105 protein-coding genes and 1 tRNA gene (2 of these 106 only partly in view) are annotated in these 112,035 nt (G+C 61.2%); 55 read left to right on the top strand and 51 right to left on the bottom strand.

All coding sequences use genetic code 11. The annotated features are described in order from the left end of the window. Window positions 1-545, bottom strand: the 5' portion of a protein-coding gene (locus AC5SSZ_RS21740; RefSeq protein ID WP_274833190.1) for an FxsA family protein. The gene continues 10 nt to the left of window position 1, outside the view; 545 of the gene's 555 nt are visible here — the first part of the coding sequence; its start codon is at window positions 543-545; its stop codon lies off the left edge, out of view. Between the two features lie 113 nt (window positions 546-658). Here AC5SSZ_RS21740 and AC5SSZ_RS21735 point away from each other — a divergent pair, with 113 nt between their 5' ends. The 3 genes from AC5SSZ_RS21735 to AC5SSZ_RS21725 are packed head-to-tail and all read left to right on the top strand — an operon-like array spanning window position 659 to window position 2,966. Next, entirely contained in the window at window positions 659-1,318 is a 660-nt protein-coding gene (locus AC5SSZ_RS21735; RefSeq protein ID WP_065272008.1) for a Tim44/TimA family putative adaptor protein, read from the top strand. Next, a complete protein-coding gene (gene mltA / locus AC5SSZ_RS21730) occupies window positions 1,315-2,367 on the top strand; it encodes a murein transglycosylase A (protein ID WP_065272009.1) in 1,053 nt (350 codons plus the stop codon). Before AC5SSZ_RS21735 ends, mltA begins: the two co-directional genes overlap by 4 nt. Then, window positions 2,367-2,966 carry a Smr/MutS family protein gene (locus AC5SSZ_RS21725; protein ID WP_065272010.1) on the top strand — a complete coding sequence of 200 codons (600 nt, stop codon included), beginning with the start codon at window positions 2,367-2,369 and terminating at the stop codon, window positions 2,964-2,966. Before mltA ends, AC5SSZ_RS21725 begins: the two co-directional genes overlap by 1 nt. 11 nt (window positions 2,967-2,977) lie before the next feature. Here AC5SSZ_RS21725 and AC5SSZ_RS21720 read toward each other — a convergent pair whose 3' ends face one another. The 4 genes from AC5SSZ_RS21720 to hslV form a co-directional block, all read right to left on the bottom strand. Next, on the bottom strand, window positions 2,978-4,093 hold the full coding sequence (locus AC5SSZ_RS21720) for an alpha/beta hydrolase (protein ID WP_495440021.1): 1,116 nt from the start codon (window positions 4,091-4,093) through the stop codon (window positions 2,978-2,980). An 89-nt stretch (window positions 4,094-4,182) separates the two neighbouring features. Then, window positions 4,183-5,496 (bottom strand): ATP-dependent protease ATPase subunit HslU, encoded by a 1,314-nt coding sequence (gene hslU / locus AC5SSZ_RS21715; protein WP_065272012.1) that lies wholly within the window; start codon window positions 5,494-5,496, stop codon window positions 4,183-4,185. A 13-nt stretch (window positions 5,497-5,509) separates the two neighbouring features. Further along, window positions 5,510-6,580 (bottom strand): hypothetical protein, encoded by a 1,071-nt coding sequence (locus AC5SSZ_RS21710; RefSeq protein WP_274833193.1) that lies wholly within the window; start codon window positions 6,578-6,580, stop codon window positions 5,510-5,512. Window position 6,581: 1 nt separating this feature from the next. Then, window positions 6,582-7,145, bottom strand: coding sequence for an ATP-dependent protease subunit HslV (hslV, locus tag AC5SSZ_RS21705; RefSeq protein WP_065272014.1), 564 nt, complete (start codon window positions 7,143-7,145; stop codon window positions 6,582-6,584). 484 nt (window positions 7,146-7,629) lie between these two features. On the opposite strand from hslV, the gene AC5SSZ_RS21700 reads away from it, so the two are divergent. Then, entirely contained in the window at window positions 7,630-7,824 is a 195-nt protein-coding gene (locus tag AC5SSZ_RS21700; RefSeq protein ID WP_065272015.1) for a DUF1127 domain-containing protein, read from the top strand. 78 nt (window positions 7,825-7,902) lie between these two features. On the opposite strand, the gene AC5SSZ_RS21695 is transcribed toward AC5SSZ_RS21700, so the two are convergent. Together AC5SSZ_RS21695 and AC5SSZ_RS21690 are read right to left on the bottom strand one after the other, a co-directional pair. Further along, a complete protein-coding gene (locus AC5SSZ_RS21695; RefSeq protein WP_274830004.1) occupies window positions 7,903-8,268 on the bottom strand; it encodes a Lin0512 family protein in 366 nt (121 codons plus the stop codon). Next, on the bottom strand, window positions 8,268-8,612 hold the full coding sequence (locus AC5SSZ_RS21690) for a Lin0512 family protein (RefSeq protein ID WP_274833194.1): 345 nt from the start codon (window positions 8,610-8,612) through the stop codon (window positions 8,268-8,270). Before AC5SSZ_RS21690 ends, AC5SSZ_RS21695 begins: the two co-directional genes overlap by 1 nt. A 180-nt stretch (window positions 8,613-8,792) precedes the next feature. Here AC5SSZ_RS21690 and AC5SSZ_RS21685 point away from each other — a divergent pair, with 180 nt between their 5' ends. Then, entirely contained in the window at window positions 8,793-9,452 is a 660-nt protein-coding gene (locus tag AC5SSZ_RS21685) for a dimethylsulfonioproprionate lyase family protein (RefSeq protein WP_274830006.1), read from the top strand. Window positions 9,453-9,546: 94 nt separating this feature from the next. Here the strand turns inward: AC5SSZ_RS21685 and trxA are convergent, their stop codons facing one another. The 8 genes from trxA to regB all read right to left on the bottom strand — a co-directional run bounded on the left by trxA (window position 9,547) and on the right by regB (window position 21,489). After that, entirely contained in the window at window positions 9,547-9,867 is a 321-nt protein-coding gene (gene trxA, locus AC5SSZ_RS21680; protein WP_065272019.1) for a thioredoxin, read from the bottom strand. A gap of 62 nt (window positions 9,868-9,929) precedes the next feature. Then, entirely contained in the window at window positions 9,930-13,292 is a 3,363-nt protein-coding gene (addA, locus tag AC5SSZ_RS21675) for a double-strand break repair helicase AddA (RefSeq protein WP_495440017.1), read from the bottom strand. Further along, window positions 13,289-16,225, bottom strand: a complete 2,937-nt coding sequence (addB, locus tag AC5SSZ_RS21670) for a double-strand break repair protein AddB (protein ID WP_495440353.1) — start codon at window positions 16,223-16,225, stop codon at window positions 13,289-13,291. Before addB ends, addA begins: the two co-directional genes overlap by 4 nt. Next, window positions 16,218-16,913 carry a nucleotidyltransferase family protein gene (locus tag AC5SSZ_RS21665; RefSeq protein WP_495440015.1) on the bottom strand — a complete coding sequence of 232 codons (696 nt, stop codon included), beginning with the start codon at window positions 16,911-16,913 and terminating at the stop codon, window positions 16,218-16,220. The genes addB and AC5SSZ_RS21665 overlap by 8 nt, the downstream gene beginning before the upstream one ends. Then, complete coding sequence (locus AC5SSZ_RS21660) at window positions 16,913-17,908, bottom strand: aminoglycoside phosphotransferase family protein (RefSeq protein ID WP_495440012.1); 996 nt, start codon at window positions 17,906-17,908, stop codon at window positions 16,913-16,915. The genes AC5SSZ_RS21665 and AC5SSZ_RS21660 overlap by 1 nt, the downstream gene beginning before the upstream one ends. Then, a complete protein-coding gene (tsaE, locus tag AC5SSZ_RS21655) occupies window positions 17,905-18,381 on the bottom strand; it encodes a tRNA (adenosine(37)-N6)-threonylcarbamoyltransferase complex ATPase subunit type 1 TsaE (RefSeq protein WP_495440011.1) in 477 nt (158 codons plus the stop codon). Before tsaE ends, AC5SSZ_RS21660 begins: the two co-directional genes overlap by 4 nt. A gap of 74 nt (window positions 18,382-18,455) precedes the next feature. Further along, the gene (locus AC5SSZ_RS21650) at window positions 18,456-20,003 is read right to left on the bottom strand and encodes a PAS-domain containing protein (RefSeq protein ID WP_495440009.1); all 1,548 of its coding nucleotides are present in this window, start codon (window positions 20,001-20,003) and stop codon (window positions 18,456-18,458) included. Window positions 20,004-20,091: 88 nt separating this feature from the next. Beyond that, the gene (gene regB / locus AC5SSZ_RS21645) at window positions 20,092-21,489 is read right to left on the bottom strand and encodes a sensor histidine kinase RegB (RefSeq protein WP_495440007.1); all 1,398 of its coding nucleotides are present in this window, start codon (window positions 21,487-21,489) and stop codon (window positions 20,092-20,094) included. A gap of 145 nt (window positions 21,490-21,634) precedes the next feature. Here regB and AC5SSZ_RS21640 point away from each other — a divergent pair, with 145 nt between their 5' ends. From AC5SSZ_RS21640 to AC5SSZ_RS21630, 3 genes are all read left to right on the top strand, one after another. Further along, window positions 21,635-22,255, top strand: a complete 621-nt coding sequence (locus AC5SSZ_RS21640; RefSeq protein ID WP_065272027.1) for an SCO family protein — start codon at window positions 21,635-21,637, stop codon at window positions 22,253-22,255. Between the two features lie 81 nt (window positions 22,256-22,336). Beyond that, complete coding sequence (locus AC5SSZ_RS21635; protein WP_065272028.1) at window positions 22,337-22,891, top strand: ActR/PrrA/RegA family redox response regulator transcription factor; 555 nt, start codon at window positions 22,337-22,339, stop codon at window positions 22,889-22,891. A gap of 26 nt (window positions 22,892-22,917) precedes the next feature. After that, window positions 22,918-24,105: a glycosyltransferase family 61 protein gene (locus AC5SSZ_RS21630; protein WP_495440006.1), complete on the top strand. Its 1,188-nt coding sequence runs from the start codon at window positions 22,918-22,920 to the stop codon at window positions 24,103-24,105. 9 nt (window positions 24,106-24,114) lie between these two features. Here the strand turns inward: AC5SSZ_RS21630 and AC5SSZ_RS21625 are convergent, their stop codons facing one another. Next, complete coding sequence (locus tag AC5SSZ_RS21625) at window positions 24,115-24,711, bottom strand: HD domain-containing protein (protein WP_495440005.1); 597 nt, start codon at window positions 24,709-24,711, stop codon at window positions 24,115-24,117. A gap of 185 nt (window positions 24,712-24,896) precedes the next feature. Between AC5SSZ_RS21625 and ahcY (AC5SSZ_RS21620) the strand changes: the two genes are divergently transcribed. From ahcY (AC5SSZ_RS21620) to AC5SSZ_RS21605, 4 genes are all read left to right on the top strand, one after another. After that, window positions 24,897-26,285, top strand: coding sequence for an adenosylhomocysteinase (gene ahcY, locus AC5SSZ_RS21620; protein ID WP_065272031.1), 1,389 nt, complete (start codon window positions 24,897-24,899; stop codon window positions 26,283-26,285). 216 nt (window positions 26,286-26,501) lie between these two features. Next, on the top strand, window positions 26,502-28,598 hold the full coding sequence (locus tag AC5SSZ_RS21615) for a molybdopterin oxidoreductase family protein (RefSeq protein ID WP_495440003.1): 2,097 nt from the start codon (window positions 26,502-26,504) through the stop codon (window positions 28,596-28,598). Window positions 28,599-28,900: 302 nt separating this feature from the next. Beyond that, window positions 28,901-29,326 (top strand): hypothetical protein, encoded by a 426-nt coding sequence (locus AC5SSZ_RS21610; protein WP_065272042.1) that lies wholly within the window; start codon window positions 28,901-28,903, stop codon window positions 29,324-29,326. Window positions 29,327-29,576: 250 nt separating this feature from the next. Further along, on the top strand, window positions 29,577-31,628 hold the full coding sequence (locus tag AC5SSZ_RS21605; RefSeq protein WP_495440001.1) for a DEAD/DEAH box helicase: 2,052 nt from the start codon (window positions 29,577-29,579) through the stop codon (window positions 31,626-31,628). Between the two features lie 49 nt (window positions 31,629-31,677). Here the strand turns inward: AC5SSZ_RS21605 and AC5SSZ_RS21600 are convergent, their stop codons facing one another. Together AC5SSZ_RS21600 and AC5SSZ_RS21595 are read right to left on the bottom strand one after the other, a co-directional pair. Next, a complete protein-coding gene (locus AC5SSZ_RS21600; protein WP_274830015.1) occupies window positions 31,678-32,199 on the bottom strand; it encodes a hypothetical protein in 522 nt (173 codons plus the stop codon). Between the two features lie 66 nt (window positions 32,200-32,265). After that, window positions 32,266-32,556, bottom strand: a complete 291-nt coding sequence (locus tag AC5SSZ_RS21595) for a hypothetical protein (protein ID WP_065272040.1) — start codon at window positions 32,554-32,556, stop codon at window positions 32,266-32,268. Window positions 32,557-32,915: 359 nt separating this feature from the next. On the opposite strand from AC5SSZ_RS21595, the gene AC5SSZ_RS21590 reads away from it, so the two are divergent. Continuing rightward, window positions 32,916-32,991: transfer RNA gene (locus tag AC5SSZ_RS21590), tRNA-Thr, on the top strand. A gap of 151 nt (window positions 32,992-33,142) precedes the next feature. On the opposite strand, the gene AC5SSZ_RS21585 is transcribed toward AC5SSZ_RS21590, so the two are convergent. The 3 genes from AC5SSZ_RS21585 to AC5SSZ_RS21575 all read right to left on the bottom strand — a co-directional run bounded on the left by AC5SSZ_RS21585 (window position 33,143) and on the right by AC5SSZ_RS21575 (window position 36,882). Next, complete coding sequence (locus AC5SSZ_RS21585) at window positions 33,143-34,702, bottom strand: heme biosynthesis protein HemY (RefSeq protein WP_495439997.1); 1,560 nt, start codon at window positions 34,700-34,702, stop codon at window positions 33,143-33,145. A gap of 10 nt (window positions 34,703-34,712) precedes the next feature. Next, window positions 34,713-36,044 carry a COG4223 family protein gene (locus AC5SSZ_RS21580; RefSeq protein WP_495439995.1) on the bottom strand — a complete coding sequence of 444 codons (1,332 nt, stop codon included), beginning with the start codon at window positions 36,042-36,044 and terminating at the stop codon, window positions 34,713-34,715. A 79-nt stretch (window positions 36,045-36,123) separates the two neighbouring features. Next, window positions 36,124-36,882 (bottom strand): uroporphyrinogen-III synthase, encoded by a 759-nt coding sequence (locus AC5SSZ_RS21575; RefSeq protein WP_495439993.1) that lies wholly within the window; start codon window positions 36,880-36,882, stop codon window positions 36,124-36,126. Window positions 36,883-36,955: 73 nt separating this feature from the next. On the opposite strand from AC5SSZ_RS21575, the gene tsaD reads away from it, so the two are divergent. Genes tsaD through AC5SSZ_RS21555 form a run of 4 tightly spaced genes read left to right on the top strand, consistent with a single transcriptional unit; the run spans window position 36,956 to window position 39,708 of the window. Then, window positions 36,956-38,053, top strand: a complete 1,098-nt coding sequence (gene tsaD / locus AC5SSZ_RS21570) for a tRNA (adenosine(37)-N6)-threonylcarbamoyltransferase complex transferase subunit TsaD (RefSeq protein ID WP_495439991.1) — start codon at window positions 36,956-36,958, stop codon at window positions 38,051-38,053. Then, complete coding sequence (locus AC5SSZ_RS21565; RefSeq protein ID WP_495439988.1) at window positions 38,050-39,012, top strand: NAD(P)H-dependent glycerol-3-phosphate dehydrogenase; 963 nt, start codon at window positions 38,050-38,052, stop codon at window positions 39,010-39,012. The genes tsaD and AC5SSZ_RS21565 overlap by 4 nt, the downstream gene beginning before the upstream one ends. A gap of 1 nt (window position 39,013) precedes the next feature. Then, window positions 39,014-39,286 (top strand): YciI family protein, encoded by a 273-nt coding sequence (locus AC5SSZ_RS21560; protein ID WP_065272034.1) that lies wholly within the window; start codon window positions 39,014-39,016, stop codon window positions 39,284-39,286. Then, complete coding sequence (locus AC5SSZ_RS21555; protein ID WP_495439985.1) at window positions 39,286-39,708, top strand: EVE domain-containing protein; 423 nt, start codon at window positions 39,286-39,288, stop codon at window positions 39,706-39,708. The genes AC5SSZ_RS21560 and AC5SSZ_RS21555 overlap by 1 nt, the downstream gene beginning before the upstream one ends. A gap of 297 nt (window positions 39,709-40,005) precedes the next feature. Here the strand turns inward: AC5SSZ_RS21555 and AC5SSZ_RS21550 are convergent, their stop codons facing one another. Both AC5SSZ_RS21550 and ahcY (AC5SSZ_RS21545) read right to left on the bottom strand, forming a co-directional pair. Further along, window positions 40,006-40,347 carry a DUF2853 family protein gene (locus AC5SSZ_RS21550; protein WP_065272032.1) on the bottom strand — a complete coding sequence of 114 codons (342 nt, stop codon included), beginning with the start codon at window positions 40,345-40,347 and terminating at the stop codon, window positions 40,006-40,008. A gap of 235 nt (window positions 40,348-40,582) precedes the next feature. Continuing rightward, on the bottom strand, window positions 40,583-41,971 hold the full coding sequence (gene ahcY / locus AC5SSZ_RS21545; RefSeq protein WP_065272031.1) for an adenosylhomocysteinase: 1,389 nt from the start codon (window positions 41,969-41,971) through the stop codon (window positions 40,583-40,585). 763 nt (window positions 41,972-42,734) lie between these two features. Here ahcY (AC5SSZ_RS21545) and AC5SSZ_RS21540 point away from each other — a divergent pair. Then, window positions 42,735-43,175, top strand: coding sequence for a response regulator (locus AC5SSZ_RS21540; RefSeq protein WP_495439983.1), 441 nt, complete (start codon window positions 42,735-42,737; stop codon window positions 43,173-43,175). Between the two features lie 106 nt (window positions 43,176-43,281). Here the strand turns inward: AC5SSZ_RS21540 and AC5SSZ_RS21535 are convergent, their stop codons facing one another. From AC5SSZ_RS21535 to msrA, 6 genes are all read right to left on the bottom strand, one after another. Then, window positions 43,282-43,830, bottom strand: a complete 549-nt coding sequence (locus tag AC5SSZ_RS21535) for a biotin transporter BioY (protein WP_495439981.1) — start codon at window positions 43,828-43,830, stop codon at window positions 43,282-43,284. Window positions 43,831-43,877: 47 nt separating this feature from the next. Then, complete coding sequence (locus AC5SSZ_RS21530) at window positions 43,878-44,477, bottom strand: energy-coupling factor transporter transmembrane component T family protein (RefSeq protein ID WP_495439980.1); 600 nt, start codon at window positions 44,475-44,477, stop codon at window positions 43,878-43,880. Then, entirely contained in the window at window positions 44,452-45,237 is a 786-nt protein-coding gene (locus tag AC5SSZ_RS21525) for an energy-coupling factor ABC transporter ATP-binding protein (protein ID WP_495439979.1), read from the bottom strand. The genes AC5SSZ_RS21530 and AC5SSZ_RS21525 overlap by 26 nt, the downstream gene beginning before the upstream one ends. Window positions 45,238-45,498: 261 nt before the next feature. Continuing rightward, on the bottom strand, window positions 45,499-47,718 hold the full coding sequence (locus tag AC5SSZ_RS21520; protein ID WP_274837864.1) for a putative bifunctional diguanylate cyclase/phosphodiesterase: 2,220 nt from the start codon (window positions 47,716-47,718) through the stop codon (window positions 45,499-45,501). 154 nt (window positions 47,719-47,872) lie between these two features. Next, entirely contained in the window at window positions 47,873-48,649 is a 777-nt protein-coding gene (locus AC5SSZ_RS21515) for a substrate-binding periplasmic protein (protein ID WP_495439977.1), read from the bottom strand. A 222-nt stretch (window positions 48,650-48,871) separates the two neighbouring features. Continuing rightward, complete coding sequence (msrA, locus tag AC5SSZ_RS21510) at window positions 48,872-49,537, bottom strand: peptide-methionine (S)-S-oxide reductase MsrA (protein WP_065273652.1); 666 nt, start codon at window positions 49,535-49,537, stop codon at window positions 48,872-48,874. Between the two features lie 141 nt (window positions 49,538-49,678). Here msrA and AC5SSZ_RS21505 point away from each other — a divergent pair, with 141 nt between their 5' ends. Together AC5SSZ_RS21505 and AC5SSZ_RS21500 are read left to right on the top strand one after the other, a co-directional pair. Next, window positions 49,679-50,587 carry a D-amino acid aminotransferase gene (locus tag AC5SSZ_RS21505; protein WP_369001149.1) on the top strand — a complete coding sequence of 303 codons (909 nt, stop codon included), beginning with the start codon at window positions 49,679-49,681 and terminating at the stop codon, window positions 50,585-50,587. After that, entirely contained in the window at window positions 50,587-51,300 is a 714-nt protein-coding gene (locus AC5SSZ_RS21500) for a sulfotransferase-like domain-containing protein (protein ID WP_495439975.1), read from the top strand. The genes AC5SSZ_RS21505 and AC5SSZ_RS21500 overlap by 1 nt, the downstream gene beginning before the upstream one ends. A gap of 22 nt (window positions 51,301-51,322) precedes the next feature. Here AC5SSZ_RS21500 and AC5SSZ_RS21495 read toward each other — a convergent pair whose 3' ends face one another. From AC5SSZ_RS21495 to AC5SSZ_RS21485, 3 genes are all read right to left on the bottom strand, one after another. Next, window positions 51,323-51,607 carry an SCP2 sterol-binding domain-containing protein gene (locus AC5SSZ_RS21495; RefSeq protein ID WP_495439973.1) on the bottom strand — a complete coding sequence of 95 codons (285 nt, stop codon included), beginning with the start codon at window positions 51,605-51,607 and terminating at the stop codon, window positions 51,323-51,325. A gap of 80 nt (window positions 51,608-51,687) precedes the next feature. Continuing rightward, on the bottom strand, window positions 51,688-52,152 hold the full coding sequence (locus tag AC5SSZ_RS21490; protein ID WP_495439972.1) for a DUF1810 domain-containing protein: 465 nt from the start codon (window positions 52,150-52,152) through the stop codon (window positions 51,688-51,690). Continuing rightward, the gene (locus tag AC5SSZ_RS21485) at window positions 52,149-53,375 is read right to left on the bottom strand and encodes an argininosuccinate synthase (protein ID WP_065272053.1); all 1,227 of its coding nucleotides are present in this window, start codon (window positions 53,373-53,375) and stop codon (window positions 52,149-52,151) included. Before AC5SSZ_RS21485 ends, AC5SSZ_RS21490 begins: the two co-directional genes overlap by 4 nt. Window positions 53,376-53,512: 137 nt before the next feature. Between AC5SSZ_RS21485 and AC5SSZ_RS21480 the strand changes: the two genes are divergently transcribed. Both AC5SSZ_RS21480 and ilvA read left to right on the top strand, forming a co-directional pair. Continuing rightward, the gene (locus AC5SSZ_RS21480) at window positions 53,513-54,271 is read left to right on the top strand and encodes a hypothetical protein (protein WP_495439970.1); all 759 of its coding nucleotides are present in this window, start codon (window positions 53,513-53,515) and stop codon (window positions 54,269-54,271) included. An 82-nt stretch (window positions 54,272-54,353) separates the two neighbouring features. Beyond that, a complete protein-coding gene (gene ilvA / locus AC5SSZ_RS21475) occupies window positions 54,354-55,592 on the top strand; it encodes a threonine ammonia-lyase IlvA (RefSeq protein WP_495439968.1) in 1,239 nt (412 codons plus the stop codon). 69 nt (window positions 55,593-55,661) lie between these two features. On the opposite strand, the gene AC5SSZ_RS21470 is transcribed toward ilvA, so the two are convergent. Next, window positions 55,662-55,985 (bottom strand): Hpt domain-containing protein, encoded by a 324-nt coding sequence (locus tag AC5SSZ_RS21470; RefSeq protein ID WP_065272056.1) that lies wholly within the window; start codon window positions 55,983-55,985, stop codon window positions 55,662-55,664. 215 nt (window positions 55,986-56,200) lie between these two features. On the opposite strand from AC5SSZ_RS21470, the gene AC5SSZ_RS21465 reads away from it, so the two are divergent. After that, window positions 56,201-57,433, top strand: a complete 1,233-nt coding sequence (locus tag AC5SSZ_RS21465; protein ID WP_495439965.1) for a PP2C family protein-serine/threonine phosphatase — start codon at window positions 56,201-56,203, stop codon at window positions 57,431-57,433. A 282-nt stretch (window positions 57,434-57,715) separates the two neighbouring features. Here AC5SSZ_RS21465 and AC5SSZ_RS21460 read toward each other — a convergent pair whose 3' ends face one another. Beyond that, the gene (locus tag AC5SSZ_RS21460) at window positions 57,716-58,153 is read right to left on the bottom strand and encodes an NUDIX hydrolase (RefSeq protein WP_495439964.1); all 438 of its coding nucleotides are present in this window, start codon (window positions 58,151-58,153) and stop codon (window positions 57,716-57,718) included. Between the two features lie 76 nt (window positions 58,154-58,229). Here AC5SSZ_RS21460 and hslO point away from each other — a divergent pair, with 76 nt between their 5' ends. The 8 genes from hslO to AC5SSZ_RS21420 all read left to right on the top strand — a co-directional run bounded on the left by hslO (window position 58,230) and on the right by AC5SSZ_RS21420 (window position 67,665). Continuing rightward, window positions 58,230-59,216: an Hsp33 family molecular chaperone HslO gene (gene hslO / locus AC5SSZ_RS21455; protein WP_274829333.1), complete on the top strand. Its 987-nt coding sequence runs from the start codon at window positions 58,230-58,232 to the stop codon at window positions 59,214-59,216. Window positions 59,217-59,281: 65 nt separating this feature from the next. After that, the gene (locus tag AC5SSZ_RS21450; RefSeq protein WP_425537490.1) at window positions 59,282-59,854 is read left to right on the top strand and encodes a CoA pyrophosphatase; all 573 of its coding nucleotides are present in this window, start codon (window positions 59,282-59,284) and stop codon (window positions 59,852-59,854) included. Continuing rightward, the gene (locus AC5SSZ_RS21445) at window positions 59,854-61,017 is read left to right on the top strand and encodes a CCA tRNA nucleotidyltransferase (protein WP_495439962.1); all 1,164 of its coding nucleotides are present in this window, start codon (window positions 59,854-59,856) and stop codon (window positions 61,015-61,017) included. Before AC5SSZ_RS21450 ends, AC5SSZ_RS21445 begins: the two co-directional genes overlap by 1 nt. Window positions 61,018-61,244: 227 nt before the next feature. Further along, window positions 61,245-63,089 carry an ABC transporter ATP-binding protein gene (locus tag AC5SSZ_RS21440; RefSeq protein ID WP_495439960.1) on the top strand — a complete coding sequence of 615 codons (1,845 nt, stop codon included), beginning with the start codon at window positions 61,245-61,247 and terminating at the stop codon, window positions 63,087-63,089. Continuing rightward, the gene (locus AC5SSZ_RS21435) at window positions 63,083-64,936 is read left to right on the top strand and encodes an ABC transporter ATP-binding protein (protein ID WP_274831724.1); all 1,854 of its coding nucleotides are present in this window, start codon (window positions 63,083-63,085) and stop codon (window positions 64,934-64,936) included. The genes AC5SSZ_RS21440 and AC5SSZ_RS21435 overlap by 7 nt, the downstream gene beginning before the upstream one ends. 78 nt (window positions 64,937-65,014) lie before the next feature. Continuing rightward, window positions 65,015-66,262, top strand: a complete 1,248-nt coding sequence (locus AC5SSZ_RS21430) for a class I SAM-dependent RNA methyltransferase (RefSeq protein WP_495439958.1) — start codon at window positions 65,015-65,017, stop codon at window positions 66,260-66,262. Window positions 66,263-66,285: 23 nt separating this feature from the next. After that, window positions 66,286-67,083, top strand: a complete 798-nt coding sequence (locus AC5SSZ_RS21425; protein ID WP_065273654.1) for an ion transporter — start codon at window positions 66,286-66,288, stop codon at window positions 67,081-67,083. A 63-nt stretch (window positions 67,084-67,146) separates the two neighbouring features. Next, window positions 67,147-67,665: a L,D-transpeptidase family protein gene (locus AC5SSZ_RS21420; RefSeq protein ID WP_065272064.1), complete on the top strand. Its 519-nt coding sequence runs from the start codon at window positions 67,147-67,149 to the stop codon at window positions 67,663-67,665. Between the two features lie 62 nt (window positions 67,666-67,727). Here the strand turns inward: AC5SSZ_RS21420 and dalA are convergent, their stop codons facing one another. Then, on the bottom strand, window positions 67,728-68,222 hold the full coding sequence (gene dalA, locus AC5SSZ_RS21415; RefSeq protein ID WP_065273655.1) for a divisome-associated lipoprotein DalA: 495 nt from the start codon (window positions 68,220-68,222) through the stop codon (window positions 67,728-67,730). Window positions 68,223-68,389: 167 nt separating this feature from the next. On the opposite strand from dalA, the gene AC5SSZ_RS21410 reads away from it, so the two are divergent. After that, entirely contained in the window at window positions 68,390-69,007 is a 618-nt protein-coding gene (locus tag AC5SSZ_RS21410) for a L,D-transpeptidase (protein WP_065272065.1), read from the top strand. Between the two features lie 138 nt (window positions 69,008-69,145). Continuing rightward, window positions 69,146-69,328 (top strand): hypothetical protein, encoded by a 183-nt coding sequence (locus AC5SSZ_RS21405; RefSeq protein WP_065272066.1) that lies wholly within the window; start codon window positions 69,146-69,148, stop codon window positions 69,326-69,328. Between the two features lie 91 nt (window positions 69,329-69,419). Here the strand turns inward: AC5SSZ_RS21405 and AC5SSZ_RS21400 are convergent, their stop codons facing one another. The 3 genes from AC5SSZ_RS21400 to AC5SSZ_RS21390 all read right to left on the bottom strand — a co-directional run bounded on the left by AC5SSZ_RS21400 (window position 69,420) and on the right by AC5SSZ_RS21390 (window position 74,507). After that, window positions 69,420-72,422, bottom strand: coding sequence for an aminotransferase class III-fold pyridoxal phosphate-dependent enzyme (locus AC5SSZ_RS21400; RefSeq protein WP_495439956.1), 3,003 nt, complete (start codon window positions 72,420-72,422; stop codon window positions 69,420-69,422). A 67-nt stretch (window positions 72,423-72,489) separates the two neighbouring features. After that, a complete protein-coding gene (hemH, locus tag AC5SSZ_RS21395) occupies window positions 72,490-73,551 on the bottom strand; it encodes a ferrochelatase (RefSeq protein WP_274836057.1) in 1,062 nt (353 codons plus the stop codon). Window positions 73,552-73,676: 125 nt separating this feature from the next. Next, entirely contained in the window at window positions 73,677-74,507 is an 831-nt protein-coding gene (locus AC5SSZ_RS21390; RefSeq protein WP_274831719.1) for a methyltransferase domain-containing protein, read from the bottom strand. 14 nt (window positions 74,508-74,521) lie between these two features. Between AC5SSZ_RS21390 and AC5SSZ_RS21385 the strand changes: the two genes are divergently transcribed. From AC5SSZ_RS21385 to AC5SSZ_RS21370, 4 genes are all read left to right on the top strand, one after another. Beyond that, a complete protein-coding gene (locus AC5SSZ_RS21385) occupies window positions 74,522-75,250 on the top strand; it encodes a double zinc ribbon domain-containing protein (protein WP_495439955.1) in 729 nt (242 codons plus the stop codon). 86 nt (window positions 75,251-75,336) lie between these two features. Next, a complete protein-coding gene (gene grxC, locus AC5SSZ_RS21380) occupies window positions 75,337-75,594 on the top strand; it encodes a glutaredoxin 3 (RefSeq protein ID WP_065273656.1) in 258 nt (85 codons plus the stop codon). Between the two features lie 17 nt (window positions 75,595-75,611). Continuing rightward, window positions 75,612-76,442, top strand: coding sequence for a carbon-nitrogen hydrolase family protein (locus tag AC5SSZ_RS21375; protein WP_495439953.1), 831 nt, complete (start codon window positions 75,612-75,614; stop codon window positions 76,440-76,442). Continuing rightward, window positions 76,442-76,879 (top strand): MarR family winged helix-turn-helix transcriptional regulator, encoded by a 438-nt coding sequence (locus AC5SSZ_RS21370; RefSeq protein WP_368948572.1) that lies wholly within the window; start codon window positions 76,442-76,444, stop codon window positions 76,877-76,879. The genes AC5SSZ_RS21375 and AC5SSZ_RS21370 overlap by 1 nt, the downstream gene beginning before the upstream one ends. Before the next feature lie 307 nt (window positions 76,880-77,186). On the opposite strand, the gene ubiG is transcribed toward AC5SSZ_RS21370, so the two are convergent. Next, on the bottom strand, window positions 77,187-77,936 hold the full coding sequence (gene ubiG / locus AC5SSZ_RS21365; RefSeq protein WP_274836062.1) for a bifunctional 2-polyprenyl-6-hydroxyphenol methylase/3-demethylubiquinol 3-O-methyltransferase UbiG: 750 nt from the start codon (window positions 77,934-77,936) through the stop codon (window positions 77,187-77,189). A 49-nt stretch (window positions 77,937-77,985) separates the two neighbouring features. Here ubiG and pip point away from each other — a divergent pair, with 49 nt between their 5' ends. From pip to infB, 6 genes are all read left to right on the top strand, one after another. After that, complete coding sequence (gene pip, locus AC5SSZ_RS21360; protein WP_495439951.1) at window positions 77,986-78,966, top strand: prolyl aminopeptidase; 981 nt, start codon at window positions 77,986-77,988, stop codon at window positions 78,964-78,966. Further along, window positions 78,963-79,808, top strand: a complete 846-nt coding sequence (locus AC5SSZ_RS21355; protein ID WP_495439949.1) for an ABC transporter substrate-binding protein — start codon at window positions 78,963-78,965, stop codon at window positions 79,806-79,808. The genes pip and AC5SSZ_RS21355 overlap by 4 nt, the downstream gene beginning before the upstream one ends. 164 nt (window positions 79,809-79,972) lie before the next feature. Continuing rightward, window positions 79,973-80,590 carry a ribosome maturation factor RimP gene (rimP, locus tag AC5SSZ_RS21350; RefSeq protein ID WP_065272077.1) on the top strand — a complete coding sequence of 206 codons (618 nt, stop codon included), beginning with the start codon at window positions 79,973-79,975 and terminating at the stop codon, window positions 80,588-80,590. Further along, window positions 80,590-82,224 carry a transcription termination factor NusA gene (nusA, locus tag AC5SSZ_RS21345; protein ID WP_065272078.1) on the top strand — a complete coding sequence of 545 codons (1,635 nt, stop codon included), beginning with the start codon at window positions 80,590-80,592 and terminating at the stop codon, window positions 82,222-82,224. The genes rimP and nusA overlap by 1 nt, the downstream gene beginning before the upstream one ends. A 29-nt stretch (window positions 82,225-82,253) precedes the next feature. Beyond that, on the top strand, window positions 82,254-82,874 hold the full coding sequence (locus tag AC5SSZ_RS21340) for an RNA-binding protein (RefSeq protein WP_495439948.1): 621 nt from the start codon (window positions 82,254-82,256) through the stop codon (window positions 82,872-82,874). 8 nt (window positions 82,875-82,882) lie between these two features. After that, window positions 82,883-85,369 (top strand): translation initiation factor IF-2, encoded by a 2,487-nt coding sequence (gene infB / locus AC5SSZ_RS21335; RefSeq protein ID WP_065272080.1) that lies wholly within the window; start codon window positions 82,883-82,885, stop codon window positions 85,367-85,369. 516 nt (window positions 85,370-85,885) lie between these two features. On the opposite strand, the gene mutT is transcribed toward infB, so the two are convergent. Genes mutT through AC5SSZ_RS21320 form a run of 3 tightly spaced genes read right to left on the bottom strand, consistent with a single transcriptional unit; the run spans window position 85,886 to window position 88,363 of the window. Continuing rightward, a complete protein-coding gene (gene mutT, locus AC5SSZ_RS21330; protein WP_495439944.1) occupies window positions 85,886-86,284 on the bottom strand; it encodes an 8-oxo-dGTP diphosphatase MutT in 399 nt (132 codons plus the stop codon). Continuing rightward, window positions 86,281-87,507: a bifunctional glutamate N-acetyltransferase/amino-acid acetyltransferase ArgJ gene (gene argJ, locus AC5SSZ_RS21325; protein WP_495439943.1), complete on the bottom strand. Its 1,227-nt coding sequence runs from the start codon at window positions 87,505-87,507 to the stop codon at window positions 86,281-86,283. Before argJ ends, mutT begins: the two co-directional genes overlap by 4 nt. Window positions 87,508-87,511: 4 nt before the next feature. Further along, window positions 87,512-88,363, bottom strand: coding sequence for a peptidylprolyl isomerase (locus tag AC5SSZ_RS21320; protein WP_274829347.1), 852 nt, complete (start codon window positions 88,361-88,363; stop codon window positions 87,512-87,514). 178 nt (window positions 88,364-88,541) lie between these two features. Here AC5SSZ_RS21320 and secA point away from each other — a divergent pair, with 178 nt between their 5' ends. From secA to AC5SSZ_RS21305, 3 genes are all read left to right on the top strand, one after another. Further along, window positions 88,542-91,268, top strand: a complete 2,727-nt coding sequence (secA, locus tag AC5SSZ_RS21315; protein ID WP_274836068.1) for a preprotein translocase subunit SecA — start codon at window positions 88,542-88,544, stop codon at window positions 91,266-91,268. A 202-nt stretch (window positions 91,269-91,470) separates the two neighbouring features. Then, the gene (locus AC5SSZ_RS21310) at window positions 91,471-92,400 is read left to right on the top strand and encodes a hypothetical protein (protein WP_495439939.1); all 930 of its coding nucleotides are present in this window, start codon (window positions 91,471-91,473) and stop codon (window positions 92,398-92,400) included. Window positions 92,401-92,424: 24 nt separating this feature from the next. Continuing rightward, window positions 92,425-93,978, top strand: a complete 1,554-nt coding sequence (locus AC5SSZ_RS21305) for a substrate-binding domain-containing protein (RefSeq protein WP_495439936.1) — start codon at window positions 92,425-92,427, stop codon at window positions 93,976-93,978. 21 nt (window positions 93,979-93,999) lie between these two features. Here AC5SSZ_RS21305 and radC read toward each other — a convergent pair whose 3' ends face one another. The 3 genes from radC to dnaK form a co-directional block, all read right to left on the bottom strand. Further along, entirely contained in the window at window positions 94,000-94,764 is a 765-nt protein-coding gene (gene radC, locus AC5SSZ_RS21300; RefSeq protein WP_495439934.1) for a RadC family protein, read from the bottom strand. A gap of 136 nt (window positions 94,765-94,900) precedes the next feature. Next, window positions 94,901-96,055 carry a molecular chaperone DnaJ gene (dnaJ, locus tag AC5SSZ_RS21295; protein ID WP_065272088.1) on the bottom strand — a complete coding sequence of 385 codons (1,155 nt, stop codon included), beginning with the start codon at window positions 96,053-96,055 and terminating at the stop codon, window positions 94,901-94,903. An 82-nt stretch (window positions 96,056-96,137) separates the two neighbouring features. Beyond that, window positions 96,138-98,057: a molecular chaperone DnaK gene (gene dnaK, locus AC5SSZ_RS21290; RefSeq protein ID WP_065272089.1), complete on the bottom strand. Its 1,920-nt coding sequence runs from the start codon at window positions 98,055-98,057 to the stop codon at window positions 96,138-96,140. Between the two features lie 211 nt (window positions 98,058-98,268). On the opposite strand from dnaK, the gene AC5SSZ_RS21285 reads away from it, so the two are divergent. Further along, window positions 98,269-98,871, top strand: a complete 603-nt coding sequence (locus tag AC5SSZ_RS21285; RefSeq protein WP_274829352.1) for an alpha-ketoglutarate-dependent dioxygenase AlkB family protein — start codon at window positions 98,269-98,271, stop codon at window positions 98,869-98,871. 255 nt (window positions 98,872-99,126) lie between these two features. On the opposite strand, the gene AC5SSZ_RS21280 is transcribed toward AC5SSZ_RS21285, so the two are convergent. Continuing rightward, window positions 99,127-99,948, bottom strand: coding sequence for an ABC transporter permease (locus AC5SSZ_RS21280; protein ID WP_065272092.1), 822 nt, complete (start codon window positions 99,946-99,948; stop codon window positions 99,127-99,129). A gap of 121 nt (window positions 99,949-100,069) precedes the next feature. On the opposite strand from AC5SSZ_RS21280, the gene cysQ reads away from it, so the two are divergent. The 8 genes from cysQ (at window position 100,070) to AC5SSZ_RS21240 (ending at window position 109,198) form a co-directional block, all read left to right on the top strand. Further along, window positions 100,070-100,867 carry a 3'(2'),5'-bisphosphate nucleotidase CysQ gene (gene cysQ, locus AC5SSZ_RS21275; protein WP_274831707.1) on the top strand — a complete coding sequence of 266 codons (798 nt, stop codon included), beginning with the start codon at window positions 100,070-100,072 and terminating at the stop codon, window positions 100,865-100,867. Next, a complete protein-coding gene (locus AC5SSZ_RS21270) occupies window positions 100,867-101,667 on the top strand; it encodes a 3-deoxy-manno-octulosonate cytidylyltransferase (RefSeq protein WP_495439930.1) in 801 nt (266 codons plus the stop codon). Before cysQ ends, AC5SSZ_RS21270 begins: the two co-directional genes overlap by 1 nt. 188 nt (window positions 101,668-101,855) lie before the next feature. After that, a complete protein-coding gene (gene galU / locus AC5SSZ_RS21265; protein ID WP_274836072.1) occupies window positions 101,856-102,749 on the top strand; it encodes a UTP--glucose-1-phosphate uridylyltransferase GalU in 894 nt (297 codons plus the stop codon). A gap of 66 nt (window positions 102,750-102,815) precedes the next feature. Next, window positions 102,816-103,799 (top strand): UDP-glucose 4-epimerase GalE, encoded by a 984-nt coding sequence (galE, locus tag AC5SSZ_RS21260; RefSeq protein WP_495439928.1) that lies wholly within the window; start codon window positions 102,816-102,818, stop codon window positions 103,797-103,799. 2 nt (window positions 103,800-103,801) lie between these two features. Further along, window positions 103,802-104,845 carry a glycosyltransferase family 2 protein gene (locus AC5SSZ_RS21255; RefSeq protein WP_368948560.1) on the top strand — a complete coding sequence of 348 codons (1,044 nt, stop codon included), beginning with the start codon at window positions 103,802-103,804 and terminating at the stop codon, window positions 104,843-104,845. Between the two features lie 187 nt (window positions 104,846-105,032). Beyond that, window positions 105,033-106,019 carry a glycosyltransferase family 2 protein gene (locus AC5SSZ_RS21250; protein ID WP_495439925.1) on the top strand — a complete coding sequence of 329 codons (987 nt, stop codon included), beginning with the start codon at window positions 105,033-105,035 and terminating at the stop codon, window positions 106,017-106,019. Further along, window positions 106,016-107,755, top strand: a complete 1,740-nt coding sequence (locus tag AC5SSZ_RS21245; protein ID WP_495439923.1) for a DUF5927 domain-containing protein — start codon at window positions 106,016-106,018, stop codon at window positions 107,753-107,755. The genes AC5SSZ_RS21250 and AC5SSZ_RS21245 overlap by 4 nt, the downstream gene beginning before the upstream one ends. 6 nt (window positions 107,756-107,761) lie before the next feature. Next, window positions 107,762-109,198 (top strand): sulfotransferase family 2 domain-containing protein, encoded by a 1,437-nt coding sequence (locus AC5SSZ_RS21240; RefSeq protein ID WP_495439921.1) that lies wholly within the window; start codon window positions 107,762-107,764, stop codon window positions 109,196-109,198. 54 nt (window positions 109,199-109,252) lie between these two features. On the opposite strand, the gene AC5SSZ_RS21235 is transcribed toward AC5SSZ_RS21240, so the two are convergent. The 5 genes from AC5SSZ_RS21235 to lptC form a co-directional block, all read right to left on the bottom strand. After that, the gene (locus AC5SSZ_RS21235) at window positions 109,253-109,717 is read right to left on the bottom strand and encodes a PTS sugar transporter subunit IIA (protein ID WP_065272101.1); all 465 of its coding nucleotides are present in this window, start codon (window positions 109,715-109,717) and stop codon (window positions 109,253-109,255) included. A 54-nt stretch (window positions 109,718-109,771) separates the two neighbouring features. Next, window positions 109,772-110,335 carry a ribosome hibernation-promoting factor, HPF/YfiA family gene (gene hpf, locus AC5SSZ_RS21230; protein WP_065272102.1) on the bottom strand — a complete coding sequence of 188 codons (564 nt, stop codon included), beginning with the start codon at window positions 110,333-110,335 and terminating at the stop codon, window positions 109,772-109,774. Between the two features lie 274 nt (window positions 110,336-110,609). Further along, window positions 110,610-111,371, bottom strand: coding sequence for an LPS export ABC transporter ATP-binding protein (gene lptB / locus AC5SSZ_RS21225; RefSeq protein WP_065272103.1), 762 nt, complete (start codon window positions 111,369-111,371; stop codon window positions 110,610-110,612). Continuing rightward, the gene (locus AC5SSZ_RS21220; protein ID WP_082996065.1) at window positions 111,371-111,814 is read right to left on the bottom strand and encodes an LptA/OstA family protein; all 444 of its coding nucleotides are present in this window, start codon (window positions 111,812-111,814) and stop codon (window positions 111,371-111,373) included. Before AC5SSZ_RS21220 ends, lptB begins: the two co-directional genes overlap by 1 nt. Before the next feature lie 69 nt (window positions 111,815-111,883). Then, on the bottom strand, window positions 111,884-112,035 hold the 3' portion of the coding sequence (lptC, locus tag AC5SSZ_RS21215) for an LPS export ABC transporter periplasmic protein LptC (RefSeq protein WP_065272105.1). 448 nt of this gene lie beyond the right edge of the window; the window shows 152 of its 600 coding nt (coding positions 449-600); the start codon falls outside the window, past its right edge; its stop codon occupies window positions 111,884-111,886.

Genomic DNA, 112,035 nt, shown 5'->3' with positions numbered 1-112,035 from the left:
CCGTCTTCCGGGCCTTTGACCCAGCCGGAGGGGCCATCCCCGGGGCGTCTGGGTGTCACATCTTCGTATTCGCCATCGATCACATCGCCGGGCTGCCCCGGACGCCGTTGCCCGGGATGCTGCGCATGGCCATGGGGGCCGTGCGAACCGGGCCGCGCCTGTCCAGGTCCCATTCCGGCGCCCATTTCAAACCGTGCGACGGTCACCCGTTTGCTGATGTAGCGGAACACCGCAAGCCGCACCGGCGGCATCAGCAGTGCAAAACCGACCGCATCGGTGAAAAACCCGGGCGTCAGGAGCAAGGCGCCGGCGAATAGGATCATCGCCCCATGCGCCAGCGGTTCAGCCGGGTCCGACAGGGTCTGGAACGAGGACCGCAACTGCCCCATGGCCAGCCGCCCCTGCGAGCGCACAAGCGAGGTTCCCAGAATGGCGGTCAGCACCACGATGGCCAGCGTTGGCCACAGTCCGATCATCCCGCCAACCTGTACAAACAGGGCGATTTCAACCAGTGGCACCATCAGAAAGGCCAGAAAAAGATACATTTTGGGGTCCTTGGATCTTGCGCTGAACGGTGGACTTGGCCCCACCCGTCACCTACATAAGAGCAGTCCGCTTTGGTTTCAAACAAGGCACCAATGCCTAGCACGAGGTTCACATGGAGTCGCCCTTGATTCAGATTTTGGTTTTGGCCGGCATCGCCGTCTTTCTGATCCTGCGCCTGAAAAACGTTCTGGGCACCCGTGAAGGGTTCGAAAAGCCCACCCAGCCGCAGCAGGCCCCGGCAGAGAAACGCCGCCCCGACTTCGAAGTGATCGAAGGTGGTCCGGATCTGGATATCACTGATTACGTCGCTGAAGGCTCGCCCCAGGCCGACGCGCTGGCCGCGATGAAGCGGGCAGAGCCGTCGTTCCAGGTGCAGGACTTCGTACACGGTGCACGCGGCGCCTATGAGATGATCCTGATGGGCTTTGAAAATGGCGAACTCGACGATCTGGAGCCGCTGCTGGCTGCCGACGTCTACGAAAGCTTTGTCGATGCCGTGGCGCACCGCGAAGATCAGGGCCTGACCATTGAGGCCGAATTCATTGGGGTGCGTGAAACGACCCTTGCGGATGCGCGGTTCGATGAGAGCACCCGCACTGCCGAAATCACCATGCGGTTCGTGGCTGAATTGACGTCGGTCGTGCGCAACAGCGAAGGTGAGATCGTCGAAGGCGATCCCAAGGCCGTAAAACGCCAGAAGGACACCTGGGTCTTTGCCCGTTCGATGGGCACCGACGATCCGAACTGGCAACTGGTGGCCACGGACGCATGATTGGGGCGCTACGGGCGGCATTCCGGGCAGCAGCCATTATTGGTGCTGCCATGACCGCTTCGGGCGCATCCGGCGAGACTGCCTATTCCATATTGAATTTCTCACAGCTGGACGGCTGGGACAGGGACAACCACGCCGAGGCGCTTGAGGTGTTTCTGGGGACCTGTCCCGACCTTGACGACCCCGATTGGCAAAGCCTTTGCGCGCTGGCGCAATCTCAGACGCCCGCCGGAGCCAAGCAATTCTTCGAGCTGTTTTTTCGCCCGGTTCTGATCGAGGACGGCGCAGATCCCCTGTTCACCGGCTATTTCGAACCGGAATTGCAGGGGTCGCGTTATCGGACGGACCGGTTTCGTTATCCTGTCTACAAAATGCCAAACGAAGCGCGCCAGACCAACCTGTGGCTGCCGCGCCGCGATATCCTGACGAGTGGTGTCATGGACGGGCGCGGGCTGGAAATCGCCTGGGTCGATGACCCGGTTGAGCTGTTCTTTCTGCAAATTCAGGGGTCCGGCCGGATCAAGATGCCCGATGGTGCTTCGGTTCGCGTCGGCTATGGGGGGGCCAATGGGCACCCATATAAATCGGTTGGCGCTGAAATGGTCCGGCGCGGCATCTACAAGGCGCATCAGGTCAGCGCCCAGGTGATAAAGGCCTGGGTGCGGCGCAATCCCATGGCTGGGCACGAATTACTGATGCACAACCCGTCTTATGTGTTCTTCCGCGAGGTGAAAAAAGTGCACCCGTCGAAGGGGCCATTGGGGGCGATGAACCGTTCGGTCACGGCGATGCGCAGTATCGCGGTGGATCCGAAGTACACGCCGCTGGGGGCGCCGGTCTGGGTGGAAAAGGACGGGGCGGAGCCGATGCGCCGCCTGATGATCGCGCAGGATACCGGATCGGCGATCAAGGGCGCGCAGCGGGCGGATATATTCTTTGGCACCGGGGATGGCGCCGGCGAGGCGGCCGGCCGTCTGCGGGATCCGGGGCGGATGATCGTTTTCCTGCCCATTCAACGCGCCTATGCGATGTTGCCGGAAGATTTCTGATGACCCGGCGCAAACTGACATCGGATGAAATCGATCTTTGGCACAAGGTCGTCAAACACGCGGAGCGTCTGCATCCGGGCAGTCATACGACGCCGCCAGACCTGCCGCTGCCCAAGCCAAAGCCGAAAAAGACACCGCATCCGCACTCCGAACCCCAGATCGAAGCCTTCCGCCTGGGCAGTCGCGCGCCGTCAAAGCCTGGCAAACACGATCTGAAGAAACCTGTGGCGCAATCGCTGTCTTCGGCGCCGGTGCAGATGGATGAAAAGGCGTTTCGACGGATGAAACGCGGCAAGCTGCGCCCCGAAGGCAAGTTGGACCTGCATGGCATGCGGGTGGATACGGCGCACCCTGCTCTGACCCGGTTCATTCTGTCGGCGCAGGCCTCGGGGAAGCGACTGGTGCTGGTGGTGACTGGCAAGGGCAAGGACCGGGACGAGCCGGGACCGATCCCCACCCCGCGCGGCGTGCTGCGTCACCGGGTGCCGCAATGGCTGGCCTTGCCGCCGTTGTCGCAGGCGGTGTTGCAGGTGACGCCGGCCCATATCAGCCATGGCGGCGAGGGTGCCTATTACGTCTATCTGCGGCGCGGACGCTGATCGTCGCGCGGTTATCGCTGGCTGTCCGTGATATCGATGAGCGACAGATCCTGAATCTGCTTTTTCTCCACCATCGGTGGCGGCAGCACCCCATCAAAGATCAACCCTTTGCGTGAAAACGCTTGCGATGATTGCCGCGCCGAACTGAGGATCGCGAGGAGCGCGGGCGAGGTGCCAGCAACCAAATGGCCCGAGCTGGCGGAATCGGCGTAATCGGTGGTGTCGATGATGCTGATCGGCAAATCCTCCAGACCATCGGTCGATCCCAGATTTCCCAGCCGCGCGCGGCTGGACGTGCCCCGCAGCCGTTGCGACAGGGTCAGAATCTTGTCCTTGCGGGAAATGAAAACCAGAAATGGCTGTGGAACCGGGTTGAGGCGGCTCATCTGGCTGCGAAAGACGTCCAGATCCAGATCCGGGGACATCAGCACCATGCCGTCAAGGTTCCTGTCGGACCAACCGGGTGTGCGGATTTCAATCTGGCGCAATGTCTCCATCGCCAGCATTGACCCCATGGAATGCGCCACCAGAACGATCCGCCGCGCGTTGCTTTTGCTGAGTTGTTTCAGCAGCCGTTCCAGCCCGTCGCGGGCAAACATCACGCTGTCGGCATCATAAGCATAGCCAAGCGGACTGCCGAGGCTGGGCCAGGAATAGACCACGGTGGCACCGGGAACCTTGGTATCATGGGTCAGCTGCGCCGCGCGAAAGGCGGTTTCGGATTGGGTGGAATTGAACCCATGCACAAAGACGGTGATGTCACGCTCGTCCGGTTCAAATTTTGCCAGTTCACGGTTCAGTCGATCCATGAAAACTGCGGAAGTTTCGATCTTCCGCCGGGCGGCCATGGTAAACTCGGTCTTCGGGTCCGGTGTGTCATAGGCAAACAGCAGCTGCCCGGGCTGGTGGTTGGGCGGGATCGAAACGGTCAGTTCCAGGAGGTGATAGTCTTCGGTCCTTCCATTGCCAAACCCGCCTTCGGGCAGCGGGTCACGGATCGTGGCGGCAAAGATCGTCTTTGGCGTTCCGATCTCCAGCGCTTCGGGGATGGTCGGTGTCGACGGCCGAATGCCACAGGCGGCAGCGGCAAAAAGGGATAGAAACAAAACCTTCCGGAAAAACAACATGCCAAATATCCAACCTGTTTCACGCCTTGGATATACCGGAAACCGCCCGGTTCCAACTGGCAGGACCAGCCGCAACCGGGCGGTGTTGTTTACAGGACGTAGCGGCTCAGATCGTTGGAGCCGCCCAGCTCACCAAGGTTCTTGGAGACAAATTTGGCATCAACCACAACAGCCTCGCCGCCCCGGTCCGGCGCGGTAAAGGACAGCTCTTCGAACACCCGCTCCATCACCGTGTAAAGCCGCCGCGCGCCGATGTTTTCCACCGACTGGTTCACCTCGGCCGCGATTTTGGCCAGCGCCGCGATGCCCTCTTCGGTAAAGGTGACCTCGACCTCCTCGGTGCCCATCAGGGCGGTGTACTGACGGGTCAGCGCATTGTCTGTCTCGGTCAGGATGCGGATGAAGTCCTGCTCGCTCAGCGCGCGCAGGTTGACCCGGATCGGCAGACGGCCCTGCAATTCGGGCAGCAAGTCGGACGGTTTGGCGATGTGGAAGGCGCCAGAGGCGATGAACAGGATATGGTCGGTCTTGACCGGTCCGTGTTTGGTGCTGACGGTGGTGCCCTCGATCAGCGGCAGCAGATCGCGCTGCACGCCTTCGCGGCTGACGTCGCCACCACGGGCATCGGAGCGGGCGCAGACCTTGTCGATCTCATCCAGGAAGACGATGCCGTTCTGCTCCACCGATTCCAGTGCAACGCGGGTGACCGTCTCGTCGTCCAGCAGCTTGTCCGCCTCTTCCCCGATCAGCACGTCATAGCTTTCGGCGACGGTGAGGCGCTTCTTCACGGTGCGCCCGCCCATGGCTTTGCCGAACAGATCGCCCAGGTTCATCATGCCGCCCATGGCCCCGCCGGGCTGGCCGGGAATATCGAACATGCCGCCCATCGGGTTCGAGGTATCGGTGACCTCCAGTTCGATGACGGTGTCGTCCAGCTCGCCGGATTTCAGTTTCTTGCGGAACACTTCGCGGGTGCTGTCGCGGGCCTCGGTGCCGGCGATGGCGGTGATGACGCGCTCCTCGGCGGCCTTGTGGGCCTTGGCCTTGACGTCTTCGCGCATGAATTCGCGGGTCTGCATGATCGCGGTGTCCACCAGATCGCGGATGATCTGTTCGACGTCACGGCCAACATAGCCGACCTCGGTGAATTTGGTGGCTTCGACCTTGATAAAGGGCGCGCGGGCGAGTTTCGCCAGACGGCGGCTGATCTCCGTCTTGCCGACGCCGGTGGGGCCGATCATCAGGATGTTCTTGGGGTAAACCTCGTCGCGCAGGTCATCGCCCAGCTGCTTGCGCCGCCAGCGGTTGCGCAGGGCGACGGCGACGGCGCGTTTGGCGTCTTTCTGGCCGATGATGAACCGGTCCAGTTCGGAAACGATTTCGCGGGGTGTCAGGTCAGTCATGGGATTTCCCGTATCAATGAGAGGGCGGCAGCCGGTGAAGCGGCACCAGCCCGGACAAGGGTGAAAGAAGCGCGGCGCGGATGCGGGTCCAGAAGGCCCCCAGCGCCACAAGGAACACGCCCAGAACCAGAATGGTCGATGCGGCGCCTTCGCCGTCGAACACCGTTCCGGCCAGGGTGACGCTATAGCCGATCGCGGCAATCAGGAATGACCGCCGGTCGATCACGATGGCAACAAAGGCAAAGGCGACCAGCACTGCCAGCAGCAGCAGATGCGCGCCGCTGCTGCCGTTTTCCAGCAGGCTGAGCGCGATGGTATTGACCAGCGCCGGGGCAGCGACGACGTGCAGCCAGAACCCCTGCGCCGAGCGCCGGGTGACCCGGTGCGGATCGCTCATGTCGAAGACCATCGCCACGACAAAGACCGCAAGGCCCACCAAAAGCGTGATCCAGGCGAAGGGACCGCTGGCCGACAGCAGGAAGAAATCGCCGATATTGGCGGGGGTGCCCATGCGGATCGCCCCCATCAGCAGTGCCAGGGCGAATATACCGAGTGCAATCAATGCCATGGCAAAGGGTACCCGGAACCGCAGCCAGTAGATGGCGATGGCGACCGTGGTCAGCGCGACGGGCAGCTGCATGCTGGAATAATCGGTCTGGGCAATCATGAAGGGCTGGGAAAACTGCGCCGACAGCCCTGCCCCGGCATTCACCGCCCAGAGCACGGACAGGGCAATGGCCGGCGCCACCATGCGGCGGCGGCGGATGAAATATTCCGACAGTGCCCACAGAACCGCGGCGCCGATCACCGCGGCGGTGACCGTCTTGCTTTGATAGCCGCCCAGGCTGCCCGCCAGCATTGCTGCCGTGACCGCCGCCCATCCGGAGGCGAGGATCAGCAGCCCGATGACGATGAAGATCTCGTTGAACCCCTTGAATAGCTCAAACGGTTCATCGCCTTCGGCTAGGTTTTCACGCGCGCCCCGGCGGCTGTCGGCCAGCGCCAGCAAGGAGGCGGCCTGCGCCTCGCTCAGCAGGCCCGATCCCACGGCGGCGCGCAGATCATCGCGGTCGATGCCGGACACCCTATTTCTCCGGGCTGATGGTTTCGACGGTCAGCCTGCCGTTGGTGTAAACGCAGATATCGGCGGCGATCGCCATGGATTCGCGGGCCACGGTTTCCGCCGATTTGTCACTGTCCATCATCGCGCGGGCCGCCGCGAGGGCGAAATTACCGCCCGAACCGATGGCGGCCACGTCATGTTCCGGCTCCAGCACATCGCCGGCGCCAGTGATGACCAGAAGGTCCGTTCCATCGCTGACGATCAGCATCGCTTCGAGCTTTTGCAGGTATTTGTCGGTGCGCCAGTCCTTGGCCAGTTCGACGCTGGCCCGCGCCAGTTGGCCCGGTGTGGCTTCCAGCTTGGCCTCAAGCCGCTCCAGCAGGGTAAAGGCATCTGCGGTGGAGCCGGCAAAGCCCGCGACCACGTCATAGCCGCCGGGGGACAGGCGGCGAACCTTGCGGGCGCTGCCCTTGATCACGGTCTGGCCCAGCGACACCTGTCCATCACCGGCAATCACCACAAGCCCGTCTTTCTTGACACCGATAATGGTGGTCCCGTGCCAGCCGGGGAATTGATCGTCTGCCATGCATGCCTCCAGTATTGTTGCAGCCATATATGGGCGTTGGGTCCTTATTGCTCAACCGGGTATCTGACCTGCGGCTGCCTTTGCCCAATCTATTGCCGTGCCTAGCCTTCAACTTGCGTTGATCCATCTGGCGGGCAGGGGGCTGTTGACGGGGTTCCTGACCCGAAAACTATGAGAGATGCAGGGCAAAACCATGCGTTATCAAATGATTGCAAGCCAGGCGATGAAACGGCAAAGCATGCCAAAGGATGGATCGGCGTTCGGCACCGGGCAAATGCGCCGATCGGCGGCCGTTATCAAACCCGCTGATGCGCCCCTTGCACTGTATTAGAAGAGCGGATCACGGCGTTAACAAACTGATCATTTGTTATGCAATAGGCGCAGATCGGGGCTGTCAAACGGGCAATTGTGAGACTCACCCGCCTCTCCTACATGGGCGTTAACACCGGCATGGGGCCGGTTGTTTTGTTACAGGACCCATAAAATGGCCACAACAGCAAATATCCATGCACCCCTCGGTGCGGTTGCCGTCCTCCGCATCGTCGACACCGTGCTGAACGCAAAAGCTGCCTTCGCAGAAGCCCGTGAAGCCCGCATCACCCGCCGTGCGCTGTACCGTCTGTCCGACGTCCAGCTGGCCGATATCGGTCTGACCCGCGAAGACATCTCGAAGATCTGATAGGCAGACCTTCACATGACCTTATACAGCTAGCAAAGCCGTCCGAACCCGGACGGCTTTGTGCATTTCAGGGGGCTTTTATTCTGACCACCTGTAGCGTCCGGCCAGATCGGGCAACCAGGCTTCGACCGCAGCCGTTGCGATGACATGCGGCGCCTTTCCATCGACACCCGCCACATCCAGCCCCCCGAAGACGGCCCGCACTTTTGCCCGGCCACGCGGCAGATCGGCGGCCACCAGATCACAGTCCACCGCTTCGGGCTTTTGCACGGCAATAGTCACCTCAACCCGCATTTCGGAATGATCGATGCCCAGTTCGGAAAACAGGGTAATCGAGGAATGATGCAGCGCATCCTGCACCGCACGCCGGGCCGCCTTGGTGTAGTCCTGCCCATAAAGATCGTTGCCGGTGCCCATTTCCAGAATGATACGTTTCTCCGTCATCACACCGCCTCCATTTCAAAAGAGACAAAGACGGCGGCATTGGCGATGACCGTCTTACCGCCACCCGGTTTGTCGATATCCAGACCACCTTTGGTGATGCGGATGTCAGGGCGGCCATAGGGAAAGATCTCCTTCAGCGCATCGGCATCCACGGAGTCCGGCTGCTGCACCCCGATTTCGGCGTCGATGATCATGGCTTCCTTCGGGAAATCGAACAGTTCGGCCATGTTGACCGAATTGTGCCACAGGGCATCCCTGATCGCGCGTTTTGCCGCTTCGGTGTAATCGGCGCGGCGCAGGGATGTGCCCATGCCGAATTCCACCAGTACCCGCGTTTTGGCCATGACGGTCCTCCTGTCTGTTTGCGGCCACCTTGACGGGGATCGGAGGCAAGGAAAAGGGGCGCCTTTCAGGGTCCGGTGCCTGCGGGAGCTGCAATTGCGACTCCATCCCGTCGCTGTGGCGCTAGAGCGAACCGCAGCATGCGGAGACAAGCTGGGCAACCGTCAGAGGAGGGCGCCGACATGACAGAACACACGCGTCTGAAAGATAGCCCCGAGTGGGATTATCTGCTGCGGGATTTCTATGAGTTCTACCGCCGCCTGCCTGCTGGTGGCAGCGTCAAGATCCGCAGCCATCAGCGCATGGTCCGTGAACGCATCAGCCGGGTTCTGAAATCCAATGCCGAGGTTCGCGCCGGTGCCAGCGTTGATAAACCCGTGACGGCGCACCTGCAGCGGGCGCTCGACAACGGACGGCAGGAACGCCACGGCGCCTTTATCCGCGCGATCGAGGCGGTGCGTCAGCATCTGGTGTGGCAATACGGCTATGAAAAGGTACCCCGCGGGTTGGAGCGCAAATATGCCTATGCCGAACTGGCTGGTCCCACCGGCCCGGTGATGACCGACGAGGTGATCCTGGGTCTTGTCCTGTTCGCGCCAGGCTGCACCTATCCGGCCCATTCCCATGATGGCATCTCGGAGAGCTATATCTGTCTCTCTGGCGCCGTGTCGGAGAATGATCAGGGGGTCTATGCGCCGGGGTCGCTGATCTTCAACCCGCCGGGACAGTTGCACCGCATCACCGTGGCGGATCATAACCCGTCGCTGCTCTGCTACGCTTGGGTTGGCGATCAGGAGAAACTAGCCAACCAGAAGATGGTGTTCACGCGCGCACCCAAATAGGCGCAGATCACCGGACGGGTTTTATTGCAGGCCCACACGAAAAAGGGCGCCCCGGTGGCGCCCTTTAAAAACTCTCGCTTCAGATCCAAGCGGATCAGATGCTTTCGTTGATCCAGCTTTGCAGCGCAGCCTTGGGTGCGGCGCCGGCGCGGTTGGAGACAACCTGACCGTCCTTGAAGATGAACAGCGCCGGAATACCGCGCACACCCATGGCGGCAGCAGCGTTCGGGTTGCTGTCAACGTCGACCTTGGCGATCTTTACCTTGTCGCCGTATTCGGCTGCCAGCTCTTCCAGAGCGGGGCCGATCTGCTTGCAGGGGCCGCACCATTCGGCCCAGAAGTCTACGACAACGGGAACGGAGGAGTTCTTGACTTCGGCGTCAAAGGTTTCGTCGGTGACGGCTACGGTGGACATGGAAATGTCTCCTGAGATGAGTGGCAACTGGATGCTGAACCTAGGTAGGGCTTAAGGACTCGTCAAGGTTCCCCGTGACGCTGGAAGGCCCGCGTCACAACTTCGTGCGGCAGGGGCATCAGGGTTGCATTGCGGGTCCATATCAGCGCCGTTTCGATGGTTTTGCCGGGGTAGATCCGCCCCAGCGCCAGCGCATAGGCGCCCATTTGCCGCAGCAGCCCGTCGGGACATTCGCTTACCGATTGCGGAACGGTTGCGTTTGATTTGAAATCCACCGCCAGAACCCGGTCAGATTCCACGATCAGCCGGTCGATCACCCCGTGCAGGCGGATGCCATCCAGATCGGCCGTCACGGCCACTTCGGACAGGGTGCCGGGGGCAAAGACATGCGCGAGATCGGGATTGCGCAATACAGCGCTTGCCTCCTCCAACAGTTCCCCTTGGTCCTCGCATCCCGCCAGCAGCGCCCGGGCCAGATCCGGCCAGCGGTCCTCTGGCTGTGCGGGCAGATGTTCCAGCAGCAAGTGCAGGTTGGTGCCGCGCGCCTTGGCAGCCTCCTCGTCCAGACCCTGATCGCCAAGCAGCGCCTTGGCGCCGCCCAGATCCGATGGGCTGAGCGTCGGTTCCGGCGCGACATAGGCCGGGGCAGGCTGTGTAAAGACCTGTGGCAGTGTCACTTTCTTTGGCTCGGGGGCGTCGTGGGCGACAAACTCCAGCCCGTCCCAATCGCCATGCTGCAGCCGTAGGCCCGGCCCACCGGGCAGGTCCGTTTCGGCGGCGCCGCCGTCATTCAGAGCCCGTTCGACCATCTGGTACCAGCTGTCACCCTCTTTCGACAGCTCCCCGGCACTGGCGACGATCAGCCACTTCTCTGCCCGCGTTAGTGCCACATACAATAGGCGCAGTCTTTCGTTCTGCTGTTTCTCCTGCGCGGCCTCGCGCGCGGTGAGCATGGCGGCGGGCATCTGATCCTTGGGCACGCGCCACAGCGGCGCGCCTTCGGCCACGATGATCTCGGCATCGCTTGGCGGCTTGCGTTTGGCGGTATCTGGCAGGATCACGATCGGCGCCTCCAGCCCCTTGGAGCCATGCACCGACATCACCCGGATCATATCACCGGCGGCGCCCATCTGGCGCTTGATCTCAAGATCGTCGGTCTGCATCCAGACAAGAAACCCGGTAAGGCTGGGAATATCGGTGCGTTCATAGGCCAGCGCTTGGGACAGGAGCGCGTTGATTCCGTCCTCTGCCTCTGGGCCAAGGCGGCCCAGCAGGCGCTGGCGGCCCCTGTGACGGGTCAGGATCCGCTCAATCAGATCATAGGGGCGCAGGAAATCGGTCTGGCTGCGCAGATCGTCGATCATTTCCATCGTTTCGGGATATTCCGTGGCCCGATCACGCAGCGCTGCCCACAGATGGCTACCGCCTTTGCGCCGGTGGGCAAGGTCGAACAGCATCTGTTCCGACCAGCCAAAAAGCGGTGATTTGAGCGCGGCGGCCAGCGACAGGCTATCCTCGGGCGTCGCCAGAAACGACAGCAGCGCGGCGATATCCTTGACCGCCAATTCGGCGCCGACCTTCAGCCGGTCGGCACCCGCGATAGGCAGGCGAGCGGCCTTGCAGGCGCGGATGATTTCGGAAAACAGCTCGGACCGGCGCTGCACCAGGATCAGGAAATCCCCGGCATGTACCGGGCGGCGCTGAAAGGTGCCGCGGGTCGGGCCGTCCTCGGGGATTGTGACCTTGTCGTCGATCATCCGCTTGATCTCGCGGGCGATACGTTCGGCTAGAATCACCGTATGATGACGGGCGCCCGGCCGGTCCACCGGATCGGTCCAGTCGCGGTCTTCCTCATCATCCAGCTTTTCCACCGCAGGCCAGAGGTCCACGCGCCCCGGCAGATCGGATTTGAAAGCGCGGTGCAACGCGTCCTTGTGAAAGCCGGCGCGGGGGCTGTCCTTGAAAACCAGATCGACCAGCCGCAAGATCGCCGCAGAGGAGCGGAAGGAAAACTCCAGCGCCGCATTCTGAAGCGCCGCGCCGGTTTCGGCCAGACGGCGACCGAATTCTTCCTGCATGCGGTCAAAGGCATCCGGGTCGGCGCCCTGAAAGGAATAGATCGATTGTTTCTTGTCGCCGACCACAAAGATCGTGCGCTCTACATCCGACCGCGCGCCGATCCCTGATGTGAATTCCTGCGCCAGTTTTTCGATCACGTCCCATTGCACCGGGCTGGTGTCCTGCGCTTCGTCCACCAGGATGTGATCGATGCCGCCATCCAGCCGATAGAGCACCCAGGCCGCCACCGCCGGATCGTTCAGCAGCAGCCGCGCCTTGAGGATCAGATCATCAAAGTCGAGCCAGCCGCGCAGCTGTTTGCGCCGCTCGTATTCCGGCAGGAACACGGAGGCAAAGGCGTGCAGGTCCTCAGATTTCTGCGCCGCTGCCAGCGCCAGCCGTTTGGCACGGGCGTCCTCGACCCGCAGCATGAAGGGCTCCAGCCGATCCATCAGATCGGGGTTGTCCTTTTGCAACTTCTTGGTCGGAAAGCTGCCGACCTTGGCCGTAAAGGGCGCCTTGGCGCCGGCGCCAGTCAGAAAAACCGACTCTAACATGGGCAGATCGGCCATCTTCGGTGTGTCGATCCCGGCGAGTTTCGCGGCAGCTTTCTGGTCGTTGGTGCCACCGGTTGCCAGCATATCGCGGGTGCGGCTCAGCAGCTCATTTTCTCCACCCAGAAACACCAACGCCTCCAGCGCGGCAGCGTCAAACCCTTCGGGCAGGTCGAACAGTTTCAGCAGACCCGCGCGGTCCAGAGGCTGGGCAAATTCGGCGCGGCGCTGGCAGATGGCAGCGGTCAGATCGTCAAAATCGCTGCCTGCAACATGCCGGGCCAGCGCCTCGACCAGATGCGCCTCCGGGCCGTTGGCGATATCCTCGACGATTTCAGCGCGCAACAGTGTGGCGGCGCGGTCTTCCATTTCGGCGAATTGCGGGCTGACGCCAGCCTCCAGCGGGAAACGCCGCAACAGCGAGGAACAGAAAGAGTGGATCGTCTGGATCTTGAGGCCACCCGGCGTTTCAATCGCGCGGGCAAAGAGCGTGCGCGCCTGCGCCAGCCCCTCGCCCCGGGCCACGTCGCCTGCGCCCAGATCCTCCAGCGCTGCGCTGAGGCTGTCATCGCCCAGCATCGCCCATTCACCCAGCCGCTGGAACAGCCGGTTCTGCATCTCGCTGGCGGCGGCCTTGGTATAGGTCAGGCACAGGATGTGCTGCGGCTGCACGCCTTTCAGCAACAGCCGCGCCACCCGGTCGGTCAGCACCTTGGTCTTGCCCGATCCGGCATTGGCCGCCAGCCAAGTCGAGGCATCGGGCCGCGCGGCGCGAAACTGCGCCTCAGATGCTGCATCGCGGGGGGCGGTCATGTCAGATCCTCCGGCTTTGGCATGTCGCTGCGGTCCCATTCGCCAAAGCGCGCCAGATGATCGTAGTCGCCGGCAAAATCGTCCCGGTGCACCATGCGACGGCTACTATAGCCCTGATCAGGGTCGAAATAGGCTTCGATCAGTTTCTTCAGCTCAGCCCAGACCTTGGCCGGGGGTTCATCCGCCAGCGGCGCGGGCACTTCCTTGATCGGGGATTTCAGACCGATGAAAACGGCTCGTTCCACCTGTGCGGCGCCGAAGTTTTCAAAGGCGCCCTGTTCGGCCATGGCGGCTTCGATCAGCAGCTGTTTGTCAAAGGCGCGCTGCTGTTTGTCAGTCGGTGGATCGCCGGTCTTGTAGTCAAAGATATGCAGACAACCGCGTTCATCGACGTCGATCCGGTCGGCCTGTCCGGTGATCTGGAAATCCAGCGGCGCAAGGCGAACTCCTCCGCTGATTTCAAACCCAGAGGGGCGCGCAGCGGCGCGGCGGGTCTGTTCCCCCGCGACAAAGCTTTCGGCGATGCGGGCAATGCGCGCCAGCCACAGGCTGCGGGCGACGGGCCAGGGGACCTCTGCCTGCAACTGGCTGCGGGTGCGCGCGATCAGTTCTTCCGGGGTCAGCAGCTCCGGGTTGTCACTGCTGTCGCGGATGTAATCCTCGAACACCTTGTGCACCACGATCCCGCGCAGCAGCGCATCGGGTTCCCGCATCAACGGGTTCAGCGGTTTCAGGCGCAGCACATGTTTGGCGTAAACCGCATAAGGGTCGCGGATGAGGCGGGGGATTTCCGTGACCGACAGCTGTCGCGGACGGGCGGCAACTGGCGGGCGCGGGGCAGGGCGGCTGGCAGGTTCGCTTGGCAGCGGGACCTCCAGCGCCGTTGACCAATCCAGCCATGTCTGCCCGCGGGCGCGCATTGCTTCCAGCGCGGCTCGCCCGCCTTGTTCCGGCAGGCCGCGCAACAGGTTCATCATCCGGTTGAGCCAGCGCGAGGGTACGGTATCTGCCTCTTCCGAGCGTTTGGCACGGGTCAACCAGACTTCAGGCGCGGCCACGGCCTGCTGGAAGTCATGCGCAGAGAGACCGATACGGCGTTCGGGCAGCAACAGCCCGGCCTGATTGCGCAACTGGCGGTTCAGCCAGGGATCGGGGCTGGCGGCCTCGGGCCAGCTACCCTCGTTGAGACCGGCCAGAATGACCAGATCGGCGCCTTGAACACGGGCCTCTAGCGTACCCCAGATCATGATCGACCCATAGGGCGCATCGCGGTCGCGCACCTCTTCCTGCGCCAGCAGCGCGCCCAGAAGATCGGCAAAGTCGCGGGCGCTCATCTCGCCGCCGAATTGCGCGTTCTCTTCCAGATCGGTGATCACCTTCAGCGCCTTCTGGCCGGCTTTCTTGTCCCAGAGCGTGCCGCTGCCGCCCAGCTGACTGCCAGAGGCAATGCCTTCGGCGCGGGCGCGCAGGCGGGTGATCCAATCCGTCAGGGACAGGTTGCCCGGGGTGACCTGATCGGCAAATTGTGTCGTCAGCCAGTCGAGCCATCCGGGGATCAGATCGCGCGTGGCGCCAAAGGCGGCAAAACTGTCTGCATCGGGGAAGGGCGGGCCATTGCGGCGCAGCTCGAGTTCGAAATCGCGGGTATGGCGCAGGTGTTCGCCGCGCGCAGCCTCTGGCCCGTCGTGGGTCAGCGGGTGTTTCAGCAGCGTCAGCAGCATGTCCGGCGTCAGCACGTGGCAGAACAGCTCGGCCACGTGGCGCAGGAAACGGCCCGGCGGAGACAGTTGCAGCGGCTGACCGGCGGAATCATCCGGCAGGATGTCCCAGCGGTCCAGCGCCGCCGACACCTGCCGCGTCAGCATCCGGTCGGGGGTGATCAGCGCCGCGGTCTGGCCATCCTCGGCGGCCTGCCGCAGACGCAAAGCGATGGTGAGCGCCTCGGATCTGGGGCTTGGCGCTTCGACAAGGGTGATGGTCTCGGCAGCGCGATCGATATCGGTCAGTTGAGGTCCTTCGCTCATCCAGGCGTCGGTGACAGGGGCAGGCCGCAGCGCCAGTGACACCAGCCGGTTGCGGGCCGGAAAGGGCGGGGTTTCATCTGTCCAGGGCTCCACGTCACGCGGCGTGAGCTCCAGATCCTTCATCAGCCGGTAGAACCGGTACTGCGGGTGGTCTTCGGAGATCAGCGGATCATCAAGGCCGGACCAGACGTGATCGGGTTGGTCAAAATCGAACCCCGGCAGGATCACCGCGCCCTGCGGCAGGCGGGCGATGGCTTCCATCAGCATCAGCGTGGTACCGCGCGAGCCGGTAGAGCCGGCCAGGATCACCGGGTGTTGCGGCGGTGCGCTCTGCCACTGGTCGATCAGGTTCAGAACCACCTGCCGCTGGCGGGCTTCCTTGTCCATGGCATCGTCGTGGCGGTCAACAAAATCATCTGCGATCCCGATGAAGGCCTGCGCGCGCGCCCAATGCCCGGACATGTCCGAGACATCAAGGTTGCGGATGGTGTCGGTGCTGACGCCTTCGCCCTGCATTTCGTCGATCAACGCCGCCAGACTGTCGGAGAGATCAAAAAGCGAGGCCCGCGCGGCAAGATCCGGTTGCGCGTCCAGCAGTTTCGCGATCAGCTGAGACAGCTCCAACCGGCGCCTGAGCGAGGGCAGGGCAGGCGGCAGGCCGTGCAGGGTGGCGCGCTGTGCCAGATCGGTCAGCAGCGACAGGCGTGGCAGCAGCAGGGTGGGGCCGGCGTCAAACAGGTCGCGCACCCGGCGCTGCATGCGGGCGGTGTTGACGATCACCTCGGCGCGGGCCAGCGCCTCGGGCGGGAGGCCAGCGCTGCGCGCGATCAGGCCGTTCACTAGCGCCCGAGGGAAATCGACACCGCAGGGCAGGGCGAACAGGCGCGGTTTGTCCTGTGGTTCAAACATCGTCATGTGCCAGCAATTGCTCCGCCAGGGTGATGCCTTCGGGGTGTCCCACATCGCACCAGTGGCCGGGATATTCGAGGGCGTACAGCCGTTTTTCCTCGATCATCGGGTTCCATAGCAGGCGGGTGGAAAAGGCGGTCTCGTTGATGCTCTGCAATCCGTCTGTCTTGAGGATCTGCACACCGCCCCATACCAGATCGCCGCCCCATGAAATGCGCCCCGCCGCGTCGGCCGAGAAATCACCGCCGCCCTGCCGCCCCACAGCGTGCACCAGCGGTACGCAGAGCATGAGGCCATCCATCTGCGCGGGATCCCAGGCCGCGCGCAGCATTTCAAACGGGTTCGGCCCGGCCCAGATCGCATCGGAGTTCGAGGTGTAAACGGGACCATCTCCCAGAAGGGGCAGCGCATGGCGTAGACCGCCGCCGGTATCCAGGATCTCCGGCTGTTCGTCGCTGATCAGAACGCCCTGCGGTTTCAGGTGCTCCTGCAGGATCTCTGCCTTGTAGTGGGTGTTGACCACGATCCGCGCGGGCTGCACCGCGTGGGCCAGATCCAGCGTGTGGTCGATCAGGGGTCGCCCGGCAACCGGGATCATCGGTTTCGGCAGATCCCGGGTCAGCGCCTTCATCCGGGTGCCAAAGCCGGCCGCGTAGATCATTACGGCTTCGGGGGATAGCGCCGCCATTATCGCAGCCTGTCCAGGTTTTCGGGGCTGGGTGGGGGTAGATCACTGCGCAGCCAATCCGCCAGAGGCGCAAGGGCGGGGTGCTCCAACCCGCGCATGACATGGCCCCAGACGCGCGGGATCAGATCCAGATACTGCGGCTTGCCGCCTTCCTGCGACAGCCGCGCAAAAATGCCTAGGATACGCAGGTTTCGCTGCACGCCGATCACCGTATAGGCGGTGCGGAACCCGGAGGGATCGACACCGGTGACCTCAATGTAGTGATCGATCATCTGCATCTCGACCCCGGCGGGCACATCGCGGCGGGCGTCCTGCAGGAGCGAGACCAGATCATAGGCCGGATGACCGGTGCGGGCGTCCTGAAAATCGATGACGCCGACGCGGGCGATCCCGTCCCGATCCGGCAACCACAGCAGGTTCTGGGCATGAAAATCCCGGTGCACAAAGACGGCGTCGCCCTTGACGCTGTGGCGCAGAATGTCTTCGAACTGATCTTCGAACCGGCTGGTCAGCACGCTGTCCTCCTGCCCGGTGATGCCGCTTCGGTAGGTTGTCATCACAAGGCTGGCCATTTCAGCCATGACACGCGGACCAAGCGGCTCCAGATCGGGCAGCGGCGCCTGATGCAGCGCAATCAGAAGATCGGTTGCGGCCCGGTAGAGGGACATTTCCTGTCCGGGGTCCTGTTCGATCACGCTGCTGAACAGCCCGTCGCCGAGGTCCTCAATCAGCAGGAAGCCGTGTTCTGCGTCCTCAGCCAGAATTTCCGGCGCGCTGACGCCCTGTTCGTGCAGGTATTCGGCGATCTGAACGAAGGGACGGATATCCTCGCCCTTCTCTGCCGGGGCATCCATCAGCACCACGGTGCCGCCGTGTGGGCCGATCAGCCGTTCATAGCGGCGCATCGAGGCATCGCCGGCCAACGGGCAGCGTTCCCAGCTGCCGTATCCGGCGCCCGACAAAAAGGCGGAGATCAGCTCTGTTCGGTCTGTCATGAAAAAACTTGCTCCATCAGGGGCTGCCATCTGTCATCGCTCCACCGCAGGGTCAGCAGACGGGCATCTTCGCTATCGGGGTCCAGTGCAAACGTCAGGTGCAATGCGTGCTGCGGCGCCAGCTCCTCCAGTCGGTCGGGCCATTCGACCAGGGTGATCGCGGTGTCAAAGGCGGCGAGCAGCCCCAGTTCTTCGACCTCATCAAGCGACGACAGGCGGTAAAGATCCGCATGCCACAGCTCACCCGCCGGGACCTCGTAGGTCTGGACCAGCGTGAAGGTGGGAGAGGGGACATCTTCGGGGATGTCCTGCAACGACTGGATCAGGTGGCGGGCGAAATGCGTCTTGCCGGCGCCGATGGGGCCTTCCAGAAGCAGGCAATCGCCCGGGCAGAGGGCCCCGGCGATTTTCTGTGCCAGATCGGCGGTATTTTCGGCCGAAGCCAGACTGCAGGAATGAGGACTTTTGATCATGGCGCCACAATGGCGTCAGGCGTCATGCGCTGCAAGCGGGATTGCCCTTGGGGGTGCCCGGCTTGCAGTCCTGCTCAGCTGTGATCAGAGATGGCAAAGCGTTCCTGTTCGGCGCAGGGCAGGCTGGTCTGCGGATTGCAGAAGCTGACCATGGTGGCGCCGTTCTGGATGCCGGTGACCTTGCACATCAGCGGCGTGCCGTCGCGCAGTTTCACATTTGCCCACCAGGGGTCGCGCGCATCGCTGGCTGCGACGAAATCGCGGATCTCTCCCCAAGCCGGTGTCGGGGCGCAGGTGTCCTGCCAGACGCGGCTGGCATCCATGATCGACACTTTGGCAAAGCTGGCGTCTGGGTCCATTTTCCACATCTGATGATAGGCGGCGTTGGAGAAAGTCATGCTGCCATCATTGGCAAAGACAGCGATGGCTTCGTCCATCTGGTCCATGATCGACTGCCCCATTTCCAGCTCCGAGCGGAACTGACGCGTCAGGGTCACTTCGGCGGTGATGTCCTCGAACAGGAAGGCAATGGCACCATCGGGATGCGGGCGGCCAGAGACCGAATAGACCGAACCCGAGGGCAGCGACCATGTTTCCTTGTACCGGCCTTCAGCAGCGGCCTCGAGCAGGTCTTCGAACTGGTGGCGCCAGCTGGAGTAATTCTTGGGCTCAGGCATCATGCGCTGGTCGCGCAGACGGTCGAAAAAGCTCATCAGGTTGGGACGGGAGCTGAGGAAATCGGGCGGCAGCGCGGTCAGGTCGATCAGCACCGGATTGAACAGGACCAGCTGGCGGTTGCGATCAAAGATGGCCAGACCAATGGACAGCTGGGCAAAGGTTTTTGCCAGAGTCTGCACAAAGTTGCGCTGGGCGATTTCGGCATCTACCACCGCATTCACATCGACAGCGTGACACAGCCAGCCGGCTTCGGTTTGAGTGGTCGAGATATTGTACCACAGCTGCTTGTTGCTGTCGGGCAGCGGGATGGAAATCCGTTCCGGTTTGCCGCTGGATTTGGGTTCTTCAAGATCGGTGAACAGGGGCACCGACACATCCACGTCGCGACCGCGGATTTTATGGGTAAGGTTGTCATAGGCCAGGTTGGACCAGGTGATCGCGCCTTCATCCGATTGCAGCCAGACCGGATAAGGGGCCTGATGCACGGCTGCGCGCAGGGTGGTCAGTTCCTGATCCTGCGATCTGTTCTGCTCTTCCAGAGTCGAGCGGCGCAGCTGCACGCGGGTAATACCGTCGATCCATTCACAATGCGCTTCGCGGCTTTCGGCGGATTCGGTGCCCGACAGGACAAGGGGACCGACATCTTTCAGAAATCCGGGCGATTGCGGCAGGCCGGGGTAATTGCGCGCCAGCTGGTCGCGCAGCATGTTCCAGCTGAACGCCTCGGTGTGTTCGCCAATGAATTTGCGTGCGCCCGAGGACCAGCCGATCAGGTTGGTGTCGTCAAACAGGAAGACCGCATCAGTGCGCCCGTCGCTGGACAACAGATCCTGCTCCAGCGATTTGGAGCGCGCGCCGGGAGACAACCACCACACGGCTGCCGCGGCTGTGGCGGCGCAGAGGGTTGCCAAGATTAGCCATTCGATTGAAACGATGTTCTGCATGTTGTCCTGCCTTGCTCGCGTATCGCTTTATCAATGGTTGCTTAAAAATGGTTAAATGAAGTTTAATTGGTTGCTAAAAAGTGAACAGTTAAATTTCAATTCTCTGGTTTTTCCCGGTTGGAACGGCATTTTCGCCCTTGAGCGCGTCGACCTTGTCACGCGGCCAGGAGACTTCAACGATGGCACCCCGGCGTTCTTTTGGCAGTATTAGTCCGGGAAGCGGGGCCGATCCATTGGTAAACCGCAGGTTGGCGCCGCTGCGTTCCAGCAGGGTTTTGGCGATGAACAGGCCCAGCCCCATGCCTTCGTAACCGGGGCGTTTGCGCCGATCAGATCCACTGCGCCGCCGTTTCATGAAGGGATCGCCGATCCGGCCCAGCATCTGAGAGGGGAACCCGCGCCCGTCGTCGCTGATCCGAACCTCGATCTTTTCGTCGTCCCAGGCGGCGTCGATCCAGACGGTGCTGCCTGCGAAATCCACCGCGTTCTGAACCAGGTTGCGCAGACCGTGGATGATCTCGGGTTTGCGCAGGATGGTGGGTTGCTGCAGGCTGCCGTCCTCAAGCGGGGCTTCGTGAAACACGACCGTCGTGCCGCGGTCCATATGGGGTTCGGCGGCCTCGTGGATGACGGTCGAGAGCGGCGCCTGGCGCAGATGCAAGTCGTCCTTGCCGGCCCGGCCCATGCTGCGCAGGATATCGCGGCAGCGGTCCGCCTGTTCCCGGATCAGGGCGGCGTCTTCGCGCAGGTCGGGGCGGTCGTCCAATTCATCCAACAGTTCGGCACTGGCCAGTTTTATGGTGGCCAGCGGTGTGCCAAGTTCATGCGCGGCGGCAGCGACCACGCCGCCAAGGTCGGTCAGCTTTTGCTCACGCGACAGGGCCAGCTGGGTGGCAGAAAGCGCGTCCGACATGCTGCGGATCTCGGTGCTGATCCGGAAGGAGTAGAACCCGATGAACAGGATGGCGATGACGATGGCGGTCCAGTTGCCAAAGACAAAGACATCCGGAACCCGCAGCAGGAACCCCTGTTCGGTGCGCAGGGGAATATGGAATTCGGCCATCATAGTCACCAGCATGATGGCAGTACCGCCAATGATCAGGGTTGAGCGCAGCCCCATCATGGCAGCGGATATTGTCACTGGCGCCAGAACCAGCAGGGCAAAGGGATTGTGCAGACCGCCGGTCAGGCTCAGCAAAAACGCCAGCTGCATCAGATCGAACAGAACCATCAGGAAGTTTTCGAATTCCGACAGGCGCTTGTTCTCGGGGAACATCAGGGTGGCGACAAGATTTCCGGTGACCGCGATGCCGACCGCCAGAAAACACAGCGGCAGCACCAGTTGCAGATTGTACATGTACTGCGCCACCAGGATCGCAATGATCTGCCCGGCGATGGCTACCCAGCGCAGTAGGATCAGGGTCCGCAAACGGATCCAGTGGCTGCGTTCCTGGCCATGCATCAGGCCGAATTGGGTCTCGCTCATCTGGGCCTCCTGATCTGCGGCGCATTATCACGTTCCCGCGCCGATCGGCGGTGTGACGCCGTGTGCAGTTGCATCGGCTGAGTTTCTTGATAGGTCTCGCGCCCGAAACGATCAACAACCCTTCCCGTTCGCAAAGTGTGATCACATGACCCGCCTATATGCCCTTCTTGCTGCCCTGTTCATTGCTGCCCTTGCCGGCGGCACCTGGTTCCTGACCCGCCCAGGGGACAGCGATGACAAATTCGCCCAGTGCCGCAGCAGCAAGATTGCCGGTGGCGCAGACACCATTGGCGGGCCGTTCGAACTGGTCAATTCCAAGGGTGAGACGGTTACCGACAAGGATGTCATTACCGAACCATCGCTGCTGTACTTTGGCTATACCTTCTGCCCCGACGTCTGCCCGCTGGATGTGTCCCGCAATGCCGAGGCCATCGATGTGCTGGATGAACGCGGTTACAGCGTGACACCGGTGTTCATCTCGATCGACCCGGACCGCGACACCCCCGAGGTGGTTGGCGATTTTGCCTACAACATGCATGAAAAGATGATCGGTCTCACCGGATCGGCCGAGCAGGTCAAGGCGGCCAGCCAGGCCTACAAGACCTATTACAAGAAACAGGACGGGGATGAGGACTATTACCTGGTCGATCACTCCACCTTTGCCTATCTGGTGCTGCCGGAAGACGGGTTTGTCGAATTCTTCCGCCGCGATGAGACGCCCGAGCAGGTGGCAGACAAGATCGGCTGTTTCATTGATAACATGTAACGGTGTCTGGCATTTGACCTTTGCCACCCGGCGTTTAATATCCAAAACAAGAATTTGCTGAACGAACGCGGAGGAGCGGGCATGGTCGAAGCGACGCAAAGGGACATCGGACCCGACAAATCGCTCTTGTTGGTCGATGATGATGAACCGTTTCTGCGCCGCCTGGCCAAAGCGATGGAAAAGCGCGGTTTCGAGATTGAGACCGCCGGATCCGTCGCCGCCGGCAGCGCCATCGCCACCGCCCGGCCCCCAGCGTATGCGGTTGTCGATCTGCGGCTGGAGGATGGCAACGGTCTGGATGTGGTCGAGGTGATCCGAGAAAAACGTCCCGACAGCCGGGTTGTGGTGCTGACCGGATATGGCGCCATTGCCACCGCCGTTGCTGCGGTGAAGATCGGCGCCACCGATTACCTGTCAAAACCGGCGGATGCGACCGATATCACCAATGCGCTCTTGGCCTCGGCGGATGAACTGCCGCCGCCACCGGAAAACCCGATGAGCGCGGACCGCGTGCGCTGGGAGCATATTCAGCGCATCTATGAACTCTGCGACCGCAACGTGTCCGAAACCGCTCGGCGGCTGAACATGCACCGGCGGACCTTGCAGCGGATCCTCGCCAAACGCAGCCCCAAGTAAAGGCAACCCCCAGGCGAGGACCACACATGACAGAGCAAGGCGCCGGACCCGAAGATCAGCCGTTGCCCGACGGGGGCTGGTCCGAGGAGATTGAGACCCTGCGCGATGCCTGCGTGATCCCGCCGGTCGACAGTGCGCTGGTGCAAAAGGCCGGTGTTCTGACCGCTTCTGGTGATTACTGCGCCAAGGCCGCGCTCTGGCGCAAATACCGCCCGATCACCGTGCAGCCCGACCCGCCGAGTGAGGTCAACGCAACCCTGCCGGGGCGCTGGCTCTGGGGCGGGGTGCTCTGGGCGCATTTCGGGCATTTCCTGGTGGAAAGCTCGTCCCGGCTCTGGGCGCTGCCACATCTGGATCAGCCGGTGGACGGCATCCTGTTCATCCCCAAACGCCCGGCTGTGGGCGATGAAACGCGCGGCTTTCAGCGCGAGTTCATCAATCTCTTTGCGCCGGGCCTGCCAATCCGGGTTGCGGCTGAACCGACCCAGGTTGAGGAACTGGTGGTGCCAGGGCAGGGGTTTGGCCTTGGCCATATCACTCGTGGCACCCGCAAGTTCCGCAATGCGGTGCACAGCCGCTTTGCCCGGGATGTGACCCCTGAAGGCCCTGAAAAGCTCTATATCTCCCGTTCGAAACTGGGCCTCAGCAAGGGCGGTCTTCTGGGCGAAGAGCAGATGGAAGAGCTGCTTCAGGCCGAAGGCTATGAGATTTTCCACCCGCAGGAGCACAGCCTGACCGAGCAGCTGGCGCGCTACAAGGCGGCGAAACGGGTGATCGCGGCGGATGGCTCGGCGCTGCATCTCTTTGCCATGGTAGGAAGGCCGGATCAGAAGGTCGCGATGGTCCTGCGGCGCCAATCCGGCGCCAATAATCTGCTGGCGATGAATGTAGCGCATTTCTGCAAATGCAATCCGCTGGTGATTGGCGCGCTTCGCACTGAATGGGTGCCGGTCAACAAGCCAAAGTCGAGCCGCAACAGCTTTGGCGAGATCGACCATTCGGTGATCGGCCGGGCTCTTGCCACGCATGGATTCATCTCTGCTGATGCGCAATGGCCGGTGCTGAGCGACGATCAGCGGCAACAGATCCTTGTCGAAAAGGGGCTTGGCGGCAGCGACCGTTTCGTGGAATCGCCCGAATTCAAACAGCAGCGGATCCGCGAAATGCGCCGCGCCCGCCGGGCCCGGCGGGCGGCCAAAACCGCCAACGCCTGAGGTAGTGGCCTAAAGCTGCGCCAGCAACTCTGCATGGCGGCTGACAAAATCACGGCGCACCTCGACCGGCGGGCGCAGGTCGATAGACAGATCGCCCGTGATCTGCGGGTCGATGCGGCCAAAGAACTTGTTGGCCTCCATCTCCGAAAACCCGGCGATCTGAACCGCCTCCATCCAGGCGCTGATCTTGTCGGCGCGCTTGATCTTGGATTTGATGGTCTTTGGCAGGGCGGCGGGCAGGCCAAAACGGACATGGATGGCCGTAGTCAGCCGCTGATCCAGATCCTCATACCCGGGACCGACTGCTGCCTTCACCGGGGATATCATGTCGCCAATCACATATTCCGGGGCATCGTGCAGCAGCGCGGCCAGGCGCCATTTAACGGGCGCCTTGGGATAAAGACGGGTGAACAAGCTCTCGACCAGCAGCGAATGTTCGGCCACCGAATAGGCGAAATCACCCTTGGTTTGCCCGTTCCAGCGCGCCACAAAGGCCAGCCCATGGGCGATATCCTCGATTTCGATGTCGACAGGCGTGGGATCCAGAAGATCCAGTCGGCGCCCTGACAGCATGCGTTGCCAGGCGCGGGCAGGTTTTGGAGGCATCGGTCGGGTCCGGCTCTTACAGAGGTTCTACCTGTGCCTAGCCGCTTGGCACCCAGCGTGCAAATCCTGAATTGCGTGGCATTTGGTCCGGGGCACACCTCTGCTCTGGGTGGTTTTATTGCTTGTAAAGCGTTGCGGTGTTAAGTGCGTGGCCAAGTTGAGGCTGAGCCAGAATGGAGTTGCCAATGGGCACGGATTACATCGTCAAAGACATCGCATTGGCCGGGTTTGGCCGCAAGGAACTGGATATCGCGGAAACCGAAATGCCGGGGCTGATGTCCCTGCGCGCGGAATACGGGGACAGCAAGCCGCTGAAGGGCGCCCGCATCGTCGGCTCCCTGCATATGACCATCCAGACCGCGGTTCTGATCGAAACCCTGGTGGCGCTTGGCGCCGATGTCCGCTGGGCATCCTGCAACATCTTCTCGACCCAGGATCACGCCGCTGCGGCGATTGCCGAGGCAGGCATTCCCGTCTTCGCCATCAAGGGCCAGACCCTGGAAGAGCATTGGGATTACCTCGACCGCTCCTTCCAGTTCGCCGAAGGCGCCAACATGATCCTCGACGATGGCGGCGATGCGACGCTCTACGTGCTGCTGGGCGCCCGCGCCGAAGCAGGTGAGGACATCATCCCGGTGCCCGGCTCTGAGGAAGAAGCCGCGATCAAGGCGCAGATCCAGAAGCGCATGAAGGAAAGCCCCGGCTGGTTCACCAAGACCCGCGACGCGATCAAGGGCGTTTCCGAAGAGACCACCACCGGCGTGCACCGTCTTTATGAGCTGGTGAAACAGGGTCAGCTGCCCTTCCCGGCGATCAACGTCAATGACTCGGTCACCAAGTCGAAGTTCGACAACAAATACGGCTGCAAGGAAAGCCTGGTCGACGGCATCCGCCGCGCCACCGACACCATGATGGCCGGCAAGGTCGCGGTGGTCTGCGGCTACGGCGACGTGGGCAAAGGCTCGGCTGCCTCTCTGCGCGGCGCGGGGGCCCGCGTGAAGGTCACCGAAGCGGACCCGATCTGCGCTCTGCAGGCGGCGATGGACGGCTTTGAGGTGGTGCTGCTGGAAGACGTGGTCTCCAGCGCCGATATCTTCATCACCACCACCGGCAACAAGGACGTGATCCGCATCGAGCATATGCGCGCGATGAAGGACATGGCCATCGTCGGCAACATCGGCCACTTCGACAATGAGATCCAGGTGGCGAACCTCAAGAACCACAAGTGGACCAACATCAAGGAACAGGTGGATATGATCGAGATGCCCTCGGGCAACCGCATCATCCTTCTGTCCGAAGGGCGCCTGTTGAACCTTGGCAATGCCACCGGTCACCCGTCGTTTGTGATGTCGGCCTCTTTCACCAACCAGGTTCTGGCGCAGATCGAGCTGTGGACCCGCGGTGAGGAGTATAAAAACGAGGTCTACATCCTGCCCAAGCATCTGGACGAGAAGGTCGCCCGCCTGCATCTGGAGCGTATCGGCGTCAAGCTGACCACGCTCAGCCCCGAGCAGGCCGCCTATATCGGCGTCACCCCCGAAGGCCCCTTCAAGCCGGAACACTACCGCTACTGACCGGCCTCACAGCAGAACACCACAAAGCCCCCGCAAATCATGCGGGGGCTTTTTTGTTTTGGCTTCGATAGGGCGCAGAAACTGCGAGATGACGTTTGGTCGAAACCGCAAAGAGGCTGGATAAGCCTCTGACAAGGTGACGACGGCTGGTCTAGGCTAACCCTGGTCCCTGTGGCTTTGCACGCCGCTGGACCGGGAGGAACAGGGGAGGCAGCCATGAGCGACCAAAAGACACAATTCCGGACCTGCAATATATGCGAAGCCATGTGCGGCTTGATCGTTACCCATACCGACACCGAGGTCGTGTCGATCAAACCCAACCCGGATGACCCCCTGTCGCGGGGCCATATCTGTCCCAAGGCGATTGCCCTGCAGGATTTCCGCACCGACCCGGACCGGGTGACCACGCCGTTGAAAAAGGTGGACGGTCAGTTCGTACCGGTGTCCTGGGAGGAGGCGCTGGAATATGCCGCAACCCGGATCGAAGAGGTGCAGGAGGCCCATGGCAAGGACGCCGTGGGGACCTATCTGGGCAACCCCAACGCGCATAAGTTCGGCAACCTCCTGACCCTGCCGCGACTGGTCAAGGCGCTGGGGACGCAGAACCGCTATTCCTCGGCCACGGCGGATCAGATCCCGCATCACGTTGCCTCGATCCACATGCTGGGCCATCCGATGCTGATCCCAGTGCCGGATGTGGACCGCACCGACTTCATGCTGATCATCGGCGGCAATCCCCTGGTGTCGAATGGGTCGATGATGACCGCGCCGGGATTTGGCAAGCGGATGGAGGAGCTGCACGCGCGCGGTGGGCGCAGCGTTGTGGTAGACCCCAGACGCACCGAAACCGCCGAAAAGGCCAGCGCGCATCTGTTCATCCGCCCCGAGACTGATGCCTTCCTGCTGCTGGCGCTGATCCATGAGGTTTTTGCGGCAGGTCTGGGCAGCCCCGGTGCGCTGGATCCGGTGGTGCGGGGTCGCGATGCGCTGAAACAGGCGGTGCAGCCGTTCACGCCGGATCTGGCGGCAAAAATGACCGGTATCGATGCAGAGACCATCCGCAGCCTGGCCCATGATTTTGCCCGCGCCGGTTCGGCGGTATGCTATGCGCGCATGGGGGCCTCGACACAAAGCTTTGGTGCCCTGTGCCAATGGGCCGGCAATGCCCTCAATATTATCACCGGCAATTTTGACAGCCCGGGCGGCGCCATGTTCACCACCCCAGCGCTGGATTACGTGGGTATGACCAGCCGCAAGGGTCGCGTGCGCAGCTATCCCGAGAAACGCTCGCGGGTGTCCGGCCAGCCGCTGTATAACGGGGAGTTCCCTGTCTCGGTCCTGGCCGAGGAGATGGAAACTCCGGGCGAGGGGCAGATCCGAGCCATGGTCACCGTGGCAGGTAATCCTGTGCTGACTGCGCCCAACGGGCTGCGCATCGGGGCGGCGATGGAGCAGCTGGATTTCATGATGTCGATTGATCTGCACATCAATGACACCACCCGCCATGCCGATCTGATCCTGCCCGCCACCGTGGCGCTTGAAGAGTACGTTTATGATATGGTGTTCCACAGTTTTGCCGTGCGCAATACCGCTGCCTTTGCCGAACCGGTGTTTACGCCGCCCAATGACAACCCGCAGGAGTGGGAGGTCATCGCCCGGCTGGCCGCGAGGTTGAGTGGCAGCAACAGCATCGGCCCTTCGCCAGTTGAGACGCTGACGGCGCTGTTGCCGCGCGGATACCACGGCGATCGGGTGACGACAGGCGCGATGCTGGGTGCTGAGACCGGAGCGATTGATCTGGGGCCGCTCGTTGAAAGCCTTGCCGAGCGGCTGAAAACACCGGATGGCAAGCTGGATCTGGCGCCAGAGGTGTTCCTTGCTGACTTGCCGCGACTGCTGGCCTTTGAGCCGCCGGTCAGCGATGATTACCCGCTGCTGATGATCGGGCGCCGACAGGTGCGCAGCCACAACAGCTGGACACAGAACAGCCAGCGTCTGGTGAAGGGGCGCAACCGCTGCACGGTGCAGATGCACCCTGCCGATGCGGACCGGCTGAGCATCGAGGACGGGATGGACGTTGCGGTGCACAGCCGCGTCGGGCAGGTCACCATGCCGGCCGAGGTGACGGATGAGATTGCGCCGGGGGTGGTGTCTATCCCGCAGGGCTGGGGACAGCGACAGGGGAAACTGACCACGGCGACCCGGGTTCAGACCGTCTCGATCAATGATCTGACGGATGACACCCGGATTGATCCCATCAGCGGCAATGCGGCCTTTAACGGCGTTCCGGTGGCAGTGAAGGCTATCGCATAGGCGACAGAGCAGGCGATATCCGGGGCCTTTTCTCGGGGCTGGACCCGGTCCCGGCCCGCAGGCCAATCTGATTGGGGATACCTCGAGAAAAGGGCTGTCAAATGCACAAAAGGATAGGTGCTGCTCCCTTTCTGGCCCTTTGTATCCGTTCAGTACATGCCGCCGCCAAAAGGGGAGTGCTGGCTGAACGATTGCCCATGGCCCCCTAGATTGACTCAAACCCGCTCAAAATAAAGATTGGTTTATATCGAAATCGAACGGTTTTTTAACCGGTTTTTATTCAAGCGGAAGGACGGTCTGCAATGATACAGAACCTGCTCGGACGGAAGAAAAAGGCAACGCGGCAAGAAAGAATTCTGTCTGAAATCGACCGGCTGATCTCATGGAAGAAATTGGCAGCCTGCGCTGAAACTTGCCTGGATGAAGCGCCCGACTGCATCAGGGTAAACCGGAATTCATTGGAAAGCCTGGTTCGTATCGAAGTTCTGCACCGGTGCTTTGGCATTTCCCGCAGCGACCTGATGGTAACTGGGTCCGAGACACCAGAACAAGACGGCGCGACCGCTCTGTGCGATTCCCGGCCCGTCCTGAACGAAGACGACGTCGAAAACTTTTACAAGATTATCGCGGATTGCAGCAAACAGGACGAAATCATCAACGAGCTTGGCGCCCAGTTGGCCAAGGTTGGCGTGAGCCTGAAACAGCCGGTGTCCCTGTCACCGTCCTGAAAAACGTCAACAATCTGCGCCCTGCCGTCAGCCGCAACAGAATGTGGGCACGGCGGGTGATCGGCGTAGCGCGGTTGACGCCAAGCTCGGCTTATCGCTGCCCCGCGCTGGCCGCATACCGGCCAGATGACAAGATAGCTATACATTCGGGTCTGAATGCCCTATACGCGGCCAATTGTCGGCACCGGCGCAGCATTTTGCGCCACCTCCCGAGCCGCCTCCGCTCCTATAGAAAAAAGCAGACCTTCCTTTGAAACAGACACTCGCTATGGCGCTGGAGCGCCGTGGATATGACAAACTTACTCCCGTTCAGGAGGCCGTGACCGATCCGGCCCTGGGCAGCGCGGACCTGTTGGTTTCGGCGCAGACCGGTTCGGGAAAGACCGTCGGATTTGGCCTCGCCATTGCCGGGGCCATTCTGGGCGATGAAGACCGTTTTGGCTCGGCAGCTTTGCCGCTGGCGCTGGTGATTGCACCGACCCGCGAACTGGCCCTGCAGGTGAAACGCGAACTCAGCTGGCTCTATGGTGAGGCCGGTGCAACCGTCGCCTCCTGCGTGGGCGGCATGGACATGCGGGATGAGCGCCGGGCGCTGGACCGGGGCGCTCATATCGTTGTTGCCACCCCAGGCCGTCTGCGCGACCATATCATGCGCGGGTCCATCGACCTGTCCGAGCTGCGCGCAGTGGTGCTGGACGAAGCCGATGAAATGCTCGATCTCGGTTTCCGTGAGGATCTGGAGTTCATTCTGGGTGAGGCCCCGGAAGAACGCCAGACGCTGCTGTTCTCTGCCACGGTTCCCCCGGCAATTGCCCAGCTTGCAAAAAGCTATCAGCGCGATGCCATGCGGATCACCACCGTCGCCGAGAAATCGCAGCACAGCGATATCGAATACCATGCCATGGCAGTGGCGCCGCGCGACGATGAAAACGCCATCATCAACGTGCTGCGGTTCTATGAGGCACCCAATGCCATCGTGTTCTGCAACACCCGCGCCATGGTGAATCGTTTGGTGACACGCCTGTCGAACCGTGGCTTTTCGGTCGTGGCCCTGTCGGGTGAGCTGTCACAGTCCGAACGCAGCCATGCCCTGCAGGCCATGCGCGACGGGCGGGCTCGCGTCTGCGTCGCAACCGATGTGGCGGCGCGCGGCATCGACCTGCCGAACCTTGATCTGGTGGTGCATGCCGAGCTGCCCTCCAGCCATGAAACCCTGCTGCACCGTTCCGGCCGGACCGGTCGCGCCGGCCGCAAGGGCGTCAGCGCGCTGATCGTGCCGCCAAAGGCGCGCAAAAAGGCCGAGCGCCTGTTGAAGATGGCCAAGCTGCAGGCCGAATGGGGCAACGCACCCTCGGCCGAGGCCGTGTCGGAGCGCGATGGCGAACGTATGTTGGCCGACCCCGCCTGGCACGAAGCGGTCAGCGACAGCGAACGGCCCATGGTGACACAGCTGAGCGAAGCCTTCTCGGCAGAACAACTGGCCGCAGCCTATCTGCGGCTGTGGCGCAGTGCCCGCTCTGCCCCAGAAGAGCTGTCCGAAGCAAACGCCAAGCCCGAGCCGCGCGAACCCTTTGGTCCCAGCGTCTGGTTCTCGATCGCCGCAGGGCGCAACGAAGGCGCCGATCCGCGCCGGTTGCTGCCGATGCTGTGCCGGGCCGGTAATATCACCAAATCCGATATCGGTGCGATCCGCATCCAACAGGATGAAACCTTTGCCGAAATCCGCGAAAGCAGCGCAGCCGGATTTCTGGCGGCGCTTGGCACCGAGATGGTGCTGGACGATGGCACCAAGCTGACGCAACTGGACAGCCCGCCGAACATCCCCGCCGGACGTCCCGCAGGCCGCCCCGGTGGCCCCAGAAAGTTCGACGGACCGAAGCCGGGCGGAAAACGTCCGCATCGTGGTCAGGACTCACGCCCGGATGACCGGCGCGGTGAACGGTCCTATGACAAGCCAGGCTTCGACAAATCCGATGGTCCGCGCAAACCCCGCGCAAACAAATCGGACCGGGACGAGCGTCCCCGTCACAAGAAGCACGAGGCCGCCGCCCCGCGCGAGCCGAACGCTGTGGTAACCCCGCGCAGCAAGCCTGCAAGTAAACCAGCAGGCAAGCCCGGCGCGGGCGATGCCAGCAAGAGCCTGCGCAAAAAGGACGGCGGCAAACCGCATTTCGCGACCCGCGGCCCCAAGGGACCGCCGCCGCCAAAGGGTAAGCCGAACAGCAAGAAGAACAAGGCCCGTGCGGCCCTGGCCAAGGCGGGAAAAGGCGGTTCCGCAAAACCCCGTCGGCCTAAAAGCTGATCTGAGATGACATCAGGGCAAAGCGCAGTCTTTGCCCTGATTTACAGGCTCAACGCATCTGGTGTTTGCGCAGGGCGCGGAACAGGAACATCAGGATCAGTGACAAGAAGAACAATCCAAAGAAGTCACCGATCAGGTAAACGAAGTAATCCTGGGGCGGGCTTTGGAAGGCCAGATTGCTGAGCACCGAAGACACCACGGAAACCAGAAATCCGGCAAACATGATGCTGGCCCAGCGTGGCCTGCGGCCGGAATAAGGCGACAGATCCCATCCGGCCAGTTTGATCAGGTGAAAGACGGCCGACGGAACAAGAACCGCAATCGCCATTGCAGCGATCCGGGGCGGTTCAAGAACACTGGCCCCTGAGAAGTACAGAAAAACCAGAAAGACGCCGGGAAACAGGGCAATGCTTGCCCGCCATCCCAGCAGCCAGGCGGCAAGCACCTTCACCCCATGTGGAAGGAAAAGAAGGCTGGAATCGCTTTCAACGCCGGGAAAGACCCTCAATTGGATCGGCATCAGCAGTTCGAAGGCGACCAGGCAAGCCAGCAGGTAGCACAGTGTAACCACTGTTGTTTCTGTCGCCAGAGCTTTCAAATCCCGTCCCCGCCTTCATCTGTGTGACGCCCCCTGTTCCTATTTGGGTGCCTTCACCAGATATCGCCCCCGGCTCGCGCTGCCGCTTTGCTCCAGATATCCTTTGCCGACCAGCGACTTCAAGGCCCGGAAAAATGTCGGACGCGACATGCTGGCCACGATGGCATGCGCCCGGATGGTGTTGGTGCGCACGCCGTCGGAGGTGTCCGGAAAGTCGCTCGCGGCGTAGTACACATCACGTTCAACCGTAGACAGCTCCTGAAGCCCCATCGAGCTTTCCATATCGAGCATCAGTTTTCGCAACTCTGTCAGTTTGGAAATGTCAGACATAGCGTCCTGTATTAATTTTTAATGCCAAGTGTGTGTCACAAGAGTGTAATACACGAACAGCCTAAAACAGCAAATGGTATCATGTTGACACGTTATTATTGTACGGTAGTATAACTTTCGTCCGGCCGCTTTTGTTAAACCGTGAGTGGTGGCAGCCGAACACTATTTTAGAACCGAAAAATTTTCAGGCGCGGTGCCTTCGGGTTCCGCGCCGCCTTAGTTTTTTGAAACGCTGACGAGCGCCGGGACCCAACTATGCCACCTTGCCGTCACAGCCGTTCCTGCCCTCTGGTGCCTGTTCTGCTTTGAGATTTTACCTTGCGCGGTGGGCAGTGAGGAGCTAAATGATCAGCCGCGTAGCCCCAATAGCTCAGTCGGTAGAGCAACTGTTTCGTAAATAGTAGGTCGGCGGTTCAAGTCCGTCTTGGGGCACCACCTCTCCATACAAGGCATTGTTTTGCATGTTCAGAGCCTCTTGGGGCTCTTTCAGGCGAAAGGTCTCTGCCGTCTCACCCCGCTGAACACGAGAGACGGCAGATCATGGGTCAGAGCCGACTGTGCAGCGCCGGGCCGCACAGTCGGGCGGTTACTTGGCGTCTTTTTCGGCCACGTCTTCATCTCGCTCCGCGTCGCCGTTTTCCGGCTCAGCGCTCTGATCGTCCTCGGCCCGGTCATCCGCTGTGCTGACATCGTCGGAATTGTCAGGCGCATCCGCATCGATCAATTCCGCTTCGGGGATATCCCCGGCCTCCGGGGCTACGGCAGGTTTCGCCGCGCCGGTGATCAGCGGCAGCATGTGGGCGCCCGTTGCGCTGGCGAATTCAGCGGTTTCGGGGCGCTTCCAGCTGAGCGTGTCAAAGCTGGTGCAATGTTCGCAGACCGGCGCCCATTCCGCGTGAATGTGGTTGCAGTTCTCGCAGACCCATTGCGGGCCACGCGGCGCGGTCAGCGCGCGGGTCAGCCAGCCCTGAACCACCGCATCCGGGGCACCTTCGCCGCGCTCAATCGCAGCCATCAGAGTGAGGGCGCGTGCATCCGGCGCCCGTTCTGCCAGATCACCCAGGGCCCGACGCGCCTCGGGATAATCTTCGGCCACGATGTTCAGCTCGGCCATCACCAGACGGGTTTCGTCGTCATGCGGTTTCAGGCGCGCCAGCTGGCCAAAGCGCTTGACCCGCTCGGCGGCGGTTTCTGTCGGTTCGATTTCGGCAAAGGCATGCGCCAGATCGGGGTGCGGCTGTGCCTCCCAGGCTTTTTTCAGAACCCGGACAGCATTGCGGGTCTTGCCCTTGGCGATATAGGCGCGCGCGGCCATGGCTGCGGCAGGCACCAGATCGGGCGACAGGCGGTTGGCCTCGATGGCCTGTTCGCGCTGCTCCACGGTTGCGCCTTCCTCGATCACCCCTTGGGAGGCCGAAAGCGCCAGAACCGCGTCGCGCCGTTTGAACACATCGCGGGGCAGGGTGCCGGTCTTCAACTTGGTCGCAAGCGTCTTGCGCGCCCCGGCCCAATCCTCGGCGCGGGCCTGCAGTTGCAGCAGCGTATCCTGCACCTCTTCGTGTTTCGGACGCAGCGCCAGTGCCTTTTCGGCCAACTGCCGGGCGGTATCGGTATCCCCGTCGGACAGCTTTTGCTTCATGATGCCGCGAATGCCGACGAACCGGGTGTTTTGGTTGCCCAGAAGCCGTTTATAGGCGGCAGCGGCCTTTTTGGTATCGCCAGCCATTTCGGCCGCCTGGGCGGTCAGAAGATCGGTGAGTTCAGGTTTTTCCAGATAGCGCTCGGCGCGCGATGCCTTGGCCAGCGCCAGACGCCCCTCGCCCGAGGCCAGCGCCATCAGCCCGTCAGACAGCGCCTGATAGCCCTTTGCCTCACGTCCCTTGTCGAAATAGCGCGACAGGGCGGTTTCATCGCCATTCAGGAACTTCAGCGTGGCGATCAGCAGCGACAGCAGTTTAAAGAACAGCCAGACGATCACGACCAGCGCAACCAGCGCCATCACGGATTGCAGCGCGCCAAGGGTGTATTCAGTGCCTGCAACGGTGATCTGCACGCCCCCGGCGGTTTCCATCAGGATCCCCGCACCCAGAGCCAGCAGCGCGACGATTGCAACAAAGACGAGGATTTTCAGCAATGACCAGAGCATGGCAGGGTCCTTATTTCGCGTTCAGGCTTTGGGCCAGTTCATCCGCTGCGGCAACCGCAGCGACCCGGCTGCGGGCAGCCGATTCCCAGTCCGCCAGGGCGGTCCGGGCGGTTTCAGGCAGTGCGTCCAGTTCGGCCAGCGCATCAGCAATCTTGCCCTGATCCACCAACGCCCCGACGCGGGACAGGACCGCATCCGGATCGTCGCCTTCGCGCGGCGCAACCGAGCGCGCCCCGAGGTGACGTTTGAGATAATCCATCACGCCGCCGGTGCCCTTGGTCTCTTCCCGCGCAGCAGCAAGGGCGCTGCGGGCGGCCGGGGTGAAGCTATCGGCCAAGCCGGTGAGCGTTGCCACACCGCTGTCGGCAGGGGAGGTCAGCGCCTCTGGCACGGTAACATCAAGGGCTGCCAACTCGTCGACAAGCCCCGCGTAGCTGGCGCCGCTGTCGAGGCTGGAGCGCAGACGGGCCAGCACGGTCTGGGCGCTGGCGATACGGGCGGCCTCGGCGCTGGCCTCATCCATCTGGCGGGCCTCGGCGAGCATCTGTTCAACCTCGGCGCGTTGCGCGGCCAGGCTGTCCTGCAATTTGGCAAGCTGGGCATCCACTGCGGCAATGGCCTCGGGCGATCCGGCATCGGCCACCGGGCGTTGCTCCAGCGCAGTCAGACGCTCTGTAAGCGCGGCAATCTCGGCCTCAAGCGCGTCACTTTGCGGTGCGGAGAGATCACCAACGGTGCCTTCGACAGCGTCGATACGCTGCGAAAGCGGCGCGAGATCGGGAATGGAGATCCCCTCGACCTGCGTTTTCAGCGCCGACAGATCCGACCGCAAAGCGGCCTGCTCTGCTTCGATCGCGGTGACATCGACACTGGCCGGGCGCAGGCTGGGCGGCAGGATGCTGTTCAAAACGCCGCCTTGTCCCAGGGCAAATCCGATGACAGCAGCAACAGCTCCGCCAAGGACGGCTGAGCCAAAGCCACCGCGTTTTTCGACAACGCGTTCGATCACCTGTTGCGGTTCGGCGGGCGCCGGTTCAGGGGTTTCTGCGTCTGCGTCTGCGTCTGCGTCTGCGTCTGCGTCTGCGTCTGCGTCTGCGTCTGCGTCTGCGTCTGCGTCTGCGTCTGCGTCTGCGTCTGCGTCTGCGTCTGCGTCTGCGTCTGCGTCTGCGTCTGCGTCTGCGTCCGTCTCGCTCGATGCTTCGGCTTCGGCTTCGGAAGTGTCCCCTGGGCTTTCCTCTTGCGAGTCAACCGGTTCCGGGGTTTCGACCTCAGTCACCTCTGATGCCGTCACATCATTGGCGTCCGACCCGGTCACATCATCCGAAGTTTTCTTGTCAGCCACGTCGGCATCTCCCTCAATTCTCACCGCTGCGACTCATGCTTGAATCCTGCGGTGCTGGCGCTCAACCCCAAGCGCGACATTACTTCCCGTGCGCGGGACCCTCAACCCGCGCCAAAGCATCTGCGGCATCACGGACCAGTGTACTCATCGCATCTGCATCGGGCGTGTTACATACCTGCAAGTCCCTGCAATTCAAGACTTTCAGTGGTTTCGCAACGGCTTCGCTCAGCGCAATCAGATGCAAATTCGACGCATCGGGACAAATCTGGGCGAAATGCCGCGCAGTTCGTGGCGAAAAAACCGGCACGATCAGCGACTGTTGCGACGTAATTACCCGCAGCGCGTCTTCATTCAGTGGCAGCAGCTCCTGATCATAGATCACCTTCTCGCGGCAGGACAGCCCGGCATCCGTCAGCCGCTGCGCCACATCGCCCCGCGTATGACGCCCGTGCAGATGCAACAAGGGCGCGGGTGGGCGCATATCCACAAGGCGGGATACCAGTTCATCGGCGGTCTGGCCCAAACATTGCGCGGACCAGCCCGCGCCGATAGCCTCCGCCGTGGTGCGCTGCCCGACACAATAGGCAGGCAGATCCGTGGAAACCTGTCCGGTCGCCGTGGCAACCGCATTGGCAGAGGTAAAGATCAGCCCCTGGACGCCCTGAGTATCCTTTTCCTCAAGCACGTCTGGGGATGGTTGAACCCGCATCAGCGGCGCGTAGATTGCGGTAAGCGCGGCGCGGGTCTGCGGCGGCAGGTCCTCCACGAACCGGCGGGCCGAGGGCAGCGGCCGTGTCATCAGCAAACCCACGGCAGGGCCGGTCTTCGGATCCGTCACATCGCGCTCCCGGGATTGTTTGCACCTGTCATAGGTGGTAGCCCCGGCGCCAACCTGATGCAATGGTAGCACGATGACACAAACCCTGACGATCCTTGGGCTGGAAAGCAGCTGCGACGATACAGCAGCGGCGGTGGTGCGCCAGACCGGAGATACCCCGGCCGAGGTCCTGTCGTCGGTGGTTTTTGGCCAGACCGAACTGCACAGCGCCTATGGCGGGGTGGTGCCGGAAATCGCGGCGCGGGCGCATGCGGAAAAGCTGGATATCTGCGTGATCGAGGCGCTGAAAGAGGCCGGTGTCACGCTGAAAGACCTAGACGCGGTGGCCGTCACTGCAGGGCCGGGGCTGATCGGCGGGGTGATGTCCGGTGTGATGTGCGCCAAAGGGATTGCCGCCGCCACCGGCCTGCCGCTGATCGGGGTGAACCATCTGGCGGGCCATGCGCTGACGCCGCGGCTGACCGATGGCATTGCCTTTCCCTATCTGATGCTCTTGGTGTCCGGCGGGCATTGCCAGTACCTGATCGTGCGCGGGCCTGAGGATTTCACCCGTCTGGGCGGCACCATCGACGATGCTCCGGGCGAAGCCTTTGACAAGACCGCGCGCCTGTTGGGCCTGCCGCAGCCCGGCGGCCCCTCGGTGCAGGCAGAGGCGGAAAATGGCGATCCCAAACGGTTCCGCTTTCCGCGCCCGCTGCTGGACCGGCCTGATTGTAACCTGTCCTTCTCGGGTCTGAAAACCGCGCTGATGCGGATGCGCGATCAGATCGTTGCGGAAAAAGGCGGGTTGACACGGCAGGACCGCGCCGACCTTTGCGCCGGGTTTCAGGCCGCCGTGGTCGATACCCTCGCCGAGAAGACCCGCCGCGCCTTGCGCCTTTATCTGGATGAAAACCCGGCGTGCCCGACCGTTGCCGTGGCCGGCGGGGTCGCCGCCAATACCGCCATTCGCGCCGCACTACAGGATGTTTGCGCCGAGGCAGGCGCCACCTTCACCGCGCCGCCCCTGCGCCTGTGCACCGATAACGCTGCGATGATCGCCTATGCCGGGCTGGAGCGGTTCCGATCTGGTGCGCGCGACGGGCTGGACCTGACCGCCCGGCCGCGCTGGCCGCTGGATCAGAGCAGCCCCGCGCTGCTTGGCTCGGGTAAAAAGGGGGCCAAGGCATGAGTGTTTCGGTTCTGGGCGCGGGCGCCTTTGGCACGGCGCTGGCGATTTCTCTGGCGGGCAATGGGCCCGTCACGCTTTGGGCGCGCAATGACGCCCATGCCGAGAAAATGCAGGCCAGCCGCCGCAATGAGAACCGCCTGCCCGGCGTGGATCTGCCGCCAGAGCTGACCGTCACCTCGGATTTGGCCGAAGCGGCGGAAAGTGACACCATCCTGCTGTCCGTTCCGATGCAGCAATTGCGCGGGCTGCTGATGGCCGAAGGCGATGCGCTGGCAGGCAAGGCCCTGGTGGCCTGCTGCAAGGGGATCGAACTCAGTACCGGGATGGGACCGGTTTCGGTGATCCGGGATTGCCTGCCACAGGCACAAGCCGCCCTGCTGACCGGCCCCAGCTTTGCCGCCGATATCGCGCGCGGCCTGCCCACGGCACTGACGCTGGCCTGCGAAGACCCTGCGCTGGGATTGTCCCTGCAGGAACAGCTGACCACGGCCAACCTGCGGCTTTATCGCACTACGGATACGGTGGGCGCCGAGTTGGGCGGTGCCCTGAAGAACGTGATCGCCATCGCCTGCGGCGCGGTGATCGGTGCAGGCCTTGGCGAAAGCGCCCGCGCCGCGCTGATGACCCGCGGTTATGCCGAGATGCAGCGCATGGCCCTGGCCTGCGGTGCCCGCGCCGAAACGCTGGCCGGATTGTCGGGCTTTGGCGATCTGACGCTTACCTGCAGTTCGGACCTGTCGCGCAACTACCGGCTGGGGTTTGCCATTGGCCGGGGAGAGAGTTTCGATCCCTCCATCACCGTCGAAGGCGCCGCCACCGCCCGGGCCACCGCCGCCAAGGCCAAGGACATGCGGCTGGACATGCCGATCACACAAACCGTGGTCGCTTTGCTGGATGGCCGCTTGACGATTCATGACGCAACCGCTCAACTGCTGTCACGACCATTAAAAGAGGAATAAAATGCTTATAGCATTGATTGCACGCGATAAACCCGGGCATTTGGAAACCCGGATGGCGAATCGCACCGCGCATCTGGCCTATATCGAAGAGACTGGCGCCGTGGCGCAGGCAGGGCCGTTGCTGGATCAGAACGGCGAAATGGTCGGCTCGCTGATCATTCTGGATGTCGAGGATATGGCCGCAGGCGAGGCTTGGGCGGCAAATGACCCCTACAACAAGGCAGGCCTGTTTGAGGCGGTCGAGCTGATCACCTGGAAAAAGGTCGTCGGCTGATGGCCTATTGGCTGTTCAAATCCGAACCTTCGACTTGGGGCTGGCAGGACCAGAAGGCCAAGGGTGACGCGGGAGAGGAATGGGACGGCGTGCGAAACTATCAGGCGCGTAATTTCATGCGCCAGATGAAACTGGGCGACCGCGGGTTCTTCTATCACTCACAGAAAGAAAAATCCGTGGTTGGCATTGTCGAGGTCTGCGCCGAGGCGCACCCCGACAGCACCACGGATGATCCGCGCTGGGAGTGCGTGGATATCAAGGCGGTGCGCGGCTTCACCACGCCGGTATCGCTGGAGCAGATCAAATCCGATCCCCGGCTCGAAGAGATGGTGCTGGTGAAAAGCTCACGCCTGTCGGTGCAGCCTGTGAGCGAGGAAGAGTGGCGCATCATCTGCGATCTGGGCGGAACCGATCCGAACTGAGCCTTGGCTGGGTCGCAGGACCACATCCATGGACGCTTGGTCCAAATGCCTGTTCTGAAACGAAAAAGGGAAGGCCCAGCGAATGCAGGACCTTCCCTTCACCCCGCGTGCTCCGTAGCCACCACACGCGTATGAGAAATTCGGTTCCTGCCTTCCTGGCGGGTTGAACTATAGATAGCCCAGAGAAGTTGGATTCCGCAATTCATTAGCTTCGACAATACCGTTAAAATGCGAAACGCCCCGTGTGGGGCGTTTGCAAACTGTGTATTTTCAAGGTTTTAAATGGCTTTGGCGGGGTTAGCCGTAAACCGCTTCCTTGCCGAAATGCTTGGTCAGCATGTAGTAGAAAACCGCCCGGTATTTGTTGCGCTCAGATTTGCCATAGATCTCGACGACCTTGTTGATCGCCTCCATCAGTTCAGGCCCGTCAGCAAGACCCAGTTTCTTGATCAGGAAGTTCTGTTTGACGGTTTCCAGCTCGCTCTCCTGGCTGGAGGCAACGGTGGAGGCATCCGCATCGTAGATCGCGGGGCCGCAGCCGATGGTCACCTTGGTCAGCAGGTCCATATCCGGATCCATACCGCATTTGTTTTTCAGATCATCTGCATATTGTGCAATCAGGTCGTCACGTTTTCCCAAAGTCTTTTCTCCCTTCTGGGGCGGACCCGGCTCCGGATCCTTCCGGTCACATAATGGCCAGGATCAGCTTAAGGGCAGAACGCGACAGGGCAACGGGAATTTTTGCAATCCTGCCTCAAAGCCAGGCCTTTGCTGTCCGGGGGCAGGGAACCGGCACCGATCCGGTCTCTGCCTTGTAACAAAAAAGCCCCCGCATGATTTGCGGGGGCTTTGTGGTGTTCTGCTGTGAGGCCGGTCAGTAGCGGTAGTGTTCCGGCTTGAAGGGGCCTTCGGGGGTGACGCCGATATAGGCGGCCTGCTCGGGGCTGAGCGTGGTCAGCTTGACGCCGATACGCTCCAGATGCAGGCGGGCGACCTTCTCGTCCAGATGCTTGGGCAGGATGTAGACCTCGTTTTTATACTCCTCACCGCGGGTCCACAGCTCGATCTGCGCCAGAACCTGGTTGGTGAAAGAGGCCGACATCACAAACGACGGGTGACCGGTGGCATTGCCAAGGTTCAACAGGCGCCCTTCGGACAGAAGGATGATGCGGTTGCCCGAGGGCATCTCGATCATATCCACCTGTTCCTTGATGTTGGTCCACTTGTGGTTCTTGAGGTTCGCCACCTGGATCTCATTGTCGAAGTGGCCGATGTTGCCGACGATGGCCATGTCCTTCATCGCGCGCATATGCTCGATGCGGATCACGTCCTTGTTGCCGGTGGTGGTGATGAAGATATCGGCGCTGGAGACCACGTCTTCCAGCAGCACCACCTCAAAGCCGTCCATCGCCGCCTGCAGAGCGCAGATCGGGTCCGCTTCGGTGACCTTCACGCGGGCCCCCGCGCCGCGCAGAGAGGCAGCCGAGCCTTTGCCCACGTCGCCGTAGCCGCAGACCACCGCGACCTTGCCGGCCATCATGGTGTCGGTGGCGCGGCGGATGCCGTCGACCAGGCTTTCCTTGCAGCCGTATTTGTTGTCGAACTTCGACTTGGTGACCGAGTCATTGACGTTGATCGCCGGGAAGGGCAGCTGACCCTGTTTCACCAGCTCGTAAAGGCGATGCACGCCGGTGGTGGTCTCTTCGGAAACGCCCTTGATCGCGTCGCGGGTCTTGGTGAACCAGCCGGGGCTTTCCTTCATGCGCTTCTGGATCTGCGCCTTGATCGCGGCTTCTTCCTCGGAGCCGGGCACCGGGATGATGTCCTCACCTGCTTCGGCGCGGGCGCCCAGCAGCACGTAGAGCGTCGCATCGCCGCCATCGTCGAGGATCATGTTGGCGCCTTCGGCGAACTGGAAGGAGCGGTCGAGGTAATCCCAATGCTCTTCCAGGGTCTGGCCCTTGATGGCGAAGACGGGAATGCCTGCCTCGGCAATCGCCGCAGCGGCGTGATCCTGGGTCGAGAAGATGTTGCAGGATGCCCAGCGGACATCGGCGCCAAGCGCCACCAGGGTTTCGATCAGAACCGCGGTCTGGATGGTCATATGCAGGGAGCCGACGATGCGGGCGCCCTTCAGCGGCTTGCTGTCCCCGTATTCCGCGCGCAGGGACATCAGCCCCGGCATTTCGGTTTCCGCGATATCCAGTTCCTTGCGGCCAAACCCGGCCAATGCGATGTCTTTGACGATGTAATCCGTGCCCATTGGCAACTCCATTCTGGCTCAGCCTCAACTTGGCCACGCACTTAACACCGCAACGCTTTACAAGCAATAAAACCACCCAGAGGGTCAGTTTCCGGAACCGGATTCGACCACTGTGAAGGCGGGCCAACACAGATCCTCAGGGCACCCCGTTGGGGTCTGGGCGTTCCGTCGAAGATGGACGGCGATTCGTGACTGAGGCAGTGAAAGCGTCACGCGCCGATATTCTCCTCACCGACAGGCGTGCGGGGTTTCTGGGTTGGTTTTAGTTTCGGGTGCAAAAATTATTGAGACCGTTACGGCCCTTTCATTCTATTTACGGTGATATGCGCTTATGGCTTTGCGTTGAGCAAAATTATGCCCACCTTAGATTTGACGGTATTTCTTTCGCGGGTGTTGTTTTTCGTTGTTGGTGCTTGAGATAACAAATTGATTTATAGTGGAAATCTTTTTAGGATTTGATGTGTTCCCTAAGATGCGGCTTTATCTCATCGGGCTGCTTTCCGCATATTTGGAAAATTGGCCGTTAATTTTAGGCAACTTGTATGTTTTAATTTCTTGTGGTGTGTTAAGGTTAACAACCTGGGCGGGTGCACATATCGCATTCCGCCAGATGTGAATTGTTGGGCTGAATCTGAATACGGATTCTCAGCGTGTCTTCCTTGCGTCGCAAATCCGCATTTCCAGATCGCAGCCGATCCCAGACAGGATCTGGGGGTGTTGGTACGTTTGTGGGTAGAAACCCGGCCTTTGGGGGGGTGTTGTTATGTCTGCTTTGAGATCCGAAACCATAGAAACCCGCGCAAGCCCGGCGCTTTCGGTGCTGGCCGTAGACAATGATCCCTGGGTACGTTTCCGTCTGGAGGAATTCCTGCGCGAAGCGGGCGTGCCTTTTGAGCTCTGCGCGGATCCTCATGAGGCGTTTCGGCGCTGCGCTGCGCGGCGGACGGCGTATGGTCTGGTGCTGATGGATATCCGGTTTCCCGCTGGCAATCTGGTGGGGGAGATTTCCCGGAAGATTGCCGCGCTTGGGGGTGGTTCGGCGGGCCCTGCGATCATTGGGATGTCGGATTGCGCCAACCTGGAGAAATTCCAGCGTGGCACCGAATGGGGGATGATCGATATCCTGCCCAAGCCTCTGTTCAAATGGCTGATTATTAATCTTGCGCATGAATTTTGCGGCGGCGAGGAGGTCCAAGAGGACTAAGGCGCCGAAGGGCATCAGACTGGCGTGGCGATTTGATCAACGGAGCAGGCCCCATGCCTGCTCCGTTGCGGTGTATATCAGAGTGTCCGAGGCTTTGGGTCGGAACTTAGCTGTTGCGCGATAGCAGGCTGCCGGGGCGCGCCCGCGCCAGTCCGGCGGTCAGCAGCCCAGCAACCACGGCCTTCAGGATGTCGCCTGGAATGAAAATCAGGACCAGGGCTGCAGCGTCGGGAAAGGACTTGTCGAGGGTGATGGCCATGCCGGCCACACCAAACAGATAGAGCACGACGATCCCGCCCAGCATTGCGGCGATGATGGCTGTGGCCACCAGCGGAGTACCCCGCATCCGCTCCATGATCAGGCCGGTGACAAAGGCCGCAATCGGGAAGCCAACAAGGAAGCCGGCCGTGGGCGAGGAAAAGACGCTGAGCCCACCGCGCCCGCCGGACAGCAGGGGCAGGCCAAGGGCGACGAGAAGCAGGAACAGCAGAACGGCCAGCAACCCGCGCCGGGCGCCCAGTACCGTGCCGCAGAGCATGATACCGAGGCTCTGGGCCGAAACGGGCACGCCAAAGGCAAGGGTGATCTGCGGGATCAGCCCCAATGCGGCGATCAGCGCCGCAAAGAGAGCGATGTAAGCGATAGAACGTTCCATGTGATTTCGATCCTTGTGCATGCCCCGCTGCGCAGCCGGGCCTAAGATTATTGAACGCCGCCGCGCGCCTTCAGCGCTTCGGCAACGTGGTCGGCGTCATCCAGCGCCAGAATGGTCATCGGCAGGGCAATACGCCACGACGGGCGGCGCGGTGATCTTGCGCGCCAGGCTTCGGCCAAATCCGCGCCGCGATGTGCCAGCAGCGGGCCAAAGCGGATCACCAGCGCGATTGCGGTTTCAAGCGCCCGGGTACTGAGGCCAATCCGGCGAAACGGCGTCAGCAGCCATGCGGCAACCCCGACCATATCAGTGAGCCGAGTGGTCATGGTGACAAAATTCGCCAGTGCTACGGCGGTGGTCAGCCGCAGCGCGATGGTCAGCCCGGTTGCCGGGGTGCCTTCGATCAGATGCCACAGCGCGATGACCACGAAGAAGGGCCAGAGAATGCGCAGGCTCCGCACGCCGCTGCGCGCAAAGACGGGTCCGGCGCTGAGATAGAGACCCAGCGTCAGTGCCAGCGTGCCACCCTGCGCCGCGGGTGTTTTCAGGGAGAACAGAACCACCGTGGTGGCGCAGAGGATGGCCAGCTTTAGTGCCGCGGGCCACCGGTGCGCCCAGGTTTCAACTGGCGAGGTCAGAGAGATCATCGCTTCCCCCCCATTCGGTCATCTGTCTGGTGAACTCCGGCAAGACGTCAGCGGGTGACCCATCGGCCCGCAGCTGGCCTGCCTCGATCCACAGGATACGGTCATAGTGTTCCAGGTGTTGCGGGTCGTGCGAGACTTGGAAAAGCTGTGCTTCGGCCTGATCCAGCGCGCGCTGCAACTGCATGCGGGTTGGGATATCCAGCCCGGCAAAGGGTTCATCCAGCAGGATGATTCGCGGTTTCATGGCGAGAATAGCCATCAGGCACAGCAGTTGTTTTTGCCCCTGCGACAGAAGATGTGTCGGCGCCTTTGCCCATTGCGATTTTCCGAAACGAGCCAGTGTCTGCGCCACCTCTGCGGCGGTGTCGAATTTGCTCAGACCCATCTGGCGCAGGCCGAAACCGATCTCTTCTTCCACCGTAGGAAAGATGATCTGCCGGTCTGGGTTCTGGAACAGCACGCCCACCAGCTCCAGCGCTGCCTTGCGGTCGCGCGACAGGTCGATACCGTCGACCCGGGCCTCTCCCTGATCTGGCGCGATCAGGCCGGCCAGGACGCGCGACAGAGTGGTTTTTCCTGATCCATTGCGCCCGACGATTCCAACCCGCGCTTCATCGGCGCGAAATGAGATGTCCTGCAACAGCGTCTTTTCGCCTGCGATCACATGCACCGCCTGCAGATCCACCACGGCAGCCCGGGCAGAGTCGGCAGTGGGCGCGCCTGCGCTGTCCAGCCTCTGGTCCGGTGCAGCAGGTTTCAAAACGCGGGGCTCCTTTGTGGCGATGATGGCGTGGCGAAATCGGTTCGGCAGGTGATACCGGTTTTTTTGCTTCAGGCAACGTTTTCCGCAAGAAAATCAGCCAAATCGAGGTCGGGAGGGGTCTGATGGCTGGTCAAAAGCCTGCGCCGTGTCAAAGCAATACCAGAACCGGCGTGCCGGGCTGCGGCAGCGCCAGTGAGATTGAGACAGAAATAGCCAACCCGTGACCGAGGTTTTGCTGCGGATTTTGTTGTGCGCTTGTCAGTTGGACATTTGCAGGTGCAGACCGGCGCCAGGGAAGAGACGAGCGGTCGCAGCACGTTCGGCCATGGGCGGACCATCAAAATAGCCTTGCAGATAATCGACCTTGCATTCCCGAAGCAGCTGCCGGTGCAGTTCGGTCTCAGCGCCTTCGCCGGTGACATGCATGCCAAGGGCATGCCCCAGTTCCGCGATGGCCACGACGATTGCCCGGGTTTCGGCGGAATCAGGCAGTTTGGAGACAAAGGCCGCGTCGACCTTGATCTTGTTCACCGGGAATTTCTGCAGGTAGCTGAGCGAGGAATAGCCCATGCCAAAATCGTCAAGCGCCACGGTCACGCCCAGCCGTTGCAGGGCTTCGATCTCTTTCAGCGCAGACTGGCCGCTCGACAGAACCACTGTTTCGGTGATTTCGGCCTCGACCGCGCTGGCGGGGCAGCCGGTTTCATACAGGCAGTCATTGACGAATTCATCGACTTGCGAGCCAAACAGCTTGGGCGAGAGATTGACTGCCACCCGGCCGGTCCAGCCCATGTCATGCCAGCGCGCCGCGGCGCGGAAGGCATGGGTCATGATCTGGTAGGTTAGCTCGCGGATCAGCCCGCTGTCTTCGGCGACAGGGATGAATTCCGCCGGAGAGATGCTGCCCAGATGCCGGTGATGCCAGCGTGCAAGGGTTTCAAATCCGATGATCTGACCTGTCTTGAGGTCGGTCTGGACCTGAAAGACGGGGCGGATGCTGCCTTCGTTGAGGGCGCCGCGCAATTCCCTCTCCAGAAGGGTTTTGCGTTTGATGACGGTTTCCAGATCCTTGTGGAAAATCTCGACCCGGCCACGGCCGCCCTTTTTCGCCTCATAAAGCGCCAGATCAGCGCAGCGGATGCCATCGGTGGAGCCGGCCTCAGAACCAGACAGGGTTGCGATGCCCGCACTCATGCCGGTGTGCAGGACGTTGCCGTCGATGGTCAGCGGTTTCGACAGATCATAGACCAGCGAGTTGGCAATGCTGTTCAGGCGTTCCTCGCTTGCGGCGCCTTTGACAAGGATCGCAAATTCGTCGCCGCCAAGCCGCGCTGCCAAGGCGTTTTTCCCGCAGTTACCCAGGAATTTTTCACCCACGACCTTTAGCAGGGCGTCACCGGTGGGATGGCCAAGCGTGTCGTTGATCATCTTGAAATGATCCAGATCCGCCAGCAGGATCGATACCTGTTCCCCCTGATTGAGCCAGTTGCCGAGGGTGTGCTCTAGCAGGCGCCGGTTCGGCAGGCCGGTCAGGCTGTCATGTTCCGCCATGAATTTGACGCGCGCGGCCTGACGTGCCTGATCGCTGTGATCGGTGGCCAGCAGCAGTGTGCCCAAATACAGGCCCTCTTCGTCCCGGATCGGACCGCCCCGCACCAACAGGTTCAGCTCTTCACCGCTGTTGAAATGGGTGACGCTTGCCTCGGCGGCAAAATCCTGATTGGCGGCGACGCGTTCTTCGATCTGTTCGGCCACGTCCTGCGGCAACCAGGAGCGGAAGTTCAGTTTTTCCCCGTCCCGCGCATCGGCAAAGAAGATGCTAGCGTTGGCGTTGGAGAACACCACGTGACCCGTTTCATCCGTCAGGATCACGCCATCGCGGGTGGATTTCAGGGCGCGGTAGATCCGTTTTCTTTCCCGCCTGCTTGCTTCGGTCGTGTGGGCGCGCAGGTCTGCCATTTCGACCTCATTGCGGCGCATCTGCTCCAGCGTCTGTGCCAGCATGCCGATCTCATCAGTACGGGACTGATAGGGAACCACCGTGTCAAACCGGCCATTGTAAATATCGTCGATCGCTGTGCCGATCTTGGTCAGCGGCTGCGAAATCCGCGTCAGGACAAGAAACACGCTGACGGCCAGCAGGGCAAAGATAAGTACCGAGACCGCAGCATGCTGAACCGTCGTGTCCATCAAGGGGCCAGTAACGTGTTCCACTGGGAGAGTCAGCCGTAATTCTCCCAGCTCTTCGTGTTGGTCACCCAGAACATACTCGATCACATGTGTGGTGATGAAATCCCCTTCGCTCGGGGTGAACCCCGGTGCGGTAGCGGCCGCGATCTGCTCGCCAGCCAGACCAATAATTTCAACACTTGCGACCTGGCCAAGGGCCACGATCTGTTGCAGCGATTGTTCCACCTGAACAATGTCGAAATCCCACAAAGCCTGCGTCACGGTCGTTGCCGTCAATCGGGCGACCATGTCCCCTTGCTGGTGCTGACCCTCTATCAGATGCGCTCTGTGATCATAGGATTCGTAGGTCAGACCTGCCGCCAGGATTAGAAAAACTGGGATCAGGACGCCCAACAGAATGCGGGTGCGAAGGGTTTTGGGGCCGACAACATTCATGGCAGAATTACTCAGTCAGTCCATAGCGTTTCAGGATCTCACCGTAGCGCCCAGATGCCTTGAGCTGCGCTACCCCTTCTGTCAGCTGCTGCGCATAAAGCGCAGATGCCTCCAGCGCCGGGGAGAAACCGATGTGAAGCTCGGTTGCCTCGCCATAGTTCGCGACTTGCAAATCGTCCTGCAATCCCAGCTGATCGATCATGTAGGTCACAACCGAACGTTCATCGATTGCCATGTCGATCCGCCCGGCCTTGAGCTTTTGCAGATTTCGCTTCAGGGCATCATCGCCGCCGATCATCTGAACCCGCTCGGGGTTTCTGGCGTTCTCTGCAACATAGGCGGCGATCACGGTGTTGTACTCATAGTCCAGGATTGCCCCGATCCGGATACCTTCCAGATCGTCAGCGGTCGCGATTGACCGGGCTTCCCCGGCGCGGAACACGACAGCCTCCTGATAGTTGCCCATGGGCGGGCCAAGGATCAGATCAGGCGATTCTTCCTGATCGGTGCCGATGACACCGGTAATGTCGCCGCTGAGAGCCTGCGACAGGCTGCGGCTCCAGGTCATCGACGTATAACGTACCTCGTGCCCAAAAAGCGCCAGCGCCTCTTGCGCCACTTCCACCATATAGCCCGGCTGGTCGCTGGCCGGATCGCAGTTGAATGGACACCAGGCGTCAGCGCGCAGGTCAATGACATCCGCGCTGACAGGCGTCCCTAGCAACAACAGTGCAGCCAGAACATTCATCGCTGATCTGGCACGGATGGGACGGACACTCCGCATGCGACTGTTACCTCCTAAAAACAAGTAACAGTCAGACTGCGCAAGACGGGTTAAATGAATCTCAGTACCTGCCCGGCAAAACGCAAAACCACCGTGATTTTCGGTCGTTTTATAGAGAGAAATTTAATAAACACCGCGCGCGATCTTGCCCTCAGGCAGGCGGGCAATGCGCCTTGGCGTGCGGGAACTGGTCCAATAGGGTTTGGGCCAGTGGTGTTTCGCCTAGTGAGCGTTGGCAAAGGGCGCTGCATCCCCCCACAGCTGCCGCACACGGGCATCGCGGCCGCAGGCCTCACGGTAGCGTTTATAGGCGCTGGACTGTCTCTTGGGGCCAAAGCGGGTAAAGACCAGATTGTCGCCCTTGTAATAATCCTGATGGTAATCCTCGGCCCGGTAAAAGGGACCGGCTGGCAGGACTGGCGTGACGATGGTCTGCCCCAGCTCTGCCTGCGCCTTGGCCTTTGCCTGGTCTGCGGTTGTTTTTTCCGCGTCGGAGGACACGAAAACGGCGGTACGGTAGCTTTCGCCGCGATCGCAGAATTGGCCGCCCGGATCGGTGGGATCGACGGAGCGAAAAAACAGATCCAGCAGATGCGCGCGACTTACCTTGGCCGGGTCAAAGGTGATCTGCACCGCCTCGTAATGACCGGTGCCGCCACGGCCGACCTCCTTGTAGGTCGGGTTCTTGGTGGTGCCGCCGGTGTAGCCAGAAACGGCCTCGGAGACGCCGGGAACCGATTCAAAATCGCTCTCGACGCACCAGAAACAGCCGCCCGCTACGGTCAGCGTTTCCTGCTCGGCCGCATGGGCTTCATATCCGCGCAACAGGCCCGCAGCCAGGATCAGGATGGCCAGGGAAACCTGTTTGATGTGATGCAATGTCTTCATCATCGCCTCCGTTTTTTGGAACCCTGCCGCCGGGCGCGCCTGCGCTCAACCCATGTCATCAAATGTCACGCAGTGGTGAGCGCAAGTTATCGCTTGGAAATTGGATCCAATCTGGCTAGCGTGCCGCAAAAGGAGGGTCCTATGACTGAAAAAATGAGTACCCATCAGGCTGAAGAAGATCAGCGCAACGAAGAGATCCTCATCTATCTGAACGGGAAGATCGTGCCCAAGGCCGAGGCCACCGTCAGCGTCTATGACAGCGGTTTCATGCTGGGTGACGGCGTCTGGGAGGGGCTGCGCCTTTACAACGGCACCTGGGCCTTCATCGACGAACACCTGAACCGTCTGTTCGAGGCGGCAAAGGCCATCGATCTGGACATCGGCCTGAGCCCGGAGGGGGTGAAGCAGGCGGTGCTGGATACGCAGAAGGCCAACGGTATGACCACGGATGCCCATGCCCGGCTGATGGTGACGCGCGGCCCGAAAACACGACCCTTCCAGCACCCCAGCCTGTCGCAGCAGGGGCCGACCATGGTCATCATCATGGAGCATTCCCGCCCGCATCTGCCGCGCCCGATCCGGCTCGCGACCGTGCCCCATATTCGCGGCCTGCCGATGAGCCAGGACCCCAAGCTGAACTCCCATTCCAAACTCAACTGTATCCTGGCCTGCATTGCCGCCGAAAAGGCGGGCGCGGACGAAGGGCTGATGCTGGATGTGAACGGCTTTGTGAACACCACCAACGCCTGCAACTTCTTCATCGTGCGCGGCGGCGAGGTTTGGACCTCGACCGGGGATTACTGCATGAACGGCATCACCCGGCAAAAGGTGATCGACCTCTGCCGTGCCAATGATATCCCGGTGTTTGAACGCAACTATTCGCTGGTCGACACCTATGGCGCCGATGAGGCGTTTCTGACTGGCACCTTCGGCGCGCAGACCCCGGTGGGCGATATCGACGGTCGTCAGATCGGCACGGGCGAAATGGGTCCGGTGACCAAACGGATCCGGGCGCTCTACAAGGGTCTGATCGAGCAGGAGTGCGCCTGATGCGGATTGCAATGTGGTCGGGGCCGCGGAACCTCTCGACGGCGATGATGTATTCCTTTGGCAACCGTGGCGATTGCGCGGTGGTCGATGAGCCCTTTTACGCCGCCTATCTGAAGATGACTGGCCTCGACCATCCCATGCGCGAAGAGATCATGGACAGCCAGAGCCAGGATCCAAAAGTGGTGGCCGATATGCTGATCGGAGATATTCCGGCTGCAAAACCGGTTTGTTATCAAAAGCATATGAGCCAGCACATGATCCCCGGCATGCCGCGCGACTGGATGCGGGAGGTGACCAATGTCTTCCTGATCCGTCACCCGGCGCGGGTCATCGCCTCTTATGCGGCGAAACGCGAGAACCCCAACCTGGACGATATCGGCTTTCGTCAGCAGGCCGAGCTGTATGATCTCTGTCGCAGCTGGGGACAGGCACCAGTGGTGGTTGACAGCTATGACATCCGCCAGGACCCCGCAGCCAAGCTGGAACAGATGTGCGATGCCATCGGCCTTGCCTATTCGCCCAAGATGCTGAGCTGGCCCAAGGGCGGCCACAAGGACGATGGCGTCTGGGCCGAGGTCTGGTATGGCGCGGTCTGGACCTCTACCGGTTTTGCCGGTCCCGAAGGCGATCTGCCCGAGGTGCCCGAACACCTGCAACCGGTGCTGGAGGAGGCGATGCCCTATTACGAGCAGTTGAAGGCGGTGAAGATCTAAGGCCGCTTCACGGGCAGGCTGGTCAGCCGATCAGCTTGCCCAGTTTCATCGCCACGCCCATGTCGCCGGTGATTTTGATCTTGCCCATCATCACGGCGGTCATCGGGTTCAGCTTGCCGGTCAGCAGCTTTTTCAGATTTTCTTCCGACAGGCGCAGGGTGCAGTCGGTGTCGCTGTCTTCAGTGGTTGCCGTGCCATCGGCCAGAACGATCACACCGTCCTCGCCGCAGTCGAATTTCAGCGAGCCGTCAAAGCTTTTTCCGGATAGACCGGACTGGATACCGGCGGCGATGTCGTGAAGTGCCATCAGGGAATCTCCTCTTGCCTGACGTGAGCGTTAGGCAAGGGATTTGCGCTGGGCAAGCATGACCAAGCGGGAGGCGAGCCTCAGGCGCTTGCCAGTGCCTCGATCGTCAGCGGGCAGGGGCTGCCGCCGTAAAATTCATCAAGGACCTGTTTGAATTCGCCCGGTGCATCCGGCACGGCGGCAAACAGCGTCATGGAAGAGCGCAGTTTCTTGGCGTCGACCTTGCCGAGGATCTCGGCGGCATCCTGATCTGCGTGCGACAGCATCAGGCGGGACACCTCGACCAGACGGGCGCTGAGCACCTCGTGGCCGAGATAGGCTTTGGCCTCGGCCAGATCCTCGATCCCGTAAAGCTGTGCCATGTGGGATTTGCCAAGCTCGGCCAGTTGCGGGAAGACGAACCACATCCAGTGGCTCGTCTTTTTGCCCGCAGAAAGTTCGCTCAGTACATCGGACCAGACCGTGTCCTGGGCTTCGACGAACATTTCCAGCTCTTCTTCGAAATCGTCCTCGAAATCGCCGTCTATGTCGTAGTCGTCACTCATTTTTTCAGCCGACGGTCGCGTGCGGCCAGAAGTTTCAGGCGCAGGGCGTTGAGCTGGATAAAGCCTGCCGCGTCTTCCTGATTGTAGGCGCCGGCGTCTTCTTCAAAGGTCACGTGGGCCTCGGAATAGAGCGAATGCTCGGAATCACGCGCCACCACAAAGACCGACCCTTTGTAGAGTTTCAGGGTCACGGTGCCGGTGACGTGTTCTTGACTCTTGTCGATCAGAGCCTGCAGCATTTCACGCTCGGGGCTGTACCAGAAACCGTTGTAGATCAGCTCGGCATAGCGGGGCATGATCGAATCCTTCAGGTGGCCTGCGCCACTGTCGAGAGTGATCTGCTCGATACCGCGGTGCGCCTGCAGCAGGATGGTGCCGCCGGGGGTCTCGTAGATGCCGCGGGATTTCATGCCGACAAAGCGGTTTTCCACAAAATCCAGACGGCCAATGCCATGCTTGCGGCCATATTCGTTCAGCGCGGTCAGGATGGTGGCCGGGCTCATCGCCTCGCCGTTGATCGAAACCGCATCGCCCTGCTCGAAACCGATGGTGATGATTTCCGGCGTATCCGGTGCATCCTCGGGGTTCACGGTGCGCTGGTAGACGTAGTCGGGGGCCTGCTCGGCGGGATCTTCCAGCACTTTGCCCTCGGAAGAGGTGTGCAGCAGGTTCGCATCGACCGAGAAGGGCGCTTCGCCGCGCTTGTCCTTGGCGATCGGGATCTGGTTCTTTTCGGCGAATTCCAAGAGGCGCGTGCGCGAGGTCAGGTCCCATTCCCGCCAGGGGGCGATCACCTTGATGTCGGGGTTCAGCGCATAGGCCGCCAGTTCGAACCGCACCTGGTCGTTGCCCTTGCCGGTGGCGCCGTGGGCCACGGCATCGGCGCCGGTTTCAGCGGCGATTTCAACCAGACGTTTGGAGATCAGCGGACGCGCGATCGAGGTGCCCAGCAGGTACTCGCCTTCGTACAGGGCGTTGCCACGGAACATCGGGAAGACGAAGTCTTTCACGAACTCTTCGCGGACGTCTTCAATGTAGATGTTTTCCGGCTTGATGCCCAGCATCTCGGCCTTCTTGCGGGCGGGCTCCAGCTCTTCGCCCTGGCCCAGATCGGCGGTAAAGGTCACCACCTCGCAGCCATATTCGGTCTGCAGCCATTTCAGGATGATCGACGTATCAAGGCCGCCAGAGTAGGCCAGCACAACTTTTTTGGGCGCGGACATGGGTTTTCCTCTTGATCAGAACGTTTGCGGGGTAGCGGGTTTTGCAGAGAAGGGCAAGGTTCGCCGGGTTTTCCTTGTCTTGCTGCGCGCAATACGTGCAAGAAGAAAGGAAAGTTGTTTTTCAGGAGACATTTCCCGTGATCAGTTGGAAGATATTTTCGCATTCCCTCAACATGGTGCTGCGCAACTGGCGCGACGCCCTCCGCATCGCTCTTGTGCCCGTTTTGATCGGAGTTGTGCTGTTTGTGGCCTTCCTTGGTGGGCTGATGTCAGAAGCCATGCATTTGGACGCAAACGGCGTTCCGACCGTGGATCCTGCCCTTGCCGGTCCGCTGTTTCTGGCTGCCGTGGTTTTCATCATCCTGGAGCTCTGGGTGTTTGTGAACTGGCACCGTTTCGTGTTGCTTGAGGAATATCCCCAAGGCTGGATCCCGCCTTTTCGTGGCGGGCGCATCCTGGCCTACATCGGTGTGTCTCTGATCCTTGCGCTTGTGATGGGGCTTGTTTCCGCTGTTGTCATCGGAATGGTCGTGATGATGTCTGCTGCGGTCTTTCCGCCCGTTATCGCGATGATCCTGGCCATTGCGGCCTTTGTTTTTGTGGGCGTTTTTCTGTTCCGGCTGTTGCCCATGTTGCCGGCGGCGGCCATCGGCGAACGGCTCAGCATGAGCCAGTCTCTACAGGCGACGCGCGGGACGGCGGGAACGGCGATCATGCTGTTCGTGGTTCTGATCGTCGTGCAGTTGTTGCTGCAGTTCATCGTCGGGGCCTCGATGATGGTCTTTGCGCCGCTTGGCTTCATCTTCTCGCTTGGCGCGGCGTTGGTGATGACGCTGGTTAATGTGAGTATCCTGACCACCCTTTATGGCCATTACGTGCAGGGCCGCCCGATCTAACGACGACCCGCTCACCGGTATTCTTTTGCATGCTTTGCGCCTGCCCCTTGCCTTGGGGGCGGGCTTGCGCCACTGAAAGGGTATGAGCGATTTTCAGACCCGGTTCAAAGATGCCGCCCGCGCCGCCGAGGCGGCCATGCGCGAGGTGTTTCCCGCAACGCCCCTGCAGCGCAATGTTCACCTTTCCGAACGCTTCGGGGCGGATATCTACCTCAAGCGTGAGGATCTGAGCCCGGTCCGCTCCTACAAGATTCGCGGCGCGCTCAACGCCATGCGCAAACAGCCGGATCAGGATCTCTTTGTCTGCGCCTCGGCCGGCAATCACGCGCAGGGCGTCGCATTCATGTGTCGGCATCTGGGCAAGCGCGGGGTGATCTTCATGCCGGTGACAACACCGCAGCAGAAGATCCAGAAGACCCGTATGTTCGGCGGTGACAATATCGAGGTGCACCTGACCGGCGACTATTTCGACGACACGCTGTCTGCTGCACAAGAGTGGTGCGCGCGGGAGGGTGGGCATTTCCTGTCGCCCTTTGACGACAGCGATGTGATCGAAGGTCAGGCCTCAATCGCGGTGGAAATCGAAGAGCAGCTTGGCGGGATCCCCGACCATGTGATTTTGCCGGTGGGCGGGGGTGGCATGTCCTCGGGCGTTGCGACCTTTTTTGGCGATGCGGTGCATTGCCTCTTTGCCGAACCCACAGGCGGGGCCTGCCTGCGCGCGGCGCTGACGGCGGGGCATCCGGTGGCGTTGGACAAGGTTGATACCTTTGTCGATGGCGCCGCGGTGGGCACCATCGGCGCGCAGCCCTTTGACCTTCTGAAACACATCCCGCTGCCGGATGTGATCGCCATTTCAGAGGACCGGATCTGCACCACCATCATCGAGATGCTGAATGTCGAAGGCATCGTGCTGGAACCCGCTGGCGCGCTGTCGGTCGAGGCGCTGAACGATGTGCGCTCCTGGATTCGCGGTAAAAGCGTCGTGTGTGTCACCTCGGGCGGGAATTTCGATTTCGAACGTCTGCCAGAGGTCAAGGAACGTGCCCTGCGCTATTCGGGCATCAAGAAATACTTCCTGTTGCGTCTGCCGCAGCGGCCCGGCGCGCTGAAGGAGTTCCTCAACATCCTTGGCCCCGAGGATGATATTGCGCGGTTCGAGTATCTGAAGAAATCGGCGCGCAACTTCGGCTCGGTTCTGATCGGGATCGAAACCAAGCGCCCGGAGAATTTTGCCGCGCTTTTTGCCCGCCTGGATGAGGCAGGTATGACCTATACCGATATCACCAATGACGAAACGCTGGCGCAGTTCCTGATCTGATACTGATCTGAAAGGTTCTTCTCAGGCAGAGGGGGTACGCTCAGACCGGTAGCTGAGGCCGACAGTCGGTCAACTCAGGTTGGGCAGCTCTGCCAGAAACTGCGTCTTGGATTTCTCATAGGCAGAGATCACCGCGTCCAGATCGACCGATCCGGCGGCGCCGCTTGCCGACTGGCGCTCTCCGGCAAGACAGAGGTCAGAGAAGGCATCAAAACCCAGATTCATTGCGCTGCCTTTGAGGAAATGAAGGTCCTGCTCCAAGGCGCCGCGATCTCCAGTGCGAAGTTTGCTGATCACGCCCTCTACCTCCTCCAGGAAGAGCTCCACAACCTCATCGAAGTCCTCTTCCCCTACTTCCTGGCGAAGTTCCTTGACGCGAGGCCAGTTAATCATAATCCAAGTCCTGCTTCTTGTTTCCCGGTAAGTATTTCATAACGTCCCACGGGTAAATTTAAAGTGAAAGCAGGTGGTGAGTTCAATCTTTCCGCTTCATAACCTGTTAAAGAACTGGCTGGATAATGCCCGCTATTGTGGGCAAATTCCTTGCTAGTGTATTGAGGTGTCGTTAGTTGCTGCCAGACAGTCCCGTGGACCATGAGGAAGACGCTATGAGCGGATCGATCAACCGTGTGCTGGTTGTCGATGATAGTCGGCTGCAGCGCCGGATTCTTGTCGCGTCTCTGAAGAAATGGGGTTTTGACGTTCTGGAAGCCGAGGGCGGCGAACAGGCGATGGAAATCTGCCGGAACGATCCGCCGGATCTTATCCTCAGCGACTGGATGATGCCTGGCATGAACGGTATCGAGTTCTGCCGTGAATTCCGGGCTCAGGGAACTGATAAATATAGCTATTTTATTCTTCTAACCTCCAAGAGCGAAAAGAACGAAGTCGCCGAAGGCCTGGATGCAGGGGCTGATGATTTCCTCACCAAACCGGTCAGCTCGGATGAGCTGCGGGCGCGGATTTCGGCCGGAGAACGGATCCTGCGGATGCAGCGTGAGCTGTCCGAGAAGAACCGGATCGTCTCGGAAACCCTGGGTGAGCTGCAGCGGGTTTATGATGCGATCGACAAGGATCTGATTCAGGCGCGCAAGATTCAGGAATCACTGGTGCCGGAGCTGTCCAAGTCGTTTGGCTCCTCGACCGTCAGCCTGCTTTTGAAGCCTTGTGGCCATATCGGTGGCGATTTGGTGGGCATGTTTTGTCCGGGCGTCAACCGAATCGGCTTCTATTCCATCGATGTATCGGGCCACGGGATCACCTCGGCGATGATGACCGCACGACTGGGTGGCTACCTGTCTTCGACCTATTTCGACCAGAACGTCGGCATGGAAAAGCGGTTCAACCGATTCTATGCGCTGCGGCAGCCGGAAGAGGTGGCCAGCATGCTGAACGCCCGCCTGATCGCGGATACCGGCATCGAAGAATACTTCACCATGGCCTATTGCATCGTCGATCTGCGCAGTGGCGTACTGAAGATGGTGCAGGCCGGGCATCCGCACCCCTTGCTGCTGCGCAAGGATGGAACCGCTGAATTCATCGGCAAAGGCGGGGTCCCCGTCGGTCTGGTGCCGGATATCGGCTACAGCCAGGAAGAGATAGTGATGGAAAAGGGCGACCGGCTGCTGCTTTACTCCGATGGTTTTACCGAAGCGCGCCTGGAATCCGGTGAGATGCTGGAGGCCGAGGGGCTGCTCGAACTGATCCGCAAATGCGACAGCAGCCAGTCCGGCAAGGAATTCCTGGACGATCTCTACTGGAACCTGACCCAGATCCTATCGCCAGAGCACGGGCTGGAGGATGACGTTTCCGCCACCGTGTTCGAATACGAAGGACCGTAATCCGGACCGTATCCCTGCACGGGGATCGCCTCGGCAGGGCTCTCCCGCCAATCGCCTGATGATCAACGATCATCGGCTCTTGTTGGGCCGGGCTGCACGCCAGGGCGTGCAGCGGTCACGCTTTTAACGCTACTTATAAACACAACCAACCCTATGGAATCCCATTGCAGCGCGCTTGCGCGCTGCAATGCCCAAGGGGGACCGAAGGCCCAGTGGGCCGTTCAAGTCACGCGCGGGAGTGCCCCCGGGGCTATGTTGTGTGGTGGACGGTCCTCATTTTCCCTACGGGCAGAACCGGGCGGCAAAATGGCGATCCCCGGGGTTGCCGAGGTGCGTAACGGCTTCACCAGCGGGCATCCACAGCGCCTCGTGGCCGGGCTCCAGCGGCGGTCCCAGACGCCGCAGAGGACGGGCCATATAAATATGGCAGAGTTTTTCCGCCCAGAGATCGTATTCCGGCATGAAAACGAACCGCCGGAATGCACCAAGGCGACGTGGCGCGGCGATACTCCATCCGGTTTCCTCATAAACCTCCCGATGCAGCGCGGGCAGGGGCGATTCGCCGGGGTCAATGCCGCCTCCGGGCAGCTGGATGTCCGGCCCCGGATCCATCTGGCAGGTCAGTAGCAATTGCCCGTCGCGCGGAAGCAGCGCATAGATTCCGGGCCGCAGCCTGTAGCTTCGCCCCGCTTCGGGCGGCTTTCCAAAACGCCTGATCACATGCGCCCCCTTCACTCCGAATGGCAAAACCCTATATAGGCTCGATATGCCAACCTCCGGCGTGTAAGGAAACCCCATGACACTTGGTTCGAAAATCGCGTGGGACGATACGGTCCTGCCCTTCCAGCTTGATGCCTCGGACATGCGCGGCCGCGTCGCGCGTCTTGACGGCGTTCTGGATGGTATTCTGAAACAGCACGACTATCCGCCCCAGGTGGAGGCGCTGGTGGCCGAAATGGCCCTGCTGACCGCTCTGATCGGCCAGACCATCAAACTGCGCTGGAAACTGTCGCTGCAGGTGCAGTCCAAGGGCGCCGCCGTGCGGATGATCGCCACCGATTACTACGCACCAGAGAAAGAGGGCGATCCGGCCCGGATCCGCGCCTATGCCAGCTATGATCCCTCCCGGCTGGAGCCCGGCCTGCCCTTTGATCAGGTGGGCGAGGGGTATTTTGCCATCATGATCGACCAGGGCCACGATATGCAGCCCTATCAGGGGATCACACCGCTGGCGGGCGGTTCGCTTTCTGCCTGCGCCGAGGCCTATTTCGCCCAGTCCGAGCAGCTGCCCACGCGGTTCAGCCTCAGCTTTGGGAAATCTTCCGAACCGGGCGTCTCCGAACGCTGGCGCGCGGGTGGCATGATGCTGCAACACATGCCCAAGGCTTCGCCCTTTGCGGCAGAACTGCAGGGCACCGGGGATATCCTCAACGCGGCGGATCTGATCCCGGAAGAGACCGCGGAAAACTGGAACCGGGTCAATATGCTGCTGGCCACGGTTGAGGATCTGGAACTGATCGGCCCAACGGTCTCGCCGACCGATCTTCTGGTCCGACTGTTCCACGAGGAACAGCCGCGCGTCTATGATGCGCAGGCGGTGCAGTTCGGCTGTACCTGCTCGGAAGAGCGGGTGCGCAACAGCCTGTCGATCTACTCGGCCAAGGATCTGGAGACGATGACCACAGAGGACGGCCGGGTGACCGCCGATTGCCAGTTCTGCGGCGCCCATTACGATCTGGACCCGAAGACGCTGGGCTTTGAGGCCGAAAACCCGCCGTCCTGACCAAAGCGAGCTGAGCGACCGACAATATGTATGACACTCCCGAGGACCTGAAACTGCGCCTTTCCATGGCCGTGCAAAGCGGCCCGGATGCGGGGTCCTCGGATTTTGACCTCAATCCGGAGATGTCCCTGCCGCAGGCGCGCAAGCTGCGCCCGGCCGGCGTTCTGGTGCCGATCTCGTTGGCCTCAGGTGCCCCGCGGGTCATCCTGACAAAACGGTCTTCTGCGCTAAAACACCACCCGGGGCAGATCGCCTTTCCGGGCGGCAAGGTGGACGAAGGCGATAGGGATGTCACTCATACTGCCCTGCGCGAAGCCTGGGAGGAGATCGGTCTGCCTCAGGATCTGCCCGAGGTTCTGGGCGCGCTGCCGACCCATGAAACGGTCACCAGTTTCACCGTCACGCCGGTGGTGGCACTGCTCAGGTCAGAGTTTGACATCCGCCCCGAGGCGGGCGAGGTGGCCGAGGTCTTCTCGGTGCCGCTCTCTCATGTTCTGGATCCGGCCAATTACATCATCGAATCGCGCCGCTGGCGGGGTACGCGGCGGCGGTATTACACTGTACCCTATGGTCCCTATTACATCTGGGGGGCCACCGCACGGATGCTGCGCCAGTTTGCAGACCGGATGCAGAGCTGATGCGGATCGACCAACCCTGGCTGCATGCGCCCGAGACGCAGGCCGTCTGCGCCGCGCTGACAGAGGCGGGCGCGCAAGCGCTGTTCGTGGGCGGATGCGTGCGCAATGCCCTGCTGGGGGTGCCAGTTTCCGATCTTGATATCGCTACGGATGTGCCGCCGGACACCGTGCTGGCGCTGGCCGAACAGGCCGGGATCCGCGCCGTTCCGACCGGCATCGACCATGGCACCGTGACGCTGATCAAGGGCGGTATCCCGCATGAGATCACCACCTTTCGCAAGGATGTGGACACCGATGGCCGCCGCGCCGTCGTTGCCTTTTCCACCGATATCGCCGAGGACGCCGCGCGCCGGGATTTCACGGTGAACGCGCTTTATGCGCGCCCGGATGGCAGTATCGTCGATCCTTTGGGCGGGATGCCCGACCTTCAGGCCCGGCGCATCCGGTTTATCGGCACAGCAGACCACCGCATCCGCGAGGATTACCTGCGCTCGCTGCGCTATTTCCGGTTCCATGCCTGGTATGGCGATCAGGCCGCAGGCTTTGACCCCGAGGCCTTGGCGGCGATCGCCAGCAATCTGGAGGGGCTGGGTAAACTATCGCGCGAACGGGTCGGCGCTGAACTGCTGAAGCTGCTCGGCGCGCCGGATCCGGCGCCTGCGGTTGCGGTGATGCGGCAGACCGGGGTTCTGGGGCAGATCCTGCCGGGGGCGGATGACCGCGCGCTGGCGCCGCTTGTCCATCTTGAGGGCGAGGCCGGGCTTTCTGCCGATCCGATCCGGCGGCTGACTGCAATCAGCGGCGGCGCTGACCTGCAAGAATCGCTCCGGCTCAGCAAGGATCAGGCGCGCAGGCTGGAGCGTCTTTATGAGGCTGCGACCGGCACCCTGGGCGCGGGTGAGCTGGGGTATCGGCTAGGCGCGGAACAGGGGCGCGATGCGCTGCTCCTGCGTGCGGCGCTGTTGGAGCAGCCCCTGGCGCTGGACGCGCTGTCGGCAGCGGATCACGGCAGCGCCCAGACCTGCCCTGTGGCGGCGCGGGACCTGATGCCAGACCTTAGTGGTGCGGCGCTGGGCGCGGCGTTGAAACAGCTGGAATCGGATTGGATCGCCTCGGGGTTTTCCCTTGATCGCGCGGCATTGCTGGCACGGCTGAACGGCTGATCCTCCCCCCGCGGAGTCGCAAGCTGAGACAAACGGGGTGACAAAGGCAGGATGGGTGATTATCCATTGGGCAGTCGTGGACGACAGGCACCGGGAGGAATGCTCATGTATTACGGGATCTGGTACAGCTAACGCCGATACCACCCGTTTGTCAGGGGGCCTTGACGGCACCCATCTGACGCATGTCCGCATTCCATAATTTGCTCAAGTGATTGGAGCACCCGCCCATGTTTCGTTTCTTTGAAAACCTCATCGATCCCTATTGCGACTATCCCGAAAAAGACGTGCCCCCGACGCGGCTCTGGCCGTTTCTGCGCGACTATGCCCAGCCCTTCAAACGCGTCTTTGTGCTGACGGCGATGATGTCGGTGGTGGTGGCCGCTATCGAGATCGGGCTGATCTATTACATGGGCCGGGTGGTGGATCTGCTGGGGGGAACGCCCGCTCAGGTCTGGCAGGATAACGGCACCGAGCTGATCGTCGTCGCCCTTTTGATCCTGTTCCTGCGGCCCGCCCTGCAGCTGGTGGATGTGCTGCTGCTGAACAATGCGATCCTGCCCAATTTCGGCACGCTCATCCGCTGGCGGGCGCACCGGCATGTGCTGCGCCAATCGGTCAGCTGGTTCGAGAACGATTTTGCCGGCCGCATTGCCAACCGGATCATGCAGACGCCCCCGGCCGCCGGAGAGGTGGTGTTTCAGGTCTTTGACGCCATCACCTTTTCACTGGCCTATCTGGTGGGGGCTGCGGTGCTGCTCTTTGCCGCCGACGCGCGGCTGATGCTGCCGCTGGCGATCTGGTTCGCGCTTTATGCGCTGCTGGTGCGCTGGACCGTGCGGCGCGTGGGCCCGGCCAGCGAAGCGGCCTCCGATGCGCGGTCCACCGTGACGGGGCGGGTGGTGGACAGCTATTCCAACATCCATTCGGTCAAGATGTTCGCCCATGACGATCGTGAGCTTTCCTATGCCAAAGAGGCGATCGAGGATGCGCGCACGACCTTTCAGGAAGAGATGCGGATCTTCACCGTCATGGATGGGGTTCTGGTCATGCTGAACGGGTTGCTGATCGTTGGCGTCGTCGGCTGGGCCTTCCTGTTGTGGATGCAAGGTGCGGCCTCGGTCGGGGTGGTGGCGGCGGCCACCGCACTGACGCTGCGGCTCAACGCGATGACCGGCTGGATCATGTGGGCGCTGACATCGTTTTTCCGCCAGCTGGGCGTGGTGGCCGAGGGGATGCGGACCATCGCCCAGCCGATCACGCTGGTCGATCAAGCGAAGGCGCAGCCCTTGCAGCTGAGCGCGGGGGAGATCGAACTGCGGGATCTGTCGCACCACTACGGCCGCGAGGCGGGCGGGCTGGACAGCATCAGCCTGACCATCAAACCGGGTGAGAAGATCGGCCTGATCGGGCGCTCTGGTGCGGGCAAATCGACGCTCGTGAAGCTGTTGCTGCGGTTCTACGATCCGGACCGGGGGCAGATTCTGATCGACGGGCAGGACATCCGGCAGGTGACGCAAGACAGCCTGCGTCAGAATATCGGCATGGTGCAGCAGGACAGCGCGCTGCTGCATCGGTCGGTGCGGGACAATCTGCTCTATGGCCGTCCGGATGCCAGCGAGGAAGAGATGCTCGCCGCTGCCCGGCAGGCCCAGGCGCAGGAGTTCATTCTGGATCTGGAGGACCCGCAGGGGCGCACAGGATATGACGCCCATGTGGGGGAGCGCGGCGTGAAACTCTCTGGCGGGCAGCGTCAGCGGATCACCCTGGCGCGGGTCATTCTGAAGGACGCACCGATTCTGCTCTTGGACGAGGCAACCTCGGCGCTCGATTCCGAGGTCGAAGCCGCCATTCAGGAGACCCTTTATGGCATGATGGAGGGCAAGACGGTGATTGCCATCGCCCACCGCCTGTCCACCATCGCTCAGATGGACCGCATTCTGGTGCTGGATCAGGGATGGATTGCCGAACAGGGCAGCCATGACGCGCTTTTGCAGCAGGGCGGCCTATATGCACAATTCTGGGCACGCCAATCGGGTGGCTTTCTGAACGCAGAGGCAGAAGAACAATGCTGAAATCCTTTCTCGACCGGCGTCTCAATCCGTTCCGGCCTGCCGCAGGGCCGCCGCCGGAAACGCTTGTGGCCTTTGCGCGCTGGGCGCTGGCGGGGGCTTGGCCAGTGCTTGGGTTGTTCACGATCCTGTCGGTGATGGCCGGCGGTATGGATACGCTCAATGCCTTTCTTCTGGGGTTCATCATCGATACCGCAGTGGATGCCGGGCCGCAGGCCTTCTTTGCCGAACATATGCTGGTGGTGGTGGCCTTTGCGGCCTTCTTCCTGCTGTTTCGCCCCGCAATTCTGGGGCTTGGCGCCTTTGCCAATGCGGTGCTGGTGCAGCCTTTCATTTCGCCGCTGATCCTGTCGCGGATCAACACTTGGGTTTTGGGCCAGTCGGTCAGCTATTTCGACGATGATTTTGCGGGGCGCATTGCGCAAAAGCAGATGCAGACCGCCAATGCCATGACGCAGGTCGCGGTTGAGGGGATCAACGTGGTGATCTTTGGCCTTGCGGCGTTGATCAGTACCTTTGCCCTTCTGGGGTCGATCGATTGGCGGATTACCGGGCTGTTTGCGATCTGGCTCATCGGCTATTTCAGCCTGATCCGCTGGTTCCTGCCGCGCGTCCGCGAACGCTCGGGTAAGATGGCAGGGGCGCGGGCCATGGTGTCGGGGCAGGTGGTCGACACGATCACCAATATCAAGACGGTGAAGCTTTTCGCCCATGCTGGTAACGAGGAAGAAAGCGCCAAGGATGCCATGGCGGGCTACCGCGATGCTAGGCTGCATCTTGGTACCCTGTCGGCGAGCTTCCGCTTCTGCCTGATGGGCTGCGCCGGTGTTCTTCCGGTGATGATGATCGGTGCATCGTTGCTCCTGTGGCAGGGCGGACAGGCCAGCGAAGGCGATATCGTGGCGGCGGGCACCATCGCGATCCGGTTGGCACAGATGACCGGCTGGCTCAGCTTTGCGCTGATGGGGATCTACGCCAACGTGGGCGAGGTGGAGAACGGGATCAAGACGCTGGCCCGGTTCGACCGCATCACCGATTCCGAAGATGCCTGCGATCTGGTGGTGCGCGAGGGACAGGTGCATTTCGATCACGTCAGTTTTTCCTATGGCCGCAATATCGGCGGCGTGCGCAGCATCGACCTGACCATCAAACCGGGGGAGAAACTGGGCATTGTCGGGGCTTCGGGCGCCGGGAAGTCGACCTTGGTGTCGCTGCTCTTGCGGCTTTACGATGCCGAAGAGGGGCGCGTACTGATCGATGGGCAGGACATCACTGGCGTCACACAGGACAGCCTGCGGCGGCAGATCGGCATGGTCACGCAGGAAACTGCCATGTTCAATCGCTCCGCCCGCGACAATATCCTGTATGGTCGCCCCGATGCCAGCGAGGCAGAGCTGATCGCCGCCGCACAGAAGGCCGAGGCGCATGAATTCATTCAGGACCTTGCGGACGGTCAGGGGCGCGAGGGCTATGAGGCGCATCTGGGCGAGCGTGGCGTCAAACTGTCCGGCGGTCAGCGTCAGCGGATCGCCCTGGCCCGCGCGATCCTGAAGGATGCGCCTATCCTGGTTCTGGACGAGGCAACCTCGGCGCTGGATTCCGAGGTCGAAGCCTCGATCCAGACCGCGCTGGAACGGGTGATGGAGGGCAAGACGGTTCTGGCCATCGCCCACCGCCTGTCCACGCTCAGCGAAATGGACCGGATCATCGTGATGGATCAGGGCCAGATGGTCGAGGTGGGCAGCCACGAGGATCTTCTGGCGCAGGGCGGGCGTTATGCGCAGTTCTGGGCGCGCCAGTCCGGCGGATTTATCTGCACCGACGAAGACACGACCGAAGCTGCCGAATAGCCACCGGCGTAGGAGGCTTTGCCCGCCCCGTGCCGTTTGGCTCTTTTGCGCGGGGTCTGCGCAGGCTATCTACGCTGCATGACAGATGCAGCCAGAACCACAGCTACGATCACCCGTCTTGGCCAACAGGGCGACGGGGTCGCCGAAGGCCCCTTGTTCGCCCCCCGCACCCTTCCGGGAGAGGTGGTCAGCGGCATAGTCAGCGGCAGCCAGCTGACCGAAGTGCGGATCGAAACGCCCTCCGAAACCCGCGTGCAGGCGCCGTGCCGACACTATAAATCCTGTGGTGGCTGCCAGTTGCAGCACGCCAGCGATGCCTATGTCGCCGATTGGAAGGTCGAGGTGGTGAAAACCGCGCTGCGGGCGCAGGGGCTTGAGACCGAATTCCGCCCCATCCATACCTCGCCGTCGCGCAGCCGCCGCCGTGCCACCCTGACCGTGCGCCGCACCAAGAAGGGCGCGATGGCCGGGTTTCACGGGCGTGCATCGGATGTGATCACCCCGATTCCGGATTGCCAGCTGCTGGATCCGGCGTTGATCCGGGCCATTCCATTGGCCGAGGAACTCGCCATGGCCGGGGCCAGCCGCAAGGCGCCCCTTTCTGTCACGCTGACCACATCCGATGTCGGGCTGGACGTGATGGTGCGGGAGGGCAAGCCCCTGGATGGCTCCCTGCGGCTGGAACTGGCGCGCATCGCTGGTCAGAACGGCGTGGCCCGACTGACCTGGGGGGATGAGCAGGTGCTGATGGAGCAGCCCCCGGTGCAGGCTTTTGGTCCCGCCCGCGTCTGCCCGCCGCCGGGATCGTTTCTGCAAGCCACCAAGGATGGCGAGGCGGCGCTGCTGTCCGCCGTTCGGGAAATCACCAAAGGCGCCAAACGCCTTGTCGACCTTTTTGCGGGATGCGGCACTTTTGCCCTGCCGCTAGCGCAGGATGCCGAAGTTCACGCAGTCGAGGGCGAGCGGGACATGATTGCCGCCCTGGATGCGGGCTGGCGCCGGGCGCAGGGGCTGAAAAAGATCACCTCCGAAGTCCGCGATCTGTTCCGCAATCCGTTGCTGCCTGAGGATCTGAACCCCTTTGGCGCCCATTTCGACGCTGCGGTCATCGACCCGCCCCGCGCGGGTGGTGAGGCGCAGATTGCCCAGTTGGCACAGGCCCGCACGCCGGTCATTGCCTATGTTTCCTGCAACCCGGTGACCTTTGCCCGCGACGCAAAGACGCTGGTCGCTGCGGGCTATCGTCTGAACTGGGTCCAGGTGGTTGACCAGTTCCGCTGGTCCGCCCATACCGAACTGGCTGCCAGCTTCACGCTGGACAGCTGACAGGCACCCAACAGACTGGATTGATGAGCGTGATGCAGACCCTTCGCAAAATCCTGGACAGTCACCGGTTCAGCCGGTTCGTGACGACGGTCATCCTGATCAACGCGGTCACGCTGGGGATGGAGACCTCGGCCGGGATCATGGAGCGGATCGGTCCGATCATCCATTTCATCGACTACCTGTGCCTGTCCATTTTCGTTGCCGAGATTTTGGCCAAGCTTTTGGTGGCGCGGCTGCGGTTCTTTGTCAGCGGCTGGAACGTTTTTGATTTCGTCATCGTCGGTATCGCGCTGGTGCCGGGGGCACAGGGGCTGTCGGTGCTGCGGGCGCTCAGGATCCTGCGGGTTTTGCGGGTCATCTCGGTAGCCCCCCGCCTGCGTCGCGTGGTGGAGGGTTTCATTACCGCGCTGCCGGGGATGGGCTCGGTGTTCCTGCTGATGGCGATCATTTTCTATATTGGCGCGGTGATGGCGACCAAACTGTTCGGGCATAGCTTCCCAGAATGGTTCGGTGATCTTGGCCTCAGCGCCTATTCCCTGTTCCAGATCATGACGCTGGAAAGCTGGTCGATGGGAATCGTGCGCCCGGTGATGGAGGTCTACCCCTATGCCTGGGCCTTCTTCGTGCCGTTTATCATGGTCACGACCTTTGCCGTGGTGAACCTTCTGGTGGGTCTTATTGTGAACTCCATGCAGGATGCCCATTCCGAAGAAGACGACCAGCGCACTGGCGCCTACCGCGACGAGGTTCTGGCGCGGCTGGAGGCCATCGAACGGCGCCTTTCCGACAGCGCGGCCGCGGATCAGCAGACAAAGAAGTGATTTCGAGTTCGGAAATTTTCGGGTATTCTGCGCCTCAGGCAGTCAATAAAAACAGGTTCAAAAATGGACAGGCGGTTATTCGGGCTCGGAGCGGTTTCTTGTGCGATGGTTGCAGGGTGCAGCCAGGCTGAGAGCAAGTTCAAAAGCTATTCAGGCCCCGAGGTGACCTCGATCGTGGTCAACAAGGGCGCGCGTAAAATGTATCTTCTCAACAACGAGGATGTGTTGCGCGAATATGAGGTCGATCTCGGCTTTGCGCCGGACGGGGCCAAGCGTGTCGAAGGCGACGGTAAGACGCCGGAAGGCACCTATCTGATCGACCGTCGCAACCCGAACAGCAGTTTTCACCTGTCGGTGGGCATTTCTTATCCCAACTCGGCGGATGTCGCCCATGCTCAATCCCTGGGGAAAAAGCCGGGTGGAGAGATCTTCATTCACGGAGAGCCGAATGACCACAAGGACCGCAAGCGTGCGGCGCGGGTCAAGGATTGGACAGCAGGCTGTATCGCCGTCAAGAACCACGAGATCGAAGAGGTCTACGCCATGGTTCAGACCGGCACCCTGATTTCCCTGCGCCCATGAGGGCGTCGAAAATCCGCAGCCTGTCCCTATAACCGGGGCAGAGCTGCCCGGTGAGCGGGCTTTTAGTTGCCCATCACCAGCGTCCACCAGATCTTACCGTTGGGTTCCTGGTACCAGGAAAAGCCCATGTTGGTGGCCTTGGGATCCAGAATCACAGCGCGGGTACCGCGGTCTTCCATCCAGGCGGTCAGGGTCTGAAGCTCGTTCTCGTAGGTTTCCGAAATCGCCTCGCCCAGCATGGAGCCGGGGTAGCCAGTGCGGGCGACGCGATCCAGCGGCGAGGACCCGTCTGAGCCGAAGTGCCAGGGACGGTTCTGAACCGACATGTCACGCGAATGGGTGGCGGCAGCGGCGTTCAGCTGGGCATTCAGCTGGACCTGCGGGGCAGAGGCCGCCTGGCGCAGCGCATTAACCGAATCGAGCATACGGATCTGTACTTTGTCGGCATTGCGGATCCTGTAGACTGTTCCGCCGCCCTCACCCGTCTGAGGGACCGGAGTGCAGGCCGCAGCAAGGGTAACGAAGGCAGCAGCCAGGATCAGGAAAACACGCGTCATCATGCATCTCGCTCAGTTTCATTGTTCCTGCACTTAGCCTTCCTGAGGCGCAGGTGCAAACCTGCGTCGGCCATTCGGGACCCTTAATCGGCGGTTTGATTTGCGACTGAGGCTTAAGAGCCATAATATACCGCCAGTATTTTGATGTTTACCTGCAGGGAAAGACCATGACCCACAGTCTGTTTGATAAACCGTCCCGGCGCCAATTTCTGGCAGGGTCGGCGGCGCTGCTGTCCTCTCCGGCCCTCGCCGAAGGTGTCGCGCAGGACGAGGATGTTGCCTATGATCCCCTGCGCCCGCCGCCAGAGCCGGAACCGCCGGTCAAACGCAATATCTCGGCCTTCCGCGCCAAAAACTGGAGGCCCTATTTCGACAATCTGCGCAAAGGAGCGATTCTCGTCGATATCGACAGCCGGGCGCTGCATTACTGGTCAGAGGATGAATCGGTCTACAAATTGTTCCCCTCTTCGGTGCCCTTGTCCGATGATCTGACCCGCCGGGGTCGGACTTCGGTCATCCGCAAGGTTGATGGCCCCAGCTGGTCGCCGACGCCGAACATGCTGAAACGGAACCCTGAATGGCCAAAATACATCCCGCCAGGACCGGATAACCCATTGGGATCACATGCTTTGTATCTCAGCTGGAAGTTCTACCGCATCCATGGGACCCACGATACGCGCAAAATTGGGCGGAAATCGTCGAACGGCTGCATCGGGCTTTATAACGAGCACATCGCGCAGCTGTTTCAGCTGACCAAGGTGGGCACGCAAGTGTTGCTAATTTGACGACATTGCCGCACGCGCAAGGCTGCCCTTTTAAACAAGCATTTGCATTCCCGAGGGTTACTTGGTTAGAAAAAAATACGAGATAAGTCTTGGGTGCGTAGGCCATTGTTGTGTCCGACGCGAATTCTGGAGGTTAACATGAAAAAACTCGTTATCGCAGCTGCTCTGACTGCCGCCGCTTCCACCGCTTCTGCTGGCAACCTGGCAGAGCCCGTTATCGAAGCACCGGTAATCGTTGAGCAGGCCGAAAGCTCGTCTTCCGGCATCCTGCTGCCGCTGCTGCTGCTGGTCCTGGTTGGCGCAGCTGTCGCAAGCAACTAATTGCTTCTTGCAAGATTTAAAAAGGCGGTGGTTTTCCACCGCCTTTTTTATTGCCTGCTGGCCGGAAACAGAGTGTCCGGTGGGGCCGCCCTCAGAGGGCGGCGACCTCATCCAGAATAAGATTGAGCGTCTGCACGATCATCTCCACGTCATCGCTGTCGATGGTCAGCGGCGGACGAATCTTCAGGATGTTATCCTTGGGTCCTTCGCTGCCGATCAGGATGCGGTGATCGCGCATGCGGTTCTTGACGTATGAACAGATCCCGGTCGCCTCGCTGCCATCTGCGTTGATCAGCTCCAGCCCCAGAAACAGCCCCATGCCGCGCACATCACCGACGCAGGCATGTTTCGCCTCAAGCTGCCGCAGTCCTGCCATCAGCTGGTCGCCCATGGCCTTGGCGTTCTGTTGCAGCCCTTCGTCATCGACGATGTCCAGCACCTCCTTGCCGATGCGGCAGGACAGGGTCGACCCGCCGAAGGTCGAGAAGAACTCCGGCCCATTGGCGAAACTGTCGGCAATGGCGCGGGTGGTGACAAGAACACCCAGCGGGTGGCCGTTACCGATGGGCTTGCCCATCACCACGATATCGGGCAGCGCGCCCTGGTGTTCAAAGCCGAAGTAATAGTCCCCGAGCCGTCCCAGACCGGTCTGCACCTCATCGGCGATGCAGATGCCTCCGGCGGCGCGGACCTTTTCATAGACCGCCGGCAGGTACCCCTTGGGCGGGATGATCTGCCCGCCGACCGAGGGGAAGGTTTCGGCGATAAACCCGGCAAGCCCGTGTCCCTTGTCCTTCAGCTTGGCAATCGCAGGATCGACGAGGTCCGCGAATTTCTGCGCTCGGTTCGCATCGTCGCGTTTGAAGCTGCCGCGATAGTCGTCCGCGACCTCGACCAGTTCCACCCAGTCCGATGGGCCGACGCCGCCCTTGGCGTTGAATTTGTAGGCGGAGATGTCGATCACGCCGGTGGTGTTGCCGTGATAGCCGTGGTCTGGCGTCACCATGCCCTTGGCGCCGGTATGGGCGCGGGCCAGCCGCAGGGCCAGCTCGTTCGCCTCGGTGCCGGAGTTGACGAAGAAACAGACCTCGAACGGGGCTGGCAGTTTCGACAGCACCTTCTCGGCAAAGGCGACCTGCGCAGGGTGCAGGTAGCGTGTGTTGGAGTTCATCCGCTTCAGCTGATCCGCCGCCACCGCCTGAATGCGCGGATGGGCGTGGCCCACGTGCGGCACGTTGTTATAGGCATCGAGATAGGGTCGGCCCCATTCATCGAACAGATGGTGTTTCCAGCCCCGCAGCAGCATCACCGGATCGGAGTAGGTGAGGCTGAGATTGCCGCCAAAATGCGCGCGGCGCCCTTTCAGGACTTCACCCTTGTCGGTGGGCTGATAGCAGGTCTTGTCATCGGGCAGGTTCATCAGTGCGGCAGGGTTGGGGCAGATCGCGTGCCACAGATACATCTCGTCCGGGTCACCGACGCCGGGCCAGTCGGCCTCGATCCCGTCGGTGGTCATGGCCAGTTGGAAATGCACATGCGGTGCCCAGCCGCCGTTCTGGGTGGGATCGCCCAGGCGGCAGAAAGCTTCGCCCCGCGCCAAGGTGTCGCCGGGTTCCAGGCGGTCGCAGCATTCCGGATCCAGATGGCCGTAAAGTGTGTAGAAGGTGTCTCCCGCCGGTGTCTCATGGCGCAGGATGATGGTGCCGCCATAGTCCAGATGATGCGCCCGGTTCTCGACGATGAAGACCTCGCCTGCCAGCGGCGCATAAAGCGGCGCACCCGCAGGGGCAAAGCCATCCACGCCCAGATGTACGGTGCGCCGGTTGCTGGCCTTCCAGCGCCCCTTGCGAAAGGCGGGCGCGGTGTAGATCAGCCGCGGTTCGTTGTAATAGCCCAGCCAGATGCCGGTGCCGTATTCCTCGCCGACGCGGGCGGCTTCTTCCAGCGGCATATCGAACGGGTTCTGCGGCCAGGTGGCGTTTTCGACCGAGAGCGACCCCATCGGCACGTCGCTCAGGTCCGCGCCCATCAGGGGAGCGAAATTGCCGCGTTCTGCATTTAGCCACGCCAGCACCCGATCGGCGCCTTCGACCACCGGCAAGCCGCAGGCGGCGCGCAGGCGGGCGTTCACCAGCTTGGCATTCAGGTCAAAGCCTTCGAGGAACCGCCAAGCAGGCGCCTGCGAGATGGTCACGTAAGGATCATCGGGGTTCTCTGCGGCCATCAAGGTGGAGTTCACCACTGAGACCGCAAGCCGTGCCCGCAACAGCGGCCAGATCATGTCTACCTCCGCTGGGGTCAGTGGGCAGGCGGAATGATAGCCCGACACCAGCGCAGCCAGCGCGGCCTCGGGGTCGGGATGGTCCAGAACGATATAGGCGGCCGCGATCGCCAGATCGCAGACGCGCGGCGCGTTGCACATATCGCCAAGGTCGATGAGGCCGGACACCCGGCGCGGTTCGCTCAATTCTCCCGATACGATGATATTGTAATCATTGGCATCATTGTGGATTGCCTGCTGCGGCAGCTTGGCAAGGTCGGGTACCAGTTCGGCAAAGGCGCCATGAATATCGGTCAGCAGGGCCCTGCGGGCCGGATCGGCAATGCAATCCAGATCATCGGCAATCCACCCGGCCTGCATCAGGTTCCATTTGAAATCCCGCTCAAGGCCCGGATGCTGAAAATCCGCCAGCGCCGCGTCAGTCTGGCCGAGCACCGCGCCGACCTCGTGGATCAGGCTGTCGGATTTCGGTGCCGCCTTGGCGTAGCAGCGGCCGGGCAGTTGGTTGATGACCCAGACCAGCCGTTCGGCGCCGGTTTCATCGGCAATCGCGCACATTGCGGCGCCGTTGCTGGTCCGGATCACGCGCGGGCAGGGCAGATCCGGCGCGGATTTAGCGATATGGTCGATGGCCTGCACCTGCATATCGACCAGATCCTGCGCGCAGCCGGGGCGCATCGCCTTGACTATGTAGCCGGAGCCATCCGCCGCCAGCGCCAGAAAGTTCAGATCGTATTCGCCATCAAGGCGGGTTAGCTCCGCCTCGATCCCCCAATGTGCCGCAAATGCGGCCGCCCAATGCGCCTGTGTCATAAAACCCCCCGATCCGCCGCTTCGGCGGTAACCCAATATTGGATCCTATTTGAACCGGGGCGCGGCGTTAGTCCACCCAGCCTTTCAAATTCTGTTCGATGACACCGGCCAGTGCGGCGATGTGATCGTCATCATCGTTGAGGCAGGGGATATAGAGGAAGTCCTTGCCACCCGCCTCTTCGAAGCTTTCCTTGATCTCCTCGTTGATCTCTTCCAGCGTTTCGATGCAGTCGGCGGAAAAGGCCGGGGCGATCACGGCGATGTTCTTTTTGCCTTCCTTGGCCAGCGTGGCGACGTGGTCGACGGTATAGGGTTTCAGCCATTCCTCGGGGCCAAAGACCGACTGGAAGGTCGTCGTGATCTCGGTGTCTTCCCAGCCAAGGCGCTCTTTCAGAAGGCGCGTCGTTTTCTGGCACTGGCAGTGGTAGGGGTCGCCCTGCATCAGATAGCGTTTCGGCATGCCGTGATAGGACACGACCAGAATATCGGGGCGTTTCTCGGCCTTGGCATAGGCCTCTTCGACGGAACGCGCCAGCGCGTCGATATAGGCGGGTTCGTCGAAATAGGCAGGAATGGTGCGGGCGGCGGGCTGCCAGGTCTCTTCCATCAGGGCACGGAAGAACTGGTCATTCGCGGTGCCCGAAGTGGCGCCGGCGTATTGCGGATATAGCGGCACGAACAGGATCTTCTGGCAGCCTGCCTTGACCATTTCGCGGACCTTGGACTTGGTCGACGGGTTGCCATAGCGCATGCAGAAATCGACCATGACCTGATCGCCATACCGGTCGGACATCACCTTTGCCATCTTGGCGGTCTGGTCCTTGGTGATGGTCATCAGCGGGCTTTCGCCCTTGTCATGGTTCCAGATGGATTTATAGGCCTCGCCCGAACTGAACGGGCGTTTGGTCAGGATGATCAGCTGCAACAGCGGTTGCCACTTCCACGACGGGTAGTCGATCACCCGCTTGTCCGACAGGAATTCGCTCAGATAGCGGCGCATGGGCCAGTAGCTATAGTCATCCGGGGTGCCGAGGTTCGCAAGCAGAATGCCCACCTTTTCCGGCTGGACCTTGGGGTGGTCGGCAGGGGCGTGAACAGGGCATTTTGCAGTTGAGGTCGAATCCAGCATTGATGTGTCCTGTGCGGTTGGGGCTTTGTGTTTCGGCGCAATAGTAATGGCATACGCGGTCAAAGACCAATCGGATCAAATTTGTGCAGCCATCGCGTTTGCCTATTGTCCGCAGTGGCGCGGGCCTAGTCGGGCAGCTTGGTTTCCGGCACTTTCAGGGCATCCGCCAGCCGCATCTGGGCCGAGCCGGGGCGCAGCGGTTTCTGCTGGCTTTCGGAGGGGGACCAGCCGGTCAGGCAGATGAGTTCGAAACTGGCGGGCAGGCGGCCGGTCTCGGTCTCGAAGTGCTGGCGATAGATCTCTTCGGCGCGGTGGAACAGGCGGCGCGGGACCGGGCGTTTCAGGCGGGATGTCAGGGCGTTGGTTTCCCCCATGTCCCGCAATTCGCGCATCAGATGCATCAGGTCGCGGTATTCCGCCGTCAGCGGCACCACATCGGCCACCGGCAAGGCGAACCCGGCCCGTTGCAGCAAGGCGCCCAGATCGCGGACCTCGCCCATCGGGGCGATGCGCGGAGATAGCCCGCCCAGTACCTCGGTTTCTGCTCCGGCCAGCGCCACGCGCAGCTCTTGCAACGTCTGCCCGCCCAGCATCACGGCCAGCAGCAGCCCGTCTTCCTTCAGTGCGCGGCGGCACTGGATCAGCTGGCCAACCGGATCATTGGCCCAGTGCAGGCCCATCGCATGGATCACCACGTCATGGGCGCCGGGCTGCAGATCTAGAACTTCATCGTCGGCCACGCAGGTCGCACCGCCAAGGGCACCGTCCCAAATCTCCGCAAAAGGAGACACCACCGCAGGGGCGGTAAAGGTTCTGTTAACCATGCTGAGGCGATCTTCGACCTCGTCCCGTGCCATCTGGTGCAGGAACAGGGCCTCTTGCTGCCGCCGGGCCCGATGCGCTGCCAAAGCCTGCCTGTCAAACAGCTGTGGCTGGTGTTGTGTGTTTTGCGTCATGGGGGGCTACTTAAATGCTGTTGGCGCAGTTTCAAACCGCTGTTTCACTGATCTATCCGCCGCGCTGTCTGGGCTGCGGCGGGCTGGTCGGACAGGACGCGGGCTTGTGCGGTCCCTGCTGGCGCGAGACGGAGTTCATTTCCGGCACGGTTTGCGAAGGCTGCGGGGTGCCCCTGCCCGGGGAGAGCGACGGATTTCGCATCGAATGCGATGATTGCATGGCGACGCCCCGCCCGTGGAGCCAAGGCCGTGCCGCGCTTGTCTATGGCGGTAAGGCGCGCGAGCTGGTGCTGGCGCTGAAACATGGGGACCGGCTTGATATTGCTCCTCCGGCGGCAGTCTGGATGGCGCAGGTGGCAGAACCTTTGCTGCAGGATAGTCCGCTGATCTGCCCGGTGCCCCTGCACTGGAGCCGACTTCTGAAACGCCGCTACAATCAGTCCGCCGTGCTGGCCAGGGCGCTGGCACGCCGCGCTGGGCTGCAATATTGCCCCGATCTGCTGCGCCGCCACCGCAGAACGCCATCTTTGGATGGGCGGTCGCGCGCCGAACGGTTCCGGCTGTTGGGCGATGTGATCGGGGTGCCGCCGCGCAAGGCGCCTGCCTTGAGCGGTCGCAACGTCTTGTTGGTGGATGATGTTATGACCTCCGGGGCGACCCTGTCGGCCTGCGCCGATGCCTGCCTGCGCGCTGGTGCGGAAGAGGTGCGGATCGTCGTTCTGGCCCGCGTCACGCATGCGTGACCGCTTTGTCGGGGCCCCTGGCAAAGATTGCATTGCGGCCCCATATCCCTCACAAACGCAAAAACCCGAATATATTGGAGACCTGCATGAAACCGGTGGAAATCTACACCTCGCCTCTGTGCGGCTTTTGCCACGCCGCAAAACGGCTTTTGAACCAGAAGGGTGTGACCTTTTCCGAGGTCGACGTTATGATGAACCCGAAACGCAAACCTGAAATGATCCAGCGCGCGAACGGGGGCCGCACGGTGCCGCAGATTTTTATCGGCGACACGCATGTGGGCGGTTGTGATGAGCTTTACGCGCTTGAACAGGCCGGCAAACTGGATCAGTTGCTGTCCGCCTGAAACCGGAGACCCACCTGATGCGCGCAGCCCTGTTGCAGATGACCTCAAGCGATGATCCAGCCGAGAATCTGGACAGCGTGCGCGCCATGATGGCCACAGCGGTGGCCGAGGGCGCCGGTTTCGTGCTGACGCCCGAGGTCACCAATTGCCTTTCGACCAGCCGCGCGCATCAGAAAGCCGTCCTGCATCACGAAGAAGACGATCCGACCCTGGCTGCCCTGCGCGACGAGGCCGCGAAACTGGGCGTCTGGCTGGTGCTCGGCTCGCTCGGCATCAAGACCCACGATGCGGATGGGCGCTTTGCTAATCGCCAGTTCCTGATCGGCCCCGATGGCGGGATCGCCGCCCGCTATGACAAGATCCACATGTTCGATGTGGAGGTCACGCCTGAGGAAACCTACCGCGAATCGGATGGCTATCGCCCCGGCACCCGCGCGGTGCTGGCAGAGACTCCCTTTGCCAGGATCGGCATGACCATCTGCTATGATGTGCGCTTTCCCCATCTGCACCGGACGCTGGCGCAGGCCGGGGCGCAGGTGTTGACGGTTCCGGCAGCTTTTTCCCACGTGACTGGCGCCGCCCATTGGCACACGCTGCTGCAGGCCCGCGCGATAGAGACGGGATGCTACGTGCTGGCGCCTGCCCAGACTGGGACCCATCCAGCCAGCCGGGGCGCATCGCGCCGCACATTCGGGCATTCGCTGGTTGTGGCGCCCTGGGGAGAGATTCTGGTGGACGCCGGGACCGATCCCGGGGTTGTCTGCGTTGATCTTGATATGGAAAAAGTGGCAGAAGCACGCAAACGTGTTCCTGCGCTGACCCATGATCGAGAGTTCGACGGACCCTGATGGAAGAATCACATTCTCTGGCCGTTTCGCTGTTCAGTGAAATCCTGATGGCCGACCAGCTGGCGCGTTCGCGGCTGGGCAAGGCCTTGCCCAAGGGAATGGAACTGTCGCATTTTTCGGTTCTGAACCATCTGGCGCGGGCGGGGCTGGAACGCTCTCCGGCGCAGCTGGCGAAGGCGTTTCATGTCACCCGCGGCGCCATGACCAATACGCTGAACAAGCTGGAGATGGCGGGTTATGTACATATCCGCCCCGACTGGGACGATGCCCGACGCAAGATGGTGGCGATCAGCCCCGCTGGTCGGCAGGCCCGCGATGCGGCGCTGGCCAGTATCGTGCCGGTGATTTCCGAAGTGGTGGATGAGCTGGGCGGTGAGCGTGTGCGTGCCGCACTTCCGATCCTGCGGGAGTTGCGCAGCAAGCTGGAAGACGACTAAGCGCCGCCCGGCGCGGCCTCCATGCCCTTGCGTTTGCCTGTGCCCCAAAAAGAAAGGGATGCCATGTAACGGGCATCCCTTTCTCAATTTCCCATCTGGCCGCGTGAGTGGTGGCAGCGATCATTTCGCATTGCGCCGAGAGGCCATCGGGTACAGCATTCACTCTGTTAAGGGCCAAGGCCCGGTATCGGTCAGACTAAAACCCAACCGATCGGACGGTTTTATACTAAATCGAGTCAAACGCCAAGTACGCAGAGGGATTAGGTCTCCTATACGAAAGGATAGGAGGCGGTTATCCGCCACCTTGTTACGCGGCGGGTTTGGTGCTGGCCGTGACGTAGTTGACCGAAAGATCGCGCGGAGAAATCGACCAGCCCCAGGTCACCGGGTTGAACACGAACCCCTTACGGTCGACTGGCTCCAGCCCCGCCTTGCGCAGCAGTTCGAACAGCTCGTCCGGCGTGATGAATTTGTTCCATTCATGCGTGCCACGCGGCAGCCAGCGCATCACCACCTCGGCGCCAAAGATGGCCATGACATAGCTTTTGGGATTGCGGTTGATGGTGGAACAGATCTGTAAACCACCCGGTTTCAGCAATTCCCGCGTTGCGGTCAGATAGCTCAGCGGATCGGCCACATGTTCAACCACCTCCATGTTGAGAACCACGTCGAACTGTTCACCGGCTTCGGCCAGGGCCTCGGCAGTGGTGTGGCGGTAATCGATGGTAAGGCCGGATTGTTCCGCATGAATCCGCGCCACCGGCAGGTTCCCGGCGGCAGCATCGGCCCCCACGACCTCGGCGCCAAGGCGCGCCATCGGTTCCGACAACAGCCCGCCGCCGCAGCCAATGTCGAGAAGGCGCAGGCCCCTGAATGGCTCCGGCTGCGTCAGATCACGGCCGAATTCCCCGGCGATCTGCTGGGTGATGTAGTCAAGCCGACAGGGATTCAGCATATGCAACGGCTTGAACTTGCCGTTGGGATCCCACCACTCCGCGGCCATTGCTTCGAATTTGGCGATCTCGGACGGGTCTACCGTGGACTGAGGCGCTTGCATTCCTGTCTCCGTGTGTTCTTTTGTGTCTAACAGACTAGTTAGGTCAGTAATGGACAAATACTCGGACCAAAAGCGCGCAGTGCAGTATCTTTATCCTCCGGTCGATGCCTACGACCAGCGTATGCTGGATGTGGGGCAGGGCCACAGCATTTATGTCGAGCAATCCGGCAACCCCAAGGGCATTCCGGTGATCGTGTGTCATGGTGGTCCCGGCGGCGGCAGCAGCCCGGCGATGCGGCGCTATTTCGATCCCAATATCTATCGGGTGATTCTCTTTGATCAGCGCGGCTGTGGCCGCTCGCGCCCGCATGCCTCCTGCGAGGATAACACCACCTGGCATCTGGTTGCCGATATGGAGGAGATCCGCCGCCTGCTGGAGATCGACAGCTGGCTATTGTTCGGTGGCAGCTGGGGGGCGACGCTGGCGCTGATTTATGCGCAGACGCACCCGGAGCGCGTGCAGCACATCATCCTGCGCGGTGTCTTCCTGATGACACAAAGCGAACTCGACTGGTTTTACGGGGGCGGCGCCGGGCGGTTCTGGCCGGAAACCTGGGCGCGGTTTGTCGCGCTGGTCCCGCATGACGAGCGGCACGATATGATCGCCGCTTATAACAAGCGGCTGTTTTCCGGCGATGTGAACGAGGAAATCCGATTCGGTCGTGCCTGGTCATCCTGGGAGAACGCCCTGGCCTCGGTCCATTCTAACGGTCATGGCGGCGAAAGCCCCGGCGAGTATGCCCGCGCCTTTGCCCGGCTGGAAAACCACTATTTCATCAATGGCGGTTTTCTGGATTTCGATGGGCAGATCCTCGCCAATATGGGGCGGATTTCCCATATTCCGGGCATCATCGTGCAGGGCCGTTACGACATGATCTGCCCGCCGACCTCGGCCTGGCGCCTGAACGAGCTGTGGCCAAATGCCGAGTTGAAAATGATCCGCAATGCAGGTCATGCCTTGTCGGAGCCGGGAATCAGTGCCGAACTGGTGCGCACGATGGACCGGATTGCCGAGGAGATGCTGCCATGACCCGTATCGACCGCCGCGCGCTGTTCACCTCTGGTGCTGCGGCTGCCTTGCTGGCGGCGACGGGCACGTCGTTGGCGGCTGCGCCGCGGGCGGGCGGGGTGTTGCGTCTTGCGGTGCCGCGTCAGGACGGGCTGATGGAGCAGGTGGCGCGTGGCGCCGTCTTCGACACCCTGACAGAGATCGCGCCCGATGGCGTGTTGCGGGGCGAGCTGGCCGAGGGCTGGCACAGCAGCGACGCGGCCCGGACCTGGTCCTTTGATCTGCGCAGCGACGTGCGATTCCATGATGGCGCGGCCATGACGGCGGCGGATGTGGTTGCCTCGCTGAGCGGGCGCGGTATCGACGGCGCCGAGGTTGCCTTGGTGCAGCAGGTCGCCGACCATCGGATCGAGATCCAGCTGACGGCCGCAAACCCCCATCTTCCTTACCTTCTGGCGGATCCGGTGCATGTCATCGCTCCGGCGGGCCAAGTGGATCTGCCACTGGCACAGTCCGTGGGCACCGGCTGTTACCGCGTCGAGCGGGCGCAGGACGGGCGGCATTTCCGCGCGGCAAAACTGGCCGATCATTACAAGGCCGGGCAGGCAGGCTGGGTGGATACGATCGAGGTGATCGTCATCCCGGATGCCCGCGTGCGGGCCGAGGCGCTGCGTGATGGCTATGTGGATGTGGCGGCATTGCCTGCACCAGAGGGGCTGATCGAAAAGGGCGGTTTTCTTTATCATCCTTCGGCCAGCGACATGGCGCTGGCGGCGCGCAGCGATGTGGGCATGCCCCGCACCGTGGGCCGCCGCGCGGCGCTGGATGATGGCCGTATTGCCGAACGCTGGTGGCGGATCTGACCGGGGCGCAGGCCCGGTTTCGAACTTCTCCTTGCAGATTCGCCCCATCAAGCGTATATGCCTTTCACAACAGCGGCGCGTTGGGCTCTGGTCCAAGGCTCCACCGGGATTTTCAACGGGCCGCGCGCCCGTTTTTTTGTGTCCGAAAGACAGCTGGAACCCGAATGACCAACGACCTGATTGCCAAAGCCGCGATTGACCGCCGCCTTGCCGAGATCATCACCCCGGTGATCGAGGATCTGGGCTATGAGCTGGTCCGTATCCGGCTGATGTCCGGCAAGACGACAACCCTGCAGATCATGGCCGACAAACCCGATGGCGGGATCGAAGTTGATGATTGTGCCGATATTTCGAATGCCGTCAGCGCAGTTCTGGACGTCGAGGATCCGATCCTTGACGCCTACGCGCTTGAGGTCTCCAGCCCCGGCATCGACCGTCCCCTGACGCGGCTCAAGGACTTTGACATGTTCGAAGGCTACGAGGCCAAGCTGGAAACCGCCGAGCTGATCGACGGTCGTCGCCGCTTCAAGGGCGAGCTGGCCGGTGTCGAGGATGACGAGGTTCTGATCAATATCGAGGAACATGGCGAGCCCGTTACCATCGGTCTGAAGTTCGACTGGCTGAGCGATGCCAAGCTGGTGCTGACCGACGATCTGATCAAGGAAATGCTGCGCCAGCGCAAGGCGGCTGGCACGCTGAACGAAGATGCTTTTGACGACGTTATCGAAGATACGCCCCTTGAGGGCGAGGTGACCGAAGGGTCCGAAGAGGAGAACAAGTAATGGCCATCACCTCTGCAAACCAGCTTGAGCTGTTGCAAACCGCCGAAGCCGTGGCGCGCGAGAAAATGATCGACCCCGGCCTGGTGGTCGAAGCCATGGAAGAAAGCCTCGCCCGGGCGGCCAAAAGCCGCTACGGCAGCGAAATGGACATCCGTGTGTCCATCGACCGCAAGACCGGCAAGGCCACCTTTACCCGCGTGCGCTCGGTCGTCGAAGATGAAGAGCTGGAAAACTACCAGTCGGAAATGACCGTCGAACAGGCCAAGCAGTACATGGCTGATCCCAAGGTGGGCGACACCTATGTGGAAGAGGTTCCGCCGGTAGAAATGGGCCGTATCGCCGCGCAATCGGCCAAGCAGGTCATCCTGCAGAAGGTGCGCGAAGCAGAGCGTGACCGCCAGTACGAAGAATTCAAGGACCGCGCCGGCACCATCATCAACGGTCTGGTCAAACGCGAAGAATTTGGCAACGTCATCGTCGATGTGGGTGCTGGCGAAGCGATTCTGCGTCGCAACGAGAAGATCGGCCGTGAAAGCTATCGTCCGAATGATCGTATCCGCTGCTACATCAAGGATGTGCGCCGCGAACCGCGCGGCCCGCAGATCTTCCTCAGCCGTACCGCGCCGGAATTCATGGCCGAGCTGTTCAAGATGGAAGTGCCGGAAATCTATGATGGTATCATCGAGATCAAGGCCGTTGCCCGTGATCCCGGTTCGCGCGCCAAGATCGCCGTGATTTCCTATGATGGTTCGATCGACCCCGTGGGCGCCTGCGTCGGTATGCGCGGCAGCCGCGTGCAGGCCGTTGTGAACGAGCTGCAGGGTGAAAAGATCGACATCATCCCGTGGAACGAAGATCAGCCGACCTTCCTCGTTAACGCGCTGCAGCCGGCTGAAGTGTCGAAAGTGGTTCTGGACGAAGAAGCCGGCAAGATCGAAGTCGTGGTCCCCGAGGAACAGCTGAGCCTCGCGATCGGCCGCCGTGGTCAGAACGTGCGTCTGGCCTCGCAGCTGACCGGTCTCGACATCGACATCATGACCGAGGAAGAGGAATCGGCGCGTCGCCAGAAGGAATTTGAAGCGCGCACTGGCCTGTTCATGGAAACTCTGGATCTGGACGAATTCTTTGCCCAGCTGCTGGTCTCCGAAGGGTTCACCAGCCTCGAAGAGGTTGCCTATGTGGAGCTCGATGAACTGCTGGTCATCGATGGTGTTGACGAAGGCACCGCCGAAGAGCTGCAGGCCCGGGCCCGTGACTACCTCGAAGCCAAGGCCAAGGCAGCGATTGATGCCGCCCGTGCGCTGGGCGCAGAGGATAGCCTGATTGACTTTGACGGTCTGACACCCCAGATGATTGAGGCACTGGCAAAGGACGGCATCAAGACGCTGGAAGACTTTGCCACCTGCGCGGACTGGGAACTGGCCGGCGGCTGGACCACGGATGGCGGCGAACGGATCAAGGACGACGGTATTCTGGAACCTTTCGGCATGTCGCTGGAAGAGGCACAGGATATGGTCATGACAGCCCGCGTATTGCTGGGCTGGGTTGATCCCGCCGAACTGGAACCGGAAGTCTCGGAAGATGACGAGGCCGAAGGTGACGAAGAAGCCGCTGACACAGGGGCCGGGGTCTGATCCCCGCTGCTCCTGAAAGGAGACGCTGAATGGCTCGCGGAGGCGCCGAAAAAGACCGGTCAGACGGCCCGGAGCGAAAGTGCATCGCAACAGGTGAGATCCAGCCCAAGCAGGGTCTCATCCGGTTCGTGATGGGCCCCGACGGGCAGGTCGTTGCGGATGTGTTCGGTAAACTCCCCGGTCGGGGCGTTTATGTGACCGCCAGCCGTTCTGCGTTAGATACGGCGGTAAAGAAGAAACTCTTCGCCCGTGGCTTCAAGGCCCAGGTGAAGGTGCCCGAAGACCTTGCAGACGAGGTGGAGCGGCAGGTTCTGCGCCGTCTCGTTGATCTGATCAGCCTGGCCCGCAAGTCGGGTGATGCGGTCGGTGGCTATGAAAAAGTCAAGGATTGGCTGCTGAAGGAAGCGGCGAGTGTGCTGATTCAGGCGGCTGACGGATCCGGGCGTGGAAAGTCGAAACTGAGCACGCCGCACCGGGGAAACTATATCGGTTGCCTCTCTGCGGATGAGCTGGGGATGGCATTTGGGCGTCAAACTGTGATACATGCGGCGCTGGCCTCTGGTGGACTCAGCAAACGTGTTGTAGAGGAAGCGCAACGATTGCAGGGTTTGCGCGAAATGGTGGGCGGCAAGGGCCGCACGGAAGGATAAAGAGCTTTATGAGCGATAGTGACGGCAAAAAGACATTGGGTTTGCGTGGTGGTTCCCGGCCTGGGAACGTGAAACAGAGCTTCAGCCATGGGCGGACCAAGAATGTCGTAGTGGAAACCAAGCGCAAACGCGTTGTGGTTCCCAAGCCGGGTGCGGGTAAAGGCGGCAGTGGTGCGTCTCCCGCGACGGATGGATCCCGTCGACCTGCCGGCATCACCGACGCGGAAATGGCCCGCCGCCTGAAGGCGCTGCAGGCCGCCAAGGCGCGTGAAGTCGAAGAAGCCGCGCAGCGCGAGGCCGAGGAAAAGGCCCGTGCCGAAGAGCGTGAGCGCCGCCGCGCCGAGCAGGAAGCCAAGGAACGCGAACAGCGCGAAGCCGAGGAAAAAGCCCGTCGCAAGGCGGAAGAGGAAGAGCGTAAGCGCCTCGAAGCTGAAGAAGCGGCCAAGCGTGCAGCAGCGGCTCCGGCAGCAGAGCCGGAGAAGGCAAAATCTGCCGGTCCCGCCGCAGGTCGTTCTGCGGCCAAACCCGCAGCCCAGGCCCCGCGCAAAGCTGACCGCGAACGCGAAGAGCGTGGCCGTGGTGGCAAAGGCCGCGATCAGGGTCGCCGTTCCGGCAAACTGACACTGGGTCAGGCAACCGGAGAAGGTGGCCGCCAGCGGTCCATGGCCGCAATGAAGCGCAAGCAGGAGCGCGCGCGTCAGAAGGCAATGGGCACCGTCGAGCGTGAAAAGGTCATCCGTGACGTGCAGCTGCCGGAAACCATCGTTGTTTCCGAGCTGGCAAACCGTATGGCAGAACGCGTTGGTGACGTGGTCAAATCGCTCATGAACATGGGCATGATGGTCACCCAAAACCAGTCGATCGACGCCGATACGGCTGAGCTGATCATCGAAGAATTCGGCCACAAAGTTGTCCGCGTTTCCGACTCTGACGTCGAAGACGTGATCAAAGAGGTCGAGGACAAGGAAGAAGATCTGCAGCCGCGTCCGCCGGTGATCACCATCATGGGTCACGTCGACCACGGTAAAACCTCGCTGCTGGATGCGATCCGCGATGCGCGGGTTGTGGCTGGCGAAGCAGGCGGTATCACCCAGCACATCGGTGCGTATCAGGTGACCACCGATAGCGGCACCGTACTGAGCTTCCTCGATACGCCGGGCCACGCGGCCTTCACCTCGATGCGCTCTCGCGGTGCTCAGGTGACGGATATCGTGGTTCTGGTTGTGGCTGCCGACGATTCGGTCATGCCGCAGACCATCGAGGCGATCAACCACGCCAAGGCTGCCGGTGTTCCGATGATCGTGGCGATCAACAAGATCGACAAACCTGCGGCCGATCCGAACAAGGTGCGTGCCGAGCTGCTGCAACACGAGGTGATCGTGGAAGCCATGTCCGGCGACGTTCAGGACGTGGAAGTGTCCGCCGTGACCGGCCAGGGCCTGGATGAACTGCTGGAAGCCATCGCGCTTCAGGCGGAAATCTTGGAACTGAAAGCCAACCCGAACCGTGCCGCCCAAGGCGCCGTGATCGAAGCACAGCTGGACGTGGGCCGCGGCCCGGTTGCCACTGTTCTGGTTCAGAACGGTACCCTGCATCAGGGCGACATCTTCGTTGTGGGTGAGCAGTACGGTAAGGTCCGTGCGCTGATCAACGACAAGGGTGAGCGCGTCAAGGAAGCCGGTCCGTCGGTTCCGGTCGAGGTTCTGGGTCTCAACGGCACGCCCGAAGCGGGTGACGTGCTGAACGTGACCGAGACCGAGGCACAGGCCCGCGAAATCGCGGAGTACCGCGAGCAGGCCGCCAAGGACAAACGCGCCGCAGCCGGTGCTGCGACCACTCTGGAACAGCTGATGGCCAAGGCTAAGGAAGACGAAAACGTCTCCGAACTGCCGATCCTGGTCAAAGCAGACGTGCAGGGCTCTGCCGAAGCGATCGTTCAGGCGATGGAGAAGATCGGCAACGACGAGGTGCGCGTGCGCGTGCTGCACTCGGGTGTTGGTGCCATCACCGAAACCGATATCGGCCTGGCCGAAGCTTCCGGTGCGCCGGTCATGGGCTTCAACGTTCGTGCCAATACTTCGGCCCGTAACACTGCCAACCAGAAGGGCGTCGAGATCCGCTATTACTCGGTGATCTATGACCTTGTGGATGACGTGAAAGCGGCGGCCTCTGGCCTGCTGTCGGCCGAGATCAAGGAAAACTTCATCGGCTACGCGACCATCAAGGACGTGTTCAAGGTCTCCAACGTCGGCAAGGTTGCCGGCTGTCTGGTCACCGAAGGCGTTGCCCGTCGCTCGGCTGGTGTGCGTCTGCTGCGTGACAACGTGGTGATCCACGAAGGCACGCTGAAAACACTGAAGCGCTTCAAGGATGAAGTCGCAGAGGTTCAGTCCGGTCAGGAATGCGGTATGGCCTTTGAGAACTACGAAGATATCCGCGCAGGCGATGTCATCGAGATCTTCGAGCGTCAGGAAGTTGAACGTAAGCTCGACTAAGGCGCTGCGACACTCAGAAACAGTCAAAACCCCGGCCTCTGTGCCGGGGTTTTTGCATCTTTGAGGTGGTGGGAGGTCTAGTGCCCGCCAAAACGGCTGAGGGCAGCCGCCGGGCTGCCCTCTATTGCCGTGAGTGATTGGTCTTCAGTGGGTCTTCAGTGTGCCGCGAAAATCGGTGGTATTCGGAGGCGTTCTGCCGCGCCTACCGGCACCCCGTTGCGGTCGTTGATGTGTGCCTGCATGAACCTGTCCCGGACCAGAAAACACGTGCCCAAATAGGTCCACCTGTTGTCTGATCCTTCGTCAGGGAGAAGTTCAAAAAGGTTCACTGCCAGATAGTGTAACCAGTTTTTGACAAATTGGTTAACAAAATCTTGACGACTTGCGCCAAAGCAACAATGGCTAGTGTTTCTACCGACAAATCTCCAATATCCGGTAGTAAATTGCGTCCGGATTGGAGGGGAAGTTGGGGGTATGCAGAGGGCAGCCCGCCGGGCGGACCGCCATTTTGGAACGCTACAGCCAATCCCGCAGGATCGGAATCAGCGGAATATCGGCCGGAGGCATCGGGTAATCACGCAGCTCTTGCGGCCGAGCCCATTTCAGAACCTGGCCTTCCCGGGCCTGCGGAATGCCCTCCCATTTGCGGCATGCAAACAGCGGCATCAGCAGGTGAAAATCTTCATAGCTGTGGCTGGCAAAGGTCAGTGGCGCCAGGCAGGATTGCCAGGTGTTGATGCCCAGCTCCTCATCCAGCTCGCGGATCAGCGCCACTTCGGGGGTCTCCCCGGCTTCAACCTTGCCGCCTGGGAATTCCCAAAGCCCGGCCATGGATTTGCCTTCGGGGCGCTGCGCCAGCAGGATCCGCCCTTCGACATCGATCAGGGCCACGGCCGAGACGAGAACCGTTTTCATGACCGGTAATCCGCGTTGATGGTGATATACTGATGGGTCAAATCGCAGGTCCAGACCGTCGCCGCGCCATCGCCAAGACCCAGATCCACCTTGATGGTGATCTCGTCCTGTTTCATTTGCGCGGCGCCGTCCTCTTCCTTGTATGAGGGCGCAACCCAGCCTTTTTCGGCCACGAGAACATCGCCGAAGGAGATCGACAGCAGGTCCCGGTCCGCCGCAGCGCCGGATTTTCCGATTGCCATCACCACGCGGCCCCAGTTGGGGTCCTCACCCGCGATTGCGGTTTTCACCAGAGGCGAATTGGCAATCGCCAGCCCGTGGGTCTTGGCATCTGCGTCGCTTTCGGCGCCGGTCACCTGGATCTCGACGAACTTCGTGGCGCCTTCCCCATCGCGGACGACTTGATGCGCCAGATCCAGCATCACGCCCTCCAGCGCCTGCTCAAACTCCGGGTTCTCGGTTGCGTCAACGCCCGATGCGCCGGTCGCACAGAGCATCAGGCTGTCCGAGGTCGAGGTGTCGCTGTCTACCGTGATGCAGTTGAAGGTCCGGTCACAGATTTTGGCCAGCTGCGCCTGCAGCGCGCTTTGCTCGACCTTGGCATCGGTGAAGATATAGACCAGCATGGTCGCCATATCAGGCGCAATCATGCCGGAACCTTTGGCGATCCCGGCGATGTTCACGGTCTGCCCGTCGATGGTGACCGTGGCGCCAGCGCCCTTGGCAAAGGTATCGGTGGTCATGATGGCGGCGGCTGCTGCTTCCAGCGCATCGGCATTCAACCCATCATTCAGCTCGGCGATCTTGGCGACGATCCGATCATGCGGCAGCGGTTCACCAATCACCCCGGTCGAGGCGGTAAAGACGCGCCCCGCGGGTGCCCCAGTGATGCCGGAGACGGCGGCGACGATCTCTGCCACCGAGGTTTGCCCGTGATGACCGGTAAAGGCATTGGAATTGCCCGAGTTGACCAGAATCGCGGCGCTAGCCGAAGGATCTGCCCCAAGTTTCTCCTGACAATCGCGCACAGGTGCAGATCGCGTCTTGGAGCGAGTGAACACCCCGGAAACCGTGGTGCCCGGATCCAGTACCGCCAGCATCACATCGGTCCGGTCCTGGTATTTTACACCAGCGGCTGCGGTGGCGAACCGCACGCCTTTGATCGTGGGAAGATCGGGAAATCCGGCCGGAGCCAGTGGAGAACAGGGCAGAGGTTTTGCCATCGGATCAGTTCCTTACAAGACCAAGATCTTTAATCATCGCGGGGTCCAGCCCTTCGATTTCGGGTCGTTCGATGGTGGCCTCAGCTGTCAGTGCGTTGACGCGATCTTCGACGGCGCGTGTCCGCAGTTCCTGCTCCAGCTCGCCGCGCACTTCGTCAAAGCTGGGCGCGGCAGATTTGCGCCGTTCGCGCAGCAGGATCACGTGCCAGCCGAACTGGGTTTTCACCGGATCAGAGATATCCCCCGACCGCATGGCAAGTACAGCCTCTTCGAATTCGGGAACCATACTACCCAGCCCGAACCAGCCCAGATCACCGCCGCTTGGCCCGGAGGGGCCGGTCGACCGCGCCTTGGCAGTGGTGGCAAAATCGGCGCCGTCTTCCAGCTCCATCTTGATCTTTTTGGCTTCTTCTTCGGTTTCCACCAGAATGTGCGCCGCGTGGAATTCATCGCCGCCATCGCCGGTGGAGTATTTACGGTCATAGGCCGCGCGCAGGGCTTCCTCACCGGTTGCGTTGGCCATCACCATTTCGATGACATCAGCGGCCAGCAACGCCCGGCTTTCGTTTTCGACCGACAGCTCCACGTAGTGGGGCACTTCGCCATGCAGTTGCTGTTTCAGCGCTGTCTGCTGGATCAGCTGGTCCAGAATGGCGTTGTACAGCACCTCGTCCGGCAGTTGCTTGTACTGCTGCGGCAGGTTTTCACGGGCCATGATCATGTGACCCAAAGTAATCTCTTCGCCGTTGACTGAGGCCACCACGGTATTGGCATGCGGTGCGGCCTGTACCGACAAAGGCAGCGCCATCAGGGCCGCAGTTGCCGCGCCTCGCAGAAAAGTGAGACCTTTCAGCATTCAATTCTTCCTATTCCCGGGCCGCAGCATGGCGCGGCGTTGACACTTATATGCCTGCCGCTTACATCGCCTAAGGGCCAATGGCAGGACCGTCGTTTCCACCTTTGTTTATGGGTTGCGGGCAGGGCGGGCAAGCCTGCCTTAGGTCAGAAGCCATGACAGGACCGTGGGAGAGCACATGCTGGGTATCGGAACACTCGCCAAAAAGATTTTCGGCACACCGAATGACCGAAAAATCAAGGCGACGCGGCCGCTGATCGCAAAGATCAACGCGCTGGAACCCGAATTCGAAAAGCTCAGCGACCAGGGTCTGATCGAGAAAACCGAAGAGCTGCGCAAACGCGCGCTGGACGGTGAAGCCCTCGACGCTCTGTTGCCCGAAGCCTTTGCCAACGTACGCGAAGGGGCCCGCCGGGCGCTGGGTCTTCGGGCCTTTGATACGCAGCTGATGGGCGGTGTTTTCCTGCATCAGGGCAATATCGCCGAGATGAAAACGGGTGAGGGTAAGACACTTGTCGCCACTTTCCCAGCCTACCTCAATGCGCTGACCGGCAAGGGCGTGCATGTGGTTACGGTGAACGAATACCTGGCCAAACGTGACAGCGAATGGATGGGCAAGGTCTTTGAACAGCTGGGCATGACGACAGGCGTGATCTGGTCCGGTCAGCCCGACGATCAGAAGTTGGCCGCTTACCAGTCCGATGTGACCTATGCGACCAACAACGAATTGGGCTTTGACTACCTGCGCGACAACATGAAGCCCAGCCTGGATCAGGTGTTCCAGAAGTATCACAACTTTGCCATCGTCGATGAGGTCGACTCGATCCTGATCGACGAGGCACGTACGCCGCTGATCATTTCCGGCCCGGCTGAAGACCGCTCCGAGCTTTATACCACCATCGACACGGTGATCCCGCTCTTGAGCGAGGAACACTACGAGATCGACGAGAAGACCCGCGGTGTGACCTTCACCGAAGAGGGCAACGAATACCTTGAGCAGAAGCTGATCGAACGCGGCCTGCTGGAAGAGGGGGCCTCGCTCTATGACCCCGAAAGCACCACCGTGGTGCACCACGTCAACCAGGCCCTGCGCGCGCATAAACTGTTCCAGCGTGACAAGGACTACATCGTGCGCGATGGCGAGGTTGTGCTGATCGACGAATTCACCGGCCGCATGATGGCCGGGCGCCGCCTGTCCGAAGGCCTGCATCAGGCCATCGAAGCCAAGGAAGAGGTGCAGATCCAGCCCGAGAACACGACGCTGGCTTCGGTTACCTTCCAGAACTATTTCCGCCTTTATGACCGCCTGTCGGGCATGACCGGTACTGCCATGACCGAAGCCGAGGAATTCGCCGAGATCTATGGTCTGGGCGTGGTCGAGGTTCCGACCAACCGGCCGATTGCACGGGTGGACGAGGACGACCAGGTCTACCGCACCGCGATGGAAAAATACCGCGCGATGATCGAAGAGACCAAGAAGGCCCATGCCAAGGGGCAGCCGGTTCTTCTGGGCACCACCTCAATCGAGAAATCCGAACTGCTGAGCCAGATGCTGCAGCAGGAAGGCATCGAACACAACGTGCTGAACGCGCGCCACCACGAGCAGGAAGCGCAGATCGTCGCCGATGCCGGGCGGCTTGGCGCGGTGACCATCGCCACCAACATGGCTGGCCGGGGTACCGACATTCAGCTGGGCGGCAACGTCGACATCAAGGTGATGGCCGCGCTTGAGGCCAACCCCGATGCCGACCCTGCCGAGCTGCGCGCCGCCGAGGAAGCCAAGCACGCCGAAGAAAAGCAGAAGGTTCTGGACGCGGGCGGCCTGTTCGTGATGGCCTCTGAACGCCACGAAAGCCGCCGCATCGACAACCAGCTGCGCGGCCGTTCGGGCCGACAGGGTGACCCCGGCCGTACCCGGTTCTACCTCAGCCTCGAAGACGACCTGATGCGGATTTTCGGGTCCGAGCGTCTCGACAAGGTGCTGTCCTCGCTGGGCATGAAGGAAGGCGAAGCGATCATTCACCCTTGGGTGAACAAATCGCTGGAACGTGCCCAGGCCAAGGTCGAAGGCCGCAACTTCGATATGCGTAAGAACGTGCTGAAGTTCGACGACGTGATGAACGACCAGCGCAAGGTGATCTTTGGCCAGCGCCGTGAAATCATGGCGGCAGAGGATCTGTCCGAGATCGTCAATGATATGCGTCACGAGGTGATCGACGACCTGATCGACACTTACATGCCGCCCAAGACCTACGCCGAACAGTGGGACACCGCAGGCCTGCAGGCCGCTGTGCTTGAAGGGCTGGGCATCGACGCGCCGGTGGCCGAATGGGCTGCCGAGGAAGGCGTCGACGACGAACAGATCCGCGAACGGCTTGAGGCCGCAAGCGATGCGCTGATGGCGGAAAAGACCGAAGCCTTCGGTCCGGAAAACATGCGCAACATCGAAAAGCAGGTGCTGCTGCAGACCATCGACGCCAAGTGGCGCGAACATCTGCTGACGCTGGAGCATCTGCGCTCGGTCGTGGGCTTCCGCGGTTATGCGCAGCGTGATCCGCTGAACGAGTATAAGAACGAAAGCTTCCAGCTGTTCGAAAGCATGCTCGACTCCCTGCGCGAAGACGTTGCCAAGCAGCTGAGCCGCGTGCGTCCGATGAACGAAGAAGAGCAGCGCCAGATGATGATGGAAATGGCAGCCCGCCAGGCCGCCATGCAGCAAATGGCCTCCGCTGGCGGCGCACCTGCGCCTGCTGCAGAAGGCGAAGCTGTTGCTGAACTCGCGGAAGAGCCCGCGCCCGGATTTGTCGAGGATGATCCCGAAACCTGGGGCAACCCGTCGCGCAATGACAAATGCCCCTGTGGATCGGGCAAGAAGTTCAAACATTGCCACGGGCGTCTGGCCTGAGATACGCCTGCATCCCCGGTTGAACGCCAGCCGTTTTAACCGGGGATCGGCCCCTGATTTGGCCTGACCGCACGCGGGGGCCATTCAGACAGAGATATTAAAATTCTCTTTATTCTGCCCGAATCTCTCCCGCAGGCGGCCACAAACTGGCCGCCTTTCCCATGCTACACTTCCTTAACCTATCCAGGGTGTGGAGTGTGTGATGATGGACAAACGTATCTTGATCTTGAGCAGCGGAACCGTGGCCTGTGCGCTGGGGATCGGCTTTTTCATGCAGCAGTCCGCCGCTCCGCGTATCTATGAAACACCGGAGATCAGTGCCGCGTCGGTGCAGGTCCCGGCCGATCCGGATCTGTCCGAGCTAACCATCGAGAACATCACGCTGACCTCGGTTCCGCACGAAGATCCGGCGCCGCAGCAGGCAGAGACCGCGCAGGCCGAAGCGGTCGTCGCCAAGGATGACTGCGCCCTGTCGGTCGCAGCAAATGCACTGCCCGGTGCCATGGTTAAACTCGACGTATCCGCGCCCTGCCAGGCGGGAAAGCGGCTGACGGTGCATCATCAGGGCATGATGTTCACGGTAGCGCTGGATGATGCGGGCCATCTGACACAAGAGGTGCCAGCCCTGGCCACTTCGGCGGTATTCATCATCGAGCCGCAGGACGGGATGGCCGAAGTCGCGGTGGTACCGGTGCCGGACCTTTCCGAAATCGACCGCGTCGCGCTGCAATGGACCGGCAACAGCGGTTTTGAAATTCATGCCCGCGAAAACGGCGCCGACTATGGCGCGCCGGGGCATGTCTGGCATGGTTCTGATCCGGCCTCTGGCATGGGCCATATGGTGCGGCTGGGCGATGACAGCCAGTTGGCGCCGCGTCTGGCCGAGGTTTACAGCTTCCCGCGCGCCGCCGAACAAGCCGGTGAAACGGTGGAAATCAGCGTCGAGGCAGAGATCACCGCGATCAACTGTGGCCGTGATGTCGAGGCGCAGGCCCTGACCCTGCATCGGGCTGGCGGGCAGAGTAAACTGCAGACCCGCGACCTGACGCTGGCAATCCCCGATTGCGCGGCCAAGGGTGACTTTCTGGTGTTGAATAATCTGTTGGAAAACCTGAAAATCGCCTCCAACTGATCCGCATTCATTCCAGGATTTCTCATGGCTTTCTTTCGTGCGGCGATTTGCGCCGCACTTCTTCTGTCCGGAACTGTCACATCGCTGGCCGCCCAGGATGTCACGCTGTCTTCTCCCGATGGGGCCGTGGAAATCACCGGCAACCTGTTGGGATTCGACGGAGAATATTACCGTGTCGACACCAAGTTCGGCGAGTTGACCGTCGACGGATCCGGGGTCAGCTGTGACGGTCCGGGCTGTCCCAGCCTGTCCGATTACGTGGCCGAGATCACCCTGTCGGGGTCCTCGACCATGGCAGAGGTCCTGCTGCCCGCCCTGATCGAAGGGTTTGCCCTGCGCAACGGCTACCAGACGCGCCGCGATCCGCTGCCCGGCGACAATTTCGAATATGTTCTGCTGCGCGGGGATCGTCCCGCTGCCCGGTTCGATTTTTTCGTCAGCAATACCGACGAAGGCTTTGCAGATCTTCTGGCGGATGAGGCGGATATCGTCATGGCGCTGCGGGAAATCCGCCCGGCCGAGCGCGAACACGCGCAGGCGGCTGGCATGGGGGACATGACGGGCCCGTCGCGTAGCCGGGTTCTGGCGCTTGATGCGATGGTGCCGCTGGTGTCGCCGGAAAACCCGGTGCAGCGTATCTCTCTGCCGCAGCTGGTTGCGATCCTTTCCGGTGAGATCACCAACTGGTCCGAGCTGGGCGGCGCCGATGCACCGATTTCCCTGCACCTGCCGGTCGAAGGCTCCGGCCTGGCCCAGGCGGTTGAGGACAAGCTGCTGGCCCCGGCCAAGGCGACATTGATGCCTGATCTGCGTCGCCATGACCGGCACAGCACGATGGTGCGCATGGTTGCCACGGACCCCTTCGCACTCGCTATCGGCAGTTTTGCCAATACGGGCACCGCGCGAGCGCTGACCCTGACCGGGCCATGTGGGTTCTCCCTGCGCGCGACGCGCCGGTCGATCAAGACTGAGGATTACCCGCTGACCTCTCCCATGTTCCTCTATCTGCCGGAACGGCGGCTGCCCAAGGTGGCGCGGGATTTCCTTAGCTACGTGCGTGGTCCCGGTGCGCAGATCGTGATCCGCAGGGCGGGGTTTGTCGATCAGGCGCCGGAACGCGTGTCGATTGCTGCTCAGGGGGACCGGCTGGCCAACGCGATCGAGGCGGCAGGACCAGAGGTGGATCTGGAAGAACTGCAGCGGCTGACATCTACTCTGCGCGGGCTCCAGAGGCTGACAACATCCTTCCGGTTTGAACCGGGTTCAACCCGCCCCGATGCGCAATCCCGCAGCAACATCGAACAATTAGGCCGGGCGCTGGAGGCCGGGATCTACGATTCGCACAGGTTGCTCTTCGTCGGCTTCTCCGACGGAGTGGGACCGGCTGAGACAAACCGCAACATCGCGATCAAGCGGGCCAATGCGGTGCGCGATGCGGTGGCGGCAGCGGCAGAGACCGCCAATCTCGACCGGGTGGAGATCGACGTGGCTGCCTTTGGTGAGGCTCTGCCCATGGCCTGCGATGACAGCGCCTGGGGCCGCGAGGTGAACCGCCGGGTCGAAGTCTGGGTACGCTGACCCCTGCGGTGGGTGCCAGAGCTATAGATACCCGTGGCTGCGAAAGCTGAGTTCGGATGATTTTCCGATGATCAGGTGATCGTGCAGGGTGATGCCAAGCGCGGTCAGGGCGTTCTCAATGGTTGCGGTCATGCTGATATCGCTTTCCGAGGGGGTCGGATCGCCCGAGGGGTGATTGTGCACCAGAATCACAGCGCTGGCGTTCAGCTCCAGCGCCCGTTTGGCGACCTCGCGCGGGTAGACCGGCACATGATCGACGGTGCCGCGGGCCTGTTCCTCATCCGCGATCAGCACGTTCTTGCGGTCCAGGAAAAGCACCCTGAACTGCTCGACTTCAGAGTGGGACATGGTGGTGTGGCAGTAGTCCAGCAGCGCATCCCAACTGGATAGCACCTGCCGCCGCATGATGCGGGAACGCGCCATACGGTGGGCGGCGGCCTCCAGCACCTTAAGGTCGGTGATCACCGCCTCGCCAATGCCCTTTACCTGCAACAGGCGCTCTGCCGGGGCGGTGATGACCCGGTTGAAGTCGCCAAAGGTATCCATAAGTCGGCGTGCCAGCGGCTTGACGTCCTGACGCGGGATAGACCGGAACAGTATCAGCTCAAGCAGCTCATAATCTGGCATGGCTGCCGCGCCGCCCTCCATGAACCGCAGGCGCAGCCGGGCGCGGTGATCCTTGATATAGGAGGGCAGGCGTCCGGCAGGGACCAGCGCGGCGCGCGCTTCGTCACTGCAATCAAACAGTGGAAGGGTCTTGTCCCGGAGTGCGCCAGCTTTCACCACGATCACCATCTTTGAGGGTATCAGGCCTGTCCCTGTCATTAAGGGCCAGCGGGGTGGGCTGCACAAAGTAAAAACGCCCCACGAGGGGGCGTTTTTGCGATGGTATTCGACCCGAAAGCCGGGCAGGGTTCGGGGGTTACCCCTTCATGCCGTCCCAGAAGCTTTTGACCGAGGAAAAGAAGCTGCGGGATTCAGGGTTCGTGTTCTCTTCCGAGAGGTCTTCGAACTCGCGCAGCAGTTCCTTTTGTCGAGAGGTCAGGTTGACCGGTGTTTCCACGGCCAGCTCGATGAACATGTCACCGGGGCTGCCGCCACGCAGCGCGGGCATACCCTTGCCGCGCAGGCGCATCTGACGGCCCGACTGGCTGCCTTCGGGGATCTGGACACGTCCACGGCCGCCGTCGATGGTCGGCACCTCGATGGCACCGCCCAGGGCAGCTTTGGCCATCGACACGGGCACTCGGCAATAAAGATTGTTGCCGTCGCGTTCGAACAGATCGTGCGGCGAAACCTCGACAAAGATGTAGAGATCGCCCGGAGGTCCACCACGCAGGCCAGCTTCGCCTTCGCCGGCCAGACGGATCCGTGTGCCGGTTTCCACGCCCGCCGGAATATTCACCGACAGCGAGCGGTCCTTTTCCACGCGGCCATGGCCGTGGCAGGTTTTGCACGGGTTCTTGATGATCTGGCCCAGGCCCGAACAGGTCGGGCAGCTGCGCTCCACCGTGAAAAAGCCCTGTTGCGCACGCACCTTGCCCATACCCGAACAGGTCGGGCAGGTGGTGGGTTCGACCCCACCTTCGGCACCGGTGCCCTCGCAGGAGGTACAGGCGACCGAGGTCGGAACCTTGATCGTCTTGTGCAGACCGGAGAAGGCCTCTTCCAGGGTGACGCGCAGGTTATAGCGCAGATCCGCGCCGCGCGATGCGCGCTGACGCCCGCCTGCTTGGCCGCGTCCGCCCATAAAGTCGCCGAACAGGTCGTCGAACACATCCGAGAAGGCTGAGGAGAAATCGCCGCCGCCCGGATGGCCGCCGCGGGGACCGCCGCCACCGCCCATGCCATTTTCAAAGGCCGCATGACCATAGCGGTCATAGGCTGCCTTCTTCTCGGCGTCCTTCAAAACCTCGTAGGCCTCGTTGGCCTCTTTGAACTGCGCTTCGGCATCCGGGTTATCGGCATTGCGATCCGGGTGCAGTTCCTTGGCTTTCTTGCGATAGCCTTTTTTGATTTCCTCGGCGGTGGCGCCTTTAGCCACCCCGAGAATGTCGTAATAGTCGCGTTTTGACATCGGTTTACCCCTTCTGCCTCAACGTAAAACGGGCCAGTCCGGGGTCCGGACCGGCCCGAGGGTCAAGCCAATGATTCAGACCTTAGCGCTTGTCGCCGTCCAGGTCTTCGAATTCGGCATCCACGATGTCGTCGTCGCCCGGGCCGCTGGCTTCGTCAGCGGCTGTGGGTTCTTCTTCACCTTCTTCAGCCTGCGCCTTGTAGATCGCTTCGCCCAGTTTCATCGCCGCTTCGGTGACGTTCTGGATGCCAGCCTTGATCTTCTCGGCATTGGCTTTGTCGCTTTCCAGGTCGTCCTTCAGCGCGGCAACCGCCAGTTCGATCACTTCGACGGTGGACGGGTCCACCTTGTCGCTGTGCTCTTCCAGCGACTTCTCGGTCGAATGGATCAGGCTTTCGGCCTGGTTCTTCGCTTCGATCAGCTCGCGGCGTTCCTTGTCCGCCTCGGCGTTGTCCTCGGCGTCCTTGACCATCTTTTCGATGTCGTCATCGGACAGACCGCCCGAAGCCTGAATGGTGATCGTCTGCTCTTTGCCGGTCGCCTTGTCCTTGGCGCCGACCGAAACGATACCGTTGGCGTCGATGTCAAAGGTCACTTCGATCTGCGGCATGCCGCGCGGTGCCGGCGGGATGTCCTCGAGGTTGAACTGACCGAGCATCTTGTTGTCGGCAGCCATCTCGCGCTCACCCTGGAACACACGAATGGTCACGGCGTTCTGGTTGTCTTCCGCGGTCGAGAACACCTGCGACTTCTTGGTCGGGATGGTGGTGTTGCGGTCGATCAGGCGGGTGAAGACACCACCCAGGGTTTCGATACCCAAGCTCAGCGGGGTTACGTCGAGCAGAACAACGTCTTTCACGTCACCCTGCAGAACACCGGCCTGAATGGCGGCGCCCATGGCAACCACTTCGTCCGGGTTCACACCCTTGTGCGGCTCTTTACCGAAGAACTTGGTCACCTCTTCGATGACTTTCGGCATCCGGGTCATACCACCGACCAGAACCACCTCATCAATGTCGGACGCGGACAGACCGGCGTCTTTCAGAGCTGCGGCGCAGGGCTTCATCGAAGCCTTGATCAGGTCGCCAACTAGGCTTTCCAGCTTGGCGCGGGTCAGTTTCATGACCATGTGCAGCGGCTGGCCCGAGGACGGATCCATCGAGATGAACGGCTGGTTGATTTCGGTCTGCGAGCTGGAGGACAGTTCGATCTTGGCTTTTTCAGCGGCTTCTTTCAGTCGCTGCAGGGCCATCTTGTCCTTGGTCAGGTCGACCTGGTGCTCTTTCTTGAACTGATCCGCGAGGTAGTTGACGATGCGCATGTCAAAGTCTTCACCACCGAGGAAGGTGTCGCCGTTGGTCGACTTCACTTCGAACAGGCCGTCGTCGATTTCCAGGATGGTCACGTCGAAGGTACCACCACCAAGGTCATAAACCGCGATGGTCTGGGTGTCTTCCTTGTCGAGGCCATAGGCCAGCGCGGCGGCTGTCGGCTCGTTGATGATACGCAGGACTTCAAGACCGGCGATCTTGCCTGCGTCTTTGGTGGCCTGACGCTGTGCGTCGTTGAAATAGGCAGGCACGGTGATGACGGCCTGGGTCACTTCCTCACCGAGGTAGGACTCCGCGGTCTCTTTCATCTTGCCGAGAATGAAGGCCGAGATCTGGCTCGGCGAATACTTCTCACCCTTGGCTTCGACCCATGCGTCGCCATTGCCGCCGCTGATCACGTTGAACGGCAGGTTTTTCTTGTCTTTTGCCAGATCCGCATCGTCAAACCGGCGGCCGATCAGGCGCTTGACGCCGAAGATGGTGTTGTCCGGGTTGGTGACGGCCTGACGTTTGGCGGGCTGGCCAACCAGACGCTCTTCGTCGGTGAATGCGACGATGGACGGAGTGGTGCGGGTCCCTTCGGCGTTTTCAATCACGCGCGGCTGCGAACCATCCATGATGGCAACGCAGGAGTTGGTGGTCCCGAGGTCGATCCCGATAACTTTGCTCATTTTCGATCCCTTTTCTTTTCAAGGCGATTTCCCGAGACCTGGACCCGTTTTGGCATCCAGACCCCGATTTCGGTGCCAGGAGGTCTGCATCTCCCGGCGTCACGGCGTATATAGGGAGCGGAATTTGCCCCTGCAAGCGCCTGAACGCGTCGAGAAAGACGATTCAATGCGCTTTTTTGCATGGGCCGTGGTTAAGAATGGAATAACGGCGATGAGCAAGCTGCGCCTGCGCGGGTTCGAGATTTACAAAAGCCATCTGACCCCCGATGCGCAGCGGAACCTGATCGCGGCGTTGCGCCCGGTTCTGAAGGCGGCGCCGCTGTTTTCGCCTGTGGTGCCTGGGGGCGGGCAGATGTCGGTGCGCATGACCTCGGCTGGGGCGTTCGGCTGGTATTCCGACGCCGAGGGCTACCGCTACGCTCCAAAGCATCCGCGCGGCAGCGACTGGCCCGCGATCCCGGAACCGATTCTCGACATCTGGCGTGAGCTGACGGGGTTGGAGCGTCTGCCCGATTGCTGTCTCATCAACTACTACGGCGAAGACGCGCGCATGGGTCTGCATCAGGACAAGGACGAGGCGGATTTCTCCTATCCGGTTGTGTCCATTTCCCTTGGTGATGACGGGCTGCTGCGCCTTGGAAATCCGACACGCGGTGGCAAGACGGATTCGCTCTGGCTCAATTCCGGCGACGTGGTGGTCATGGGCGGAGAGGCGCGGCTGGCCTATCATGGGGTGGACCGGATCCGGTTCAAGTCTTCGCGGCTCTTGCCCAAAGGTGGGCGGCTCAATCTGACGCTGCGCGTTGTGACTTAAAACGTTGGACCAGGTCTGGGGCTGCGTCTTCCAGCCAATGTACGTCGGCGCAGGCTGCCACAGCTGCCCCTGCGGCGCTGTTGAAACGGCGATCACCAAAATAGCCGATAGAAAACCAGCCGCGTCCGTCTTCGGGTTCGCGCCGGAACAGGTCAAACCCGAACGAGCCATCATCCCGCCGGAAGATATCGACGCAGATGCTGTTGGTGCCGTCAGGCAGGTTGAGCGAAGCAAGAACGTGGTGTGGGTGCGCCACTACCGGCGCGCGCTCCAGCTGAGCGAGACGTGGCGGCGGGTGTAGAATTCACCCATTAGGCCGATCATCACCAGCACCAGCCCCACCCAGGCGGCGTATTGCCATGTGCTGTGGTGGGGATTGTAGTTGATGAAGACATAGCCGCGCGACTGGTCGATGCAGTGGAACAGTGGGTTCCAGTCGAACATGGCCAGCATGAAGGTCGGCAGGGTATTGGCGAGGAACATCTTGCCCGAGGCGATCATGTTGGCGCGCTGGTAGATCATCGAGAAGATACCAACGAGGCTGGGCGCCCAGGGCTTCATCACCAGAAAGACAAGCCCGACCGCCGCGCCAGTGAACCAAGCCAGCAGAACCATACCAAAGGCGCCGATGGGTTGTTCGATATGCACCGGGGTAAAGGCGACGTGATAGACGAACAGGATGATCAGCAGCGACAGCACCTGAATATAAAGCGAGCCAAGCGCCGCTGACAGGATCGCCACCATGGTGTTCATCGGCGCGTGCTGCATCATCGGGCTGCTGGGCCCCTCTGCGCCGGCGACGGCGCTGACGGTTTTGGTATGGGTGAGGAACAGGAAGATCCCCGACAGCACATAAAGCAGAAAGTCGCCGCGAATGGCAGAGCCGCGCATGCCCAGAACCGCGAACATGATGTAAAAGGCCGCGACGAACAGAACAGCCTGCAACAGGTTGAGCCCCAGTGCGATCAGCGCGTTGTTGTGTTTCGACCGTACGCTCCGCACGACCGAATGAAAGACCACCTCGCCCATGGCGATGAGTCCGGAAACCGACGTTTTTTGCGTGCGAACCTGAAACATGTGGCCTGTAATCTGCGTTTGTTGCGGATTGAGGGACGGGCTGCTTGCCGTTCCAAAACAGAGCCACCATAAGGGGGCGCAGGAAAATTTTCAATTAACCCCTGGTCTGGGAGACGCCGAATTGACCTATGAAGAGCTCGTACCCGTGATCCGCCGGCTGGCGATCGAAGCCGGCAACAAGATCATGGAGATCTACAATTCGGATGATTTCGATGTGAAGGTGAAATCGGACGACAGCCCCGTCACCGCCGCAGATGAGGCCGCGGATGCTCTGATCTCTGCAGGTCTTCGCGCGGCGTTCCCGGACATGATGCTGGTCACCGAAGAGCAGAGCGCCTCGCACAAGGAACGCGGTGACACCTTCCTGATCGTCGACCCGCTGGATGGCACCAAGGAATTCATTCACCGCCGCGGCGATTTCACCGTGAACATCGCGCTGGTGGAAAAAGGCGTGCCGACCCGCGGCGTTGTCTATGCCCCGGCCAAGGAGCGCATGTTCTTCACTCTCGCTGATGGCTCTTCGGTAGAGGAAACCGGTGCCTTTGACCCTGAGACTGTTGGAGCCACATCTCCGATCCGCGTTGCCTCCAGCGACAATGCGGCGCTGATGGTGGTGGCCTCGAAATCGCACCGGGATCAGGCGACCGACGACTACATCAACAAGTACAGCGTCAAGGACATGAAGAGCGCGGGCTCTTCGCTTAAGTTCTGCCTCGTGGCCACCGGCGAAGCGGATCTTTACCCCCGCGTGGGCCGCACCATGGAGTGGGATACAGCGGCCGGCCACGCGGTCCTGTCGGGTGCAGGTGGCAAAGTGGTGCGTTTCGACGATCATTCCCCCCTTGTTTACGGCAAAGAGGGCTATGCGAACCCGTTTTTCATCGCTTACGCTCCGGGCGTTGAATTGAAAGAGGCCTGATGTCTGTCCTGATCGTCATCCCCGCGCGCTACGCGTCGACACGCTATCCGGGCAAGCCGCTTGTGGAATTGACCGGAGCCACCGGTGAAAAGCAGACCCTGATCGAACGATCCTGGCGGGCGGCCTGTGCTGTCGATGGGGTCGACCGGGTCGTTGTTGCGACGGATGACGACAGGATTCGCAGCGCGGCAGAAGGTTTTGGCGCCGAGGTCATGATGACCTCGGAACGCTGCGCCAACGGCACTGAGCGCTGCGCCGAGGCCCATGCGGCGCTGGGCGGCGGTTACGAGGTCGTCGTGAACCTTCAGGGGGATGCGCCGCTGACGCCGCATTGGTTCATCGAGGATTTGGTCAAAGCTCTGCGCGCAGCCCCGGGCATGGGGTTGGCGACGCCGGTGCTGCGCTGTGATGGTGCAACGCTCAACAGTCTTTTGGCAGATCGGCGCGCGGGCCGCGTCGGTGGCACCACTGCGGTCTTCGCTGCAGACCACAGCGCGCTCTATTTCTCCAAAGAAGTGCTGCCTTTTTGTGCAAATGCCTATAAGGATGGCGAAAATACGCCAGTTTTCCACCATGTGGGCGTCTACGCCTACCGTCCCGACGCACTTGCCGCCTATCCTGATTGGCAGACAGGGCCGCTGGAAACCTTGGAAGGGCTGGAGCAGCTTCGTTTTCTTGAAAACGGTCGCAAGGTTCTGTGTGTCGAAGTGACTGCGCGGGGGCGCGAATTCTGGGAGCTGAACAATCCGGAAGATGTGCCCAGGATAGAGGAGATGATGTCCCGTATGGGGGCGGCCTAACCAAAGTGAGGCCAACGGCAGGTCTCTGAATAGGGGCAAAACATGGCCCAATGTCATCAAAAACCCTTTTTTTGGTGTTTTTGTATAGGGTGAAACGGACAGGGATTGCGCAACAGGTGAAGTGCGTGACCCTGTGGGGCCGGAACCAGTGAGGGCTGTAGGCCCCCGAAAATAATTGAGAGAACACCATGCGTAAAAAAGTGACGAAGGCGATTTTCCCTGTGGCGGGTCTGGGTACACGCTTTTTGCCTGCGACCAAATCGGTTCCCAAGGAAATTATGACGCTGGTGGATCGCCCCCTGGTGCAATATGCCATCGACGAGGCTCGCGAGGCGGGGATCAAGGAATTCATCTTCGTGACCTCGCGCGGTAAGGGGGCATTGGAAGACTATTTTGACCAAGCCCCGATATTGGAGCAGGAGCTGCGCAAGAAAGGTAAGGATGCGCTGCTCGAAACTCTGAAGCACACCAATATGGAAAGCGGCGCCATCGCCTATATCCGCCAGCATCAGGCCCTGGGTCTGGGCCATGCAGTCTGGTGCGCGCGGCGCCTGATCGCCAACGAACCCTTCGCGGTGATCCTGCCCGACGATGTGATCGCGGCGGAAACTCCCTGTCTCAAGCAGATGGTCGAGGCCTATTCCGAAACCGGCGGTAACATGGTTGCGGCGATGGAAGTCGCACCGGAAAAGGCTGGTGCCTATGGTGTTCTGGACGTGAAGAACGACATGGGATCCGTGGTCGAGGCCCGTGGCATGGTCGAAAAACCGGCTATGGGTGAGGCGCCCTCCAATCTGGCGGTGATTGGCCGTTACATTCTGGAGCCCTCGGTGCTGCGCAATCTCAACAAGATGAAGCAGGGGGCGGGTGGCGAGATTCAGCTGACCGACGCCATTGCCCAGGACATCGAAAAAGATGTGCCTGTTTATGGCTATCGCTTCCGCGGCCAGCGCTTTGATTGCGGTTCCAAGGCAGGTTTCCTGCAGGCCACTGTCGCCTTTGCCCTGGGGCGTGAGGAATTGCGGGATGAGCTGCTGCAGTATATCACCGAAATCGCTCAGGTCGGACAGGCTGCCGAGTAGGAAACTCTGGCCAGCCTCTGGTTTTGAGACCGGGTAATACAGGATCGAATTAGGGGTATACGGACAGTGGCAAATGTTCTGGTGACCGGCGGTGCCGGCTATATTGGCTCGCATGCATGTAAGGCGCTGAAGGCGGCGGGGTTTACACCCGTCACTTATGACAATCTGGTCACCGGTTGGCAGGACGCGGTCAAATTCGGCCCGTTTGAAAAGGGCGACCTTGCGGATCGTGCTCGTCTCGACGAGGTCTTCGCCACCTATCAGCCGGTCGCGGTGATGCATTTTGCGGCCCTTAGTCAAGTCGGGGAGGCGATGAGCCAGCCAGGCCGCTACTGGGCCAATAACACAGGTGGATCTTTGAACCTGATCGAAGCCGCGGTTGCTGCCGGGTGCCTTGATTTCGTGTTCTCCTCGACCTGTGCCACCTATGGCGAACATGACAACGTGGTGCTGGACGAGAACACGCCGCAGCTGCCGCTCAACGCCTATGGCGCCAGCAAACGCGCGGTCGAGGATATCCTGAAGGATTTCGGTGCCGCCTATGGGCTGCGTTCGGTGATTTTCCGCTATTTCAACGTGGCTGGCGCCGATCCCGAGGCTGAAGTCGGCGAATTCCACCGTCCCGAAACCCATCTGGTCCCGCTGGTGCTGGATGCGATCGACGGCAAACGCGATGCGCTGACCATTTTTGGCACCGATTACGACACCCCCGATGGAACCTGCATCCGCGACTATGTGCATGTCTGCGATCTGGTGGATGCCCATGTTCTGGGCCTTCAGTGGCTGAAGGATGGCAAGGGCAGCCAGATCTTCAACCTCGGTACCGGCAGCGGGTTTTCGGTGCGCGAGGTCATGGACAAGGCTGAAGAGGTCACCGGCAGCAAGGTACCTTGCGCCGTGGGGCCGCGTCGGGCGGGCGATTGCACCAAACTGGTGTCGGGATCGACCCGGGCGATGACAGATCTGGGCTGGAACCCACAGCGTTCCAGTCTTGAGATGATGATCACTGATGCCTGGAAATGGCATCAGACGGGCAATTACGAGGCCTGAGCATGGAGCCGCTCCGCCCCGCCGCCGAGATGCCGGATATCGGCTGGCGTGCGGCCTACCGGATGCGGTGGAAACGGCGGCGGCTTTTGTGGCGCTCCTGGCGCTCTCGTCACCAGCTGAGCCTGTTGCGCGATCAGACCGCGGCAATCGGGGCAGAGGACATTCTGGCCTTTGTTGTGCTGCGCAACGAGGCGACGCGGCTGCCGTATTTCCTGGACTATTACCGGCGCCTCGGCGTCGGGCACTTCCTGATCATCGACAACGGCAGTGATGATGGCAGCGCAGAGATGCTGCGGCAGCAATCCGATGTCTCGCTCTGGCAGACGTCCGCGGGCTACAAGGCCTCCCGCTTCGGGCTGGACTGGCTGACCTTCCTGCTGATGACCTATGGCAGGGATCACTGGTGCCTGACGGTGGATGCGGATGAACTGCTGACCTATGGCGGCATTGCCACCCATGATCTGCGCGCGCTGACCGAACTGCTGGACCGCAGCGGGCAGGTCGGGTTTGGCGCCATGATGCTGGATCTTTATCCGCGCGGGCCGCTGAATCAGGTCAGCTACAGGCCGGGTCAGAACCCGCTGGAGGTTTTGCAGTGGTTCGATGCGGTGCCTTACCGTGCGGTCCGGCAGCACCCGATGGGAAACCTGTGGCTGCAGGGCGGCGCGCGGGAGCGGGTGTTCTTTGCCGGGGAGCCACATCGCTCTCCGACGTTGAACAAGATCCCGCTGATCCGCTGGAACCGCCGCTACGCCTATGTGAATTCGACTCATGCGGCGCTGCCGCCGGCGCTGAACGCCCTATACGACGGGCCGGGCGGGCCGCAGCCGTCGGGCGTGCTGCTGCACACAAAATTCCTGCCCGAAATTGTCGCAAAATCGGCAACAGAAAAGCAGCGAAAACAGCACTTCCATACGCCCGAGGATTTCGATCCTTATTACGATCACCTGACCTCGGCCCCGGACCTGTGGTTTGAGAACGCTTTGAAATACACAGGGCCAGAGCAACTGGCCGATCTGGGGTTGATGCGGGCGCCCGAGTGGTAGGGTGTGAACTACCCGAGTTCGGTGGTGCGGGTAGCCCCCGTAACTGTTTCTAAATTCGTTGTTAATAGACTTGGCGCGTGACATATTGCGCGCAGGCAGTCGCGCGCCGGGGCCTACCCGCGCGGAGCGTTCAGGGTCGGAAACAGACGGATATGGAGTAGCCGTGGGTCTTTGGGATTCTTACCGTATGCGTGTACGGCGCAGGTACAGGCTGGCCCGGGCCTTGCGTAAATCCCGTGAACTCAAGACCATTCAGGACAACACCGGCCAGATCCGGCCGGATGATATCCTGCTGGTTTCCACGATGCGGAACGAGAAGATCCGCCTGCCCTACTTTCTCGACTATTACCGCGATCTGGGAGTCGATCACTTTCTCCTTGTCGATAACGGATCGCAGGACGGCACCCGCGACTATCTGCAAGGCATGCCGGATGTGTCCCTCTGGTACAGCGACGCGAGCTATCGGCGGGCAAACTACGGTGTGGACTGGATGAATGCGCTCAAGCGCCGCTATGCCCATGGGCATTGGGTGCTGGTGGTCGATCCGGATGAGCTGTTCATCTATCCGTTCTGCGACACGCGCCCGATCCGTGCGCTGACCGACTGGCTGGACAATTCCGCAATCCGAAGTTTTGCCGCCATGCTGATCGATGTTTATCCCAAGGGGCAGGTCACCGACGCGGCTTATCAGCCCGGGCAGGATCCCTTGGAAATCGCCAGCTGGTTCGACAGCGGCAATTACACGATCAGCCCGAACCCAACCTATGGCAACCTGTGGATCCAGGGCGGTCCCCGCGCCCGCATGTTCTTTGCCGACCGGCCAAAGAAGGCACCGGCGCTGAACAAGATACCACTGGTCAAATGGGATCGAAAATACGCTTATGTTAGCTCGACCCACGCACTTCTGCCACGCGGGCTGAACCGGGTTTATGAAACCAATGGGGGCGAAAAGACCAGCGGGGCGCTGCTCCATACCAAGTTTCTGGACACCTTTGGTGACAAGGCCCGCGAAGAGATGACGCGCAGCCAGCACTATGCGCAATCGGCCGAGTACAAGGCCTATGCCGCATCCCTGGCCGAGCAACCGGACCTGTGGTGCAAATGGAGCGAGAAATACATCAACTGGCGCCAGCTTGAGATTCTGGGTCTCATGTCCAAGGGCAACTGGGCATGAGCAGTGCAGGCCAGACCAGCAAGGAAGAGGCCACCAAGGGCACGGTCGGCATCGTCATGCTGGTGCATACGGCGCTGGAGCGGGCCGAGCAGGTGGCGCGCCACTGGGCGGCGGCGGGTTGCCCGGTGGTGATCCATGTGGACCGTAAGTTGCCGCAGACCACGTTCAAAACCTTCCGCGACGGGCTGTCGGATGAGCAGCTGATCCGGTTTTCGCCGCGCCACACCTGCGAATGGGGCACCTGGGGCATCGTTGCCGCCTCGCAATCGGCAGCGGAGATGATGTTGCGGTCCTGTCCCGGTGTGCGCCACGTCTACCTGTCGTCAGGCTCATGCCTGCCGCTCAGACCGGTGCAGGAACTTGTCGATTATCTGGCCGCCCGCCCGCAGACCGATTTCATCGAAAGCGCCACCACCGCCGATGTGCCATGGATCGTGGGCGGTCTGGATGTGGAACGTTTCACCCTGCGCTTTCCCTTTTCCTGGAAAAAGCAGCGCGCGCTATTCGATGGTTATGTCAATCTGCAGCGCAGGCTAGGGATCAAGCGGCGCATTCCCCCCGGTCTGGTGCCCCACATGGGCAGCCAATGGTGGTGCCTGACCCGCCGCACACTGTCGGCGATTCTTGAGGACCCGGACCGGCCAATCCATGATCGCTATTTCAAGAAGGTCTGGATCCCCGACGAAAGCTATTTCCAGACCCTTGCGCGGCAGCACTCGGCGCAGATCGAAAGCCGGTCGCTGACCCTGTCGAAGTTCGATTTCGAGGGTAAGCCGCATATCTTTTATGATGATCACCTGCAGTTGTTGCGCCGGTCCGATTGCTTTGTCGCCCGCAAGATCTGGCCACGGGCGCAGCGGCTTTATGATGCCTTCCTGACCGATCCGGCAGGGGCGATGAAACGGACGGAACCCAACCCAGGCAAGATCGACCGGGTCTTCTCCAAGGCGGTGGAGCGGCGCACCCGCGGGCGGCCGGGTCTTTACATGCAAAGCCGCTTCCCAAGCAAATGGTCGGTGAGCAATGTGACCGCCAATCCCTATTCGGTGTTCCAGGGCTTTGCTGAGCTCTTCGTCGATTTTGAAAGCTGGCTGAACCGGACCACGGGCAGCCGGGTGCATGGCCATCTGTTTGCGCCGGATAGGGCCGAATTCGCCGATGGCGACAGCATGATCAATGGCGCACTCAGCGATACGGCAAAATTGCGCGACTATAATCCCGAAAGCTTCCTCACCAATCTGATCTGGAACACTCGGGGGCAACGGCAGAGTTTTCAGTTCGGCCCGCAGGACAATCAGAAAATCGCTGCCTTTATCGCGGCGGATCCCAATGCGCATGTGTCGGTGATCAGCGGCGCCTGGGCGGTGCCCTTGTTCCGCTCGACGCAGAGTTTTTCCGAATTGCGGCGCATCGCGGCGCGCCTGCAGCGGATCGAGGCCGCGCATCTGCATCTGCTGCGTGATCAGCATACCAAGGCCCGCGTCCGCATCTGGACCATGGCGGAATTTGTCGAGGCACCGATGGAGCCCCTGCAGGCCATTCTGGACGATCTGGGGGCGCAGGCCCCGCGCCATCTGAACGAGGCGCCGACGATGGCGGATCTGGAGGGCTTTGGACAGTTTCTGCAGAACCTCAAGAACCAGGGCATGCACCCCTATTTGATGGGGGATTTCCCGGTGGAACAAGGACCGGTGAGCATGCCAAAGTCCCCCCGAAAACCGTATTTGGTGCGATAGGTTCTGATGACCAACCACTTTGATTACTTCGTTGTTTTTGCTGAAATGCGCACGGGCTCCAATTTTTTGGAGTCCAACCTCAACGCGCTAGAAGGGGTGATCTGCCACGGAGAGGCCTTCAATCCCCATTTCATCGGCTACCCGAACCGCACCGAAATCCTGGGCCTGACGCAGGAGATGCGCGAAGCGGACCCTGGCAAGCTGATCGACCGGATCCGGTCGCAGCCCGATGCCTTTGGCGGCTTTCGGTATTTCCACGATCACGATCTGCGGGTTCTGGACATTGCGCTGGAGGATCCTCGCTGCGCCAAGATCATCCTGACCCGCAACCCGCTGGACAGCTACGTCTCGCGCAAGATCGCTGCGGCCACCGGTCAGTGGAAGCTGACCAATATCAAGCGCCGCAAAGAAGCGCAGGCGGAGTTCGATGCGACGGAGTTTTCCCGCCATGTCGAGGATCTTCAGGCATTTCAGATCACGTTGATGAACCGGCTTCAGTCCTCAGGCCAGACCGCGTTCTATGTGGATTATGAAGACCTGCAGAATCTGGATGTGATGAACGGTCTGGCGCAATGGTTGGGCGTCAACTCCCGGTTGGAGGCACTGGATGACAAGCTGAAGCGGCAGAACCCGGCGCCGACCCTGTCCAAGGTGGCCAACCCGGATGAGATGACGGCAGCACTTGCGGCAATGGATTGGTTCAACCTGTCGCGCACGCCTAATTTCGAACCGCGCCGTGGTCCGGCGGTGCGCGGCTATCTGGCCGCCGCCAAGACGCCGCTCCTTTACATGCCGATGCGGGGTGGGCCCGAGGAAGCCGTGGCGGAATGGCTGGCAGCGCTGGATGGTGTGACTTCGGAGGATCTGATCTCCGGGATGAACCAGAAAGAACTCCGCCAGTGGAAAACTCAGAACAAGGGCTTTCGCAGCTTTACCGTTCTGCGTCACCCGGCCGAGCGAATTCACCAGGTGTTCTGTCACCGCATTCTGCAAAAGGGACCGGGCAGCTATGGCGCCATTCGTGAGACCCTGCGCCGTCAATTCAAGGTGCCGCTGCCCAAGGATGGCCCGGATGGGGATTATTCCCGCGCAGATCACCGCGCTGCCTTTGAAGGGTTCCTGAGCTTTGTCAAAGCCAACCTTGCCGGACAGACCTCGATCCGGGTCGATGCCGAATGGTCCAGCCAGTCACAGGCCTTGTCGGGCTTTGCCGAACTTGGCCCGCCCGACCTGATCCTGCGCGAAGAGGAGTTGGCGACTGAACTTCCCGCGCTGGCCAAAAGGTTTGCAGCCTCCGCGCCCGCCTATGCGCCGTCACAGCCGAGATCGCAGCCCTATACGCTGAGCGATATTCATGATGCAGCGCTGGAGGAGATGATCACAGCGCTCTATCAGCGGGATTATATGATGCTGGGGTTCGATGCCTGGAGGCCGCACCGCTGACGAGTGTCTGCCCTGAACAAGGGCAGTTTCCCCATAGACTGTTCAATGCCGCTCTCAGGCAGCCTGAACCGGCTGGTTTTCGGTGAGAATGGTGAACAGCGTCGCCGGATCGTTATTGGCGCGCAGTTTGGTGCAGAAATTCTGCTCCCGCAGGGTGCGGGAGACCAGAGCCAGCGCTTTTAGGTGTTCAACGCCTGCGTCCTCGGGTGCGAAAAGCGCAAAGGCGATATCGACGGGTTGCCGGTCGACAGCCGCGAAATCCAGGGGTTTTTCCAGTGTCACGAAGACGCCGCAGACCTCGGAGAGGCCATCAAGACGGGCGTGGGGCAGGGCAACACCGTGTCCTACCCCTGTCGGGCCCAGGCTTTCCCGATCAAGCAGAGCTTCAACCGTGGGTTGCGGATTGAGACCATAGGCGAGATGCCCGACCTCGGCGATCTCCTGAAACAGCCGCTTCTTGCTTGAGGCTGCACCAATCACGCGGACGGCGTCCGGTTTGAGGATCTTGGAAATCTGCATCTCGGTCATTTGCTCCGCTCGACCACCTTATCCGGTGGGCCGCTGGGCTACTGCTTAAGGATCGATCCAACCGATGTTGCCATCATCCCTGCGGTAAACCACATTCAATCCGTCTTTGCCTTCGTTGCGGAAAACCAGAACGGGCGCCCCGGCCAGTTCCATCTGCATCACTGCTTCGCCAACGGACAGGGACGGGATCTTGGTTTCCATCTCGGCCACGATGATCGGCTGCAGCGAGTCGGGTTCGGTCCCGGTCTCCGCTTCATCAGAGGCGAGGATATAAGAGCTGGCGCCCAAATGTTCAACCGGTTCGCTGCGGTCGCGGTGATGGTCCTTCAGGCGGCGTTTGTAGCGGCGCAGCTGTTTTTCCATCTTGTTGCAGCAGCCTTCGAAAGACGCATAGATTTCAGTGGCATGAGCCTTGGCCTGAGCGGTCAGACCGGTGGACAGGTGAACGGTGGCCTCGCAGACGTATTCATGCGCCGAACGGGAAAAGACCACGGTGGCGTCTGTCGGGCGCTCTGCGTATTTCGCGACAGCCGTTCCCAGTTCATCCTTAACGTGGGACTGCAACGCTTCGCCGATGTCGATCTGTTGACCGCTGATTTTGTAACGCATGTGATCTCCTTCACAATAATACCACCCGCAACACCGCCGGGGCCAAGCCCGGCAGACTATCGTCAGCTGCGGATGAGGGGATTAGGCAAATACGCCGGAAGCAACCATGCGGACCCTGTTGCCAAGGCCAGCTTGCGGACTGCATCGGACTGCACATTTGCCATACTTCAATTCCATGACAACTGACGAAAAGAGTCAATGGAGAAGCGATGCAGATGGTGAAGGAATAGGAAACCGGCAGGAACAGGCCGAGGCCCGAAAGGTACGGTTCGGTTCAGGAAATACGGAAATTGTCGCCCAGATAAACGCGGCGCACGTTTTCGTTCTCGACCACCTCTTCGGGGCTGCCGGACATCAGAACCTGACCGTCATGCAGGATATAGGCGCGATCAACGATTTCGAGGGTTTCGCGCACGTTGTGATCGGTTATTAGCACCCCGATGCCGCGTTTCTTCAGATCGGCGACCAGATGGCGGATATCGCCAACCGAAATCGGGTCGACCCCGGCAAAGGGTTCATCCAGCAGCAGGTATTTCGGATCCGCCGCCAGGCAGCGGGCGATTTCCACCCGGCGCCGTTCACCGCCCGACAGGGCCAGCGCAGGGGCGCGGCGCAGGTGTTCGATAGAGAAATCCGACAGCAGCTCTTCCAGCCGTTCGCGCCGCTTGTGGTCGTGTTTGACGGCAATATCCAGCACGGCCGAGATATTGTCCTCGACCGACAGGCCCCGGAAAATGGACATTTCCTGCGGCAGGTAACCAATGCCAAGCCGCGCGCGGCGGTACATCGGCAGGTTGGTGACGTTCTGCCCGTCGATGGTGACGGTGCCCGCCTCGGGAAAGACAAGGCCGGCGATGGCGTAGAAACTGGTGGTCTTGCCGGACCCGTTCGGCCCCAGAAGGGCGACAACCTCGCCCCGGTCCAGACGCATGGTCACGTCACGAATCACAACCTTCTTGCGATAGCTTTTGCGCAGGTGTTCGATCCTGAGGCCGGACGAGCCTTCGGTGACCTTCAGTTCGGGTTTTGTCGCCATCAGTTGCCGCCATCCGGGTTGAGGATGGTTTTGACCCGTCCGGCCATGCTCGCGGTGCCGGTGGTCAGGTTCACCTCAAGCCGGTTCGAGGTCAGCGTGCTGGCTCCCTGATTGAGCAGGACATTTCCGGTCATCACAATGGTGCCGCTGTCGATGGTGTATTCCGCCTTCTCGGCCTCTGCGGCGTCCGGGCCGCTGACCAGCAGCACATCGCCGGTTGCCTCAAGCTGGTCGATGCCACGTTTGCCGGTCTCATCGGTCTTGTAGATCACCAGAACCCGGTTCGCAGACAGTCGCATCACCCCCTGGATGATCAGCACATTGCCAGTGAATTCGGCCGAGCCATCGGCCTGGTTGACCGCCAGCGCATCGGCTGTGACCTCGACAGGCTCCTTGGGGTCGGCCTTAACCTCGCCAAAGGCAATCACGTCCGTCTGGGCCATCGCAACCGGTGCAACCGATGCAAGGGTGCAAGACAGGCAAATCAGCAAGGTGGGCAATCTGAACACGGGCTATCTTTCTTTAGTATTGGGATCGTATACCAGCTTGACTCTGTTTTTGAATACCATTTGCACCGGTCCGCCTTCGGTTTTTGCCGTCACCAGCATCTGCCCCGCAGTCAGAACGCCAAGGGCGCCCGTGGCATGAACCGGTCCAGGACTTT

Source organism: Phaeobacter sp. CC-HEC084 (assembly GCF_059429255.1).
Note: the sequence above shows the minus strand (reverse complement) of the source record. Positions and strands in the feature narration are given on the sequence as shown.

What these genes read in the sequence shown, in the direction of transcription:
- AC5SSZ_RS21720 (WP_495440021.1), bottom strand. Translation starts at nt 4,093, where the DNA reads ATGTTGTTTTTCCGGAAGGTTTTGTTTCTATCCCTTTTTGCCGCTGCC.
- hslO (WP_274829333.1), top strand. Translation starts at nt 58,230, where the DNA reads ATGACACTTGGTTCGAAAATCGCGTGGGACGATACGGTCCTGCCCTTC.
- AC5SSZ_RS21610 (WP_065272042.1), top strand. Translation starts at nt 28,901, where the DNA reads ATGATACAGAACCTGCTCGGACGGAAGAAAAAGGCAACGCGGCAAGAA.
- AC5SSZ_RS21440 (WP_495439960.1), top strand. Translation starts at nt 61,245, where the DNA reads ATGTTTCGTTTCTTTGAAAACCTCATCGATCCCTATTGCGACTATCCC.
- AC5SSZ_RS21280 (WP_065272092.1), bottom strand. Translation starts at nt 99,948, where the DNA reads ATGTTTCAGGTTCGCACGCAAAAAACGTCGGTTTCCGGACTCATCGCC.
- argJ (WP_495439943.1), bottom strand. Translation starts at nt 87,507, where the DNA reads ATGGCAAAACCTCTGCCCTGTTCTCCACTGGCTCCGGCCGGATTTCCC.
- AC5SSZ_RS21410 (WP_065272065.1), top strand. Translation starts at nt 68,390, where the DNA reads ATGACCCACAGTCTGTTTGATAAACCGTCCCGGCGCCAATTTCTGGCA.
- AC5SSZ_RS21530 (WP_495439980.1), bottom strand. Translation starts at nt 44,477, where the DNA reads ATGATCTCTCTGACCTCGCCAGTTGAAACCTGGGCGCACCGGTGGCCC.
- addA (WP_495440017.1), bottom strand. Translation starts at nt 13,292, where the DNA reads ATGACCGCCCCCCGCGATGCAGCATCTGAGGCGCAGTTTCGCGCCGCG.
- AC5SSZ_RS21450 (WP_425537490.1), top strand. Translation starts at nt 59,282, where the DNA reads ATGGCCGTGCAAAGCGGCCCGGATGCGGGGTCCTCGGATTTTGACCTC.
- AC5SSZ_RS21435 (WP_274831724.1), top strand. Translation starts at nt 63,083, where the DNA reads ATGCTGAAATCCTTTCTCGACCGGCGTCTCAATCCGTTCCGGCCTGCC.
- AC5SSZ_RS21445 (WP_495439962.1), top strand. Translation starts at nt 59,854, where the DNA reads ATGCGGATCGACCAACCCTGGCTGCATGCGCCCGAGACGCAGGCCGTC.
- trxA (WP_065272019.1), bottom strand. Translation starts at nt 9,867, where the DNA reads ATGTCCACCGTAGCCGTCACCGACGAAACCTTTGACGCCGAAGTCAAG.
- dnaJ (WP_065272088.1), bottom strand. Translation starts at nt 96,055, where the DNA reads ATGTCAAAACGCGACTATTACGACATTCTCGGGGTGGCTAAAGGCGCC.
- AC5SSZ_RS21355 (WP_495439949.1), top strand. Translation starts at nt 78,963, where the DNA reads ATGACCCGTATCGACCGCCGCGCGCTGTTCACCTCTGGTGCTGCGGCT.
- regB (WP_495440007.1), bottom strand. Translation starts at nt 21,489, where the DNA reads ATGAGCGAGACCCAATTCGGCCTGATGCATGGCCAGGAACGCAGCCAC.
- AC5SSZ_RS21615 (WP_495440003.1), top strand. Translation starts at nt 26,502, where the DNA reads ATGAGCGACCAAAAGACACAATTCCGGACCTGCAATATATGCGAAGCC.
- hemH (WP_274836057.1), bottom strand. Translation starts at nt 73,551, where the DNA reads ATGCTGGATTCGACCTCAACTGCAAAATGCCCTGTTCACGCCCCTGCC.
- AC5SSZ_RS21635 (WP_065272028.1), top strand. Translation starts at nt 22,337, where the DNA reads ATGGTCGAAGCGACGCAAAGGGACATCGGACCCGACAAATCGCTCTTG.
- AC5SSZ_RS21690 (WP_274833194.1), bottom strand. Translation starts at nt 8,612, where the DNA reads ATGGCCAAAACGCGGGTACTGGTGGAATTCGGCATGGGCACATCCCTG.
- AC5SSZ_RS21370 (WP_368948572.1), top strand. Translation starts at nt 76,442, where the DNA reads ATGGAAGAATCACATTCTCTGGCCGTTTCGCTGTTCAGTGAAATCCTG.
- hslV (WP_065272014.1), bottom strand. Translation starts at nt 7,145, where the DNA reads ATGGCAGACGATCAATTCCCCGGCTGGCACGGGACCACCATTATCGGT.
- rimP (WP_065272077.1), top strand. Translation starts at nt 79,973, where the DNA reads ATGACCAACGACCTGATTGCCAAAGCCGCGATTGACCGCCGCCTTGCC.
- AC5SSZ_RS21505 (WP_369001149.1), top strand. Translation starts at nt 49,679, where the DNA reads ATGACTGAAAAAATGAGTACCCATCAGGCTGAAGAAGATCAGCGCAAC.
- AC5SSZ_RS21390 (WP_274831719.1), bottom strand. Translation starts at nt 74,507, where the DNA reads ATGACGCAAAACACACAACACCAGCCACAGCTGTTTGACAGGCAGGCT.
- AC5SSZ_RS21660 (WP_495440012.1), bottom strand. Translation starts at nt 17,908, where the DNA reads ATGACAGACCGAACAGAGCTGATCTCCGCCTTTTTGTCGGGCGCCGGA.
- AC5SSZ_RS21385 (WP_495439955.1), top strand. Translation starts at nt 74,522, where the DNA reads ATGCTGTTGGCGCAGTTTCAAACCGCTGTTTCACTGATCTATCCGCCG.
- tsaD (WP_495439991.1), top strand. Translation starts at nt 36,956, where the DNA reads ATGACACAAACCCTGACGATCCTTGGGCTGGAAAGCAGCTGCGACGAT.
- ahcY (WP_065272031.1), top strand. Translation starts at nt 24,897, where the DNA reads ATGGGCACGGATTACATCGTCAAAGACATCGCATTGGCCGGGTTTGGC.
- AC5SSZ_RS21400 (WP_495439956.1), bottom strand. Translation starts at nt 72,422, where the DNA reads ATGACACAGGCGCATTGGGCGGCCGCATTTGCGGCACATTGGGGGATC.
- tsaE (WP_495440011.1), bottom strand. Translation starts at nt 18,381, where the DNA reads ATGATCAAAAGTCCTCATTCCTGCAGTCTGGCTTCGGCCGAAAATACC.
- AC5SSZ_RS21220 (WP_082996065.1), bottom strand. Translation starts at nt 111,814, where the DNA reads ATGGCCCAGACGGACGTGATTGCCTTTGGCGAGGTTAAGGCCGACCCC.
- infB (WP_065272080.1), top strand. Translation starts at nt 82,883, where the DNA reads ATGAGCGATAGTGACGGCAAAAAGACATTGGGTTTGCGTGGTGGTTCC.
- AC5SSZ_RS21235 (WP_065272101.1), bottom strand. Translation starts at nt 109,717, where the DNA reads ATGCAGATTTCCAAGATCCTCAAACCGGACGCCGTCCGCGTGATTGGT.
- AC5SSZ_RS21565 (WP_495439988.1), top strand. Translation starts at nt 38,050, where the DNA reads ATGAGTGTTTCGGTTCTGGGCGCGGGCGCCTTTGGCACGGCGCTGGCG.
- AC5SSZ_RS21560 (WP_065272034.1), top strand. Translation starts at nt 39,014, where the DNA reads ATGCTTATAGCATTGATTGCACGCGATAAACCCGGGCATTTGGAAACC.
- AC5SSZ_RS21430 (WP_495439958.1), top strand. Translation starts at nt 65,015, where the DNA reads ATGACAGATGCAGCCAGAACCACAGCTACGATCACCCGTCTTGGCCAA.
- ahcY (WP_065272031.1), bottom strand. Translation starts at nt 41,971, where the DNA reads ATGGGCACGGATTACATCGTCAAAGACATCGCATTGGCCGGGTTTGGC.
- AC5SSZ_RS21700 (WP_065272015.1), top strand. Translation starts at nt 7,630, where the DNA reads ATGGCCACAACAGCAAATATCCATGCACCCCTCGGTGCGGTTGCCGTC.
- AC5SSZ_RS21465 (WP_495439965.1), top strand. Translation starts at nt 56,201, where the DNA reads ATGAGCGGATCGATCAACCGTGTGCTGGTTGTCGATGATAGTCGGCTG.
- addB (WP_495440353.1), bottom strand. Translation starts at nt 16,225, where the DNA reads ATGTTTGAACCACAGGACAAACCGCGCCTGTTCGCCCTGCCCTGCGGT.
- galU (WP_274836072.1), top strand. Translation starts at nt 101,856, where the DNA reads ATGCGTAAAAAAGTGACGAAGGCGATTTTCCCTGTGGCGGGTCTGGGT.
- AC5SSZ_RS21535 (WP_495439981.1), bottom strand. Translation starts at nt 43,830, where the DNA reads ATGGAACGTTCTATCGCTTACATCGCTCTCTTTGCGGCGCTGATCGCC.
- AC5SSZ_RS21640 (WP_065272027.1), top strand. Translation starts at nt 21,635, where the DNA reads ATGACCCGCCTATATGCCCTTCTTGCTGCCCTGTTCATTGCTGCCCTT.
- AC5SSZ_RS21240 (WP_495439921.1), top strand. Translation starts at nt 107,762, where the DNA reads ATGACCAACCACTTTGATTACTTCGTTGTTTTTGCTGAAATGCGCACG.
- nusA (WP_065272078.1), top strand. Translation starts at nt 80,590, where the DNA reads ATGGCCATCACCTCTGCAAACCAGCTTGAGCTGTTGCAAACCGCCGAA.
- AC5SSZ_RS21725 (WP_065272010.1), top strand. Translation starts at nt 2,367, where the DNA reads ATGACCCGGCGCAAACTGACATCGGATGAAATCGATCTTTGGCACAAG.
- secA (WP_274836068.1), top strand. Translation starts at nt 88,542, where the DNA reads ATGCTGGGTATCGGAACACTCGCCAAAAAGATTTTCGGCACACCGAAT.
- AC5SSZ_RS21285 (WP_274829352.1), top strand. Translation starts at nt 98,269, where the DNA reads ATGAGCAAGCTGCGCCTGCGCGGGTTCGAGATTTACAAAAGCCATCTG.
- AC5SSZ_RS21595 (WP_065272040.1), bottom strand. Translation starts at nt 32,556, where the DNA reads ATGTCTGACATTTCCAAACTGACAGAGTTGCGAAAACTGATGCTCGAT.
- AC5SSZ_RS21625 (WP_495440005.1), bottom strand. Translation starts at nt 24,711, where the DNA reads ATGCCTCCAAAACCTGCCCGCGCCTGGCAACGCATGCTGTCAGGGCGC.
- AC5SSZ_RS21630 (WP_495440006.1), top strand. Translation starts at nt 22,918, where the DNA reads ATGACAGAGCAAGGCGCCGGACCCGAAGATCAGCCGTTGCCCGACGGG.
- AC5SSZ_RS21270 (WP_495439930.1), top strand. Translation starts at nt 100,867, where the DNA reads ATGTCTGTCCTGATCGTCATCCCCGCGCGCTACGCGTCGACACGCTAT.
- AC5SSZ_RS21310 (WP_495439939.1), top strand. Translation starts at nt 91,471, where the DNA reads ATGATGGACAAACGTATCTTGATCTTGAGCAGCGGAACCGTGGCCTGT.
- dnaK (WP_065272089.1), bottom strand. Translation starts at nt 98,057, where the DNA reads ATGAGCAAAGTTATCGGGATCGACCTCGGGACCACCAACTCCTGCGTT.
- AC5SSZ_RS21305 (WP_495439936.1), top strand. Translation starts at nt 92,425, where the DNA reads ATGGCTTTCTTTCGTGCGGCGATTTGCGCCGCACTTCTTCTGTCCGGA.
- ubiG (WP_274836062.1), bottom strand. Translation starts at nt 77,936, where the DNA reads ATGCAAGCGCCTCAGTCCACGGTAGACCCGTCCGAGATCGCCAAATTC.
- AC5SSZ_RS21555 (WP_495439985.1), top strand. Translation starts at nt 39,286, where the DNA reads ATGGCCTATTGGCTGTTCAAATCCGAACCTTCGACTTGGGGCTGGCAG.
- AC5SSZ_RS21685 (WP_274830006.1), top strand. Translation starts at nt 8,793, where the DNA reads ATGACAGAACACACGCGTCTGAAAGATAGCCCCGAGTGGGATTATCTG.
- AC5SSZ_RS21485 (WP_065272053.1), bottom strand. Translation starts at nt 53,375, where the DNA reads ATGTCCGCGCCCAAAAAAGTTGTGCTGGCCTACTCTGGCGGCCTTGAT.
- AC5SSZ_RS21500 (WP_495439975.1), top strand. Translation starts at nt 50,587, where the DNA reads ATGCGGATTGCAATGTGGTCGGGGCCGCGGAACCTCTCGACGGCGATG.
- hslU (WP_065272012.1), bottom strand. Translation starts at nt 5,496, where the DNA reads ATGACTGACCTGACACCCCGCGAAATCGTTTCCGAACTGGACCGGTTC.
- AC5SSZ_RS21650 (WP_495440009.1), bottom strand. Translation starts at nt 20,003, where the DNA reads ATGCAGAACATCGTTTCAATCGAATGGCTAATCTTGGCAACCCTCTGC.
- AC5SSZ_RS21255 (WP_368948560.1), top strand. Translation starts at nt 103,802, where the DNA reads ATGGAGCCGCTCCGCCCCGCCGCCGAGATGCCGGATATCGGCTGGCGT.
- AC5SSZ_RS21665 (WP_495440015.1), bottom strand. Translation starts at nt 16,913, where the DNA reads ATGGCGGCGCTATCCCCCGAAGCCGTAATGATCTACGCGGCCGGCTTT.
- AC5SSZ_RS21585 (WP_495439997.1), bottom strand. Translation starts at nt 34,702, where the DNA reads ATGCTCTGGTCATTGCTGAAAATCCTCGTCTTTGTTGCAATCGTCGCG.
- AC5SSZ_RS21375 (WP_495439953.1), top strand. Translation starts at nt 75,612, where the DNA reads ATGCGCGCAGCCCTGTTGCAGATGACCTCAAGCGATGATCCAGCCGAG.
- AC5SSZ_RS21250 (WP_495439925.1), top strand. Translation starts at nt 105,033, where the DNA reads ATGCGTGTACGGCGCAGGTACAGGCTGGCCCGGGCCTTGCGTAAATCC.
- AC5SSZ_RS21695 (WP_274830004.1), bottom strand. Translation starts at nt 8,268, where the DNA reads ATGACGGAGAAACGTATCATTCTGGAAATGGGCACCGGCAACGATCTT.
- hpf (WP_065272102.1), bottom strand. Translation starts at nt 110,335, where the DNA reads ATGCGTTACAAAATCAGCGGTCAACAGATCGACATCGGCGAAGCGTTG.
- grxC (WP_065273656.1), top strand. Translation starts at nt 75,337, where the DNA reads ATGAAACCGGTGGAAATCTACACCTCGCCTCTGTGCGGCTTTTGCCAC.
- AC5SSZ_RS21495 (WP_495439973.1), bottom strand. Translation starts at nt 51,607, where the DNA reads ATGGCACTTCACGACATCGCCGCCGGTATCCAGTCCGGTCTATCCGGA.
- AC5SSZ_RS21470 (WP_065272056.1), bottom strand. Translation starts at nt 55,985, where the DNA reads ATGATTAACTGGCCTCGCGTCAAGGAACTTCGCCAGGAAGTAGGGGAA.
- ilvA (WP_495439968.1), top strand. Translation starts at nt 54,354, where the DNA reads ATGAGCGATTTTCAGACCCGGTTCAAAGATGCCGCCCGCGCCGCCGAG.
- AC5SSZ_RS21490 (WP_495439972.1), bottom strand. Translation starts at nt 52,152, where the DNA reads ATGAGTGACGACTACGACATAGACGGCGATTTCGAGGACGATTTCGAA.
- AC5SSZ_RS21420 (WP_065272064.1), top strand. Translation starts at nt 67,147, where the DNA reads ATGGACAGGCGGTTATTCGGGCTCGGAGCGGTTTCTTGTGCGATGGTT.
- msrA (WP_065273652.1), bottom strand. Translation starts at nt 49,537, where the DNA reads ATGAAGACATTGCATCACATCAAACAGGTTTCCCTGGCCATCCTGATC.
- dalA (WP_065273655.1), bottom strand. Translation starts at nt 68,222, where the DNA reads ATGACGCGTGTTTTCCTGATCCTGGCTGCTGCCTTCGTTACCCTTGCT.
- AC5SSZ_RS21520 (WP_274837864.1), bottom strand. Translation starts at nt 47,718, where the DNA reads ATGGTCGCCCGATTGACGGCAACGACCGTGACGCAGGCTTTGTGGGAT.
- mutT (WP_495439944.1), bottom strand. Translation starts at nt 86,284, where the DNA reads ATGAAAACGGTTCTCGTCTCGGCCGTGGCCCTGATCGATGTCGAAGGG.
- AC5SSZ_RS21340 (WP_495439948.1), top strand. Translation starts at nt 82,254, where the DNA reads ATGGCTCGCGGAGGCGCCGAAAAAGACCGGTCAGACGGCCCGGAGCGA.
- AC5SSZ_RS21540 (WP_495439983.1), top strand. Translation starts at nt 42,735, where the DNA reads ATGTCTGCTTTGAGATCCGAAACCATAGAAACCCGCGCAAGCCCGGCG.
- AC5SSZ_RS21320 (WP_274829347.1), bottom strand. Translation starts at nt 88,363, where the DNA reads ATGCTGAAAGGTCTCACTTTTCTGCGAGGCGCGGCAACTGCGGCCCTG.
- pip (WP_495439951.1), top strand. Translation starts at nt 77,986, where the DNA reads ATGGACAAATACTCGGACCAAAAGCGCGCAGTGCAGTATCTTTATCCT.
- AC5SSZ_RS21515 (WP_495439977.1), bottom strand. Translation starts at nt 48,649, where the DNA reads ATGCGGAGTGTCCGTCCCATCCGTGCCAGATCAGCGATGAATGTTCTG.
- mltA (WP_065272009.1), top strand. Translation starts at nt 1,315, where the DNA reads ATGATTGGGGCGCTACGGGCGGCATTCCGGGCAGCAGCCATTATTGGT.
- AC5SSZ_RS21425 (WP_065273654.1), top strand. Translation starts at nt 66,286, where the DNA reads ATGAGCGTGATGCAGACCCTTCGCAAAATCCTGGACAGTCACCGGTTC.
- AC5SSZ_RS21245 (WP_495439923.1), top strand. Translation starts at nt 106,016, where the DNA reads ATGAGCAGTGCAGGCCAGACCAGCAAGGAAGAGGCCACCAAGGGCACG.
- lptB (WP_065272103.1), bottom strand. Translation starts at nt 111,371, where the DNA reads ATGGCGACAAAACCCGAACTGAAGGTCACCGAAGGCTCGTCCGGCCTC.
- AC5SSZ_RS21405 (WP_065272066.1), top strand. Translation starts at nt 69,146, where the DNA reads ATGAAAAAACTCGTTATCGCAGCTGCTCTGACTGCCGCCGCTTCCACC.
- AC5SSZ_RS21735 (WP_065272008.1), top strand. Translation starts at nt 659, where the DNA reads ATGGAGTCGCCCTTGATTCAGATTTTGGTTTTGGCCGGCATCGCCGTC.